Raw genomic sequence first — 115,343 nt, 5'->3', positions numbered from 1 at the left:
AAATAAGGCTTCAGTTCTTCATCGTTAAAGTCATATTTCTGCTTACGGAGTTTTTCAGCGTAGAAAGCATGGTCGTAGCCCTGCAAGTCTTCAATTCCGTCAGCTTTGGCCAAGGAACGTAACTCTTCAATTTCTTTGTCTGCGTAAGGTTTTGCTTTTGTTAAAAGTTCATTTAAAAAGTCAATCACTTTCACCGGAGATTTGGCCATTCTTTCTTCCAGAACATAGTCTGCATAGTTTTGATAACCTAATAATTCAGCTTTTTGCTGTTTTAACTGCAGAAGCTCCTTAATCAGTTCTTGGTTGTCAAATTCTCCACCGTCAAAAGATTTTTTCCCGCTCGCCAAAGCGATTTCCTTTCTCAATTCACGGTTTTCCGCATACGTCATGAACGGAATATAACTTGGATACTGAAGGGTAACCACCCAGCCTTCCAGTTCTCTTTCCTTAGCTTCTTCGGCATATTGGTCAAGAATAGCTTCCGGGATTCCTGCCAGATCTTCTTTACGGGTGATATGTTTAAAATAAACATTGGTAGAAGCCAATACATTTTGTCCGAACTGCAGGGATTTTAAAGACAGATCCATATTGATCTTCTGTAGTTTTTCCTTGTCTTCTTCATTCAGCAGGGCACCGCTTCTTACAAAACCTTTATATGTTTCGTTCAACAGCATTTCCTGTTCTTCATTCAGGTTATATTTTTCCTTATCGTCGTATACTTTTTTGATCTTGTTAAATAAAGCTTCGTTTTGAGAGATCTTGGACGAATGTTCAGTTAAAAGAGGGGAAACTTCCTGAGCGATCTTTTGAATCTCATCACTGGTTTCCGCAGAATTTAAATTGAAAAAAATACTTGAAGCCACATCCAGCTGATCTCCTGAATAAGCCAGTGCTTCAATCACATTTTCAAAAGTCGGGGCTTCTGAATTACTGACAATAGTATTGATTTCATCCTCAGACTGTTTGATCAGTTCTTTGAAGGCCGGAAGGAAATCTTCATTTTTAATATCGCTGAAAGGCGCTGCATGATATGGTGTAGTAAATTTTTCTGTTAAAATATTCATTTTTCGATTTTTAGGTAAGTAAATTTAATGATTCATTGGGAATCACACGTGAAAAGCGCAAAAATAATGCCCGGATATCCGGATGTGACAAAAATGCTTTATCTTTAATAATCTTGTCATATGAAAAGAGGCGGCGAGGGTGGAATGACTAATTTTGAAAACAGAAAACCACGAAATATTGAGTATGGACATTGATCTGTCTCTCAGAATTTTAAGGTTAAAGAATAAAACAAATAACTCAAAATATCAAAACTATGAAAACACTCTTAAAAATTCTTGGCTTCATCATCCTTTTGGCCGTAATCTATGCAATTGTAGCGATACTGGCTTTCGATAAAAACCATCATCTTGAAAGATCTGTGGTGATCAACGCACCAAAAGAGAAAGTATGGCAGCACGTAGGCTCATTAAAAGAATACAATGTCTGGGATCCATTTTCAAAAGCGGATAAGGATATTGTGATCACCTATTCCGGAGCCGGTGATAAAGTAGGAGATTCTTACCACTGGAAAGGCAACAGCAAAGTAGGAGAGGGCGAGCAGTCGGTGACAGAAACGGTGCCGAATGATAAATTCATAACCAAACTTCATTTTATCGAACCTTTTGAAGGCGATGCCGTTGCAAAATTTGTTCTGACTCCCGAAGGAAACGGAACAAAAGTCACATGGACAATAGACAATGAACTGAATGCCATGATGAAGATTATGAAACCTATGATGGATATGAATATGACAGGGATACTGGATCAGGGGCTGGGAGACCTTAAAAAGATTTCCGAAAAATAAACAACATAAGCCTTGTAGAAATACAGGGCTTTTTTTATGATGTTTCTCGAATTCAGGGTAATGAGTATTTTAAAAAATTATTATCTTTATGTAAAGATTAGATTTATGGAGAAGATCGTATTTGTGAAAAGTGATATAAGACATTATGTCAAAACAGTTATCTCTGAGAAAATAGAAAAACTTAAAAATTTTATAGAGTTTACCCTGGAAGCAAGTCGTGATATAAAAAAGACCCCGAAGTATGACAGCATGAGAGAGGAAATGCAGGAGGAGATCTACCAGATGCAGCGCCAGCTCGGAGCTTTGAATGATCTTAAAAGAAATATGTCAAAAGTTCTGAATACACCCACAGAAAAAATACAGCTGGGTTCCCTGGTAATCACCAACAAGGCGCGTTTCTATATTTCAGTTTCATTGGGAGAATTCTTTTTTGAAGGCGACCGGTTCTACGCTATTTCCCCTGAAAGTCCCATGGCTAAAAAAATGATGGGAATGAAGTCGGGAGATGCCTTTACCCTGAATAATATTCATCAGGAGATTGTGGAGGTGATTTGATTGGGAGAAGATTCAAGGGCCACGACGCTAGATGTCAGACATCAGATTTCAGACGGAAATTGTCAATTGTGAATTTTGCTTTGCAAGTGAAGGGTGAATTTTAGAGCCAAGAACCAAGAGCCAAGAATCAAGATGTTAGATTTCAGACACGAGATTTCAGAATTAAGGTTAAGGCCTTTTGTATTTCTGTATTTTTATAAATATATTAAAAACAACAAGGGTTGAGTATTCCAATATATGAAGAAATGACAATACTCAATCTATCACATTCAATAGGAACGGGCTTTAGTTTAACAGATCATCTCCATTTATCCGGCTTTACCCAAAACCTAGATTCAAGCACGAAAATATTTGCTATTTAATATGAAAAGTTTGGGTTTTGATCTAAGAAACAAGGTTTCAGATGTTAGATATGAGACGTTTTTACCGCAAATTTTGTAAACTATATAACCAGCAACCAGCAACTAGCAACCATCAACAAAACTCAGCTACTCTCAAACCCTCACACTCTCCAACCCAAAAACTCTCCAACCCTCCAACTCAAAACACGCCATGACATTTGAAAAACTAAGAACCAGCAGACGGAATCAATGGATTATTATTCACTTAAGGTATTTGGTGGGATTTGCATTTTTTCCTTCAGGCCTGACGAAATTATTGGGAAACAGATTTACCGTTCTTTCCATAGATACCCCGATAGGTTATTTTTTTGAAGCCATGTATCAGACGGGATTTTACTGGAATTTTTTAGGACTTTCCCAGATTGTGGCCGGAATTTTACTGATGACCCAGCGGTTCGCACTTTTGGGAACTCTTCTATTTTTAGCGATATTAAGTAACATCTGGATCATTACCATCAGTCTTTCCTTCACCGGAACATGGGTGATCACTTCTATGATGATGATGGCCGTAATTGTATTGCTGATCTGGGATCATCATAAACTGATGCCTGTTCTTGGCTATAACAAACCCATGACCGTAAAAAACTATCCGGATCCGGGACGAATCTGGATCAATGCAGGCATTATGTATACCCTTTGTCTTCTGGGGTTATCATGGCCGGGACCTGTAAAGGAAGGCCTGGAGCAATGGATAGCGAGAGGATTGGCTGTAATCGTATTACTTACATTCGTATTAACTCAGTATAAAACCTATAAAAGCCGCCGGTTATTGTTGAAAAATCAAAGTTAAATCATTGTAATGCTGTAATGCATTCAATTTCATATTGTAAATTTGCAGCATGAATAATGCAGAAATTTTAAAAGAAATCATAGAACAGAGGAGAAGCATCTTTCCAAAAGATTATGCTGAGACCGAAATTGCTCAGGAAGTCATAGATGAAATCTTACACTCAGCGACATTAGCTCCGAACCATAAGCGTACAAAACCTTGGCGTTTTAAGGTTTTCAGAGGGGAAGAAAAAGCAAAACTGGCTTTAGAAATGCAGGCTATTTACAAAGCGAGTCAGTCTGAACAGACTTTTTTAGAGAAGAAATATCAGGATATCGGTTTTAAGATCAATACATCAGATGCCGTGGTTTCCATTGTCGTTAATTTCAGCGGAATGGTTCCGGAATGGGAAGAGATCGCTGCCGTTTCTATGGCGGTACAGAATATGTACCTTACTTGTACAGCAAATAATGTAGGCTGCTACTGGAGTTCTCCTGCCATTGTCAACCATCTTAAGGAATCTTTGACCATCGAAGAAAACCAGAAATGTCTGGGGCTTTTCTATATGGGAAAAGTGGATTAATACAATAATAATGTAGCAATTTATCAGTGTAACAATATAACACTGGATTCTTTGGTAAGGAAATCCAAAAGCGCTGTTGTAATGGTCGATTGATAAATTGTTTCATTTAATAATTGTCGGATAAAATTTTTTATTTATCTTTGCACTCTTAAATATTTAACTGGGACGAGTTCCCATAAAATTCACAACATTATGTCAGTAAAAATCAGATTACAAAGACACGGTAAAAAAGGTAAGCCTTTCTTCCACATCGTGGTTGCAGATTCTAGAGCTAGAAGAGATGGTAGATTCATCGAGAAGCTAGGAACTTACAACCCAATTACTAACCCTGCTACTATCGATTTGAACGTTGATTCTGCTGTAAAGTGGTTAAACAACGGTGCTCAGCCAACTGATACTGCAAGAGCTATCCTTTCTTATAAAGGTGCCCTTTACAAAAAACACTTACAAGGTGGAGTTGCTAAAGGAGCTTTTGACGAAGCTGAAGCTGAAAAAAGATTCAATGCTTGGGTAGAATCTAAAGATCAAAAAGTACAAGGTAAAGTAGAAGGTTTAACTAAAGCTCAGGCTGACGCTAAGAAAGCTGCTTTAGAAGCTGAAGTTAAAGTAAACGAAGCTAGAGTTGCTGCTGCTGCACAAGTTGAAGCTGATGCTAAAGCTGCTGAAGAAGCTGCTAACGCACCTGCTGAAGAAGTTGTTGCTGAAGCTACAGAAGGAGAAGCTCCTGCTGCTGAAACTGAAGAAAACACTGAAGCTTAAAAATAAACCTGTATGCGTAAAGAAGATTGCTATTTACTAGGAAAAATCACACGCAGACATGGCCTTGCGGGAAATGTTATCCTTAAATTGGATACCGATCAACCCGAGCTTTACAATAAATTGGAATCAATATTCGTTGAAATCAACGGATTATTGGTTCCATTTTTTATTGAAAAAACATCCTGGAGCAAAAACGATGCTCTGAATATTGCATTTAAAAATTCTTCCGAAACACTGGTAGACCAATCTTTAGGGAAAAGTGTTTATCTGCCGCTTGCTACACTTCCGAAACTTTCCGGAAAGCAGTTTTATTATCACGAGATCATCGGTTTCGATATTCTTGATGAAAATGATAAAGAATGCGGGGTGATAAGATCTGTAAACGATCAGACGGCTCAAAACTATTTCGTGACCAACCTGGACGGAAAAGAAGTAGTGATTCCTATCATCAAAGACTGGATCCTGGAGGTGAACAGAGAAGAAAGATTCATCAAAATGCAGCTTCCGGAAGGACTTATCGACGTCTTTTTAGTGTCCTCTAAAAAAGACGAATAGGTCAAATCAATTGTTCAGATAACAGATCTGAAACTTCCCCTCTCTCTCATTACTTACTAAGAAATATTTCCCCGTTTTGGTCTTTATAGGATCAGAAGCGACTATTTTGGTATGGTCTTCTTTATCAGATTTCAGACACAAGATATGAAACATGAAACTTTTCCCAGTAAATTGAGCAACTACTAACTAGCAACAAGCAACAAGCATTTTCATTACTCATTGCTCATTACCCATTACTCATTATTTATCACCCAAGGCAGGTAACAAATACTCCTGAACAATCTTCTCAGACTGTACATGTGCATAAGATTTGTTGTATGCTTTAGCCGTAATAGCAATCACTACGGGGATTTCCGTGAACATAATAATTTTGTTTCCGCCGTTTCCACTGCATTGATATGCTTCAAAATTCCGGTTTCCTACTTTATAGATTTTTCTCCAGAATAAGTAGCCATAGCCTTCAGAATCAGGGTCATTGGTGAAATAATTAGTGAAAGATTTTTTTACCCAGTTTTTATTGATAATATTTTTTCCGTTCCATACTCCATTATTTTTATAAAGCTGTCCAAACTTAGCAAAATCCAGCGATTTCATACGTAATCCACCAGCCAGAGAAGGCTTTTGTTGTGGGGTGAACTGCCATTTATAATGAGTGATGCCAAGGGGTTGAAACAACTTATTATCCGCATACTTTTCAAGACCTTTTGGAACATTTTTGTCTAAAATATCTCCTGTCACCACAACGCCTGAAGTGAAATAATTCCAGACTTTTCCAGGCTTATTCTCTGTTGTAGGCAAATCCAGGGTGAACTTTACCCAGTTGTCGGTAGGATACATATTTTCCTCATTTCCAGGAGAGCTTTCATCCTGATCATTACCGTCAAATCCGGAGCTCATCGTCAGGAGACTTTTAATGGTAACGCTATCCTTTCCGGATGAATAGTTTTTGAACTGTTTAAGATCATAAAAATCTCTCAGCATCTGGTTTTCACTTTTAAGATGTCCGTCTTTTATGGCAATACCCATTAAAGCCGACGCAAAGGACTTTCCTACTGAACGCGTATCCTGCAAGGAATCTCTCCCGGATTGGTTGAAATATTCCTCCAGAAGAAGCTTTTCATTTTTGATCACGACAATACTTGTGATCTCTCTGAACCGGTTTTGAGCAATTTTTGTATTTAAAAGTTTTATTTTTTCCTGATCCAGTTTTTCATCTGATACCTTCCATCCGCTGTTGGGCTGTATCTTTTGAATGGCAACCTGTTGTTGTGGAATATTTTTACGCGGGATTGTTAAGCTAATTTCCCCTGTTGCAATCGTAGGTCCAACCTTTAATGATGGAGTTTTTAAATAAGGCTTGATTTCAATTTTCAGAACATGTTTTCCCTCTTCCAGTGCATCAATTCCGCCGTTGCCAAGATAGAATCTCATCCACAGATACCTTCCCCACGAATCTTCGTTTTTTGAACTTGATAAAGGGATTCTCAGCGTAGTTTTCGTCTTTTTGTCTTCAGCAATTCCCGCTCCGGTATTCAGATTTTCAGTGTAGATCAATTTTCCGTCAACAAAGAAATTGAATTGATAATTTCCTTTTTTCAGAAGCTCATCAGCGGATAACGACGGATCGATTTGGTGTAAATAATTAACCAAAGCATTGTCCATAAAAATACGGATGCCTAAATCCTTATCTTCCTGAAATTCCATCGTCTTAAGAAAATCGGATTCTTTTAATTGGTCCGGAGCTATGGTTTTATCCAGGAAAACAATGGTATTGATGTATTTTTTATGAAGGGGAAGCGTGACCGGATCCGGATCTGTAAGATTTTTGGATTGCCCAAAAGAAAGTCCGAAACATAGAAATAAGACAAACAGTAGAATAGATTTCATTTTAATATTTTATCTGAACAAAAGTATAAATAGGTTTTCAGAAAAAATAGAATGAAATTAACATTATTATTTCTTCAGAAGAGTTTTGTATTGCAAAGGAGTAATCCCCATATATTCTCTGAATGATCTGATAAAATGACTCTGGTCTGCAAAACCACATTCCAGTGCCACTTCAGCCAAAGAGGAAGGGGTATTGAGAAGTGTCATCGATTTATTGATCTTCAGTTTTCTGATGTATACGCCTAAAGTACATTGAAAATGTTTCTGAAAATCCCTGCTTAAGTGAACAGGATGGATATCCAAGGTCTTGGAAAGCCCTGTCAGACTTAGCTTTTCTGTAAAATTTTCATGAAGTATTTCATCAATCTTACTGACCCAGACTGGCTTTCTGTCAAAATTTCCGCTCTTTTCTGTTAGCTGATTGAATATATTAAGCAGAAGCTCATGAACAGACAGCTCAAAAGAAGGATCAGTCAATTTTGTTTCCCTGAAAATCCTGTACATGAATAATTTTATCGCGGGATCTTTCAGGTTAAAACTTCCTTCAATGGCGTCTTTGGAAACTCCAAACTGTTTAAACCAGTCTTCCGTAAGTTCAAGATGAAATCCTCTCGTAAAAATATCCGGTTTGATATTGTAATGAGCATCCTCCCAATGATGATAAAGCAGCGTTCCTGCAGGACAGTCATAGGTTTCCTTTCTGTTTCCCTCCGCCATATTTCCCTGCAGCAGAAAAGTGAAATAAGCATTTTCATGATAATGCCAGTCGACGTAGGGATGCGTGTATTCCGTATCCGTAATGGTCAATCCGTCGAAACGCAGCGTTTCATTGGTCTGGCCGAAAAATTCACCATTATGGAGGTTTTTCATATTATAGCTTTTGTTTTAAATTTTCAATCTGCTCGAACATTTTATTGAAAAATATTTTTCTGTCGCGGTTGCCGGACGTGTTCAGCGATTTTGAATTTTTAATCTGATGTTCAAAATAATTCCGGGTTTCACCACAGGTTTTTTCGTCATTAATCAAAATATATCCAAACATATTGATCGGTATGGCAAAAAGCGACTGTTGCGGATGATGGAAAAAAATATCATTGGACAGATGCATCAGTTCGTTTTCATACAAATGAAATTTTGGATTGCTTTCCGTTTTCAGCTCGATATATTGTATAAGTTCTTTGAGTTCTTTCAGGATAATTTCAGCTTCATTTTTCTGTAAAAGTCCGGTTTCGTAGTAAAATAAAATTTGTTGCAAAATACTGGAAATTGTCCTGTCATTCCACAATTCTACAACATTTTGTGCTTCGTATCTCTTCTTCAGCTCCTGCGTATTGGATTCAAAATAAGGCGGCGAAAACTGCAGAAAAGGAATGAAAACCTGTTTCGCATTAAGCAGATTCATCCAGACATAAATTTTAAAACGGGAAAGCAATGTGTCCGAAAGCGTGTAAAAAAAAGGAATATCCTTGGCAGAATAATAAACAGTCATCTCATCAGACAGTGGTAAATTTTCAAAAACGCTCAGATTATTCTGAAAAAAAGACTGAAGATCTTCTGTTTTGTCCACGCCTGAAGTTTTCTGAACCACTAGCTGGTGATCTGAAGTGATAAACTGATTGAGAGAAATCTGATAATACTTTGCCAGTTCCAGAGCTTCTTCAAAGCTGAACTTTGCTTTCAAAGACGTTCTTCTGTGGGATGCATCATAGCTTATATTGAGAATATTGGCGATCTCATCATTCAAAGATTTGTCCCCAATTTTCTTTCGGATTTCCTTAAGTAAAAGTTCCTGATGCATGTTTTTTGTGATTTTCACAAATGTAATCAAAATGTTAATGGTTTATCACATTTAGGAAAGTAAATATTCTTTTCAAATTTGGATAAATATTTAACAAATGAAATACAAAATAATTCTTACTATATCATGCATTTTTTTATCATTCACAATGAAGGCACAAAAGAAGATCCAGCCAATTTATTACATCGATTATTCTTATGCCAATAAACATCTGTTACGTGGAGGTATAGAATTTATGTTGATCAACGAAAGTACTAGTCAAACCAAACTTTTTTTAGGAACAGGTTACGGGGTGGTAAATTCTAATGGTAAAATACACGGAATTCCTGACCTGCATTTAAGCTATAATATAGGAACACTTTTATTTGTCAAGGCCGGCTCCTCTTTCTCTCATGCATATTCTTTAGCTGGGGTCTCATTGTTTAATGCTTGCGATATTGGAATAGGATATTCAAAATCTTATAACAACAGTGAAGTGAAAATACAAGGATTCACGGCTGGTATTACTTTTAGGCTGACCAATAAAGATAATGTTTACGGAAAATTAAGAATAGGATTTTAAAATGAAAAATTATGAAAACAAAATTTTTAATGATGATCAGCTTTTTTATAGTATGTATCATCAATGCTCAGGACAGTTTAAATAATAATTTGAATAAGCCAAAGCTTATTGCTTTTTCGCCTTCGAAGGCAACTAAAAATGTGAATGGAGTGCTTATTAAATATTATGATGAAATTGACCAGGAAATAAAGCCTAAGAAAGTCAATGGAGTTGGATTGGGATTTAATGGTTTAGGAATTTTCTTTCCTGTTTTGTTCCTTGTTAATATCACATCTATTGACAATTGGGGAATTAAAGATATCAGTTCAGATCCTTTGCCGGATAAAATGAATAAGATTAACGGAATGCAGCTTTCCATCGTCAATATGGAACCTACTGTGACCAACGGGCTGGAATTAAGTCTATCCAGCAATATCAGTGCACCTTCGGTTACCAATGGAATGGCTGTATCACCATTGTACAATTTTCATCATACAACGAAAGGTGTGGTCATTTCTCCTCTTGCGAACGTAAGTCAGAAATGCAGAGGTGTTCAGGTGGCCTTAATCAATGTGTGTAAGGATTCACGGGGCATACAGATTGGCTTTTGGAACGAGAATGAAAAAAGAAAACTTCCCCTGATCAATTGGAATTTTAAAAACAAAAAATTATGAAAAAGTTACCATATCTGCTGATCGCAACCAGATTTATCCTGGCTCCCGTTATTCTTTTATTAGCTTATTTTAAAGGAACAGAAGCAGGATCTTTAATTTTAGGATTAATGTATTTCGGCTTATTAACAGATATTTTCGATGGAATCATTGCCCGGAAGGTGGGCGTTTCCTCGGAAAAATTAAGAAGGTTAGATAGTCAGACCGATTTGATTTTCTGGCTCTCCTTAGGATTTGCATCCTATTTTCTGAATCCTGAACTGATTAAAAATGAATGGCAGGGGATTCTTTTAATCTTCGTCATGGAAGCACTTTGCTACGTCGTCAGTATCTGGAAATTCGGGAAGGAGACCTGTACCCATGCGTTTCTGTCAAAAATGTGGGGGTTGAGCCTGCTGATTGCCTTTACCTATCTGATCGGGTTTCAGCAAACGGGCTGGGCATTTTACCTCACGGTTGTATTGGGATTCATCTCTCATATTGATGTGATTTTAATTGTCTTACTGCTTCCGAAATGGCAGTACGACGTTCCAAGCTCTTATCACGCCTGGAGAATCAGAAACGGAAAAGAGCGTAAGAAAACAGTTTTTTTTAATTAGAGAGTGCATCTAAAGAATGGAAGTGGGAAGTTTAAAAGCAGAACTGTAATGTGGTTTTAATTGTCTTTTTCCATCCGGTAAAGGATCTTGGCTATATCCTTGGCAAGGTTTTAAACCTTGCCAAGGATGTCCAAAAGTAACTTCCAGCTTCCCTCTTCGGGCTCCCTTCCTTCCCAATTCACATTAAATAATATCCACAGCATAGTTTTAGATTGAATATTTTGATAAATGGTTTTTTAAAAAGACAGCGTAATCATCAAGTTGCGCTGTTTTTTTGTAACTTTGCAGACGTTAATTTTTATACGAAAATTTATAATCAACAAATGAAAAAGCAGACGATTAAAGAAATCCTACAGGATTACAAGAAAGTATTACATCATGACATTACTGTTTACGGATGGGTAAGATCATTCCGTGCCAATCGCTTTATTGCCCTTAATGATGGATCTACGATTAATAATTTGCAAATAGTTGTTGATTTTGAAAATTTTGATGAAGAGATCCTTAAGAAGATCAGTACAGCTTCTTCCCTGAAAGTAATCGGAGAAGTGGTGGAAAGCCAGGGAGCAGGGCAGGCAGTAGAAATTATTGCTAAAAAGATCATCATCTTAGGTGATAACTTCACAGAAGAACTTCAGAACACGATTCTTCAGCCTAAAAAACACAGCTTAGAGAAACTTCGTGAGCAGGCGCACTTAAGATTCAGAACCAATGTATTTGGAGCTGTTTTCAGAGTACGTCACGCGGTGAGTTTTGCCGTGCATTCATTCTTTAACCAAAATCAGTTTTTCTATATCAACACGCCGGTGATTACAGGTGCAGATGCAGAAGGAGCAGGTGAAATGTTCGGTGTAACCAACTTTGACCTGAACAATATGCCAAGAACGGAAGAAGGTGAAATTGATTTTGCACAGGATTTCTTCGGTAAAAAGACCAACCTTACGGTTTCAGGACAGCTTGAAGGAGAAACTGCAGCGATGGGATTAGGAAGAATTTATACATTCGGACCTACTTTCCGTGCAGAAAATTCAAACACGACAAGACACCTTGCAGAGTTCTGGATGATAGAGCCGGAAGTGGCATTCAACAACCTTGAAGACAACATCGACCTTGCGGAAGATTTCTTAAAATATGTGATTCAGTATGTTCTTGACAACTGTAAAGATGATCTTGAATTCCTGAACACCCGTTTTGAAGAAGAACAGAAAGCAAAACCGGAAAAAGACAGAGCAAAAGAAGGTCTTATCGAAAAACTTCAGAACGTTATCGCTAAGCGTTTCAAGCGTGTAAGCTATACAGAAGCTATTGAGATCCTATTGAACTCTAAAGAAAATAAAAAAGGAAAATTCCAGTATCCGGTGGAAAACTGGGGAACGGATCTTCAGTCTGAGCATGAAAGATACCTGGTTGAAAAGCATTTTGAATGCCCGGTAGTATTGTTCGACTATCCGAAAGAAATCAAAGCGTTCTACATGAAACTGAACGATGACAATAAGACCGTTGCAGCAATGGACGTTCTTTTCCCTGGAATCGGGGAGATCATCGGAGGATCTGAGCGAGAAGCGAGATTAGACGTATTAAAACAGAAAATGGAAGATATGCACGTAGATGCAGAAGAGCTTTGGTGGTACCTTGATACCCGAAAGTTCGGTTCTGTGCCACATGCGGGCTTCGGATTAGGGTTGGAAAGACTGGTTCTTTTCGTTACAGGAATGACCAATATCAGAGACGTGATTCCTTTCCCTAGAACGCCGAAAAGCGCTGAATTCTAGATCAATAAAAAAAGCCTTAATGTAAAAATTAAGGCTTTTTTATGTTCTAATAGTTTATTATATTAATAAGTGTAATGCAAAAATCATGCTAAATGTGTTTTTTGTCGAATTAATTTATTAAATTCGTAGAATATGTTATGTTAAAACACAAAGACTAATATGCTTAAACAACACTTACAACTCAAGTTAGGACAGAAGCTGGCACCTCAGCAGATCCAGCTGATGAAGCTTATCCAGCTTCACACCCTGGAATTTGAAGAGGAGCTGGAACGGGAGCTAGAAGAGAATCCTGCTTTGGAAATTGTAAAGGAAGATCCAAAAGAAGATGAATTCTCTTCTCTTGAAGATGCTTATCAGGATGAAGGAACAGCCAGCATTGAAACAGATTTTGACGTCAACGAGTATATCTACGATGACGAGCCCAATTATAAAACTGCATCCAGTAACTATTCTCCGGACGATGAAGAGTTCGATAATGAAAGCCTTCTGACGGAAGGACAGTCGTTATATGACTATCTGCTGGAACAGATTCACCTGGTGAACATTAGTGACGAAGACGAGAAGATCGCAGAATACGTGATCGGAAACCTTGATACGGACGGTTATCTGAGAAGAGAAATCAAAGCGATCGTAGATGATCTTGCTTTCTCACAGGGAATTTATACGACTAAGGAAAAGGTTGAAGACATTCTGGAAAATTACATCCAGAAGCTGGATCCACCTGGAGTAGGAGCCAGAGGTCTTCAGGAATGCCTGTTGCTTCAGATCGAAAAGAAAGTAAGTTCCGATAAAGCAGTTTCCCTGGCAGCCAATATCTTAAGACATCAGTTCGATGCGCTTACCAATAAGCATTACAACAAGATCATTCAGAAGTACGATATCGAAGAAGAAGATCTTAAAGATGCCCTTGATGAGATCTCAAAACTGTCTCCGAAAGTAGGAGGAAACTTTGATACACAAACCATCACGATCAACCAGGAAATTATTCCGGATTTTGTGATCCAGGTAAAAGATGGAGTGGTAATCCCAATGCTGAACAGCAAAAACGCTCCGACCTTAAGAGTTTCTGAAGAATATAAGGACATTCTGACCACGTATTCCCATGATAAAAACTCTTCAGAGCACAAACAGGCGGCATTGTTTATCAAACAGAAATTAGATGCTGCGAAATGGTATATAGATGCTATTAACCAGCGTCAGAATACCCTGTTGCAAACCATTACAGCGATCGTGAAATTCCAGAAGGATTATTTTATCACAGGTGATGAAAAATCTCTGAGACCTATGATCCTGAAAGATGTTGCAGATATCACAGGATTTGATATTTCTACGATTTCAAGAGTGGTAAAAAGCAAATATGCCGATACATCCAACGGAATCGTTTATCTGAAGGACCTTTTCTCAGACAGTCTTACCAACGATGATGGTGAAGAAGTTTCGACCAAAGAAATTAAAACGCATCTTCAGGAAGTGATCGGGAAAGAGAACAAAAGAAAACCGCTTACCGATGATGCTCTGGTAGTCATCCTGAAAGAACAGGGCTACAATATCGCCAGAAGAACAATCGCTAAATACCGTGAACAGCTGAATATTCCGGTTGCAAGATTAAGAAAAGAACTTTAAGTAGTTATCCATAAAAAGCAAAAGCCCGGTATATCCGGGCTTTTCTATTTTGAATATAAAATCTGTCTGCATTATTAGTGAGCATTAATAATATAGATAAAACAGTAAGATCAGCGTGATTTGCTCAATCTGCGAGAGGCTTTTTTTAACGCAAAGACTTATTATAACATTGAATATTTTAAGTGAGCGAAGTGGATCAATTTCATTGATCTGACTAAGCAGTCACTTTATCCATGAGCTTCATCAGCGACGGAGTCGAATTCTTTGCCTTTCTCAAAGTCAATATTATTTTATTTAAAAACTTTGTGTCAAAAAAAATTAAGAACGCTGTTTCAATTTATCCAGTTCCAGCTCTTTGATAGAAATCTCACGCATTTCCACTTTCCGTATTTTTCCGGAGATTGTCATCGGGAATTCATCCACAAATTTCCAGTATTTAGGAACTTTATAATGAGCAATTCTTCCTTTGCAGTAGTCTAGAAGTTCCGTTTCCGTTACGTCAAAACCTTTTCTCACCTTTACCCAGGCCATCACTTCTTCACCATATTTTTCACTCGGAATTCCTATGATTTGTACATCCAGAATATTCGGATAGGTATATAAAAAGTCTTCAATTTCTTTGGGTGAAATATTTTCACCACCTCGAATGATCAGGTCTTTCATCCTTCCGGAGATCGTGATATACCCGTCATCATCCATTACCGCCATATCGCCGGTGTGCATCCAGCGGGCATCATCCAGTACTTTTTTGGTGTTTTCGGGGTCATTCCAGTATTTCAGCATCACAGAATAACCTCTTGTGCAGAGTTCGCCATGCTCGCCACGTTCCAGCGTTTTTCCATTTTCGTCAATGATTTTAATCTCCAGATGATCCTGAACGGTTCCCACCGTGCTTACCTGCTTTTCTAAGGGCGTTCCGATCAAAGTTTGGGTAGAGACAGGAGAGGTTTCTGTCATTCCGTAGCAGATACTCATTTCTTTAATGTTCATAAGGTTTTCCACCTTTTTCATGATCTCAGGAGGGCAAACTGAACCTGCCATAACCCCTGTCCTTAAATTTGAAAAATCATAGGTTTCAAAATCCTTAACCGCCAGTTCGGCGATAAACATCGTTGGAACTCCATATAAAGAAGTACATTTTTCATCAGAAACAGTTTTTAACGTAATATCCGGATCAAAACTGTCATTAGGGATCACCATACAGGCGCCGTGAGCCGTACAGCATATGTTCCCGATAACCATTCCGAAACAGTGATAAAATGGGACCGGAATACAGACCCGGTCGTTTTGTGAGTACTTTAAGCGTACCCCAATGAAATATCCGTTATTTAAAATATTGTGATGGGAAAGGGTGACACCTTTTGGAAAACCTGTTGTTCCTGAGGTGTATTGAATATTCACAGGATCATCGAACTGTACGTGTTCTTCAAAGCTGTGAAGTGTGTCATCTGAAATATCCTGTCCGTTGTTCAGGAAATCTTCCCAGTTGTCATCAAAGAAAATTTCATGTTCCAGGCTGGGACAGACTTCTTTGGCATATTCTACCATTTCTTTATAATTGCTTGTTTTAAAGCTTAAAGAAGAAAATATAGAACGGATTCCCGATTGATTGATGACGTAAGTAAGTTCGTGTGTTCTGTAAGCAGGATTGATATTCACCAGTATGGTTCCGATCCGGGCGGTTGCGTATTGAAGCAGTACCCATTCATAGCGGTTGGAAGACCAGATTCCGATTCTGTCGCCTGCTTTGGCCCCTAAAAAAATTAAAGCTTTTGCAACAGCAGTAGTCTGATTATAAAATTCCTGATATGTGGCCCTGTAATCCTGATGAACACAGACTAAGGCTTCCTGATTGGGGTATTTTTCAACAGTCTTTTTAAGATTTCCTCCGATGGTTTGTCCCAGTAATGGAATCGAAGAAGCTCCATAGACGTAAGATAATGGCATAGTTTAAGATTTGGTGGAATAAAAATAATGAAAAATCTTGAACTGATGCCTGTTTGCATTAATTTTCCTGAGAATCTATGTCTTTAAGCTGTTTTAAATTTCTGTCCAGTTTTCTGATGATGATTCCGTATACAAGTCTGTAGTAGAACCAGATTAGAAGTACACAAAGTACCGTACTTACAATGATCCCGATAATAACAATGATCAGATTGGAGTTGGAAGGCTGTACATTCTGAGAATTCAGTACATAAAAAATAAATGCGGTAAAGACGAACATAAAGGCAACCAGCAGCGCAATGCTGATCAGAATAAAGGCATTGACTGTCTTTTTGAATTTAATAATTCTTATTATGAGACCTTTAAGGTTTTCCTCAATCCTGATTTTGCGATAATTCTGATAAAACTTCAGGACAAAATAAGCCGTGATCAGTAAGCTTATAATTTTGATGGCTAAATAGGCATGGTCAAAATTAGTTTCTATCTCAGGAGCTTCCTGAGCGCCCAGTTTTTCTAATATTTTGCGGAAACTGTCCGATTCTTCATCCTGAAAGAAATAAAATAGTCCTAAAACAGAAAAGAATAAAAACTCCAGTACACTGATCCAGAAAATATATTTCACATAATTGCGCGACTTTCTGTTCAGCATCTGAAGGATCTCAGTGCTGTCGTATTTCGGTTGAACAGGCTGCTCTTGCCATGTTTTCTTAAAGCTGTCTAAATCAAAATCAGGCATATTTTTCCATCTGTTCTTTAAGGGTTTTCTTTAATCTGTTCATTTTCACGCGGGCATTAACCTCGGTGATCCCAAGGTTTTCTGCAATATCCTTATAAGGCAGGTCGTCAAGATACATCATTACAATCGCTCGTTCTACATTGGGCAGGGTTTTGATCACGGTATACAGAAGAGAAATCTGCTGCTGCTTATCGTCATCATCTTCCACAAAATCCCTGTGGTTGATATCCAACTCGTTGGTAGGTAGGCTTTTGCTTTTTTTTCTGAAAAGAGTAATGGCTGTATTAAGGGCTACACGGTACATCCATGTAGAAATTTTAGAGTTCCCTTTAAAAGAATCGTAGCTTCTCCATAGCTGCAGTACGATCTCCTGAAACAGGTCCTCTTCATCTTCAAGAGAATTGGTATACAGACGCGAAACTTTGATAATCAGGCCCTGATTATCTTTGATAAGCTGCGCAAATTCTTTTTCTCTCGAAGTCATAGATATATAATGGCACGAAGATAATAATAATGCGGTGATTTGTTGATATGATGATGGGTTAATTTGTTGATGTGGCGTTGTGTTGATGCGGTGATGTGTCTGAATAGACTTGGAGGATTGTTGAAATGATATTGTTTTTTAGTTAAATGGCCTGAAGCCCATTCCTATTGAATATTATATTCTCCTAATCAATCCATATATTCCTCATCACCGCATTAACACATCACCACATCACCACATCATCAAATCACCACATCGTCAAATCATCACAAATAATCCGTATCTTTGCAACCGCGAGAAAATCGGCTTGTTGATTCCTGTTTCGGCAGGGGTAGGAAAGTCCGGACACCATAGAGCAGCAAAGCGGATAACATCCGTCACCCGTGAGGGTAGGACAAGTGCAACAGAAAGCAGGTACAGTTCGGCTGTAGTGAAACCAGGTAAACTCTTTGCGGTGCAATGATAAGTATATCGGTTCTTTTCAGTAATGGAAATTAGGGGCGGCTCGTCCTGAAAGCCGAGGGGTAATCAGCTCAAGTTTTGCAGCAATGTAAGACGCAGATAAATAACAGGCACTTCTTCGGAAGAACAAAATCCGGCTTACAGATCTTCTCGCGATTTTATTCAGGCTACAAAATTATTTATAAAAAGAAAGCGGAGAAAGTTCTCCGCTTTTTTTATGGATAGATACTGAAATAAGTAACCTTTCCGGTAGATGTTGAAATGGTAAACCACTCGGCTTCTATACCACTGTTCGGGCCTACCTGATAAGCATTGGCAGTGACGCCGGCATTAATGGCCACGTTCGGATCTCCCACAAGATAAGAGTCTATCGTATTTCCTGCACTGTCCATCAGGAAAAAGTGAAATGACGCCCACTCGTTGATGGAAGACATCGTAGAGGTGATGTAGCTGTGGTTATACGGATAGGATACATTATTTGCTGTGTTGCTGGGATCTGTGATATTCCAATAATTCATATTCATAGGAAAAGGTGCTAAACCTGTAGTTCCGAATGACGAATAGAAGGAAGAAATTCCTGCGGGCATTGTATATGAACCAAAAGATCCGTTAGGCGAAGCGTACATATAGCGAACAAGTCCCGGTGTAGGGCTGCAGGTCATCAGTCTTCCAACCGCATCATACCCATTGTAATTGTTAAATACAAAAGATGAAGTTTGTGCGGAGGAAAATATTCCCATTAAACCCAATAATAAAGCTGCTGTTTTTTTCATGGATATATTTGAAGATAAGTTGTTGTTGTACTCCCTGTTGAGATAGTAAACCATTCTGCAGTACCGTCCGGAGTGGAAAAATAATCTACGCTTGTAATACATGAGTTAGGAGTGGCGTTTCCTAAATTGGTATTGAAACCGATTACCTTGTTTCCTGTTCCGGCATAGTACATATGGAATTTTGAAGTCGCCCATTGGGTATTGTTGGAAATAACACCGCCCGGCATAAGGCTGCCGTGATTCCAAGATCTTATGGTTGAAGATGTTGTTCCCAGAGTTACAATCCAGTTATTCACAGGATATAGAGAAGAAGCGAACTGATCTCTGTAATTGTCTATTTTCCATGCAAGACTGTTTCCCATGTGTGAATTGGCGGGAACTACCATCGTGGCAGGATCGTTATTCATCACGGCAGGAACACAGCCATTGAAATTCATAGCCATCAGATTTCCGTGGAAATCATGCGGGGAATAATTATTAAGCATAAACATCCCCTGGGAATACACCAGAGATGCTGCTGCTATTCCAAATACGGTTAAAATTTTTCTCATGGATTATTTATCAGATTTAATGTTTTTTCTGATCTCATCGCTTTTCTGCATATAGATCTGGGTAGCCCAAACGATGATCTGGCTCATATCACCGCCGGTTTTTCTCGTTAGTTCAGCTTCCGTAATACCAGTGGAAATGATCAGTTCTTTAGAGGCAGGAACAAGAAGGGCTTTTCTTCTGTCACTCAGTTCGGATGTATTTCTTTTCTTTTCCTCTTCCGTAGGTCTGTTTTGTGGATCTCCCAAACTTTTAAAAGCTTTGTCGAACTTTTCCATTTGGGGCGTTTTCATACTTTCTACGGTATTCACGGCGCTCCCTTCATTATTACAGGATACTAAGGTTAAAGTGGCAAAAGCTGCTGATATAAAAAGTTTTTTCATAGTAAATTAGAATTTAGGTTAGATTTTTTTTGATTAATAAATTTGCAAAAAAGAATAGGTAACATTAGCTATCGTAATGTTAAACCATTCAGCCTCTCCATATGGGGTAGAAATATATCCCGGCGCACCCGTGCACGGATCAGGAGATTCCCCGATCTGTCCGCTGAAACCAGGTTCCGGAGTGGAGGTACCCGCATAATACATCTGAAACTGGGAAGATGCCCATTTCACATTCTCGGAAATAACACCGCCCGGTGCTATGCTTGGATGATTCCATGATCTTACCGAAGAGTTAGTGGCAGTGGTCTGCAGTGTCCAGTTAGTGGTAGGGTAAAGAGAGCTTGCAAACTGGTCTCTGAAATTTTTATAAGCCAGTTCTTTACCGTTACCCTGATGCGAATCTGCCGGAACAGTGATGGCCGTCGGAGTGCTCGATGTTACATAAGGATAGCAGCTGCCTGCGAAATTATGAGCCCCTATTTTTCCCTGAAAATCAAAGGTCGTAGAGTAGTTATTGACGATCATGAGACTGTGCTGTGCATAAGCAGATGACAGTAATGATAGTGTAAGAACAGTGAATATCTTTTTCATGATTTTATAATTAGTTTAAGTATTCGGAATTCTGCATTAAAACAGCTGCAGATAAGTGACGGCTCCTATCGTGAAAATTTCCGCACTGTTGTCTCCCGAAGGAGTATCGTAATAACTATACGCAGTTGGGTTGCAGGGATTTGAGAGATTTAAATTGGCACGAAAATCCGGTGAGGATATAGTGGTTCCGGCTTCCGTCATATCAAATTTAGTGGCAAACCATCGGGTTGTGCTTGAAATAGTTCCGGTGGGTGAAAGATTCGGATTATTCCAGGCCATGATGGAAGAATTGGTAGGACTTAATGTGACAGCCCAGTTAGCGGTAGGATACAAAGAAGACATAAACTGGCCGTAGTAATCTTTGTAGATCAGTTCCTTACCGTTCCCCATATGAGAATCTGCAGGAACTACGATCTCGCCATCATTTCCTACACGGGGATAGCATCCGGCTGTAGAACCGGCAGCAATAATAAACCCATGAAAATCAAATTTAGAATAATTATTAATGATGATGGTACCCTGCGAATAAACAAAAGAAGCAGCAGCTGTTCCTATGATAGCTAAAATCTTTTTCATAATTCAATCAGATTAATAAAGTTGAATGTAGGTGGTAGTGGATGCTCCACTCGAGATCGTAAATATTTCCGCACTGTTGTTCCCCGTAGTTGAAGTAAGATTATTAGATGCGGTATAGCATGAGTTGGTTGCAATAGTGATGGCACCGTTAAAATCATCAGGCGCCAGGTCCGTTGTTCCCGGATAATACATCACAAATTTTGTAGTGGCCCATCTGGTATTGTTTGAAAAAACGCCACCGGGTGCTAAAGAACCGTGATTATAGGGTCTTACGATACCAAGTGCACTGGAGGTAGATATGTGCCATGAAGCCATTGGATACAAAGATGAACCATACTGGTCTCTGTAATTGTCATATCTCAGCTCATGTCCGTTGCCCATATGAGAATCCGCAGGAACTCTCACCATGTCCGGATTGGCAGAGGTGATATAAGGGTAACATCCTCCGGCAATATTGTTGGCTATGATGAACCCATAAAAATCATAATGAGAATAGTTATTCAGAATAAGAGTTCCTCCCTGGGAATACCCTAGAGAAAAAGCGGCTATGCCTAGTACAGTTAGTAATTTTTTCATGATGATTTAATTTTAGGATTTAATGTTTTTTCTGATTTCGTCACTTTTCTGCATATAAATCTGAGTGGCCCAAACGATGATCTGGCTCATGTCTCCGCCTGTTTTTCTCGTCAGTTCAGCTTCTGTAACGCCTGTGGAAATAATCAGTTCTTTCGATGCCGGAACCAAAAGCGCTTTCCTTCTGTCACTCAGCTCCGACGTATTTCTTTTTTTCTCCTCTTCTGTAGGTCTGTTCTGAGGATCTCCGAGGCTTTTAAACGCTTTGTCGAATTTCTCCATCTGTGGCGTTTTCATCGTTTCCACAGTATTCACGGCAGCACTTTCATTGTTACATGATGCTAAGGTTACAACAGCTATTACAGCTGATAAAAAATATTTTTTCATAATTAATATTAATAAAGTTGGATATAAGTATAATTGATTCCTCCGCTCGATATCGTAAACATATCCGCACTGTTAGCTCCGGATATCGTGTTAAAAAAGTCATCAGCAGAATTACATGGATTTCCTGACAAACTTAAATTGGCATTGAACTCAGGAACATTCGATGTAGTACCTGCAAAACGCATTTGAAACTTTGTAGAAGCCCATCTTGTGTTGAGAGCAACAATAGAACCTGGCATTATGGCAGGGTGGCTCCATATCCGTGGCTGCCCGTTGGTGGGCGAGAGATTTACATTCCATTCGTATATAGGGTACAGGGATGAGGAGTATTGATCTCTGTAATTGTCATACCTCAGCTCGGTTCCCGTACCCATATTGGCATTGGCAGGAACGGTGATCATGCTGTTAGGGGTGTTCGGGCTTACCATAGGATAACATCCACCCGCGAAATTGTTTGCAATGATGGCTCCATAAAAATCATAGGGAGTATAGTTGTTCACAATAAGCGTTCCTCCCTGTGAATACACAAAAGAAGCCACTGTGATTCCCAGAATCGTCAATATTTTTTTCATAATGATACTTATTTATCGGATTTAATATTCTTTCTGATTTCATCGCTCTTCTGCATATAGATTTGGGTAGCCCAAACGATGATCTGGCTCATGTCACCACCTGTTTTTCTCGTCAGTTCAGCTTCTGTAACGCCGCTGGAAATAATCAGTTCTTTCGATGCCGGAACCAAAAGTGCTTTCCTTCTGTCGCTCAGTTCAGACGTATTTCTTTTTTTCTCCTCTTCCGTAGGTCTGTTCTGAGGATCTCCAAGGCTTTTAAAAGCTTTGTCAAATTTTTCCATCTGTGGCGTTTTCATGGTTTCCACAGTATTTACGGCAGAGCCTTCATTGTTACATGATGCTAAGGTTAAAACAGCTATTACAGCGGATAAAAAATATTTTTTCATAGTTCAATTTTTAAGATGATTAATTATATGAGGTTTTAATAAAGCTGTAGGTAGGTTTCAACCAGGCCTGTACCGGTCGTGATAGTGAAGATCTCCGCACTGTTGGCTCCGTTCGGAGTGGCATAAAAGTCCGGTGCCATGTAGCACGAGTTTCCTGCAAGGCTCACCGTAGTACTGAATTCCGGGATATAAAGATTGGTTACCGGATCATACATGGCAAACTTGGAAGCGGACCATTTTGTATTATTGGAAATGGCTCCTCCCGGTATTAAGCTCCCGAAGTTCCAGGGTCTCACATTGCTGTTGGTGGATGAGAGACTCACCGTCCAGTTCGGCATCGGATACAGCGATGAGGTAAACTGATCCCTGTAATTGGAGTATATCAGAGCATTGCCATTGCCGGTATGCGAGTTCGGAGGAACAATAACTGTGTCGGTAGTCCCAATGACAGGGTAGCATCCCCCTGCAAAGTTATTGGCGATTATACCTCCGCGGTATTCATATGGAGTATAGTTATTCACGATCATGGTTCCGCCCTGAGAATAAGCCAGAGAAGCCATTGTGATTCCAAGTAGGATTACTATTTTTTTCATGGCAGGAATTATTTATCAGATTTAATATTCTTACGGATTTCATCACTTTTCTGCATATAGATCTGGGTAGCCCAAACGATAATCTGGCTCATATCACCTCCTGTTTTTCTGGAAAGCTCGGCTTCTGTAACGCCGCTGGAAATAATCAGTTCTTTCGATGCCGGAACAAGAAGCGCCTTTCTTCTGTCACTCAGTTCAGACGTATTTCTTTTTTTCTCCTCTTCCGTAGGTCTGTTCTGAGGATCTCCGAGGCTTTTAAACGCCTTATCAAATTTTTCCATCTGCGGCGTTTTCATAGTTTCCACAGTATTCACAGAAGCGCTTTCATTGTTACATGATGCTAAGGCTAAAACAGCTATTACAGCTGATAAAAAGTATTTTTTCATAGTTAGATTGTTTAAAAATGATCAGTTTTATTGAGTTAAGGTTATGGATATAATGATGATTAATAAATCTGGAAATAAGTGATCTGGCTTCCGGATGAGGTAATCGTAAACCAGTCCGCAGAAGAGCTGGTGTTGGGCCCGTTTTGAGTAGATTGCAGAAAACCTCCTGAAAGTACAGGATCTCCTACCTCAAAGCTGTCATAGGAATATCCTGTGCTGTCCGTAAGGTTGAAAGCAAATCCCATCCATTCGTCGATAGGAGTTACGGCTGTAATAATAGGGTGATTGTAGGCGTAATTTCCTGTATTGGCACTGTTCAGCGGATCAATATAAAACCATCCGGGAATCGGGATAGGATTTGCTCCGCCTGTATTATCAAATTTATCATACTTGGTGTAGCCTCCTGCCGGAATCGTGTATACACTATAAGGTGCATTAGGAAGAGCATACATATAAGGCTGTGACGATCCAGAACCTAAGGAACCCACAGTCATAAACCTTCCCGCAGCATCATAAGCGCTGTAATTATTGATAACCAGTGTGGAAGACTGGGCTGAAATACCCATTCCCGCCAGAATACCCAGAATAATGCTTAGTTTTTTCATATTGTCATTCGTTTAATAGTTAGTGTTTATCAATTTTAAAGTGCCTGAAGATAAGTGTAGGTTGTTCCGCCACTCGTGATGGTAAACCATTCTACAGATCCTTCCGGAGTAAACATATAACCGGGAACAGGGTTGCAGGTATAAGCCGGATCACCTACGCCTCCCGATGTTAAAGCTGTTCCGGACTGGTAAAACTGGAATTGAGACATCACCCATTTGGTATTGCTTGAGATCACGCCTCCTAACATTAGACTCGGATGACTTCCCGGTCTTGGCGTGGCACCCGAAGATGATGTAGAAACCTTCCAAATCGTACCCGGAATATTGAAACTATTATAGCTCACCATACCTCCACTGGGAATCACAAGTTCAGGATTGTCTAAGGCTGCATAAAAATAACATCCCGGTGTAGTAAGATTCGCTGCAGTAATTCTGGTATGAAAATCAGCACCAGTATAATTATTAATGATAATGGGACCTCCCTGCGCATAAGCAAAGGATATGGACATGAATCCCAAAATGGTTAAAAGCTTTTTCATAATTTATTTCTCAGATTTTAAGTTTCTGCGTATTTCATCACTTTTCTGCATATAAATCTGAGTAGCCCAAACGATGATCTGGCTCATATCTCCACCTGTTTTTCTCGTCAATTCGTTTTCTGTAACACCTATAGAAAGAATCAGCTCTTTGGAAGCCGGAACAAGAAGTGCTTTTCTTCTGTCACTCAGCTCCGAAGTATTTCTTTTTTTCTCCTCTTCGGTAGGTCTGTTCTGCGGATCTCCAAGGCTTTTAAAAGCTTTGTCAAATTTTTCCATCTGTGGCGTTTTCATAGTTTCCACAGTGTTTACAGCAGCGCCTTCATTGCTGCATGATACTAAGGTTAAAACGGCTATGGCAGCCGATAAAAAGAATTTTTTCATGATTAAATTATATTAGAATAAGTTTTAAAAGGTTAGTAAAGTTTAAGCATAGATCTTCCTGAGAAAGCAAAAAGCTGCTTTCCGGATCAATGGCTTTCAATAAAACAGGCAGCTGCAGAACAGCTACCGGTTATTTAAAAGATCTGCAGATAAGTGGTTGGGCCGCTAGGCGTAGTGATGGTGAACCAGTCGGCACTTGAAAAAGTTCCGGTTGCTGTACTCACGAACCAAGGGTCTACGGCAGGATCTCCCATCCGGAACTGATCTACTCCGTTTTGGGTTACAGGATCCTTAAGAATGAAATCAAATCCCGCCCATACATTGGTAGGATCCATTACAGCAGCAATAAAAGGATGATTATACGCATACGTTCCATTATTCGCTGGATTCGTAGGGTCTCCAACATACCATAATGTGATCCCATAAGGAGCTGTCCCGGCTGTGCTGAATTTATCGTACTGGGTAAACCCTCCTGCAGGTATCGTGAATGATCCGTAAGGAATATTAGGGGCTGCATACATATAAGGGCCCGATGGATTTATTGAGCTCGTACGAAGTCTGCCTTCTGCATTATAGGCACTGTAGTTTTGAATAACGAGAGGAGAAGTTTGCGCAAAAGCAAGAAAACCTGCCAGAGCGGATAAAAGTAATGGTATCTTTTTCATAGTGATATAAGGTAAATGATTTATTGAATGACTAGATAGGTGTAAACATCTGTGCCTGCTGTGATGGTGAACCACTTGGCATTTCCCCAGGCTGTGTTGATCACATCGGGAACAGTATTACACGCAGCGACTGTTTCCCCGATATTTCCGTTAAAGTAGGTTTCAGGGACAGAAGTTCCGGCGTGAAACATCTGGAATTTGGACATCGACCATTTGGTGTTATTGGAAATCACACCACCAGGCATCAGACTGGGATGGCTCCATAGCCTTGGTAAGACGGTAGATCCTGGACCAAAATTAACATTCCAGGAAGTAACCGGAAAGGCGGAGGAAGAATACTGGTCTCTGTAATTTTCATATTTTGCAGTGGCTCCTGCCGGTACAACGATCGCATCAGGATTTTGGTTGGCGACAATTGGATAACAGCCTCCTGCATTGTTACTGGCAAAAATAGCTCCACGGAAATCGTAGTTGGTGGTGAAATTCTGAATGATCAGCATTCCTCCCTGAGCATATGCCGAAGAAACGGAGCATATGCCGAGTAGCAGTAAAACCTTTTTCATCTGTTATTCAGATTTTAAGTTCTTACGGATCTCGTCACTTTTCTGCATATAGATGTTGGTAGCCCACACAATAATCTGGCTCATATCGCCACCGGTTTTTCTTGTGAGTTCAGCTTCTGTAACGCCGGAAGAAAGGATCAGCTCCTTGGATGCAGGAACAAGAAGAGCCTTTCTTCTGTCGCTCAGTTCAGAAGTGTTTCTGCTTTTTTCCTCATCAGTAGGTCTGTTTTGTGGGTCGTTAAGGCTTTTGAAAGCTTTATCGAAGTTCTCCATTTGTGGAGTCTTCATGTTTTGTACCGTATTGACAGCAGTTCCTTCACTGGTACAGGAAATAAGACATATTACGGCGATTAACGGTAATAATAAGAGTTTTTTCATAGCTAAAGTTTAATAATTTGGGGTAAAAAATTAATTTTTGATAAATTTATAAAAAAAAATCACATGAACAATAAATTATTCACTTTTTGGTGTCTTTTAAGTTAAATTTATTTACCAGTACTTAGCTATGAGGTAATATTTTACATTTTTGGTTTATTCACTCTCAAGTGTTTTTTTAGCTTCGAGAAGCTCATTTTTTTCCTTTTCACCTACCTGAGGGTACTTGAGATCCATCTTTTCCAACGTATCGATAATGATCTGAATAGCGGCTACTCTTGCAAACCATTTATTGTCCGCAGGAAGCACATACCAGGGGGCATGATCTTTTGATGTTTCGTTAATAGCGGTTTCATAAGCTTCCATATATTGTGGAAAAAGAGCCCTTTCCGGAAGATCAGCAGCTGAAAACTTCCAGTTCTTCTCCTGTTCGTTGATTCTGTCCAGTAATCTTTTTTTCTGTTCATCCTTGGAAACATTCAGAAATATTTTCACAATGGTGGTTCCGTTGTGGGCAAGATGCTGTTCAAAATTTCGGATGCTTTCATATCTGTTTTCCCAGAATTTGCCATCGAAATCCTTTACAGAAGACCATGTTTTCTCACTAAGATTATATTCAGGATGAACTTTACATACCAGAACGCTTTCATAATGAGATCTGTTGAAGATACCGATCATTCCTTTCTGCGGAAGCGCCAGATAATGTCTCCACAAAAAGTCGTGGGCATATTCTTTTGAGCTGGGTGTTTTAAAGCTGGTCACATTACAACCCTGAGGATTTACCCCTCCGAAAACATGCTCTATCAGGCTGTCTTTTCCCGCTGCATCCATCGCCTGAAGGATCACAAGCAGAGATTGACTCCCATCTGCATACAGTTTTTCCTGGAGCTCGCGAAGTTTTTCTTTTTCTTTGATTAAAAGCTGCCCGCCTTCTTCTTTGGTCAGCTTGCCTTTATATTCTGTTGAAGCTTTTTTTATTGAAAATTTTCCTTTTACCAGGAAATCATCTGAGAAATTGGTGTCCATGTTTTTTTATATTTAATGATTGAAAAATTTAATGATTTAAAGATTGAGAGATTAAGAAATTAAAGGAAAGTTTGTAATTAACTTCTAATTTCAAGCTTCTAAATCTGATGTCTGAAATCTAACATCTAACATCTAACCTCTAATTTCTAATCTCTCACTTAAATGTAATAAAAAAACCGCCTCCAATGAAGACGGTTCCTTTATTTTTTTAGTAAAGATTTACTTTGCTGCTGCTTTTTTAGCAAGTTTAGCGGCTTTCTTTTCAGCTTTAGCGGCTGCTTTTTGCTCTTCAGCAGTTAATGGCTTAGGCTCAGGAGCACTTGCATCTACATTTCCTTTGATATAGATTACGCTTCTGCTATTAGCAGGGTCGTTAGAGAAAACCTCAATCATTTTGTTGAAAGGTCCGTTAAGTGTCGTGTTGTATCCTACTTTAATTTTAGCAGATTTTCCTGGCATGATCGGATCCTGGCTGAATTCAGGAGTTGTACATCCGCAAGAAGGCTTTACGTTAGAAAGGATCAAAGGCTTGTCTCCGGTATTCGTTACTGTAAAGAATCTTGTACCGTCCGCACTTGGTTTGATAGTACCATAGTCAAAAGTAGTTTTATCAAATGTAATAGTCTGTGCAGAAGCTAATGCAAATGTCCCAAATAATGCAATTCCTGCAATTAATTTTTTCATATTCTTGAATGTTAATATGTTTGTTAGATAAATTTTGAGAAACAAAGTTAAAAATTATTTTAATTCATACTTAAAATTTTTTTTCTTTAGACTATTTTTGCAAATTGTAAGCAAAAGAAATAGAATTTTATGCAGATTTCAGAAAAGTACAATCCACAGGAAACTGAACAGAAATGGTACAACTTCTGGATGGAAAACAAATTTTTCCATTCGGAGCCTAATGAGAAACCACCATATACTGTGGTAATTCCTCCGCCAAACGTAACGGGGATATTACACATGGGACATATGCTGAACAATACCATTCAAGATGTTCTCGTCCGCCGTGCAAGAATGCAGGGCTTTAATGCCTGCTGGATTCCGGGCACAGATCACGCTTCAATTGCCACTGAAGCCAAAGTTGTTGCTAAACTGAAGTCTGAAGGGGTCAGTAAATCAGATATTACCCGTGAAGAATTCTTAAAACATGCATGGGAATGGACTGACAAATATGGAGGAACCATCCTTGAGCAGCTGAAAAAGCTGGGATGCTCATGCGACTGGGACAGAACCCGTTTCACCATGGAGGAAAAATTATCTCAGCAGGTGATCAAGAGTTTCGTAGACCTATATAATAAAGGACTCATCTACAGAGGCTATAGAATGGTTAACTGGGATCCGGAAGCAAAAACCAATATCTCTGATGAAGAGGTAATATTTAAAGAGCAGAACGGAAAATTATATTTCCTTAAATATAAAATCGAAGGTTCGGAAGAATTTCTTTCCGTAGCAACTACGCGTCCCGAAACTATTTTCGGGGATACTGCCGTATGTATCAACCCTAATGACGAAAGATATGCTCATCTGAAAGGTAAGAATGTAATCGTACCGATCGTTGGCAGAGTAATTCCTATCATAGAAGACGAATATGTTGATATTGAATTCGGAACAGGAGCGTTGAAAATTACACCTGCTCATGATACCAATGACTACGAGATCGGACAGAAGCATCAGCTGAAAATGATCGATGCTTTGGATGATGACGGAAATCTTAATGAGCACGGTCTTCATTACGCAGGTCAGAACAGATTTGATGTAAGAAAGCAGATCGCAAAAGAATTACAGGAAAAAGATCTTTTACTGAAAGCAGAAGATTATGTAAATAAAGTAGGAACTTCAGAAAGAACAGGTGCCGTTATTGAGCCTAAAGTTTCTGTGCAGTGGTTCCTTAAAATGTCTGAAATGGCGCCGCCGGCTTTAGAAGTAGTAATGAATGATGAGGTTAAATTTTACCCTGAGAAATTCAAAAATACCTATAAGCACTGGATGGAAAACATCCGTGACTGGAATATTTCCCGTCAGCTTTGGTGGGGACAACAGATTCCGGCATTCTACTATGGAGATGGAGAAAATGATTTTGTGGTTGCAGAAAACATTGAAGACGCTTTAGTATTAGCGAAGCAAAAAACCAGCAATGAGCAACTGACAACCGAAAACCTGAGACAGGACGAAGATGCTCTGGATACCTGGTTCTCATCATGGTTATGGCCGATGTCTGTATTCGATGGTCTTCTGGATCCTGAAAATAAAGACATCAACTATTACTATCCAACCTCTGACCTGGTGACAGGTCCGGATATTATTTTCTTCTGGGTAGCCAGAATGATCATGGCCGGACTGGAATACAAAAAAGAAGTTCCGTTCAAAAATGTATACTTCACAGGGATTGTAAGAGACAGCCAAAGAAGAAAGATGTCAAAATCTTTAGGAAACTCACCGGATCCGTTGGAATTAATTTCTGAATTTGGTGCAGATGGGGTTCGTGTTGGAATTTTGTTAAGTTCTGCAGCAGGAAATGATTTGCTTTTTGATAAAGATCTGATGTTGCAGGGAAGAAATTTTGCGACAAAAATCTGGAATGCTTTCCGATTGATCAATATGTGGAATCATGAAGACAAACCAGCCAATACAGCAGATAAACAAACTATTGAATGGTTTGAGAGTAAGCTTAATAAAACCATTGCTGAGATTAATGATCAGTTTGGGAAATTCAGAATTTCAGATGCACTTCATTTAATTTATAAATTGATTTGGGATGATTTCTGCGGTTGGTATCTGGAAGCTATTAAGCCCAATTACGGAGAAGGAATTTCTAAAGAAGTGTATGATCAAACCATATATTTCTTTGAAGAATTAATGAAGTTGCTTCATCCGTTTATGCCTTTCTTAACAGAGGAATTATGGCAGACGATTTCTGAAAGAAGTATTGAAGAGGCATTAATTATTGCTCAACAGAAAAAAGAGGAATCATTTAATGAAGACATCATTAAAAACTTCGAAACGGCTGAAGATATCATTTCCGGAATCAGAAATTACCGTCAGACCAAAGGGATTTCTCCTAGAGAAGCCGTTGAGGTGTATACCGGTGCTTCGGAATTTGCCAATGAAGCCGTAATCAGAAAGCTGGCGAATGTGACTGACATTCACTTCGGAGAAAAGACGACCAAACCTAGCTTTACATTCCTGGTAGGGGCAACTGAAGTTTCTATTCCTCTAAGTGAAAATTTAGATTTAGCTGAAGAGAAAAAGAAGACAGAAGAAGAAGTTGCTTATTTAAAAGGATTCCTGATCTCTGTAGACAAGAAGCTTTCCAATGAAAAATTTGTAGCCAATGCCAAGCCTGAAGTTGTAGAAATAGAACGTCAGAAACAGAAAGATGCTCATGATAAGATAGCTATTTTAGAAGAGAAGCTGAAAAGTTTGTAAATTTAAAAGATAGACAGTAAGTTTGTCGGAATGTCAGGCTGAGCACAGATTTTCTATCTCCGCTCAGCCTGACAGTTTAAACAACGAAAATTAAATGACACACATAGACAACATAAAAAAACTATTCTCAAAAAACTTCGTAGAAAGCCCTTTACTGGAAAGCTTCGAAGTAGGGAAACTCTATCTTTCAAGTGGTAAGCTGGTAGCTTGTGACCCTTTGATCACAAATGATATGCAGGCTTTCACGACAGAATTTCCGAAAGGAGATTTTTCTGTTTTACTGCATAAAGAAAGAGAAAGCAACTGTGTCGCGTATGCGGAAGTTATTTTCAGCACTGCGGAAATCGTAAAATGGGAAATGGCTGTGACTGCAGGACAGAATGTGAAGGATCTCGGAGAAGAAGAAATCTTCGGATATCCCGTAGAAAGCGGGATGGGATGTCTTATGGATGTAGATACCCAAAACAGTCTGAACGAACTTGAAAAGAGACTTTATCACAGCAAAGGAGCAGATTTCATGGGAATCTATGAAGAATTTTTCCATGAGTATTTCTTTGATGAAAAAGGAGCTATAGATCAGTATGCATTCCTGAAGCCGGCTGATGATCATCCCGGAACTATTTTCGCCTTTGAAACAGGATACGGTGAAGGTTTTTATGCAAGTTATATTGCCTACGATAAAGATCACAAGCCTGTGAAGATAATTACCGAATTTATTGAGATAAGTTAATTAAATTAGTTATTTTTGAAACTTAGTTTTTTGAATACAATATATTAAGCTAACATAAAACACCAATGAAATTCTCATCAGAACAACCCAAAATTATTGTTGTAGGAAGCTCTTCCATCGATCTGGTTTTAGAGACCGAAAAAATACCACAGCCGAATGAAACGGTTTTAGCCGTGAATTCAGACAGCTATTTTGGAGGAAAAGGAGCCAATCAGGCGGTAGGAACTGCAAGATTGGGAGCCAGCGTTTATTTTATCGGATGTGTCGGTATGGACCCTTTGGGACAGCAGATCATGAGAAATCTGGTAGGTGAAAACGTGAATGTAGGTTTCGTTCATGAAACGGATGCCGAATCTACGGGAACAGCCTATGTAACCACCAGCCACGGAAATGCAGCTATTGTAGTGGTTCCGGCAGCTAATAAACGTCTCAGCATACAACATATAGAAGAAGCTGACCGTTATTTTCATACGGTAGACCTTATTTTGGTTCAGCTTGAAGTCGCCATGGAAGTGGTGGAGTACACTATCAGAAAAGCCAAGAAATACGGTAAAAAAGTGGGACTTTATGCCTCACCGGCTATGAAAATCAGTGAAGGCATTATTGAGATGGTAGATTTCATTGTAGCAAAAAGCAGCGAGCTTCATACCGTTTTCGGAGAGGAAAAAAGAGAAGAAATTCTTAAAAAATATTTCAACAAGGTTTTTGTAAGAGACGATACGAATTCTACGATCTATTTTGACGGTACGGAAATGAAGTACTTTAGAAATGACAAAGATGAAACGGTTTACAAAATGGGAATGGGAGACGCTTTTACGTCTGGATTTGCCGTAGCACTCTGCCATGGAAACTCGGTGGAGGAGTGTGTGAAATTCGGGAATGAAGTTTCTTCAAGGGTTTCCGGAGGAAAAGGTTCGCAGACCGGTCTTCCGAGAATGTCGGATTTCTTTTCCTAAAGCTATTTACCACATATCGAAAGTCAGAAACTTAACATAAAAATATAAGTAAAATCTCCACTTTTATAGTGGATTTTTTCTTTTTACCCTATGGAAAAACTGGAACTCATTACAAAAGATCAGGTATCGCTGGCGGTTCATCTTTTCAGACCTGAAAAAAGCAATGGAAAACTGCTTCTGATCAACTCGGCGACAGGTGTGAAGCAGCAGGTGTACTTTTCATTTGCCCGTTTCTTTTCAGAAAAAGGATTTACCGTCATCGCTTATGATTACAGAGGAATCGGGCTTTCAAAACCTGAAAACATGAAAGGTTTTAAAGCGTCTATGAGAATCTGGGGTTCCGAAGACTATAAAACCCTTACCCAATATATTAAAAAGGAATTTTCAGACTATAAGAAGTACTGTCTGGGACATTCCGTGGGCGCATTGATTCTGGGAATGAATGAAGATTCTGCAATGTTTGACGAATTCATTTTCGTGGGAACCCAGAATGCATTTGTAGGAAACCTGAAATGGAAGACAAAAATAGAAGCTTATCTCGGATTTGGAATTGTTCAGCCTTTAACTACCGGATTATTAGGATATTTTCCGGCCAATTGGTTTGGGCTCGGAGAAAGTCTTCCAAAAAATTGCGCATATGACTGGAGAACCTTAATTTTAAACAGGAAATCAACCAACAGACTGTTGGAGAAAATTGATGACTATTCTAAAAATCTGACGCAAAAAGTATTTGTAATCCGGGCAGAAGATGATGTGTGGCTGACTGAAAAAGGAGTATTAAGTCTTTTGAATACTACCTATCCCAACCTTAAGCCTTCCTACAGGCTGGTAAAAACATCTGAATCCGACAAAAAAGAAATAGGACACGTCAATTTTTTTAGAAGCTATAATAAAAAACTCTGGAATATTATTTTAAACGAATTGACAGCTTAATGAAAAGTACGATCGAAAACACCGTAGCATTTGTAAAAGAAAAATTAGAAGGCGCTGAAGCAGGACATGACTGGTACCACATCGAAAGAGTATGGAAACTGTCCAGGAAAATAGCAGAAACAGAAAACTGTAATCAGGAAGTGGTAGAACTTTCCGCTTTGCTGCATGATATTGCAGATCCGAAATTTCATAACGGGGATGAAACCATTGCTCCCAAAATAGCAAGAGAGTTTCTGGAAGGACAAAAGGTTTCGGAAGAAGTGATAGAACAGGTATTATTTATCATTAAAAATATTTCGTTTAAAAACAGAGGTGAGGCTCCGGCTGAACTTCCGATTGAACTTAAAATTGTACAGGATGCCGACCGTATTGATGCCATCGGGGCTATCGGGATCGGGAGAACATTCAATTTCGGAGGGTTTAAAAATAATCCGATGTATGACCCGGAGATCCAGCCCAGTCTGAATATGTCCAAAGATGAATATAAAAAATCCAACGGTACGACAATCAATCATTTCTACGAAAAACTTCTGCTTTTGAAGGATTTAATGAATACTGAGAAAGGGAGAGAGATCGCTCAGCAAAGACATGATTATATGCTGGGATTCCTCGATCAGTTTTTCAAAGAATGGAATGTTGATTAACCTTCTTTCCGAAAAATCTTAAATCAGTATCTTTGCAGTATGGTATTTATCATTTTTGTTATCTTCTGGGCTAGTGTGCTTTCTTTGATTTTGTATAAAGTGAAATCAGGAAGGGTGGCAAAATGGGCAAAACTGTTCAGAATCCTCACATTGGTTTTTTCAATCTCTATTTTTACGTACTGGTTCATCCAAAAAAGTGCGGTAAGTTTTGTAGATAATTCAGTAGGGCTGCAGGTAGTCAATAAACTTCCCCAAACCCTGGACTTTTACCTCATCAAAGTAGACAGCGCTAAAAATGGAGTTCTTGAACCTAAACATATCGGAAAAATACGTCCGGAATACTACAGGATAGAATATCTTAAAATGGATAAGTCCGATGAATATTGGATCATAGGGTATCTGGGTAAAAAGAACATGGTCTATTTCTCCCAGCACGCCGTTCCGAACAAAAATATTGACCAGATTGTAGAAGTACAGAACTATATCAATCAAAGTGTAAGACTTTCCGAGGCCGCAAAAAAAGAGGTAGACGCATACAATTATGAAAATGCAAAACTGGGAATCTGGGTGTCCTTAGATTTCTTGCTTCTGTTTCTAAACCTCGTCCTTTTATTGAGAAAAAATAAGCAATAAGCAATGGGCAATGAGTAATAATAAAACAATTGATACTATTACTCATTGCTTATTACTCATTACCCATACATTTTATCAAGGATAATCCAGAATCTGCATCACCTGCTCCTTAAATTCTTCAGGGCAGTTTTTAATCAGTTTATCTTTATTCTGTTTGTTGATTTGATGCGGTTCCAGCCATTCGGTGCGGTTGGCGCTCAGGCTGTGATTATCGTAGACCCTTTTTATTCTGTGATCTTCGTAAAATGTATATTCATCACCAAGCCAGGTGCTGGTAATGCTTATCGTGCAAATTTCTTTTTCCATGACATTTTGTATTTTAAAAATACTGTGCCCCCTATATGAGCAGCAGTATATCCTAAGATACTAAATTTTTTCTACAAAAACAGTTTTTTAGGTGTCTTTTTGTAAGTGTGATTGAAAAGGTAGGGATGCCGGTCTGAGAGTCGGAGGGTTTTAGAGTCTGAGAGTTGGAGGGTTTTAGAGCTGGAAATTATGAATCCGAACATATTAAATGAACTACGAATATCTGGTGGCTAAGGCTCCCGAAGCCACCAGTACTACTATGTAAAAGTCTCGTATCTGAAATCTAAAATCTTGCATCTTGATTCTACCATTCACCATTCACTGCGAAGCAAAATTCACCATTGACATCTAAAACAGCGTCCCATTATTATCAGTCGCCATTTGCGGAATATGAATATCCGTCTTCCAGTCCTCATTCATCTTTTTAATGAAATAAGCAGAAAGGAGTGGCGATGCTTTTTCAATATTCTGGTGAACAAAGAAATAGACATTCTGAAGTCCTTCTTTCTTCCATTTGGTCAGGTGTTTCATCCAGTCATCCAGTCTTTCATAATCACTTTCGGCATTGGCACCTACGTAGCGGATGAATGCATTGGGCGTGGTAAGACGCATATGCAGCATATCTCTTCTTCCTGCCGTATCTACGATGATATTGGTGATATTGTTGGCTTCAAAAAGCTCACAGGTTGTATTGAAAATTTCCTCATCAGTGAACCATTCGGTGTTGCGGAGCTCAATGGCTAAAGGAACTTCTTTGGGCCAGTCTTTGACAAATTTTTCCAGCCTGTCATAATCTTTAGGTTTAAAATTATCATGAAGCTGCAGAAAAGCCATTCCCAGTTTATCATCAAAATTCATCACTGCTGATGCGAAATTGGTCACCGGTTCCGTCACGTCAATCAGTCTTCTGAAGTGAGAAACCGTGTTGGTGATCTTTGGGAAGAATTTAAAATTTTCCGGTGTTTTTTCTTTCCATACTTCCACCTGTTCCGGGGTAGGCATTCCGTAAAAGGTAGCGTTCAGTTCAATAGAATTAAACTGCTTCGCGTAATATGTCAATTCGTCTTTGGTTCCTTTAGGGTAAAATCCTTTAAGGTCGGTTTTGTTCCATTTAGCACATCCTATGGAAATATTTTCCAGTCCTTTTTTATTTTGGTTTAAAATTTCTTTAGTTCTGGCGTGGTCTTTAGGAAGTGTAAAATCTATTTTTGACGGGTCTTCTACTTGTCCGAATTTCATATTAAATGATTTTATTTTTTTAAAATTAAGCATTTTTTGCCGATCTGTGCAGGAATGTGGTCTAAATTCTTTACCCTTAGAGTAGGACCGTATTAAGTTTTTTTTAAGGAAATATTAAACATTCATTTACACAATGTTAATTCTATGTTACCATACTTGATATTTCTGAGGTCTAATTTTACTCCCGAATTTGTAACAATAAAATCATGAAGAAAAAAATAATCTGTGCTTTTGCTTTATTATCCTTTGGCTTTGCATTTTCACAGGAAACCAGCTCTAAAATTTTTGGAAGGCTCAAAGGAATTTCTTCCGAGGTTACTGTGAAGGTCGTACACATTCCTACGAACAGTGCTTTCGAAACCAAAAGTAACAGCAAGGGGCAGTTTAGTTTAGACAACCTTCAGCCGGGAGGCCCATATTCCATTGAAATATCGGATGGAAAACAGATTATTTATTCTAATACCAATGTGCAGCTTTCGCTGGGAAACAATGATTTGCCGGTAGTTGAAGTCAATACAGGTGAAAAAACAATTGATGAAGTGAAGATCACTTCTAAAAAGACCGGCGCGAAATATGGAGTAGGAATCAGTCAGGCTCAGATTTCAGGACTTCCCAACATCAACAGGGGAATTCAGGATGTGACCAAATTGGTGCCGCAAAGTGCCAATAACTCTTTCAACGGAACGAATTTCAGATACAACAACGTTACGATCGACGGATCCATCAATAACGACGCGATTGGTTTCAGCCCGTCTTTGGGAGGTCAGACAGGAACTTCCGGAATGCCGGGAAGCAGTACGCGTTCCAATTCCATAAGTCTGGATGCCATTCAGGATGTGCAGGTTTATATTGCGCCGTATGATGTAAAGCTTGGAAACTTCCTGGGTGGAAGTATTAATGCAGTAACCCGAAGCGGAAGTAATGAAGTGACCGGATCTATTTATGGATATGGAAGAAATGCTTCCATTACCGGAAACAACAGGGTGGGAGACAATTCAAAGATGCCGAGCGCTTTTCAGGATATGATTTACGGAGGAAGGGTAGGACTACCTGTGGTAAGAGACAAAGTTTTCCTGTTCACGAATCTTGAATATACCAAAAGAACAGATCCTGTATTCTATAACGCCAATGATCCCAATGCTTTGGTCAGTGATCCCGTGGCTCAGCAGATCTCAGATTTTGTAAAAAATAAATATGGCTTTAAAGTAGGGAGCTTCGACAGCTACAATAACTTTTCAGAAAGTGCGAAGCTTTTTAATAAGTTGGACTGGAAGATCAGCGATAAACACACTTTATCCATTAAAAACAATACGGTGTTTTCTCAAGCCTCGAATCTTGAAAGAGATGGAGCGAACTTCAGATTTTCAAGCATGGATTTTATTCAGAAAAATAATGCTTCCACCACGACATTGGAGTTGAAAAGCCGTTTTAATGATAAATGGAATAATAATTTAGTCGTTGGATATTCTTCCATCCATGATTACAGGGATCCTACTTCCGGGAATGCCATGTTTCCGCAAGTGGAAATCTCCTACAACGGAGGAACCGTACTTCTGGGGAATGACCGTGAGGCCACTGTTTTCAATATGAAACAGAAAACTTTTGAGATCACAGACAATCTTACCTATAAAACAGGACACCATACTTTCTTGTTGGGAACGCATAATGAGTTATACAACATCAATTACGGCTTTGTCAATGCCCTGAACGGAAGGATTTCCTATAAAAACCTGACCGATTTCTATAATTCCAGTCCATCAAGGATCAGAGGGACATATCCTTTTAACGGAGACAGCAGAGAAACACTCTTTGATAATCCTTACGCACAATATAAAGTCAATCTTTTCTCCCTGTATTTTCAGGATGAAATCAATTGGGGAAGGTTAAGATTATCACCGGGAGTACGTGTAGATTACACAGATTTACCGAACAAGCCCCTGCTAAGCAAAATGGTGCAGAGCTCTCCTCAGGATCCAAACTTTGGAAATACCTACAGCTATACGCCGCTAGGCCAACTTTCGAATGATTATCTTAATAAGCCTACCATCTCCCCGAGATTAGGATTTAATCTTGATCTTACCGAAGACCGGTCTATGGTGTTAAGAGGAGGTTCCGGTATTTTCGTGGGCAGAATTCCTTTTGCATGGTTAGGGTATGCTTATTATAATGATGGAGTAGGTTTCGGAAGCTATGATTATAATGCTCCGACTGCTGCTCAGCTGGCTGCCAACGGAGATCCTCTGGTAAGCGGTAATTTCCCGAAATGGCAGAACTCTTCAAAGGTTCAGGTAGACCTTATAGATAATAATTTTAAAATGCCGAGGGTATGGAGAAGCTCTTTAGCCTTTGATTATACATTGGCCGGATACAAACTTACGCTGGAAGGAATTTATACCAAAGTGCTTTATGACCTGAAATTCCAGCAGGTGAACAAAACAGATAATGTGACGTATTTCAGCTATGATACGAATCATGAAATGCCGATATACACCACCAATATCAACAGTAATTTCTCAAACGCCTATCTTCTGTCCAACACTAAGGAAGGCTACCGTTACAACCTGACAGCGCAGATTTCCAAAGCCTATAATTTCGGGTTTAATTTCTTCGTAGCCTATACGTATGGTGACGCAAAAGACATTACCAACGGAATCAGAAACTCAATGGAAAGTAACTGGCAGATGAACCAGTCTCTGACTCCGAATGATCCTAAGCTGACAACCTCCAATTTTGCTATCAAAAACAGAGTGGTAGCGAATCTGGGATACAGTCTTGAGCTTTCAAAATCCAACAGATTATCTGCTAACGTATACTTTAATGCTCAATCCGGAAATCCTTTCAGCTGGGGATTTGTAAACAGCACGATTGCAAATACAGGTCAGGCAGCAGGACTTTCTTATGTGTTTAAAGATGCTGCAGAAGCCGCCAAATATATTGTTCCTATTAAAGATGCAGCCGGAAACGTCCTGGTAACTGCCCAACAGCAGATCGCAGACTATGAAAATTTTGTGGGTGGAAATAAATATCTGAACTCAAGAAGAGGAAAGTTCACAGAAAGAAACGGTGATGTTACCCCATGGAACATTCAGGCCGATTTCAAAATTATGGATGAGATCAGACTCAGCGAAAAATCTAAAAATAATATTCAGATTTCAATAAGCATTATCAATCTTACCAATTTACTGAATAAAGATTGGGGCAAAGTCTATTTTGTACCTAATACCTTTAATTCTACCGCCAGCGTAGGGCTTACGAAAGTTGGAAATGTAGCTGCCGGTCAGCCTGCTGCGGGTGATCCTACTTATAATTTCAAAACACCGGGACTGCCTTATACCGTTGATCAGTTTGCATCAAGGTTCCAGGCGCAGTTGGGAGTGAGATATAATTTTTAATCATTAGTCTTTCATTTTTTACTTATAATTTTTTCAGCGATCCGGATTTTCTTTCCGGGTCGTTTTTTGTTTTTTAATTAAACCGTAAAAAATGTTCATCAAGGCGTTTCACTCAGTAAAAAGAGCAGTCAGTCTTTGGTTGTCAGTATAGAAGCAAATTGGTAAAAAACAAGTGAAATTTTTTTACAGTTGGAACAGCGCAAAGGCGCAAATTAAATGACAAGAACATGTTTTAAGGCGCAAAGATTTTATCTCCGATAAAATTGATTACGTCGTCATTGCGAGGAGCGTAGCGACGAAGCAATCTCATCATTCCCCTTGCTGAAAATCTTTGATTTTCTTGCGCCTTAAATATTCATATACCTTAAAAACCTTGCGTTCTTTGCGATCGAAAAAATAATAACAGCAATAATAGAGTTTGTTGATATCGCGTTAAAAAAATGCAGAAACAGGAGGTTTTCAAACAATCTTATCACTCAGGTATTATAAAACAAAAACCATAGAAAATTCTATGGTTTTTTGCTGCTTTTTTATAATGGAATTTGTGTTTTCTCCTGGGTTTTATTTTACACCCTGTGTTACCATTTTGTTGGAAATAACAGAATAGATACACCCTGTGGTTTTTAAATTCACAGTAATCGTTGCCGGAACTGAACGGTAAGCGGTGTCGCCATAAGGTTCAGTGATCTTTCCATTCGAATCCTTTACGGTTCTTCCTTTTATTGTATACGTCATTGTTGCTGTTCCTGTAAATCCGCTTGATGGATTGAACGTAACAATACCTGTGGATTTATTATAGGTCCATGTTCCTTCCGGAGTTACTTTTTTACGGTACAGTGTAAGGTCTGTATCGCTGCTCTTTGTAAAACTGAAGGTCGAATAATCGATATTCGCATTGCTTCCGGTGGGCGGAGTTGTAATGCTGATAGCCCCTTTATACGCTATATCATTAGCAAAAACCGGAATATTCACAGGCTGAAACTTACAGGTAGACGTCACATCATCGTTGGCAACCGCTGCATAGGGAAGAGTAAGTTTCACATTTCGAATAATCTGCTGTTGAAACGCTGCTCCTGTTGCTGCTGCAAAACCTAGTTTCAGAACAGCCGGAACCGTTGCATCCAGGGTTTGGGAAGTTGCACCACCTTCCGTATCTGAAGTATTAAAATCAGAGGTCTGAGGGTTTGCATTTTCAGTGTAAGGTACTGAAGTTTTATAGTGATAATAGTTGATAACATTAGTAGGCGTGCCGTTTTGAGTAGTCTGGATATCTACTTTGATATCAAATCCATCCGTTGTCGTTGGGCTTGTAAAATGTGGAATCAGATCCAGATATACTTTTCTGAATTCTCCCGCATTATTTCGGAGATCAAAAACAGAGGCCAGTGTATTGGAAGTAGCCAGATAGCTTCTGTCAGCCTGCAGGATTCTGCCCACTGTCCCTGTATTACTTAAGGTAGAACGGGTCACCAAAACAGGGTATCCTGTAAATCCGGCTCCCAGACCTGTCGTATTGATCGCAGCGCCTCTTGCGCCTCTTAAAGTCACATGACTTGTCGACTGGCTCCAGGTTACGCCTGCAATACCATTCACTCTGGAATCACCCTGAAAACGTTTAGATTTAAAATTCCCGAATTCATCCAGTGCAATACCCAAATAAGCTCCGGATAAACCTGCTTTTCTCTGACTGGAATAAGTATCTTTCGTTCTGTTATAGGAATACCCGATTCCGGCACCCGGTGATCCGATGGTAGGGCTGGTTACCGCTCCGTCATAAAGAAAGAATGATAAACCGTCACCATAAGTACCTCCTAAGGCGGTTCCATTTTTCATCTCATATTCAAACTCAACATGAAGTCCGTTTACCGAAGTAAAAGTTCTTCCGTTGATAAACAATCCTCCAAACTGGCCTGAACTGGCCGGAGTAAGTTGTACACCCGTAGAAGTATGCGACGCATTTCCCTGTATTGTAAGTTCAGATGCTGAAGAAGCATTCATCAGCGAACTCGAATAGGAATAAAATCCGTAGATACTTGCCACTTCTGTACTGTCTGTCTGCGCATACACGAAGTTGGTAAGCAGTGTGAAAACCAGGCTCATCAGAGACAGCCCTTTAAAATTCTTTTTCATGACTGCTTATTTTACAACAAATACGATGTTGATGAAAGAGGCTGAAGTAGCATTCGATAAAACATCATAATTCAATACACCCGTGTTGCTGATGCTGTTGATCTTGAAAACAGACGTATCATAACCCGTCACATAATAGTGCAGATCTGTTGCATTGGGAAAAAACGGAATCGAAGCAGGAGCAGATGCACTTCTTGCATTAGCCGGTACATTCGAAAACTGATTTTTATACAATGTGTACAAATCTTTCGTCTGCCCTGTTGCTGTTGTAGTCGTGTCAAAAACTACGCTTGGCATATAGAAAAATTTAGCTACATACGGAGAAAGACATACCCAATCCGGAGCGGCAGGTGTTCCTACGTTCTGGCTGATACATTTTTTGTTGGTATCAAAAATAACGAGCCCTGTTGCTGGGTTGGTAATTGAGGAAAGATTGCTGATTCGTGGTAGTAAAACTCCTTTAGAAGTGCTTGTAACGTCTAAAGCGGAGCTTGCATCTGGTGTTGTAGTATTAATACCCACCTGTGCGGTAATGGAGCAAAAAGCCATTACCAAAACTAAAGTAATAATTTTGTACATGTTCGAAATAATTTTTTTTTGTGTGTTTCTACTATTAACAAACTTCTTGCCAATAGAAAATTAATTGCTTAGTATGTGTGTGTTGTGTATTTTATATTAGAAGTAATATTTATTTATGATTAATTTTAATTTCTATCTCCTGATTGTGTTTAAATTCATTGTCGGTTAATTTGGATAATGTCTTTTATGTGTTTTTATTGGTGTTTATGCAGTTTTGTACTTCTTAATTTTTCCTTATATTTTTATGAATGCTTGTTTTTCAAACAGAACTTGAAAATGTATTATTTTAATTAATTCTGCGTTTTTACTTATAAATGTTGAATTTTATAAATATAATAGTCAGAACATAACAAGTACTTTATTCCACTCAAATAAAAGTCTAAACTTTGTGGGTTATCTATCAATTAATATCAAAAATATTCTGATTGTATATTGATATTTTCATTAAAAAGATGATTTAAGTAGTAAATTTTAAACAAATGTATATAAAATTACTTGATAATAATAACCTAAAGTCTGTGATAGAGCCACTTGATTCACTGTTCAGGGAGGGAATGGCTCATATTTTCAGTGTTAATGAATGATTAACGGGAAATAATTTTTTAAAACTTAAATGTTAAAATTTTGTTAAAATTTAATAATCCCCTTTTTAGCAGGCTTATTTTATGCATTTACGGTTGTTTTTCAGCTTTATATCTGAGTTTTTAGAGAAGAGAAACCATAGATATTCCATGGTTTCTGTACTTTATAATAAGGCTTAAAAGTCTTATTGATTTTCCAAGTTCTGTTACTGTCCCAGATACACAAATATGTATGCTGAAAGGTATTTCGGCTGCAGGCTCAACGCTGTATTTGATCCTCCCGTAGAAACGGAGAACGTGTGATTGTGAGCTCCTGCACTTGAAGTGGTAGAAGTGGTAGCATCGTTATCCACAACCGTTTTCGTGCTTCCTGCTTCTATACTGTTGGTCGTACCGCTTGCACGGTCGTTGTAAGCGTGTGTATGGGCTCCGTTTGTGGTAGTCGTTGCATTATATGTTACATTCGGAAGATTAGCTTGAGTAAGTGCTACGGAAGTGCTTCCGCCTATTGTTCCCAATGTTTCCGAACCAGATTTGGATTTAAGATATCTGTCGGTACTGTTCGGAAGTGTTGTAGAGAACCCCAGTGAAGTTGCCCTGCTCTGTACCGCTGAAGGAAGACTTGAAATAGCCCTTCCATCCAGAAGATACCATCCGTCCTGATCTGCAGGTGTGCTGCTGTATTTTATGTCGCCCACGGTTGGAAGCTGTACTTCCAGTTTGCTCCATGAGGTTCCGTCATTATAATAAAATCCGGGAGTTACACCGGTCAATGCTGCCGCTGTTGTGTTGGTGTTATAGACGGTCATTCCTGCGATGTGGCTTGGAAATGGATTGGGAGCGCTTGTAGCCGTAAGGGATACTTTGGGCATTAATAGTCCTTTATTTTTATTCTGCGCATACAGTTCCAGAACTGCCTGGCTGTTTGCGGTAGGCGTTGGAGAATTTCCTGCCGTGATAAGCACTTGCGCACTTAACGTATTGAAAGCGGCAAGAAGCAGTACTATATAATTAATTTTTTTCATTTCCGATTTTTTATTTTCCTAAATAGATGAAATACTGAACGACCATATGTTTGGGGTACTGTGCAAGGGGCGTATTAGTTCCTCCGCTGGGTACAGAAAAAGTATGGCTGTGATCTCCGGCTGACCCGGTGGTTCTTGTTTCGGTATTCACTGTTCTGGTGGTGGCTAAACTTCCTGCATTATAATTCCAGTAATTCACTCCTCTGTTGGTGTACGTATGGCTGTGTGCACCGTCTGTACTGGTTGTTCCTGTAAGGGTAAGGTTCGGAAGATTGGCCTGTGAAAGACTATAGGAGTTGGATCCACCTGTTGCTGCCATAGCTTCAGAAGCGTTCTTACCTTTTATAATCCGGTCTGCTGTATTGGGAAGGGCTGTTGTATATCCCAACGAAGCTGCATTAATCCGGGCAGATTCTGAAAGAGCAGATGCGCTTCTTCCATTCAGCAGATACCATCCGTTGTGGTCTGCATTGGTCATGCTGGATTTGATGTCTCCTATTTTGGGCATATCGCTGTTAATAGACATGAGGACCCATTTGGAACCGTCATTATAATACAGTCCCGGGATTACGTTATTGGGAGCTGTTCCTGCGGTAACGGTATTATAAACCCAAATACCTTCAGTATGCGTACTGAGAGGGCTTGCGGATGATGTGGAAGCCAATGAAACGGTATTCATCAGAAGACCTTTATTGGTGCTGCTCAGTTCTAAGACTGCTGAAGCAGAAGGAGTAGGTGTTCCTATACCCACTTGAGCATTTAAACCCGAAAAAAATAATAATCCGGTCAGTGTGTTTAAAATATTTTTCTTCATGATCAGCTTCCTAGATAAATAAATACATTAGTAATGATATTGTTCGGGACCAAACTTACAGGCTGACTGCTGCCTCCCAGAGAAAAGCTCAGCGTATGGTTGTGATCACCACTGCTGTTGGTGTTGTCGTTAACACTGGAGGTATCAGAGATTGGATTATTGGTTCCGCTCGCTACTCCGTTTGCTGCCGTATTTAACGGGTTGTCGGTGTAGGTATGGGTATGGTTTCCGGTCGTATTCGTAGATCCTGAAAAAGTAACGTTGGGAAGATTGGCCTGCGTAAGGGTGAAAGAGTTGGCTCCTGCCGCAGTTCCTATGTTATCTGTTCCGCTTGTGTTTTTTAGATACCTGTCTGAAGCATCAGGAAGATTGGTGCTGAAGCCCAATGCTGTTGCTCTGGCCCTTGGATTGACCGCCAATGTGCTCACGGTTCTTCCGTTCAGCAGATACCACCCGTTGTGGTCTGCACTTTGGAAACCGTTTTTAATATCTCCTACCTGTGGTGCCTTAGTGGTCAGTTTAATCCATTGTGTTCCGTTGTTGTAGTACAATCCGGGAGTTACATTATTGGGAGCAGTTCCTGCTGTTGCCGTATTGAAAACAACCATTCCTGCAATATGGGAAGCAAGAGGTGCTGCTGTATTGGCTGCCTGCAAAGCAATTCTGGTCAACAGAAATCCTCTGTCGTTGGATGAGCTTTCAAGGTGCAGTAAACTTTCTGAGTTGATGACTCCTGATGAATTGGAAATTTTGACCTGGGCATTTGTGTTTGCTATGGGGAGGCACAAAAGTAATGTAAGCAGTGTGCCACCGCCTAGAGTTTTTATCATAGGGTTTAGTTTGAAATAATTTTTTACAAATATATCAAATTTAAAACCATTATGTCTGTTGATAATCAGCTATATAATGATTATACTCACTGTTTGGAGAATAAGATGTGAATATTTTTAGTATTAATGAATGGTTAACGGTATATGTGTTATTCCATTTCTAATATTAATATTTTATTAAAATTATAAAAATAATGAAAAAAGCACGCTAAAAAGCGTGCTTTAATTCTATATTGATGTGTATTATTGATGAATAATATTATGCTTCACATGCAGAACAGCTCACAAAATTAACCATCATTTCCTTAGAAACGGAAGAACTTCTTTGGTAATAAAGAGTTTTTACTCCTTTTTTCCATGCCTCAATGTAAAGATAATTGACGTCTTTTACCGGCATTGTAGATGGGATCTGTAGGTTCAGAGACTGAGCCTGGTCGATGTATTGTTGTCTTTGGGCAGCCTGAGAGATAATTTCCATCGGAGAAATCTCTTTGAACGTTTTGAATACGGCTTTCTCCTCATCGGTAAGCTCTTTCAAATGCTGTACGGAACCGTGGTTCAGCATGATCGTTCTCCATGTTTCTTCGTTGTCCAGACCTTTTTCTTCCAATAATTTAGCTAGATACTTGTTCTTACGCATAAAGTTTCCTTTCGCAAGACCCGCTTTGTAATAGTTGGAAGCAAACGGCTCGATTCCCGGGGAAGTCTGTCCTAAGATGGCAGAACTTGAAGTGGTAGGAGCAATAGCCATTGTTGTGGTATTTCTTAATCCGTATCCTTTCAGTAATTCCGGTTCACCGTATATGTTGGCTAATTCTCTTGACGCAGTTTCTGCCTGCTCTTTGATGTGTCTGAAAGCTCTTGCATTGAACTGAGTCGCTTCAAAACTTTCAAACGGAATCATGTTTTTCTGTAAATAAGAGTGGTATCCTAAAACTCCCAATCCAAGCGCTCTGTGACGCAATGCGAAGTTTCTTGCTCCCTGTAGGTAGTAATTTCCTTCTGTTTTCTCGATGAATTCAGTTAATACTGCATCCAGGAAGTAAACAGCCAGTTTTACAGCATCTGTATCTTTCCATTCGTCATACAATTCCAGGTTCATGGAAGACAGACAGCAGATGAAAGATTCTTCTCTGGTAGAAGGAAGCATGATTTCAGAGCAAAGGTTACTTGCATTGACAGGCATTCCCAGATCTTTATAAACCTGCGGCTTGTTTCTGTTAACGTTATCGGTAAAGAAAATATAAGGAAGACCTTTCTGCTGACGGCTTTCAAGAACTCTTGCCCAGATTTTACGTTTATCCATATCACCATCGATCATGTCCTGCATCCAGTAATCAGGAACGCAAATTCCTGTAAATAAGTTCTGGATCGGGCTTCCGATATCTTTGATGGATAAAAATTCTTCAATATCACCATGGTCGATATCCAGATAAGCAGCAAAAGCACCTCTTCTTACACCTCCCTGAGAAACCACATCCATTGCCGTATCGAATAATTTCATGAACGAAACCGCTCCTGAAGATTTTCCGTTATCTGTTACCGCAGTACCTCTGTTTCTCAATTCTCCGAAATATCCTGAAGTTCCACCTCCGATCTTCGTCTGCATAATCACTTCACCCATTTTGTGGGTAATGCCTTCGATGCTGTCCGGAATGTGTACGTTGAAACAAGAAATAGGAAGACCTCTCTGTGTTCCCATATTCGCCCATACAGGAGATGAGAAACTGATCCATCCTTTGGTGATCATTTCTTTGAAAGCAGGTTGTAATTCCGGCTTGTATAATTTTTTTGCAGCTGCTGTTGTAATTCTGTCGATGGCTCCGTCTACCGTTTCCCCTTTTAACAGATACCCTCTGTTCAGCATCTGCTCAGACTCTTCATTGAGCCACCATATATTTGAATTTTGCTCTTCCATAGATGTTATATTTTCGAATTCCGGGGCAGTTTTTATGCTCCGGAATTTTGTTGCTTTTTATATTGATTGTAAAATTTCCACTTTGTGCGTGCCGTTCAGGCCGCTTTCATCTCTTAATCGTTGAAACTCTTTAAAAGACGGTACATTTAAAACCTCATGCTGAACCTCTTCATTGATATAGTTTGAATAATGTAAAAAAGTAACACCGTCTTCTTTTACATAAACCTTATACTCAAAGGTTTCCTGATTCAGATTTTTGAAATCCTCCAGAAACTTTTGGATATGGGTTTTGTTTTCTGAAACGTATTCAGGGTTTACGGTGTAAGTTACGATTACATTAATCATTTATTGTGCTTTGAATTATAGTGTTATTTCAGGGAACGAAAGAATTATTAAGATGATACAGACTTAGTATAATATTGCTAATACGATCTGCTTTGACGCTCGCTTCGCTCGCGCCCACCCATTTATTTAAAACAAATCGTTCGCCGTAATACTCTTATCGTGTTTTGTATAATCCACAGGTCTTTTTGCAAAGAAGTCATCCATAGAGTTCGCGAAAACTTCCTCTTCAAACCATTTCATTGGACGGTACTGCTCAGGAGTAACGTTGTAACGGGTTTCCATATCGATTTTCTTCAAACTGTCGTCTACACGATATTTCATGAAGTTCAGAAGGTCTTCTTTTGAGAAAACGGTTAATTCTCCCAGTTCAAAGATCCAGTCTAAGATTTCACCTTCCAGCTCGATAGACTGATCTACCAGCGTGTAGATGTCTTCGATATCAGAATCTGTTAACAGATCAGGTTGTTCCTCACGGATTTTGTTGATCAGGTAGATTCCGGCGTTGGCGTGGATTTGCTCGTCGATGGAAGTCCATGCGATGATATTGGAAACGTTCTTCATGTATCCTTTGAATCTTGTGAAAGAAAGGATGATCGCGAATTGTGAGAAAAGCGATACGTTTTCGATCAGGATACTGAATAATAAAAGGGAAGATACGTATTCTTTAGGCGTAGTGGAATTGGCGTGTTTCAATACATTTGAAAGGAAGTCAATTCTCTTTTTTACGGCAGGAATTTCAATAACGTTGGTAAATTCTTCGTTGTATCCCAATACCTCTACCAAACGGGAATACGCTTCGGAATGACGGAATTCACATTCTGCAAAAGTAGCTCCCAGTCCATTGAATTCAGGTTTTGGCAAGTGGTTGTATAGGTTTCCCCAGAATGTCTTTACAGACACCTCGATCTGTGCAATGGCAAGCAATGCATTTTTCACAGCGTGTTTTTCGTTCGGCTCTAACTGCGAATGAAAATCCTGAACATCTGCAGTAAAATCCACTTCCGAGTGCACCCAGAACGATTTGTTGATCGCCTCTACAAACTGAAGAACCTCAGGGTATTCAAATGGCTTGTAACTTACTCTCTTATCGAAAATTCCCATATTAAAATATCTTTAAAATTAAATAATCAGCATTACTGTGGATAACGTGGAAGTAATGCTTAACTTCTTGTATGTTTGGTATTTACGTTAGAAACATATTCACATTGGTGACTGGAGGTTTCTTGTAAAGAACTAATGACAAAGTTCGAAAAAAAGAACTGATTTTGAAAGGGGTAAATACTAATTGGCTGAGTTTTAACTCTAAAAGTTTTCCACATTTACATGAAACCAGCACGAATAATGGCTTAGAAGGGGTTGTGAGGAAAAAATAAATGAAAAAATACACTTACAGTTAAACAGATTAATGTAATATGCTATAAACAAAGGCGTAATTCGTTAAACAATAAAATATTCGAATAAATTATGGTTCTTGTAACAAATTGAAAGTATCATCTACTTATATGGGTATAAAACAAGCATCACTTCATGTTAGTAATTCAGGATCTACATAAATCATACGATACGGGGAAAAGCAAGCTGCACGTTCTTAAGGGTATTAATCTTAATATTTCCGAAGGCGAGTTTGTTTCTATTATGGGAAGTTCCGGGTCCGGAAAGTCCACGCTTCTTAATATCATCGGGATTCTGGATGAAAAAGATTCAGGGACTTATGAGCTGGACAGCGTTCCTATCGAACATCTCTCTGAGGTTAAAGCGGCAGAGTACAGAAGTAAATTTCTGGGCTTTATATTTCAGTCTTTCAACCTGATCAGTTATAAAACGGCTCTGGAAAATGTAGCACTTCCTTTATACTATCAGAATGTTCCCAGAAAAGAACGTAATAAGAAAGCTATGGAATACCTTGAGAAAGTAGGGCTTGCACAATGGGCAGATCACTTACCCAACGAACTTTCAGGGGGGCAGAAACAAAGGGTTGCCATCGCAAGAGCATTGATCACAGATCCTAAAGTAGTGCTGGCAGATGAGCCAACGGGAGCATTGGATTCCAAAACAACCCATGATATTATGAAACTTCTTCAGGATATCAATAATGAAGGAAGAACCATCATCGTTGTAACCCACGAACCGGACGTAGCCGCACAGACCAAAAGAAACGTCATCCTGAAAGACGGCGTCATTGAAAGTGATGAGTTTATCAAGCAGATTGTTTTATAAGTGAATGGTGAATTTTGCTGCGCAAGTCAATTGTGAATGTTAAATGATCAATTTTAATTAAGTAATAAAGAACACACAAACACAAATGAAAGAAAGTAACCATGTTTTTGAATCTGAACCATTATAAACTTGATGTTTATCAATCGGCCAGACAGTTAAGAATTGAATGTTATAAAATTTTATCTGTGATTCCGGATAGTGAGAGATTTAATCTTACAGATCAGATACGCAGAGCTTCCACTTAGGTCGTGTTGAATATAACGGAAGGATGCTCCAGAAGATCGGAAACTGAAAGGAAAAGATATTTTGAAATAGCCAGAGGCTCGGTGATAGAACTGGATTCTTGTTTTGACATAGTTATAGACTGTAATTATATCAAAAAAGAAGAATTAGTGAAAATTGAAAACTTAATAAAAACAACATTTATCCTCTTAAGTGGGATGTTGAAAAAAGAATAAAAAATAATTGTGAATTGTCAATAGAAGCAACTTTACCATTGACAACAGGGTTAATTGACTTCGAAGAAAATTCACAACGGAGTTAATTGACTTTTTACAAAGTAAAAAATAAAACTATGTTTGACCTAGATCGTTGGCAGGAAATATTCAGTTCTATTCGCAGTAATGTATTGCGGACGGTGCTTTCGGGGTTTACAGTGGCTTTGGGGCTGTTTATTTTTGTGGTTCTTTTCGGAATAGGAAAGGGGCTTCAGAATGCCTTTACCGAAGGTTTTGCAAGAGATGCACAGAATCTGATCACGATCTATACCGGGAAAACCACGATGGCTTATAAAGGGCTTCAGTCCGATAGAACGGTCACGATGAATAATGATGACTACGACTTCCTGATCAATGCTGATAAAGATAAAGTAGGCGATGCCAGTCCGAGATACACCACAAGTTTAATGGTGAAATACGGAAAAGAAAGCGGGACTTACCAGGTAAACGGTGCAGAACCGGGAGAAAAGGTGATTGAAAACAGAAAAATGCTGGACGGACGCTATCTTACGGATATGGATCTTCAGAGAAAGCAAAACGTTGCCGTAATCGGAAGAATGGTTCAGCGTGACCTGATCAAGAACGGTAGTCCAGTAGGGAAAGACCTGAACATCAATGGAACTATGTTCAAAGTGGTAGGGGTATTTTCTGATGACGGAGGAGACTGGGACGAAAGACATATCGCAGTACCTATCACCACCCTTCAGCAAATGAAAAAAGGCTCAGATACGGTATCCACGGTATATATCGCCTATAACGAAAAGCTGAGCCCTGAAGAAGCTATTAAATACGGTGACGAACTTAAAGACAGATTAAAATCAAGAAAGAATGTTGCTCCTGACGATGAAAACGGAGTCCGTGTCTGGAATAATGCCAAGAACATGAATGAAACCTTCCAGTTTATGGCCGTACTGACCATCATTGTTGGTTTTATCGGGATGGGAACATTATTGGCGGGGATCATCGGGATTAGTAACATCATGGTGTATATCGTAAAAGAAAGAACCAAAGAGATCGGTGTCCGTAAGGCCATCGGGGCCAAACCAAGAAGTATTGTAGCACTGATTGTACAGGAAAGTGTCGTGATAACGGTAGTTTCAGGTATTGTTGGAGTGGGAATAGGTGTTCTGGCACTCAGCTTAATCGGCGACAGCCTCGAAGAATATTTCATCAAAAGCCCGAGCGTAGGCTGGGTAACGATCTTTATGGCGTTTATTGCTTTGGTATTTTCAGGGCTTATTGCAGGATTTGTTCCGGCGTACAGAGCTTCGAGAATCAAACCGATAGAAGCGTTAAGAACCGAATAATGATACGGTGATTTGTTGATGTGATGATACGGTGATGTGATGATTAATCATCAATTATATTTTAAACTTATAACTCAAAGAAGTGAACATATTATTTAAAAAAGATACTTGGCAGGAAATTTATTATTCACTGAGGAATAATAAGCTTCGTACGTTCCTTACCATGATTGGTGTAGGCTGGGGAATGTTTTTGTATGTGAGTCTTCTTGGAGCGGCAAAAGGGATGGAGAATGGTTTTGATAAACTGTTTTCCGGATTTGCAACCAACTCCATTTTTCTTTGGGCTCAGAAAACATCCATTCCTTATGATGGATTCCCTAAAGGAAGACAGGTTCATCTCAACTTATCCGATATGGATATGCTGAAAAGAAAAGTGAGTGCTATCGACTATATCTCACCCCAAAATGCAAGAGGAAGCTTTACCGGAACACCTGGTGAATCGATGTCCAGAAACGGAAAAAACGGGACGTATTCTCTTACAGGAGATTACTCAGTAGGAAATAAAATTTCAGAAAAGAAACTTATTTTCGGCCGTTACATCAATGATGCCGATGTGATGGGAAATAAAAATGTAGTGGTGATTGGAGAAGAGATCTACAAGAACTTCTTTGATGCTAAGAAAAAAGAAAATCCGGTAGGAAAACAGGTCAATATAAAAGGAATATTTTTTAATGTGATCGGGGTTTTCAGGGTGAAAAAAGGCGGTGGATTTGAAAATGACCAGACGGCATTTATTCCGCTTTCCACCTATACCAAAATGTATAATGCCGGAGAACAGATTGACATGTTTGCCATTGTAAGTAAGCCTAATGCCAATGTAAACGGAGTAGAGGAAGATGTAAAGCAGGTACTGAAAACTCAAAATAAAGTATCTCCCGAAGATACCAATGCTTTTGGAAGTTTCAACTTAGGAAAAGAATTTAAAAAACTGACGGGATTCCTTACCGGAATGCAGCTTCTGACCATTATCGTAGGAACGCTGACCATTCTTGCAGGAGTTATCGCCATCTCGAATATCCTTCTGATCACGGTAAAAGAAAGAACCAAAGAAATCGGGATCCGAAGAGCTTTAGGCGCAAAACCGGCCGAAGTAAGAAACCAGATTCTGTTGGAAAGTGTAGTGATTACACTGTCCTCGGGGATTCTCGGATTCATGTGCGGAATCTTTGTCCTCATTATTCTAAATGCAGTGACGCAGAACCAGGATGAATTCCCTTTCTATAATCCGACGGTGAATTACGGAAACGTATTCGGAGCTATGGCAGTAATGGTTGTTCTTGGTTTAATCATCGGAATGATCCCTGCGCAGCGAGCAGTAAAGATCCGGCCAATTGAAGCCTTGAGATCAGAATAATAATGGGGTAATAGGGTTGATGTAGTAATTTGAAAATAATGACAGATTTTTTTAATGTTTAAATTCTTAAATCATTAAATATTTAAATCAGTTAAAAATCTTAATAGTAAAAAATAAACTAGATATATGAAAAAGAAATTCACTTGGAAAAAAGCCATTTATATTGTACTGGGGCTTTTATTTGCAGTGGCATTGTTCTCCGGGATCGGGTATCTCGTGAAATCAAATTCTAAAGAGAGTGAAGCTTTCCTGACCAGAAAACCATCGTACCAGAACATGGAAGACAAGGTAATGGCCACGGGAAAAATCGTTCCGAAAGAAGAAATTGAAATCAAGCCGAACATTGCGGGAATCATTGATAAAATTTTGGTAGATGAAGGAGATAAAGTGACAGCAGGACAGCTGATCGCTACCGTGAGAATCATTCCTAACATTGCTGACGTGAACAACGCTCAGCAGGAAGTAGTGAATTCCCAGCTGCAGATCAGTAATGCCAAGCTGAATGTGGATAACATGCAGAAACAATATGCTATGCAGGAAAAACTGTTTAAGCAGGGTGTGATTTCCAAGCAGGAGTATTTAAACTCACAGCAGCAACTGTATACTCAGCAGCAGACGCTTAGAAATGCCAACCAGCAGTTAGCGACCGCTCAAAAAAGATTACAGATTGTAAAAACCGGAGCGACTCCTGAACTTCAGGGATTGGCGACAACACAGATCCGTTCCAAGGCATCAGGTACCGTTCTTGAGGTTCCTGTAAAAGTAGGAAGCCAGGTGATTGAGGCCAACTCTTTCAACGCAGGTACGACGATCTGTTCTATTGCAGACCTTAATTCTTTGATCTTCCAGGGAGAAATAGACGAAGCTCAGGCAGGAAAACTGAAACAAGGGATGGATATGAAAATCGTAATCGGTGCCCTTCAGAATAAGACGTTCCCGGGAAAACTGACGATGATCGCGCCTAAAGGAAAAGACAATTTGGGAACCATCAAATTCCCGGTAGAAGGTGATGTGACGAATCCTAACAACGAATATATCAGAGCCGGATTCTCTGCCAACGGAGAAATTGTCCTTAAATCTGAGAAGAACGCATTGCTATTGGATGAATCACTGGTTCAGTACGAAAAGAAAAACGGAAAAGACACGCCTTTTGTAGAAGTAAAGCAGAAGGATGGAAAGTTCAAGAAAGTATATGTGAAATTAGGAGCCAGCGATGGAATCAATGTACAGATCCTTTCAGGAATTAGCAAAGACTCTGAAGTGAAAGTATGGAACCCTTCCGATAAAGACAAGGAAGAGCTTAAAGAAAAGAAAAAATAGTAAACAATCACTATATATTTAAACTGTAAGATCCTGGGAATTTTTTCTCAGGATTTTTTATTAGTCAGGTCTGTTCATCTCTGAAATAGAATTATTAGATTTGATATTAAAATAAAGACATGTGCAGGTATGCCCGAAAAACATATAAATCCCATTACACCTGTTTTAAATGCAGAAAATCATTTAAACAGACCGATATGTATGATATTCTTTCAAGAATTGAAAAAGAAAAAGTCTATCATCAGCCGGATGGAACAATAAGAAATGTGGGCGATGTGTTTACAAAAGCTAAAAAAGAAGAACTGGATGCACTGACAGAAGAGATCAGGGCAAGAAAGATTAAATGTCCCGAATGTGGAAACCTCATGGCTGACCTTGGATGGGATTTTAAAGCACCAAAGAAAACCGATGTTAAAGAATGGAAAATTGTAGAAGGCCTGTTTATCATAGGACGGTGTTTTCACAGCTGCGGGTGTGACGGGATTGGTTACGTTCCTCAAAATCCTAAAGACTATGAAGAGTACTTAAAAAATACTTTGGAAGAGTACAAAAATAATGTCCTCAGCGGCCAAAACAAAACGGACCGGGAATTTCCTGAAAAACGTGAATATATTCAATTTTGGACACGAAAAGTGTCAGATGTCAAAGCAGAAATAATCCGTCAGAAATTTGAAAAAGCTTAAAATCCTCCTTCATGAAGAAAAACTACCTGATTCTCTTTTTCTTTATCATCGCAAAATTCATGCTCCAGTATTTCCTCATCAGCCCGGAATATGAACTGCACCGGGATGAATACTTACACCTTGATCAGGGCAATCACCTTGCGTGGGGATATCTTTCTGTGCCGCCCGTTAATTCATGGCTGGCCTGGCTGGTAAAAATAGCCGGAGGTTCTGTCTTTTGGGTTAAATTTTTTCCTGCCCTCTTCGGAGCATTGACGATTGTTGTGGTATGGAAAATTATTGAAGAACTTCAGGGAAATTTATACGCTAAAATTTTGGCTTCAACGGGCATTCTGCTTTCGGTGCTTCTCCGGATCAATATGCTTTTTCAGCCGACTTCTGTGGAAGTCCTCTTATGGACCCTTATTTATTATACACTGATTAAATATTTCAATTCAGAAAAAGTAAAATGGCTCTACATCGCTGCTGTGATCTTCGGAATTGGTTTCCTGAATAAATACAATATCGCCTTTTCAGTGTTGGGAATGATCCCGGCTGTTCTATTGACGAAACAAAGGAAGATCTTTCTTCAGCCGCATCTTTATATTGCGGGATTACTGGCAGTGTTGATCATGTTGCCCAATCTGTTGTGGCAATACAGTAACGGTTTTCCGGTGATTCACCATATGAAAGAACTTACGGAAAGACAGCTCGTCCATGTCGATCGGTTTGATTTTTTTAAGTCCCAGATTCTGTTTTTTATAGGTTCCTTTTTGGTGATCGTTGCCGGATGGTATGCTTTGCTGTTTTATAAACCGTTTTATAAATTCAGGTCTTTCTTCTGGATGTATATCGTGACGATTGCGCTGTTTGTATTTTTTAAAGCCAAAGATTATTATGCGGTTGGTCTTTATCCGGTTTTTATAGGATTCGGGGCTGTTTTTCTGGCTCCTGTTTTTGAAAATGGCTGGAAGAAATTTCTTAAACCGGTCTTTATTGTAATCCCTGTTTTACTGTTTTTACCTTTGTATCAGGTCGCATTTCCCAATAAAAGCCCGGAATACATCATCAGTCACCCGGAACCCTACAAAAAGATGGGACTGCTCCGTTGGGAAGATGGGGATGATCATCCGTTACCCCAGGATTTTGCAGATATGCAGGGTTGGAAAGAACTTGCGGAAAAAGTGGATAAAGAATATTCCATATTGTCAAAATCCGGAAATACACTGGTGCTCTGTGATAATTACGGACAGGCAGGCGCCATCAATTATTATTCAAAAAAAGATATAAAAGCGGTTTCCTTTAATGCCGATTACATCAATTGGTTTGATCTGAGTAAAAAGTATGTTAATCTGATTCGCGTGAAAGAATTTTCCAAAGATGAAGATGAGCTTAAAGAAACGGGTACTTATTTTAACACCGGCAAAGCGGCTGATTCCATTGTCAATAAGTTTGCCCGGGAAAAAGGAACAACCGTCTTTAGTTTTGAAGGTGCTAAAATTGATATCAGGAAGAGAATTCAAGATGAAATTGATAAAATGAAATGGTGATAATTAACACTTAATTAACTATGGCTTATCACTTTAGAGGGAGAAATATTTTCTAATTTAGCTGTAATGAATTAAACCTATGAAATCACTGTCAAAAATTTTACTCTTATCCTCTGCACTGTTCGCTTTTAGCTGTACTTCTCAGAAAAAACAGGAGAAAGCTAAACTAATGTACAAAACTGATAACCTGTCCATCATTCAACTCTCTGACGGTATTTATCAGCACGTATCCTACTTAAATACAGACTCTTTTGGAAAAGTGGAATGCAATGGAATGATCGTGAAAGATGGCAATGAAACCGTAATCCTGGATACCCCAACCAATGATAAAAGCTCCGCAGAATTGATTTCATGGATCAAAAACAGCCTCCACTCAAAAGTGAATGCCGTTGTTGCGACGCATTTTCATGATGACTGCCTGGGCGGACTGAAAGAATTTGATAAAAATAATATTCCGTCTTACGCCAATAATAAAACCATTGAGTTGGCAAAACAGACCGGGGCCAATGTTCCCGGTCACGGATTCAATGAAAGCATGACCCTGAACGCCGGAAAACATAAAATTATATTGAAATACTTTGGAGAAGGACACACAAAAGACAATGTTGTTGCGTATGTTCCTGATGAAAAAGCCATGTTCGGAGGCTGTCTGATCAAAGAAGTAGATGCAACGAAAGGCTATTTGGGTGACGCCAATGTTCAGGCCTGGTCTCCAACCGTTGAAAAAGTAAAAGCCCAGTATCCCGATGTTAAAATCGTAATGCCGGGACATGGAGAAATAGGAGGGCAGGAGCTTTTAGACTACACGATCAAACTGTTTAAAAATTAAAGGATTAAAATGGCTGAAAGAGGGAAGCTGCAAGTTCTTACCAGCCGTTTTATTACTTCCGACATTTAAATGAAATGAATGAAAACTCCTATTTGGTCCTCTATATCTTCCATCCTCAAGCTTCCTTTCTTTAAACAAAACTTTTCCATCAATATATCAACTGACAGCTGATTTTAAATTCTTTACAGGTTTAAAATCAGCTGTTTTTCTTTGTTCTTTCCTCATCAATTCATCATGATAGAAAATATTAATGCAACAATATTGCTTTAATGAAATTTTGTTTTACCTTTGTCAAAGCAAAGATGTTGAGACAGGCTTATGGTAAACCTTCTCACATCAATCATTAATTATCATTCATCATTCATGAAAAGCTACGACGTTATCATCATAGGAGGAAGTTATGCCGGATTATCGGCGGGAATGTCTTTGGGAAGATCAGTAAGAAATGTTCTGATCATAGACAGTGGGAAGCCCTGCAACAGACAGACTCCGCATTCCCATAACTTCATTACCCACGACGGAAAAACACCAAAGGAAATCTCTGATCTTGCCCGCGAACAGGTGGCAGCCTATGATACAGTAAAGTTTCATGAAGGTTCTGTGGTCAAATTAGGAAAAACAGATGAAGGCTTCGAAGCAAAAACGCTTGCTGGTGAAAAGTTCCATGCTAAAAAACTGATTCTTGCTTCAGGGGTGAAAGATCTTATGCCCAATATTCCCGGATTTTCAGAATGCTGGGGAATTTCAGTGCTGCATTGCCCGTATTGTCACGGCTATGAAGTGAGAAATGAAATAACAGGAATCCTTTCCGATGGTGATATGGCTTATGATTTTTCAAAACTCGTGTACAATCTGACAAAAGACCTCTTTCTATTCACAAACGGACCATCAGTGCTTTCCAAAGAGCAGAAACATAAACTGGCAGAGAATAATATCACGCTGGTAGAAGATGAAGTAGAGAACATTGAACATGAAAACGGGAATATCAGAAAAATTATTTTCAAAACAGGAAAAGAAATTTCGCTGAAGGTTTTATACGCCAAAATACCTTTTGAGCAGCATATCAATGCTACAGGGGATCTTGGCTGTGAACTTACGGAGCAGGGTTTCATCAAAGTTGATATGATGCAGAAAACAAACGTTCCGGGGGTCTTTGCATGCGGAGACAATGTAACGATGATGAGATCTGTAGCCAATGCGGTAGCACAGGGAAATTTCGCCGGAGCAGTAGTCAATAAAGAACTTACAGAAGAATTATTTTAATTTATCCAGCTGGGAAGAGAGGTTGGAAGTTTTATTTAGAAGGACATGTTTTTTTAGAGTAATGTAATTTCCTTCTTCCATCCTCTGGCTTCCTTTCTCATTATCTTATTCGGAATTTCATATTCATATATATAAATTGGTGTGATCCCTGTAGAAGTTTTCTGCAGGGATTTTTTGCCTGAACCTGATTCAGGTTGGAAGATGGAAGAAGGAGGCTGGAAGTTACTATTAGACATTCATATGTAATAGTTACCTAAAAAATTACTGAAATATCTTATAGTACTGCCTTTGGGCTTCAATAACTTCCCTCTTCGAGCTTCAAACTTCCTGACGTAATAAAATTACTAAAATATTTTGCTGTAAAAATTTATTATCGTAATATTGCGATATAATTAATCTTATGGGAGCTACAAAAACAGATTTCTTTACGGACGAGCAAAACAAAATAGCGGTCATAGCCAAAGCTTTGGGACATCCGGCGAGAATTGCCATCATTGAATACCTTCTTAAAGTGAATGAATGTATCTGCGGAGATATCGTGAATGAACTTCCTCTTGCACAGCCTACCGTTTCCCAACACCTGAAAGAATTAAAAAATGCAGGCCTGATCAAAGGAAATATTGAAGGAAATTCCGTGTGCTATTGTATTGATGAAAAAGCTTTTGAAATTTTAAATGCTTTCTTTTCCAATATTATTTCCACCGTGAAAAAGCAGAATTGCTGCTAAAATTTTTTTGACTTTTATTATCGTAATATTGCATTATAACAATTAAAATAAATCTATGAAATTATCAGACATTAAATACATTTTACCGGCATTGGAGAATGTAGAATTCCAGCTGGAAAACGGGAAATTGGTACCGGAACATTTCCATGTGACGGAAGTAGGGATGGTGACCAAAAACTTCATCGACTGTGGAGGGACCATCAGAAAAGAAGAAAGAGTCAATTTCCAGCTTTGGGATGCAGATGATTATGAACACCGTCTGAAACCGGGAAAACTGCTTCATATCATCAATCTGTCGGAGGAAAAGCTAGGGATCGGAGATTTTGAGATTGAAGTGGAATATCAGGACCAGACGATTGGAAAATATGATCTGGAATTTAATGGTAAAAACTTTGTGCTGAAAAATAAAGTGACGGCCTGCTTAGCTAACGAAGCATGTGGTATTCCTGAGGAAAAACAAAAAATCAGTCTGAGTGAGTTAAAAACTGATCAGAATTCCTGCTGCACACCGGATTCAGGTTGCTGCTAGTATTAATTGTAATGCCAGTTGAAATGTATCCTAAATTACTAAAACATATAGAAGAAATTCTTTCTCAGAAGATCAGTGACGAAAGAAAGGCGGTATTGCAACCCTTAATTGATTTTATAGAAAATAAAAAAAGAAACCGGGAAGCAATAGATATTCATTTTATCTGTACCCACAATTCCCGCCGAAGTCATCTTGCACAGATCTGGGCACAGGCTGCCTCTGCTTATTTTAAAATTCCTGACGTGCACTGCTATTCCGGAGGAACGGAAACCACGGCTTTATTTCCTAAGATTGCTGAAACATTAATGGAAGTCGGTTTTAATATTTGGAAACTAAGCGAAGGTGAAAATTCCGTGTATGCAGTAAAATATGCTGAAAATGCTTTGCCACTCATTGGATATTCTAAAAAGTATGATGATATTTTTAATCCGGAAAGCGGTTTTGCAGCAGTAATGACCTGCTCCCAGGCAGATGGAGGTTGCCCTTTTATTGCAGGCGCAGAAAAACGGATTCCCATTACATTTGAAGATCCGAAGATTTCAGATGGATTACCCATACAAACCGAGACGTATAAAGAAAGAAGTATGCAGATTGGGGCTGAAATGTTTTATATTTTTTCCAGAATAAGTAAATAACTATGAAGCCCAAATTAAAACTTCTCGACAGATATCTGACCCTTTGGATCTTTCTGGCGATGCTGACCGGCGTTGGTTTGGGATATTTTTTTCTAGGTATTTCTGTACTCACCAATTCACTTTCTTCAGGTACGACGAATATACCATTAGCGGCCGGGCTGATCTTGATGATGTATCCGCCATTGGCGAAAGTGGATTATGCCTTACTACCGCAGGTATTCAGAGACAAAAAAGTAATAACTGTTTCGTTAGTGTTAAATTGGGTTGTTGGACCTGTACTCATGTTTGCGTTGGCTGTTATTTTTCTTAAAAATGAGCCGGACTTTATGATTGGGCTGATCCTTATTGGTCTGGCAAGATGTATTGCGATGGTGATTGTGTGGAATGATCTGGCACAGGGAAACCGGGAATATGCAGCTTTGCTGATTGCATTAAACAGTATTTTTCAGATCGTATCCTATAGTTTTCTGGTGTGGTTGTTTATTAATGTGCTTCCTCAGAAATTAGGACTCGGGAATTTTAATGTTTCAGTACCCATTGGAGATGTGACGGAAAGTGTTTTAATTTATCTGGGAATTCCCTTTTTAGCAGGTTTTTTAAGCCGCTACTTTCTCACAAAATGGAAAGGAAAAGAATGGTACAGCCGGAAATTCATTCCCATGATCTCACCTGTCACTTTATATGCATTGTTATTCACGATTGTATTAATGTTTAGTCTGAAGGGAGATAAAATACTGGAACTTCCTATGGATGTGGTGAAAGTTGCCATTCCACTGATCATTTATTTTGTGTTGATGTTTTTCATTAGCTTTTCGGTCAACAGATTGATCAAAGTTCCATATGATAAAAATGCAGCCATTGCTTTTACAGCGACAGGAAATAATTTTGAATTGGCTATCGCGGTAAGTATTTCTGTTTTTGGAATTCATTCATCTCAGGCTTTTGTAGGAGTGATTGGTCCTTTGGTAGAAGTTCCTGTTTTGATTGTCTTGGTTAAGGCGAGTTTATACCTGAAAAAGAGATACCAGCTGAAGTAAAAGGAATTACGAATAATAGCAGATTCAAACTTAAAACCCGAAATTTTGGTCTAAAATCATGCTTTCTGATACAGAAATCTTAAAGTAAATTCCGTACATTTGGGGTGAAAAATTTCAAAAACTAAAAGTAAAATGGACATTATTTTCGACCTGATTGAAAAAGAAAGACAAAGACAAGCCCATGGATTAGAGCTTATTGCGTCAGAAAACTTTGTTTCTGAGAACGTGATGAAAGCAATGGGAAGTGTACTGACCAACAAATATGCTGAAGGATATCCCGGAAAAAGATATTACGGAGGTTGTGAAGTAGTAGATGAGGTTGAAACATTAGCCATCAACAGAGCAAAAGAACTTTTCGGTGTAGACTACGTGAACGTACAGCCGCATTCCGGATCTCAGGCTAATGCTGCCGTTTATCTTGCAGTTTTGAAAGCAGGAGATAAGATCATGGGAATGGATCTTTCAATGGGAGGACACCTTACTCACGGTTCAGGAGTGAATTTCTCCGGAATTCAGTATCAGGTAGTTTCTTACGGGGTTCAGAAAGAAACCGGACTTATCGATTACGATCAGATGAGAGAAGTGGCTTTGAGAGAAAGACCAAAAATGCTGATCGCAGGATTCTCTGCCTATTCAAGAGATTTGGATTATGCTAAATTCAGAGAGGTTGCAGACGAGATCGGAGCAACACTTTGGGCAGATATTGCTCACCCGGCTGGTTTAGTGGCTAAAGGATTGTTAAACTCTCCATTCGAGCATTGCCATGTAGTGACTACCACTACTCACAAGACTTTAAGAGGTCCGAGAGGAGGGATGATCATGATGGGCAAAGACTTCGAAAATACATACGGTCACAAAACACCGAAAGGAGAAACGAAGATGATGAGCCAGGTATTGGACGGAGCTGTATTCCCTGGGATTCAAGGAGGTCCGTTGGAGCACGTTATTGCTGGTAAAGCAGTTGCTTTCGCTGAAGCTATCGACGGTCAATTTGAAACATATGCCAAGCAGGTTAAAGCCAATGCACAGGCATTATCAAAAGCAATGATCGAGAGAGGTTTCGATATCGTAAGTGGAGGTACAGACAATCACTTAATGCTGGTAGATCTTAGAAATAAGAACGTCAACGGAAAAGAAACAGAGAAGGCATTAGTGCTTGCAGATATTACCTGTAACAAAAATATGGTTCCTTTTGATGATAAGTCACCGTTCACAACTTCCGGTATCAGACTGGGAACTGCAGCGATTACGACAAGAGGGCTTAAAGAAAATGATATGGACACGATTGCAGGACTTATTTCTGACGTTGTAGACAATATCAAAAATGAAGAAGTTATCGGTTCTGTAAGAAAGAAAGTAAATGAACTGATGGAAGGCAGAGCGCTGTTCAACTATTAATTTAATTTAACATTATAATAAAGAATGGACAGCTTTGTCCATTCTTTTTCATATCTATTTATGGAGAAAAAGTCTTTCACTTTTGATGAAATAAAACTGAAACTGGTGAACTATTGCGTTTATCAGGACCGTTGTCATGCAGAAGTTGAACAGAAAATGCGGGAATTCCTGTTAATTGAGGAAGCCAAAGATGAGATCATCCTGTACCTTTTGAAAGAAAACTACCTGAATGAGGAAAGATTTACACGAAGTTATATCAGGGGTAAATTTTACATCAAACATTGGGGCAGGAATAAGATTAAAATGCATCTGAAGCAGAAACAGATCTCTGAAAAGCTTATCAACAGCTGTTTTGATGAAATACATGAAGAGGATTACGAAAAAATGATCAGAAAGATATTTGAAGATTATTCCTCCAAGCAAAAAGGTTTACAGGAATATCAAAAGAAATCTAAAACAATAAAATATCTGATGAGCCGGGGTTTTGAATATGAAAAAATAGCTGATATTTTTGATTAGGATTTTTTTAATTTCAACTATTAGGGAATTAATTATTCGTTAACGTTTTGTATGAAAATCATTAATCGAAGCTTTTTAATTGAATTTTTTTTATGGCACGCAGCTTAAATAGTTAGATTGATTGTCGATTTTAAATTTTTAACGTTTTCTTTATGGTATGATTTTTGTCAATGGTTTTTGTCTAGTAGAATAGAATTGCTAGTTTCGCAAATGAATAGGCATGCAGAAAAAGAATAAGTCAAATTATTTTGAATTTTAAATAGACAGATCGAATTTTATTTTATTTTTGCATGATTGTATCAGGATTATCTTTAATTTGGATAATCAGATCTTATACCTTATTATAAAAATATGAACACAAATACAGACAATGTACAGCTCTCTTAGGAAAAAAATATTTGGAGGGGATAATGTTGTCAATCTCTCAGACGTAAGATATCTTCCCAGATGGATAATACTAGTAATAGATATTATTATTCTGGTGATGTCTCTATTTATTTCAACTTACACAATTGAAAAAATCACTCAGAAAGAGTTTATTTATCACGAACAGAAAAGTGTTGTATTCGCTTTTATAATTGTGGTGAATACAGTATTTATGTATTTTTTCAAAACCTACGCAGGGATTATAAGGCATTCTACGTTTATTGATCTTTTTAAACTGTTGATCTCATGTTTCTGCACAATGACCGTTGTAGGAATTGTAAACCTTACTTATTTTTGGATAACAGGCGGAAAATTTATACTTACTCCGTTTCTGGTGCTGTATTTTATCATCTCTTTTATGGGACTGTTTCTCTTCAGGCTATATGTGAAAGAGTTTTTTCATGTGGTGAGAGAATACAGGAGAAGTTCTTTGAAAAAGAGAATTCTGGTATTGGGGATCGATGAGCAGTCTATTGCTATAGCTCGTGCCATTCTGGATAACCCAAGCCTGCCTTATCAGGTCGTTGGATTTCTTACCCAGCGAACAGACTCTAAAAGGGCATCTTTATTGGGCAAACCTATTTACGAAAAAAGAAGAATAGAAGAAGCTACAAAAGAAGATCTTATTATTGATGGGGTTATTATTGTTAAAGAAATGATGTCTAAGGACGAAATGAATTCCTGGGTGAATTTATTTTTAGAAAAAGACTTAAATATATTCAAAGCTCCGTCTGTACAGAAATTAAGAGACAGTGATTTGGGAGTAGCGATCAGAAATTTACAGATCGAAGATCTTCTGAACAGAAAGCCTATAAAAATAGAAAGTGAAGAAGTTAAAAGCCGACACTTCAATAAAAATATACTGGTAACAGGTGGTGCCGGTTCTATCGGTAGCGAAATTGTAAGACAGGTCGCACAGTTTAATCCTGCACTGATTGTTGTTTTGGATCAGGCAGAGACCCCTTTATATGATATTGAGCTTGAAATGAAGGATAAATTTCCTCATATCAGATTTAAATTTGTTTTGGCAGATGTTTCCAGTATCCATAGAGTAGAGTCGCTGTTCCAAACCTATAATTTTGCAATGGTTTATCATGCTGCCGCCTATAAGCATGTTCCTCTGGTTGAAGAAAATCCTAATGAAGCCATTCGTGTGAATGTTTTGGGATCTAAGAATATTGCTGTTTTATCAAGCCGTTATAAAGTAAACAGATTTGTAATGATCTCTACCGATAAGGCTGTAAACCCCACCAACGTAATGGGGGCTTCTAAAAGAGCCGCTGAATTATTCGTTCAGTCTTTACAGCATGTGGAAGGAAATACCACCAAGTTCATTACCACAAGATTTGGGAATGTTTTAGGATCAAACGGATCGGTTATTCCTCATTTCAAGAAACAGATTGAAGCCGGAGGTCCGGTGACCATTACCCATCCGGATATCGTAAGATACTTTATGACAATTCCTGAAGCCTGTGAACTTGTACTGCATGCAGGAACAATGGGGCAGGGAGGAGAGATATTTGTCTTCGATATGGGAGAACCTGTAAAGATTCTGGATCTTGCACGCAGAATGATTAAATTATCAGGTTTTGAACCCAATATAGATATAAAAATCATATACACAGGTTTAAGACCGGGAGAAAAACTTTATGAAGAACTGTTAAGCGATAATGCTAAAACACTTCCTACCCATAATGAAAAGATCATGATTTCAAAAGATCCGGCCATGACTTTTTCAGAAATAGAAAGCCTGATCAATTTGATCACAGATGCTTCGGTATTGAAGGATAAAGTGGAAGTCGTAAAGATTTTGAAAACCATTGTTCCCGAGTTTAAAAGTAATAATTCGGTCTACGAAGTATTAGATAAATAGAAAAAATATAAATGTATATTTGTACAATTTAAAATATAATGAAAGGTAAAGTATTAGCTATATTATCGGTGTTTTTGTTGGTTTCTTGTAAAACCAATCCGAAGGCTCATAATGATTTAAATTATATGCAGAATATCGAAAAAGTAGCTATCGAAGCATCTGCTAGAAATTCCATTAATACAATACAGGCAGGAGATCAGCTTGTTATTCTCATCACAGCAAAAGATATGGATGTGGTAAGAGTATTTAACCAAAACTATTCTTCATCAGAACTTGTTCAGACCAATGCAACGGCAGGAGGAAATACACCGAATCAGGGATTAATTACCATTACAGGGCCTACCTATATAGTAGATACTGATGGAGATATAGATTTCCCGGTATTAGGTAAGCTGAATACAAAAGGAAAAACATTAGTAGAATTTAAGGATGAACTGAGGACTAAAATGACGAAATATGTCATTAATCCTACTGTAAATCTAAGGCTTGCTAATTTTAAAGTAACGGTATTGGGAGAGGTCAACAGACAGGGAGACTATACTATAGCAAACGGACAGGCTACCATTCTGAATGTATTGGGTATGGCTGGTGATCTTACTGCGTACGGAAAAAGAGAAGACGTTTTGGTGGTCAGAACTGAGAATGGGGTAATTACCCATGGACGTATCAACCTTCAGGATGCCAATCAATTTAACTCACCTTATTTCAACCTTAAGCAAGGTGATGCAGTTATCGTTTCTTCCAACAATACAAAAGACGTTTTAGCAAAACAAAACCCAAATACAGGACTTATCTTAACAGCTGTTTCTATCGGTGTTACAGCCATCGCTGTTGTTGTAAGTTTATTTAATAAGAAATAAAAAATATTGATGGACAACCAGCAATCTTCCACACTTTCAGAAGCAGATAACAGCTCAAATGTAAATATTAGTGAAATTATAAAACCATATCTGCGAAAGTGGCCTTGGTTTTTAGCAAGCGCTCTTATTGCTGTTTTATTAGGCTATATTTCACTTAAATTTATGGTCCCTGTATATGACGTACAGTCTACCATATTTATAAAAGACGCTAAAAATTCTTCTTCACCCGTAGGCTCAGATTTGGGCGTTTTACCTGACCTGTCTGGTATTGGAGGGCTGAAGACAAACAGTATTGCTAATGAAATAGAAATACTGAAGTCAAAGAAAATGATGCGTGAAGTAGTCATCAATCAAAATCTTCAGACCAATATTTACGCAAAAGGAAAATTTACTACCCTGGAACTGTATAAGGAAACTTCTCCTATTGAAGTTAAAGTAATTTCCGAAAAGCCGGGTAAATCCTTAAATGGCGGACTGAAATTAGCGATAGATGGAGAAAAGCTTACTTTAAGTTCTGAAAAACTTTCTAAAGAAATCAATACTACCTATGGGAGAACGATTAGTTTGCCCAATGCCAATATTATAATTACTAAAAATCCAAAATTTGATCCATCTTCGGTAAAAGGATTGGATGTCAAAAATCTGGAACTTACTATTTCTGGGGTAGAATCCAAAGTAAATAGCCTTCAGGGACCTCTTAACGTGGCTTTGGCAACCAAAGATGCTACAGTACTTAAGCTTGGATACAAATATCCGCAGGTTTCGAAAGCTAAAGATATCTTGGATAATCTGGTAATGGCTTACAATAATGATGCTATTTCAGACAAAAATTCAGAGTCTAAAAAAACATTGGACTTTATTGAAGACAGAATAAAAAAATTATCAGGTGAGCTGGGAGAGGTAGAGAACCAGAAAGAAAGCTTTAAATCAAAAAACAACCTTACAGACCTTGAAACTGAAGCCAAAATCAATTTGGAAAGTTCTGCAGCCGCAAGAGCAAAACAGATGGATGTAGATGCTCAGGTAGAATTAACGGATGCTCTTATCGGATATATGTCCAAACAGGGACAGTTTCAGGTATTGCCGGCGAATGTAGGATTAAATAGTCCTGATGCCGTAGCAGGAATTTCTGCCTATAACCAATTGGTTTTACACAGAAACAGACTTTTAGAGTCTGCAACCACTGAAAACCCTGCTGTAATAGATGTTACCAAGCAGATTACTTCAATGCGTTCCTCCATCATGCAGAGTCTGCAGAGAAATAAAGTAGGTCTCGAGCTGGCCAGAAATGAATATTTGGGTGAGCAGAATAAAGTATCAGGGAAAATTTCTAAACTTCCTTCCATTGAAAAAATGTTCAGAAGTATTGAGAGACAGCAGCAGATTAAAGAAAACCTCTACCTGCTTTTACTTCAGAAGAGAGAAGAAACGGCGATCTCTCAGTCTATTATGGCTCCTAAAGCAAAAGTGGTGGATGCAGCATATGCTTCTCCCGGACCTGTTTCTCCTAAAAGCAGTGTGATTCTTATTGCTGCATTTGTGATAGGACTGCTGGTACCATTTATCTTTATATACTTGTCACAGCTTCTTAATAATAAGATTGTAACTAAACATGATCTTGAGAAACTGGTACATGCTCCGGTAATTGCAGAACTTCCTAGTCTTGAAAAAGGAGATTCAGATATTGTTCAGATGAATGATATCACGCCAATGGCTGAAGCTTTCAGAATTCTTATTACCAATATGAATTTTATGCTTCCTAAAGAGAAGAAAGGTAAAATAGTATTCGTAACATCTACCGTAAAAGGGGAAGGAAAAACATTTGCTTCCGTGAACCTGGCATTAACATTGGCCACTCCAAAGAAAAGAGCGATTATCATTGGATCTGATATCAGAAATCCGCAGCTTCAAAGATACAACCCGGCAAGAAGAGGACTTACGGGACTTACCGAATATTTGTATAATGACAGTACAAAACTGGACGAAGTAATACATGTGTCTTCCTTTAATCCGAATCTCGATGTTATTTATTCGGGTATGATTCCGCCGAACCCTACGGAACTTCTGTCTAATGGACGCTATGAAATCCTTTTGGATGAGTTGAAAGAAAAATATGATTATATTATTTTAGATACGGCTCCATTGCTTCTGGTAACAGATACATTCCTGATTGCAGAGCTTGCGGATGTTACCATCTATGTTTCAAGATCTAAGTATACTGAGAAAGCTCTTATGGAATTTGCCAACAATAATATTGATACAAGTAAGATCAGGAATGTTGGATTTGTCCTTAATGATGTGAGCAGAGAAAATCTTGGATACAGTAACAAATATGGTTATGGATATAATAACCACAAAGAACAGACTTGGTTTGAAAAAATTAAAAATAAACTTAGCTAATGATGAAAACATATAAAATAGCTGTTATTGGTCAAGGCTATGTGGGCCTTCCTTTATCTCTTGAATTTGCCAGCCACTATCCGGTATTGGGGTTTGATATCAATACACAGCGTGTAGATCAGCTTAATGACGGAGAAGACATCACGCTGGAGGCAGATCTTGATAAGCTTAATAATGGGCTGAAAAAATTCAAAGAGTCAAATGGGAGTTTAGGATATAAAGCAACCAGCCAATTGTCTGAAATTGCGGATGCCAATATTTTTATTGTAACAGTTCCTACACCTATCGACAAATATAATGCTCCGGACTTAAACCCTCTTATCTCTGCATCCAAAATGCTTGGAGAAATCATTAAGAAAGGTGATATTGTTATTTATGAATCTACGGTTTTCCCTGGCTGTACAGAAGAAGAATGTGTACCGGTTCTGGAAAAACATTCAGGTCTTACATTCAATGAAGACTTCTTTGTGGGTTATTCTCCGGAAAGAATCAATCCGGGTGATAAAGTAAACACGCTGACCAGTGTTAAAAAAGTAACTTCTGGATCTACCGAAGAAATTGCTGAAGAAGTAGATCAGCTGTATAAAAAAATTATTACTGCAGGAACGCATAAAGCATCCAGTCTTAAAGTGGCAGAAGCTTCCAAAGCGATTGAAAACGCACAGCGTGACGTGAACATCTCTTTCGTAAACGAACTTGCTTTAATTTTCGACCGAATTGGTATTGATACCAATGATGTACTGGAAGCTGCAGGAACAAAATATAACTTCCTTAAATATAAACCGGGATTAGTAGGAGGACACTGTATTTCAGTAGACCCGTACTATCTGGCACATAAAGCAGAACAGTTAGGATACCATCCTGATGTTATTTTATCAGGAAGACGTGTGAATGACTCTATTGCAAAATTTGTAGCTTCCAAAGTGGTAAAACTTCTTATTGCTAAAGGAGGAGTAATCAAAGATTCAAATGCACTGATTTTAGGCGTTACCTTTAAAGAAAACTGTCCCGATGTAAGAAATACAAAGGTGGTAGATATTTATAAAGAACTTAAAGATTACGGTGTAAACGTAGATATTTATGATCCTTGGGCAAGTAAAGAAGAAGTAAAACATGAATACGGAATTGATATTCTTGATGCTCTTCAGGAAGGGAAAAAATATGACTCACTGGTCATTGCCGTTTCTCACAACGAATTCCTTGAAATGGATCTTAATACTTTGAAGAAAGAAAATGCAGTGGTTTTTGACACCAAAGCATGTTTAGACAGAAATTTGGTAGACGCAAGATTATAATCAGATATGAACTATGACATCATTATCGTTGGGGCAGGCCTTGTAGGTCTTGCCACAGCGTATCAGGCTAAACTTAAGAATCCGGGTTCTAAGATTCTTGTTTTAGAAAAAGAAAAAGATGTTGCGCTGCACCAGTCCGGTCACAACAGCGGAGTGATTCATAGTGGAATATATTACAAGCCGGGAAGTCTTAAGGCAAAAAACTGTATCGAAGGTTACAATACCGTGATCAATTTTGCTGAAAAGTATGGAATCAAATATGACCTTTGTGGTAAAATTATTGTGGCTTCATCACAGGAAGAACTTCCCCTTTTGGACAACATCTACAAAAGAGGGGTTGAAAACGGACTTCAGCATCTTCAGTACCTTTCAAGAGATGAGTTCAGAGAAATAGAACCGCATTGTGAAGGAATCAGAGCCATTAAAGTTCCTCAGACCGGCATTATAGATTATCCGGGAATTGCTAAGAAAATAAAAGAACTTTTTGAAGAACTTGGTGGTGAGGTTAAATTCAACACTGAAGTTAAAGGCATTACCAACACAGGTTCAGAAATTATTGTCAAAACCAATACTTCTGAATTTAAAGGTAAAAAGCTGGTTTCTTGTGCAGGACTGTACTCAGATAAACTGACAAAAATGACCAACAGAGAGAACGATGTGGTCATTATTCCTTTCAGAGGAGAATATTATAAAATTAAAGATGAGAAAAAGCATCTGGTAAAGCATCTTATTTACCCGGTTCCGGATCCAAGTTTCCCATTTTTGGGCGTTCATTTTACCAGAATGATTGATGGTAATATTGAAGCCGGCCCAAATGCTGTTTTAGCCTTTAAAAAAGAAGGATACAGTTTTTTTGACTTTAATTTTGAAGAGACCATGCAGACTTTGATGTGGCCGGGTTTCAGAAAAATTGTCGCCAAATATGGAAAAACCGGAATGGGAGAAATGCATCGCTCTCTTTCCAAATCTGCATTTACAAAGGCACTGCAGAAATTGATGCCAGAAATACAGGAAAGCGATCTTGTTCCCGGAGGTTCAGGAGTAAGAGCTCAGGCATGTGACAGAAATGGGGGACTGATTGATGATTTCGATATTGTGAAAAATGGAAATATTATTCACGTAAGAAATGCTCCATCACCTGCTGCTACATCATGTCTTTCTATAGGAAACAAAATTAGCGAACTGATAGAAAATTAAAATCCGCCATCAAAAACGGAATTCAACACCTATACATTACATATGAAAATCCAGATGGTTGACCTTAAAGGTCAATATGAAAAAATAAAAACTGAGGTAGACGCCGGTATTCAGGATTGTATCAATAATACGGCATTTATCAATGGTCCTGCAGTGAAAGAATTTCAACAGGATTTCGAAAAATACCTGAACGCAAAGCACGTTATTCCTTGTGCTAACGGAACAGATGCCTTACAGATTGCAATGATGGCTCTTGGCCTGAAACCCGGAGACGAGATCATCTGTCCTGCATTTACTTATGTAGCGACTGCTGAAGTAATGGGACTTCTTGGACTGATACCGATCATGGTGGATGTGAATGAAGATACCTTTGATATTGAGCTTGAAGGTCTGGAAAAATACCTTACTCCCAATACCAAAGCCATTGTTCCGGTTCATTTATACGGACAGAGTGCAGACATGGAGAAAATTCTTGAATTTGCAGAGAAATACAATCTCTTTGTGATCGAGGATAATGCCCAGGCTATTGGTTCCGATTATACTTTTTCCGATGGAACTGTAAAAAAAACAGGGACGATAGGACACATCGGATGTACGTCATTCTTTCCATCAAAAAATCTGGGTTGCTACGGAGACGGAGGCGCCCTGATGACGAATGATGACGAAATCGCTTTAAAAATAAGAATGATCGCCAACCATGGGCAGGAAAAGAAATACCACCATAAAGTGTTAGGATGTAATTCCAGACTGGATACGATTCAGGCAGCGGTTTTAAAAGTAAAACTTACACATCTGGATGAATATTCTGCAGCCAGAAATAAAATGGCGGATTATTACGATGAGCATTTAGCGGGGATTTCTGAAATATCTGTTCCTAAAAGAGCTGAAAATTCAACCCACGTTTTCCACCAGTATACCCTTAAAGTTAAAAATGGAAAAAGAGACGGGCTGCAGAAATATCTTGCAGAAAAAAATATTCCAAGCATGGTCTATTATCCGCTACCGCTTTACAGACAGGGGGCTTTTCAGCAATATGTAACTGAGGGATTCAGTCTTCCGGTAACGGAACAGTTATGCTCTGAGGTGATTTCACTTCCGGTTCATACAGAATTTGATCAGGAGGTGTTGGATTATATCATCGCAGAGATTAAAAATTATTTTAATTCATAAAAAAATAAATATGTCGGATTTTTTTGCACACGAAACAGCTGTTATTGATGAAGGATGTCAGATAGGAGCCGGAAGTAAAATTTGGCACTTTTCGCACCTTATGCCAGGCTGTGTTTTAGGAGAGAAATGCAATATAGGACAAAACGTAGTGATTTCCCCTAAAGTAGTTTTGGGAATGAACGTAAAAGTTCAGAATAATGTTTCCATCTACGAAGGAGTAACCTGTGACGATGATGTTTTTCTTGGACCTTCTATGGTTTTCACCAATGTGATCAATCCAAGAAGCGCTGTCAACAGAAAAAATGAATACCTTAAAACGCACGTAGGAAAAGGAGCATCTATAGGAGCTAATGCAACGATCGTGTGCGGACACAATATTGGCCAATATGCCTTTATTGGAGCTGGAGCGGTGGTGACAAAAGAAGTTCCGGATTATGCCCTGGTCGTAGGGAATCCTGCAAGACATATGGGATGGATGAGTGAATTCGGACAACGTCTTCATTTTGACGACAAGGGAATCGCCGTATGTGAAGAAAGCGGAGAACAATACAGATTAGACAATAATAAAGTTTCGAAAATTTAAAAAAATACAGATGTCTGAAAAAATAAAATTTGCAGTAGTAGGCTGTGGGCATATCGGGAAAAGACATGCCGAGATGATTTCAAGAAATCCGGAATGTGAACTGGTAGCTCTGATTGACGTAAAAGATAAATCAATGCTAGGAATAGACTCTTATGATGTTCCTTTTTTTGCATCATTGGATGCATTTCTTAATTCAGGTATTGAAGCAGATATCATCAATATTGCTTCCCCGAACGGATTCCACTTTGAGCAGGCCCACCAGGTGGTAGCTGCCGGAAAACACGTGGTGGTTGAAAAACCAATGACCCTTAATAAGCAGGATGCGGAACAACTTATTTTTCAGGCACTTCACAAGCATAAGCAGGTATTTGCTGTAATGCAGAACCGTTATTCACCGCCTTCAGCATGGATCAAAGAAATTGTAGAAAGCGGAAAGCTTGGAAAAATATTTATGGTACAGTTAAACTGTTACTGGAACCGTGATGACAGATATTATAAGCCTGAATCATGGCATGGAAAGAAAGATCTGGATGGTGGAACGCTGTTTACTCAGTTCTCTCACTTTATAGATATTATGTACTGGCTTTTTGGGGATATTACCAATATTCAGGCAAAATTTGCAGATTTCAATCATAAAGATCTTACAGATTTTGAAGATTCAGGGTTCATTAGCTTTGACTTTGTTAATGGCGGAATGGGATCACTGAATTATTCCACTTCAGTATGGAATCAGAACCTTGAAAGCTCTATGACCATCATCGCAGAAAACGGCGCCGTGAAAATCGGTGGTCAATATATGGATAAAGTAGAGGTATGTAACGTTAAAGATTACGAAATGCCTGTACTGGCACCTACTAACCCAGGAAATGACTACGGAGCCTACAAAGGATCTGCAGCCAATCACCATTACATCATCGAAAACGTAGTAGATGTACTGAAAGGCAGAAATACGATCACTACCAATGCTCTTGAAGGGCTTAAAGTAGTGGATATTATTGAAAGAATTTATGCACTGAAAAAAAACGGTAATTATGAGCAGCTTTAAGAAAGTATTAGTTCTAGCACCACATACAGATGACGGTGAACTGGGGGCCGGTGGATTTATTTCAAAGTTAATTGAAGACGCGGCAGATGTCTATTATATGGCCTTTTCTACAGCTGAAGAGTCTGTGCCGGAAGGTTTATATTCTGAAAACTAAATTGAGAGCTGCTACCATGGTGTTGGGCGTTAAGGATGAAAATGTCATCATTTTTAATTATGACATAAGGAAGCTTAACTAGATGCAAGACAAGAAAAAGATTATGAATGAAAAATTATTTAAGTAGTTTTGAGCATTAAAAGCATTTTTACCAGTATAAAATCTAACCCGTTTTTACGGAATGTTGCTATTTTATCTAGTGGTACTATTATTAGCCAATTAATTGTAATAGCTACATCTCCATTTCTTACGCGACTTTATTCTGTAGAGGCATTTGGTCTTCTTTCTGTTTTCAGCAGCTTTGCGGTTTTTTTTGCTGTACTGTCTACGGGAAGGTATGAACTTGCTATAGGTCTTCCCGACGATAGTAGAAAAGCTGCTAAAATTTTTAAGCTTATTATTTATATTGGAACCTGTGTTTCGATACTATATCTTGTATTAATTTTTTTACTAAAAGATATTATTCATATACAGGATAAGACTGGTTTTCTTGCGAATAATCAGGCTTATCTTGCTCCTCTATATATTTTCTTTGGTGCCCTCTATTCTGCACTGGGATATTGGAACCAGCGAGACAAAAGGTATAAAAGAATTACTATTGCTAATGCGTTTCAGGTAATTGGGACAAGTCTTTTTAGTATGCTTTTCGGAGTTTTGAAATTTGAAAGCGGATTGATCCTTTCTCTTATACTTGGAATTATAATTTCAAGTATATTTCTGCTTTTAACAGATAAAAAGCTGCTTAATGAGTTATCAGGTTCAAACAAAGGAGTTTTGGAGGTGGGAAAAGAATACAGTTCATTTCCCAGATACATGATATTGTCTGATCTTTCCCTTACGGCGTGCCAGCAATTTATACCCATTTTATTTTCTGCTTTGTATAATACTACCATTGTAGGTTTTTTTTCAATGGCGAACAGAATGATACGGCTTCCAAATATTGTAATTACCTCTTCTGTAGGAAATGTATTTAGAAATGATGCTATCGATGAAATAAGAAAGCAGGGAAATTGTGCCAAGCTTTATAGTTCTACTTTTAAGAAACTGCTGTTAATGTCTTTTCCTATATATCTAATTGTTTTCGCTGTTTCTCCTAAATTATTTTCAATTATATTTGGTGCCAAATGGGAAATAGCAGGATATATGGCCAGAATAATGTCTGTGGCATTGTTTTTTGAATTTATTTCGGCACCACTGAATACTTTGTTTTACATTTTTGAAAAACAGAAAATATTAATGAGGCTTCAGATGGCTAATGCTATATTTATATTTATATCTATATTCTTGGGCTATTATTTAAAAAAAGATTATTTGCTATCACTAACTTTTTATATGATCATATCCGTATTGTCAAGTTTAGTATTTTTATATTTTACCCACAATTTATCAAAAAATGAAGGTAGAAAAATCTAATAAACTACAAGTTTTTTTCCTCACGCTCATGCTTTACGGCTATGAGCTTATATCCTTTTTACCGGATCTATTAAAAATAGAATCCAGACCCATCAGTATTGCTTTACGGGTCGTTGTTATGATGGCAGGGCTATTGGTGATATTTAAAAACAGAATGAAATTTACCAGGGTTCATTTCCTGCTGTTTTTTTTCTGGTTTTTATATTTACTAAGACTCCTTTACGATACCGCCATTACTTCGAAAAATATAATGTCGCCCATTAATGACTATTGGTCATTCTCATTGTTAATCATAGTATCAATGCTTGCCTGCGCGACAAAATTTTCAGAGAAAACCCTTTTGGATGTTAAAAACTATGTTTTAATTCTATTATTCATCGTTAATATATGGGGGCTGTATAATAATATTGTAAATCCCCAAATTGTTCCTGAGGATCTTTTAGTAAGGGTGGACGGTAATGGCAGTCTTAACACGGTGTCTTTTGGAAAGACATCTTCTGTTTTATTTTTTTTATGTTTTATTTCACTGCTGAAATACAAAAAAAATCTGCTCACCATTATATACATCATAGGGATGATCCTTGGACTGTATAATGTATTTATGGCCGGATCAAGAGGCCCCCTTGTTCAATTGATAGCTGTACTCGTCTTCTTTACAGCACTTAACATCAGGCAGGTTAAACTAAAATATGTAATTATTTCTTTAATTATCGGGATAACACTTTTAAGTTTTTTCCCAAGTTATTTTGAGATATCCAAACTTGTTTTCCAAAGATTAGGGGAAACAGGATATTCTGCCAATGAGAATGATCAGTACAGAGCAACACTTTTAAAATCGGCTTGGGATCAGTTTCTGGATAACCCATTCTTTGGAGATTCTATTGAAACCAAGATTGGCAATACCTATCCTCACAATATAGTCTTTGAGTCTTTTATGGCTATGGGGATTGTAGGAGGACTATTATCCATTATATTATACATACTTAATTTGATCTATGGGATCAAATTGCTTAGGGTTTTTGCCTATAGCTTATTCGGTGCCATTTTGATCATGGATACAGTTGGATCAATATCTGCTGGTTCTATCGTAAATTTTCTATTAATATGGCCGGTCTTTTCTTTAGCCATTAATTTATCTAAAAATGAAAAACACAAGTAAGAAAATAGTTATGCTGCAGGATTTTTTTGGTTTAGATTATACTTACCAGGAAAATTTGCTTACAAAGAATTATATGGAGCTGGGACATCAGGTGGTCATAGTTGCTTCTACTTTCGAAAATATTTTTGATTACGTCCATGAAAAATATGATGCAACCAAAAAGCAAAAAACGGAAGAGTATTATGGGGCCAAAATTATCAGACTGCCTTATAGTCTCAATATTTTAAATAAATTGAGAAGACACAAAGGTGTTTATGAAATCCTCTTGCAGGAGAAACCGGATTTAATATATGTGCATGACATCCATCTCAATTTAAAAGAGGCTGTAAAATATCAAAAACAGTTTCCCGAGTGTAAAATTATTTTGGATTATCATGCAGATTTTACTAACTCTGCAAACAATTGGCTATCATTAAATATACTGCATAAGGTCATCAGGAAATCTATTTTTTATAAGTATAAAAAACATATAAGTAAAATATTTCCCGTAGTTCCCGGAAGTGCAGATTTTCTTCATGAAGTATATGGTGTAGAACATGAAGAAATGACACTTTTGCCATTAGGATGTGATTATAATAAGTCAATAGAAATAATAAATACCATTCACAAAACTCAGAAAAGGGAAGAGTTTGGGATAAAAGAAAACGGTATAGTACTGATAACCGGTGGTAAAATAAATAAGCTTAAAAATACTCATATCATTGTAGATGCCTTTAAACAGATAAATAATAAGAATGCCCATCTTATAGTATTTGGAAAAGAGGATCGCGAATCAGAACAGTATTTTAAAGATATTCAGAAAAGTGCCGAAGGGTATAATATTCATTTTACCGGTTGGGTAGATAATACGAAAATATATGAATTACTTGCGATATCAGATCTGGCAGTGTATCCAAGCAGCCAGTCTGTTTTATGGCAACAATCCATAGGAATGCATCTGCCTTTAATTGTGGGAGATTCAGGAGGACAGGATATGTCCTATCTGAATCAAAATAATAATATTATAAAAGTGGATAAAGAAAATTTAAATGCTGATTATTTTGCCTCGTTATTGAATAGCTTAATCGATAACCCTTCGCATATTAATGACATGAAAAAAGGGGCAGAAAAAACAGCAAAAGAGTATTTAGATTATAGGATAATAGCAGAACAAACGCTGAAAAATTAATTGAAACAGTAAATGTGCTACTATGAGTATTAAAATTTTTCAAATATCAAGCGAAGTAAACAGTGGTTCCGTTGGCAGGATTGCTGAGCATATTGGTGAAAAAGCAATTGAAAAAGGGTGGGAAAGCTATATTGCATACGCCAGAGATAATAATCCCAGCAAATCCAAGGTGTTTCAGATAGGTGGTAAAATAGATCTGATAAAACATGGCCTTTTGACCAGACTTACAGATCGTCATGGATTTGGTTCAGCGTCTGCTACAAAAAAAATTATAGAAACCATTAAAGAAATAAATCCGGATTTGATTCAGCTTCATCATTTACATGGTTATTTTATAAATATTGAAATTTTATTTAAATTCTTATCAGAGTTTAATAAACCTGTCGTTTGGACATTTCACGACTGTTGGTCTTTTACAGGACATTGTGCTTATTATGAAATTGCAGGATGCAACAAATGGAAAGAGATGTGTTTTGAATGCCCGCAAACAAGAGAATATCCGAAATCTTATATTGACCAGTCTGAAAGAAATTTTAAAGACAAAAAACGAATCTTTACTTCCGTTGAAAACTTAACCATTGTTCCGGTATCTCACTGGGTGGGAGATCAGGTAAAGGAATCTTTTTTAAAAGAAATTAATCTACAAACTATTCATAATGGAATAAATGTTGATCAATTTTCACCTCAAAATACAGAGCAGATAAAGAAAAAGTATAAATTATCAAATAAATTTGTAATATTAGGAGTTGCTAGCCCTTGGAGTGAAAGAAAGGGCTTACCCTATTTTATCGAACTCTCAGATATATTGTCAGATGAATTTCAGATCATATTAGTAGGCTTAAGCAAAGAACAGATTAAAAGTTTGCCTTCGAAGATTATAGGGATAGAAAGAACAGAAAGTGTTCAAGAGTTGGCCGAATTTTATTCCGCTGCAGATGTTTTTGTGAATCCTACATTGGAAGAGGCATTAGGATTAACCAATATTGAAGCTCAGGCATGTGGAACACCTGTTATAACTTTTAATTCCGGAGGCTCACCGGAAACGATCAATGAAGATACAGGTATTGTAATAGAGCAGGACCATATCACCGATTTGGTGGAGGCCATCTATACAATTAAAAAAAATGGAAAAGAAAGTTATACAGATAATTGCAGACTCAGAGCACATTCAGTATTTAATAAAGGTGATCGTTTTGAAGAATATCTGAATTTGTATGATAACCTAATAAAATTACATTGATATGACTACAAAATTATTCACCATACTTATTGCCTCAATTCTTTTACTGTGTACAGGAAATAATAAAAAGCAGAATGTTGAATCATCAAAATTGATGAGTACTCAGAATAACCCACAGGTGCTTATTTGTTCTGATAATAACTCCAAAACTTTTGTGGATTTTATTACCCGTGAAAATATCCCATTTGTTCGCTATGTTAATGACGGACAATTTATGGATAGTAAAATCCCTTTTACATTCAGTAAAGATCTTCTTTTAAAAGAGTTGGAGAGGGCTTATCCTGATTCTAAATCATCAGGTATTGCCTACATAGATATAGAATATCCTTACACGGACTATCTCTTAAAAGGAGATGTTACTAGTACCAACCATAAAAAAAGTGCTAAGCTGTTTTTGGATGTACTGCGTTTTGTAAAACAGCAGAGACCCAATGTTAAATGGGGATATTATGGAATTCCTTTCACCACCTATTGGGGAAGAGACAAAAATTTTTATGATCAAAATAAGAAAGTAGACCAGATCATTAAAGAGAGTGATGTTCTTTTTCCATCCATTTATATCTTTTATAACAATGTAAGCTTTAATTTGGAAAATAAAACTTACATACAGGAAAATACAGAGGAAATGCTTAAGATCGCAGATCGATATAATAAAAAAGTGTATCCGTTTATAATGTCCCGTTATCATCCTTCTAATCAATTAATCGGGAGTAACAAAATAGATGAATCTGATTTTAAAACTTACGTATCTACCCTATTACAGACTCAATATAAAAATAAGCACATAGATGGCCTTGTTTTATGGAACGCAGACGGCTATGCATACAGAGTGAATGATCCGGTGATAAAAAAAGAAGTAGAAAAAAATAAAATAAGTAATTTTGATGTTTTTTATGATCAGTATGTTATTGGTTTATTAAATCTCATGAAAAAAGAAGTAAAACAAAATGTTTATGGAATCAAATAGAAAATTTCAGATATGTACCAAAACAATTATGGATACTACAGATCCTAATATTGTTTTTAATGAAAAAGGAGAAAGCGATTATTATTTAAATTATATAGAAAATATCCTGCCCAACTGGCATACTGATGAGAGAGGTCTCAGAGCATTGGAACAGGAAGCTGAAAAAATCAAAAAGGACGGAAAAAACAGAGATTTTGACTGTATTATCGGATTAAGTGGGGGACTGGATAGTTCTTACGCTGCGTATATAGCAAAAGAAGTGATGGGGCTGCGTCCTCTTATTTTCCACGTGGATGCTGGCTGGAATACAGACAGGGCTGTAAGTAATATTGAAAAATTAGTTAATGGTCTTAACTTAGACCTGTACACTGATGTTATCAATTGGGAAGAAATGAAAGACCTGCAGGTGGCATTTTTAAAATCACAAATTGCAGATCAGGATGTTCAGGATATTGCTTTCTTCTCAAGCCTTTATAAATTTGCGACAAAAAATAAAATAAAATATGTATTAACAGGAGCTAACTATTCTACAGAATGTTGCAGAGAGCCTGAAGAATGGGGAGCATATCCCGGCATAGATAAAAGATTGATTTTAGATATCCATAAACAATTTGGAAAAAGGGAGTTGAAGACATTTCCAATGGTAGATATCATGAATTACAAGCTGTATTACAAATATATATTGGGAATGCAGGTTTGTAAGCCCTTAAACAATGTTCCGTATATTAAAAAGGATGTTGAACAATTGTTGGCTGACAAGTTTGGATGGGAGAGTTTTCAGCATAAACACCACGAATCCAGATTTACCAGATTTTTTGAAGATTATTGGTTGCCGAGAAAATTTGGATATGAAAAGAGAAAAGCACACTTTTCTAGCCTGATACTGACAGGGCAGATGACAAGGGATGAAGCGTTAGATAGAGTTTCTAGACCTGAACTTTCTGACGAATTTTTACAAAAAGAATTTGAATACGTAGCACATAAATTAGACCTTACGACAGACGAGCTTCAGACAATATTTGAAGGAAAAAACAAAACATACCACGATTACAAGAATAAAAGAAAACTTATCGGACTTGGTGCAAAATCCATGAAGGTATTAGGGTTAGAAAAAAGATTATTTAGATGATAACACTTATTGATTACGGGGTAGGAAATATCAATGCCTTTGTAAATGTTTACAAAAGAGTTGATGTTCCTGTAAAAATAGCCAAAACTAAAGAAGACCTGGAAGGAGCCGAAAAATTGATTCTCCCGGGAGTAGGTCACTTTGATCACGCTATGACCCAGCTGAATAATTCCGGAATGAGAGATAAGCTGGATGATCTTGTGCTTGGCCAGAATATTCCGGTGATCGGAATATGTGTGGGAATGCAGATGATGGCCAATAATAGCGATGAAGGAAAATTAGATGGTCTGAAGTGGATTGATGCTTCGGTAAAGAAATTTGACGAAACAAAAATTCATCAGGTGACAAGACTTCCGCACATGGGGTGGAATGATGTAAAGCCGGTGAAAGATCTTGAACTGTTTAAAGGCCTTGAAACTGATTCTATTTTTTATTTTCTTCACACCTATTATTTTCACTGTAACAATCAGGAAGATATCATGGCTATTACAGATTATGGCGGTGAGTTTGCTTCGGCAGCACATCATGAAAATAAGTACGGAATACAGTTTCATCCCGAAAAAAGCCATCATTATGGCGAAATCCTATTACACAACTTTGCAAAATTATAATCACAAATGCTGAGGCCAAGAATTATACCGAGTCTTTTACTCCAGGATAATGGACTTGTAAAGACTGTCAATTTTAAAAATCCAAAATACGTAGGAGATCCCATCAATGCCGTAAGGATATTTAACGAAAAGGAAGTAGACGAGCTTGCCATTTTTGATATCGATGCTACAGCAAAAGGCCTTGAGCCAAACTACAGCCTGATTGAAAGAATAGCGAACCAATCCAGAATGCCGCTTTGTTATGGTGGTGGTGTAAAAACCGTAGAACAGGCTCAGAAAATTTTTGGACTTGGAATAGAGAAAATAGCACTTTCTTCCGCTGTACTTCAAAATCCACAGCTTATTACACAGATCGCAGAACGTGTAGGTTCACAAAGCGTAATCGTAGTCCTGGATGTAAAGAAAAAACTTTTTGGAGGATATGAAGTGTACACGCATAATGGTAAAAAATCTACGGGAATAGACCCCTTTAAGTTTGTAGAAGAAGCACAGAGGCTTGGCGCTGGTGAAATAGTTATTAATTCTATAGACCAGGACGGCGTTATGAAAGGCTATGACATGAATTTAATCAATAAGGTTAGAGAAAAGATATCACTTCCGCTTACGGTTTTAGGCGGTGCAGGTTCTTTGAGCGATATAAAACAAGTAATAGATAAACACGGAATAATAGGGGTAGCCGCAGGAAGCTTATTCGTATTTAAAGGAGTATATAAAGCTGTTTTAATAAATTATCCTGCTTTTGAGGATAAAGAAAGGTTGATACAAAAGAATTAAAAAACACAAAAAAAATGTGCGGAATATCAGGATTAATTTATAGAGATAAAACACGAATTGACAATACTATTCTGAAAAGAATGACAGATAAAATGTCTCACAGAGGCCCTGATGCAGAAGGTTTTTATATTAATGAAGATTCAAATCTGGGGCTAGGGCATAGAAGACTGTCCATTATTGATACCAGTGAAGCCGCAAACCAGCCATTTTTTTTTGAAGATAAACATGTTTTAGTATTTAACGGTGCTATTTATAACTATATTGAAATAAGAGAAGAGCTTGAAAAGCAGGGATATACATTCAAAACCAATTCCGATACGGAAGTTCTCATTGCATCATACGACTGTTGGGGCGAGGAATGTACAAAGAAATTCAACGGAATGTGGGCGTTTGCTATTTTCGATTCTGAAAATAATAAACTGTTCTGTTCCAGAGATCGTTTCGGAATTAAGCCGTTTTACTACTATGCCGATCATGACAAATTCATTTTTGCCTCAGAAATAAAGCCGATTTTAGAAGTCGAAAAGATTGAAAAAGTAAATGTTCAGATACTCCTCCAATATTTGATTATGAATATGGGGGATTATAAGGATACTTTTTTTGAAGGGATAACTATATTGCCGGCTTCTCATAATCTGGTCTACGATTTCAATACCCATCAGTTTCAGATGTATAAATATTATGAAATTGAATTTAATAAAGAAATAAATAAACTGAACCTTGATGAATCTATCAAACTTTTTGAAGAAAAATTTGAAGAATCGGTAAGGCTAAGACTAAGGTCAGATGTGAAAATTGGAAGTGCGTTAAGCGGTGGTTTAGACAGCCCTTATGTTACTTCTGTCGCCAATAAAATTATAGACAAAAAAAATAATAGAGACTTTACAGCCATCACTGTAGGATCATTAGACAAGAGAGATGATGAGAGCGGTTTGGCCAAAATAATTTCGGAAGCCTTAAAAGTAAATCATGATATTGTAATTCCAAAACCTGATGAATTTAATGAAATTCTGGAAGATGTGATTTTCATGCATGAAGAGCCTTTTGCTGAATTATCAATTTTCATGCAGAATTTTTTAATGAAGGAAGCTAATAAGTTGGGAATTAAAGTTTTTCTGGACGGCCAGGGTGCTGATGAAATTTTATTAGGCTACAGCAGATATACGGCAGCATTTTTAAGAAATCATGGCTGGATATCCAACATAAAATTTTTGAGGGGAGTTAAAAGCCACTATAATATTTCCATTCTGGAAGCAGTAAAAATCTATTTTTACTTTTCAAATTACTTTATAAGAAAGATGAGACTTCAAATAAGAGGCTCCATATTAAAAAAGAAATATTTGGGAGTGATCAATTTCGTCCAACTGAAAACGCTTGCAAAATCTTATAAAAATATTTTTGAACTTCAGAAAAATGAGATTTTTTATTTCCTCCTTCCCTGTATCTTAAGAATAGAAGACAAAAATTCCATGTTATATTCTATAGAGTCCAGATTGCCGTTTTTAGACTATCAGTTTGTAGAAACGGTATTGTCTATAAACAATAATTATAAAATAAGGGATGGATGGTCTAAATATATATTAAGAAGAGGCCTGGAGAAATTTGTCCCAGATGAAATTACCTATAACAATAGAAAAATAGGTTTAAATGCTCCCGTTGAACATTGGTGGCCCAGATCAGAAAAAATTATTGAAACCATTAATAATTCGAAAATTATTCAGGAAATTTCAAAAAAGAAATTTGATTTTATAGAAGACCGGGATTTGGAATGGAGACTTTATAACATCGCAGTTTGGGAAAAACTGTATAACATGAAGATAGAAAAATAATAAAAAAACGCATATGCAGATAAAAGATAAAATACTTCTTATCACAGGGGGAACAGGTTCATTTGGAACCGCTGTGTTAAGAAAGTTTATAAATACAGACCACTTTAAGGAAATACGTATTTTTTCACGTGATGAAAAAAAACAGGATGATATGAGAAATCAGTTTAAAAATGATAAACTGAAATTTTACATCGGAGACGTAAGAGATTATAAAAGTGTAGAACCCGCCATGAGAGGGGTGGATTATGTTTTCCATGCTGCTGCATTAAAACAGGTTCCCTCATGTGAATTCTTTCCTATGCAGGCCGTGAAAACTAACGTTGAAGGAACACAAAACGTTATTGACGCTGCCGCACAGAATAAAGTGAAAAAAGTGATCTGTCTCAGCACCGATAAAGCTGCTTATCCTATCAATGCAATGGGGATTTCCAAAGCAATGATGGAAAAAGTAGCGGTGGCAGCCTCTCGTAATTTAGAAGATACTACAGTTTGCCTTACCCGATACGGAAACGTAATGGCCTCAAGAGGATCTGTAATTCCACTGTTTATCAAACAGATTAAAAGTGGAGACCCTATTACCATCACAGATCCCAATATGACCAGATTTCTGATGTCTCTGGAAGAGGCGGTGGATCTGGTATTGTTTGCATTTGAACATGGAAATTCCGGTGACCTATTTGTGAATAAAGCACCTGCAGGAACCATTGGAGATCTTGCACAGGCATTAAAGGAAATGTTCAAGGCAGATAATGAAATAAAAATTATCGGAACTAGACATGGGGAAAAGCTTTACGAGACATTGTGTACACGTGAAGAAATGATCAAGGCTGAAGATATGGGTGATTTTTACAGAATTCCTGCAGACAACAGAGATCTGAATTATGCCCAGTATTTTTCCGAGGGAATTGATGATATTTCTAAAATTGAAGACTATCATTCTCACAATACAGAACAGCAGGATGTCGAAGGAATGAAAAAGCTGATGCTGAAACTTCCATTGATAAGAAAAGAAGTTCTGGGAGAAGATATTATGCAGTACCCTGACTAAAAAACGGATGGAAATACCTGAATTCATTGCAGGAGGGAAATATGCTGATGAAAGAGGCAGCCTGTTTTTCAATAACAGTTTTAATGCAGCCGGTATCAAAAGGATCTATTTTATAGAGAATGCGGATACGGAATTCATCAGAGGATGGACTGGCCATCAAATTGAACAGCGATGGTTTTCAGCAGTAAAGGGAAGTTTTTGTATAAGATTTATAAAAATAGATAACTGGGAAAACCCTGCTGCAGAATCTGAAATCCTGGAATTTGAAGTCAATGCAGATACCCTTGATATCCTGCATATGCCTAAAGGATATATAAGTGCAATACAGGCAAAAACGAAAGAAGCAAAACTGCTGGTAATGGTAGATCATGCTTTGGGAGAAGTTAATGATGACTATCGGTTCCCGGTAGATTATTTTAAAAAATTATCAAGATGAAGAAAATAGGAATTACCGGGCAGAAAGGTTTTGTCGGTTCACATTTATACAACACATTAGGCTTAAGACCGGAGGATTTTGAAAGAGTAGACTTTGAAAAAGAATACTTTGAAACTCCCGAAAAGATGGATGAATTTGTAAAGCAATGCGACGTCATTGTCCATCTTGCTGCCATGAACCGTCATCCGGATCCTGAAGTCATTTATGCAAGCAATGTAGAACTGGTACAAAAACTGGCTGACGCTCTGGAAAGAACAGGCTCTAAAGCTCACGTACTCTTTTCATCTTCATCTCAGGAAGAGAGAGACAATCTCTACGGGAAATCCAAGAAAGAAGGCCGCGAAATCCTTGCCGCCTGGGCAGAAAAATCGGGAGGAACATTTACTGGAATGATTGTTCCCAATGTTTTTGGACCTTTCGGAAAACCCAATTACAACTCATTTGTTGCTACGTTCTGCTACAAGCTTACCCATGGAGAAACGCCTGTGATTGATACTGACGGTGAAGTAAAACTGATCTATGTCGGAGAACTGGTTCAGGAAATAATCAGTCAGATAGAATCCGGAGAAACCCACAACTTGCATGAAGTTGCTCATACATCCGTTAATAAAGTGTCGGATGTACTGGCCAAACTGGAGAACTATAAAAAGCTGTATTTTGATAACGGCGAAATTCCGGTATTGGAATCTAAATTTGATTTAAACCTTTTCAACACATTCCGCTGTTATTTTGATATTAAAAATCATTATCCTGTTAAATTTACACAGCATACAGACCCAAGAGGTGCTTTCGTTGAGGTAATCAGACTGGGAATCGGTGGACAGTGTTCTTTTTCCACGACTGTTCCCGGAATTACACGCGGAAACCATTTCCATACAAGAAAAATAGAAAGATTTGCAGTGATCAAAGGAAAAGCCCTGATCCAGCTGCGCAAAATAGATACCGGTGAAGTTCTGGATTTTTATCTGGACGGTACAGAACCTGCCTATGTAGACATGCCGGTTTGGTATACCCATAATATCAAAAATATTGGTGATGAAGAATTGTATACCATATTCTGGATCAATGAACCTTTTAATCCGGAAGATGCAGATACTTACTTTGTAGAAGTTTAGTTTACATGAATAAAATAGTGAACCTGAAGACGCTGTCAGAAAATAATCTTGAAACCTATTTCTTGGTTATTACACTGTTTGGATATATCTTTTGTTATGTAAATCTTTACAATTCAGATACAGTGTCTCACACCCTTAATCTATTAATCAGAGGGACGGTTTTACTTTCATCATTATATTTTATCTTTCAGAATATTAAGATCATAAAGCAAAGAATCTGGGTTATTGCTATTTTTATTTTATTCTATTTTCTGTATCAAATAAAAGCAGTCTGTACTTTTACCAATTCCTATTTCGCTCCGGATGGCTTTCAGGTTTTGAAGAATGATTTTTATTATTACTGTTTGATTATCATTCCTTTACCAGTGGTTGCGCTCTTAAGTCTTGACTATGAAAAGGTAAATTTTAAACTGTTTTATAAAATTATTTTTTGGTTTCTTTTTATTATTTTAGGCGTAAATTTTCTGCATAGTACCCTAATAGTAAAACTTAAAAATGGAGGGGGGATATTCAGATCCTATTATATTTTAACAGGACATTATGGATTAAGCTTAGTTTTGATAGGTTTGTATAATTTCCTGTTTTTGAAAACCAAAAACTATGTGTATTTATTAGGAATCTTGCTTGGATTATTTCCAATGTTTATGTCTTCCGCAAGAAGTCCTGTATTAGCTTTAGCAACTGTCATTTTACTATTTATTGTCATCAAAAATAGCAGACGATATTGGATGTATTTTGGTTTAAGCTTAATCCTATCTGTTATTGGCCTTTTTGTTATTTACAAAAGTGGATTTAAAAATGATATATTATTTTTTAGAAGACTAAATGAAGCTGTTTTTGAAGGTAAAGCGTCAGGAAGATCTTATTTTCTGAATAAAGGGATTGAAGAGTTTACGAATAATCCTCTATGGGGAGGGAGAATCTTATTTGAAGATGGGATGTATGCCCACAATTTATTTGTTGATATATTGATGTCAACAGGGTTGATAGGATTATTTCTATTGATATGTTATTATAAATATGTTGCAAAAGGTTTTATAAAAATTTTAAAAAATATTGAGGCATACAAAGAAAGCGGTATGATAGCTTTTTTTTTCATGCAGTATTTTGTTTTGGCACAAACGTCAGGAAGCCTTTATTCATCGTTTGAACTTTGGTATTTTAGTGCTGTCATAATAGGGTTAAGTTATATAAATTTAAAAAATGAAAAAATTAAAAGTAATGACAGTCGTGGGTACGCGACCGGAAATTATTAGACTATCGAGAGTATTATCAGCTTTGGATGCATCTGAAGCCATCGAACATATCATTGTCCACACCGGACAGAATTATGATTATGAACTTAATCAGATTTTTTTCGAAGACCTGGGCCTAAGAAAACCGGACTTTTTTCTTGAAGCAGCCGGAAAAACAGCCACTGAAACTGTTGGAAATATCCTGATTAAAATCGATCCGCTTCTTGAAGAACAGCAGCCGGATGCATTTTTAGTACTTGGAGATACCAATTCATGTCTGTGTGCTATTCCTGCAAAGAAAAGGCAGATTCCGATTTTCCATATGGAAGCAGGGAACAGATGTTTTGATCAGCGGGTACCGGAAGAAACCAACCGTAAAATTGTAGACCATACTTCAGATGTTAATTTAACATATTCTGACATCGCCCGTGAATACCTTTTAAGAGAAGGTCTTCCTGCGGACAGAATTATCAAGACAGGTTCTCCGATGTTTGAAGTTTTAAACCATTATCTTCCTGAGATCAAAAGCTCAGATGTACTTTCAAGACTGAATCTGGAAGAAGGAAAATACTTCGTGGTTTCATCACATAGAGAGGAGAACATCAATTCAGAAAAGAATTTCAGAGGATTAATAGACAGTCTGAACGCAATCGCTGAAAAGTTCAGTTATCCTATCATTGTTTCCACTCACCCGAGAACTAGAAATATGATTGATAAAATGAAGCTGGAAGTAAGACCTGAAATTCAGTTTTTAAAACCACTTGGTTTTCACGATTACAATGCACTGCAGATGAGAAGTTATGCCGTTCTTTCAGATTCAGGAACAATTTCCGAAGAATCTTCAATATTGAACTTCAGAGCGCTTAACATCAGAGATGCGCATGAAAGACCCGAGGCTATGGAAGAGGCATCCGTAATGATGGTAGGAATGTCACCCGAAAGAATTCTTCAGGGGCTGGTACAGCTTGAGGAGCAGAAAATAGGAGATGAAAGAAATTACAGACAGGTTGCTGACTATTCGATGCCTAATGTCTCCCAGAAAGTGGTAAGAATAATTTTAAGTTATACCGACTATATCAACAGAGTAGTTTGGAGAAAAAGCTAAACAATGAATATATTGTTTCTTACTTTAGCGAAAATAAATACATTACAGGAACGAGGTATTTATCATGATCTGATGCGGGAGTTTTCCGACCATCAGCATAACGTTTATGTCGTATCACCTGTAGAAAGACGCGAAAAACAAAAAACAACATTAAAAAAGGAAGGCAATGCTGTTTTTTTAAATGTTAAAACCTTAAATATCCAGAAAACCAACTTTATTGAAAAAGGAGTTTCTACCCTCACCATTGAAAAATTATTCTTAAGGGCGGTAAAAAAACACTTTTCTCAAGTCAAGTTTGATCTCGTCATTTATTCTACACCGCCTATTACATTTACGGGGGTCATCAAATACATCAAAAAGAGAGACAGTGCCAGAACATACCTGCTGCTGAAAGATATCTTTCCACAAAATGCGGTAGATATGAAACTGATGTCCCATACGGGTATCTTATACAAATATTTCAGGAAAAAAGAAAAAGAGCTGTATACCGTTTCAGATAAAATAGGATGTATGTCCGAAGCCAATGTACAGTTTGTTCTCAATCACAATTCATACGTTCCAAAGGAAAAAGTGGAGATCAATGCAAACTCTATCCGTCTGCAGCCTTCCAAAATCCCTTCTGATCAGGAAAAAACTGCTATAAGAACGAAATACGGAATTCCTGCTGATAAAAAAGTCTTTATCTATGGTGGAAACCTTGGGAAGCCTCAGGGAATTGATTTCCTGATAGAAACTTTAAGAGCAAAAGCAGAAGATGACCATGTGTTTTTTGTGGTAGCCGGCTCAGGAACAGAGTACGATAAAATCAAAGGCTGGTTCGATTCTTTTAAACCTACAAATGCCTTACTTCTTTCTGCCGTTCCTAAGGCTGATTATGATTTGCTGGTACAGGCTTGTGATGTAGGTCTGATTTTCCTGCATAAAGATTTTACCATCCCGAATTATCCCTCCAGACTGCTTTCGTATCTTGAGTACAGAATGCCGGTGCTTGCAGCCACAGATCCTAATACGGATATCGGAACAGATATCGTGAAAAATGGTTGTGGAATGTCTGTGTATTCAGGAGATTTAGCAGCAATGATCATTGCTGTGGATACCATGATCAATATGGATGGCCCCAAATTTGAAGAAATGAGCCGGAATGGACTGAAGTTTTTGGAAAGAGAGTTTCAGGTTTCAACTTCGTATCAGAAAATAATAGAATCATAATAAGGATCTGTTTAAAGACAGGAGGTCAATACAGACAGACACAGTAAAAATATAGATGCAGATGTATAAATTATTTATAAAAAGAATTATCGATTTTATTTTAGCTTTAATCTTTTTACTGATCTTCAGCCCGATATTTTTATTCGTAATGATAGGTCTTTGGATGGTTAATCAGGGAAGCCCTTTTTTCTTTCAAAAAAGAGCAGGGAAGAATGATCAGATCTTTAAAATTATTAAGTTTAAAACAATGAATGATAAAAAGGACAGTGACGGGGTCCTGTTGCCGGATACAGAAAGGCTTACATCATTTGGTTCATTTGTAAGAAAAACATCCTTGGATGAGTTGCCTCAGTTTTTTAATATTTTAAAAGGAGAAATGAGCTTAATAGGGCCGCGTCCCCTGTTACCGGAATATTTGGAATTCTATTCTGAATACCACAAAAGAAGACATTGGGTACGTCCCGGAATTACAGGATTGGCTCAGGTAAAAGGAAGAAATCAGATGAAATTTTCAGAAAGATTCAATAATGATGTTTATTATGTCGAAAATCTTTCCTTGACTTTAGATATAAAAATTATATTTTTGACTGTGAAATCTATTTTATTTAAGTCATCAACAATTGTAAACGGACAGACGGTAGATGAGGTTGATGATTTGGGAATCAGCAGAAATTTAAGTAAAAATCATTTTAAAAAATAAGAATATGAATATTAGAGGGAAAAAAGTAGTTTTGAGAGCAATAGAAAAAAGTGATTTGGAATTATTGCTTAAATGGTCCAATGACCCTGAAATTAACTATATGTTAGGAGGATGGCATTTCCCTTCCGGAATGAGCGATCAGGAAAAATGGTTTGATACATTATCACTGAATTCAAATAATCAGAGATTTGCTATAGATACTGAAGACCTGGGCCTTATAGGAATGGCCAACCTTGTAAACATTAATTGGAAGGACCGGAATGCATTTCATGGAATGCTTTTAGGAGATAAAGATATGAGAGGTAAAGGCTATGGAGTAGATACCATCATGGCGATGAACCGTTATGCATTTGAAGAACTTGGACTGATGAGAATGAATGGTTCTATGATTTCTTATAATGAGGCCTCAATAGGTGTTTATACAAAAAAATGTGGCTGGGTAGTAGAAGGTGTCAAGAAAAACCATTATTTCAGAAAAAATCAATGGTGGGATGAAGTTGTTGTAGGAATTACACGTGATGACTACTTTAAGGTTGTCAACGAAAATAATTATTGGGAGAAAGAGTAATGATTAAAGAATTTGGATCAGATTTTCATTATATATATTCAGAAAAAGGACAAAGCCATTTTCTTGATGATCAGGAGTGTCTGAATTTATTTTTTTCAGGAAGAGCAGCCGTATATAATCTTTTGAAGGTGGGTATTGCAGAATACAAATGGAAGAAGGTAGGCTTTCCTGGTTACTATTGCCATGAAGTAGTAGATTTTTGCCGGGATTTAGATATTGATATTGTGTATTATCAATATAATCCTCTTGAAAATAATAGGATAGAATGGGATGATAATGAAGGGGATGTACTGGTAAATGTGAATTTTTTTGGAATAAGAAAAGCAGATGTAAGTCATCTGAAAAAAACGGTAATTATAGAAGATGTGACCCACGATTTGCTAAGTACAGGACGGTCTTCCGCTGACTATGTTTTTGGGTCATTAAGAAAGCAGCTTCCTATAGGAGTTGGAGGCTTTTGTATAGTAAAGGAAAATGATTTTTTTACGGATACCCACGAAACCGTTGCAGCTGATGAAGCTTACCAAAAGAAATCTGTAGCCATGTTGCTAAAAGCTGATTACCTGAAAAATAATTTGGACAGTAATACACTTTACAGACATTATTATCAGGAAGCTGAAAAGATGTTTGAAAGCCGTCTGACAGATTCTCTTATGCCTCAACAGGCGATTGCTCAGTTGGGTACATTTCCTATTGAAGATTTGATCAATACAACCAGAGAAAATATTTCATTTGGTGTTAAAGAGCTCAAGCCGAACAATAGCTATCAGGTTCTGAATAATGAAAATGGTTTTTGTCTGGTGTTATACTGTAGAGCGAGTGAGATCAGAGATCATTTAAGAAACTATTTAATAGAACATAAAATATTTCCGGCAGTTTTGTGGCCCAATCAAATTTTTGAAAAAGACAAAGATTTACAAGGCCGGATACTGTGTATTCATATGGATTTCAGATATTCCCATGAAGAAGTGAAGCATATTGCAGACAAAATAAATACCTATTTTGAAAATGTATAGATTTGAAATTATAGATAGATCCCAGCCGGAATGGAACAAGATCGTTAAATCTTCTGATGTCTATGATTTTCATCATACGTCATATTATCATTCAATAGATAACAGTTTTTCAAATAAACTGTTTGTTGCTTATCAAGATAACGACTTTGTTGCTTTGCCATTGGTCATCAGACCAATCGGAGAAACCGGATTTTTCGACTGTACATCTGTATACGGATATGCAGGACCCGTTACAAACAGAGAAAATTTTGATTTTGAGGCTTCTTTTAAATCTTTTTTTAAGGAATCATTTGATCAGTATTGCATAGAAAATTCCATTGTGTCAGCATTTTCAAGATTACATCCCCTGATCGAACAGTCAGGATTCTTTGATGGCTTTGGAAAGACTGTTGACATTAATAAGACGGTAGCCATTGATCTTACCATTCCCGTTGACCACCAAAGAGCTCAATACCGGAAATCCAATAAATCAGAAATAAATCAGCTGAAAAGAAAAGGCTTCGTTGTTACGGAAGCAATAACTCAGGATGATATAGATCACTTCGTTTCAATCTATTATGAAACAATGGAACGGGTGAATGCTTCTAAGGGATACTTTTTTTCTAAAGAATATTTCAATTCTTTCCTCAACAATAATGACTTTGACAGTAAACTGCTTTTAGCTAAGTATGATAATAAAATTACAGCTGGAGCTATCTTTACAATGACTGAAAAGATCATGCAGTATCATCTTGCCGGGACTACTGAAGAATACATCAGAGAAACTCCGATGAAACTGATACTGGATGAAGCAAGACTTTTGGGAAATGCGCATCAGATGGAAACATTACATCTGGGAGGAGGTGTCGGTGGGAGTGACGAAGATTCTCTTTTCAGATTCAAATCTGGTTTTTCAGATAAACAGTGTAATTTTAGGGTATGGCAATATATAGTTGATGTTTCCAAATACAATGAACTCTCAGAAAGAATTAGAGATAAAAACAGTAGCTTTTTCCCACTTTATCGCAGTGAATAAAATAAATACAATATGAACAGTAAAATCTGGCTTTCCTCACCACATATGGGCGGAAACGAACTAAAATATATCAACGAAGCTTTTGCAGAAAACTGGGTAGCTCCTCTGGGACCCAACGTAAACGGATTTGAAAACGATCTGGAACAGTTTCTTGGAAATAATGTTAAAGCAGCTGCACTTTCAGCAGGAACGGCAGCACTTCACTTAGCCCTGATAGAATGTGGTGTACAGCATGGAGATGAAGTAATCTGTCAGTCGATGACGTTTTCAGCTTCAGCAAATCCTATCGCATACTGTGGCGCACAGCCCGTATTCATAGACAGCGAATCCGATACTTGGAATATGTGTCCTAAAGCCCTGAAAGAAGCTATAGAAGACAGAATAAAGAACGGTAAAAAGCCTAAAGCCATCATTGTAGTGCATCTTTACGGAATGCCTGCAAAAATGGACGAAATTTTAGCCATCGCGGAAGAATACGAGATTCCGGTGATTGAAGATGCGGCCGAAGCTTTAGGTTCTTCTTACAAAGGCAGAGGCTGTGGAACATTTGGCCGTTTCGGGATTCTAAGCTTTAACGGAAACAAAATTATTACGACTTCCGGGGGGGGCGCATTAGTATGTCATACTCAGGAAGATAAAGATAAAGTGGTCTTTTTATCCACACAGGCAAGGGACGATGCTCCGCATTATCAGCATTCTCATATTGGATTCAATTACAGAATGAGTAATATCGTGGCTGGAATCGGACGTGGCCAGATGGAAGTTCTTAAAGACAGGGTAGCAGCACGTAGAGCCATGCATGACTTCTATGTAGAGCTTTTCAGAGATATCGACGGTGTAACCGTGTTTTCTGAGCCTGCTGATGACTATTATTCCAATCACTGGCTTTCTGCTATTATCGTAGATCCTGAAATAACAGGAAAAGACAGAGAAAGTCTAAGACTTACTTTTCTGGAAGATCATATAGAATCAAGACCATTATGGAAACCAATGCATTTGCAGCCTGTTTTTGAAAATGCGCCTTATTACGGAACCAATGTTTCTGAAAAACTTTTCGATAACGGACTTTGTCTGCCTTCAGGATCTAATTTGTCTGACGAAGAAAGAGAAAGAATCGCCAGCGTAATTAAATCTTATTTCGGATCTTAATATTTCAGGCCAGCCGATGAGTGAGTATACATATTGGAAAAACATTTTTGATAGAACATTAGCTTTAATTCTGATTGTTTTCCTGATGCCTTTACTCATCATCTTAATATGTATTGCAGCGATTGATACAGCTTCCGGAGGATTATTTGTACAGAAAAGAATCGGACAGTATGGAAAACCGTTTATGATCTATAAATTCAGAACGATCCATAAAAATAAAGAAATCTGTTCCCGAACAGGACTTGCAATGAGAAAATTTAAACTGGATGAGCTGCCACAGATTTTCAATATTTTAAAAGGCGATATGAGCTTTGTAGGTCCAAGACCGGATATCGAAGGATATTATGACAGACTGGAAGGCGCAGACAGACAAGTGCTTGAATTGAAACCCGGCCTGACATGTGAAGCAAGCATAGAATACAGAAATGAAGAGACCCTGTTGAAAGAACAGGTTAATCCTTTGCAATACAATAATGAGGTCCTTTTTCCTCAGAAAGTAAAAATGAATCTGGCATATCTGGAAAAAAAATCTTTCAAAAATGATATGAAGATTTTGTGGAAAACGTTCGTAGCAATTATAAATTAAAAACTGACCAAGCCTTCTTAAACTTTAAAACATGAAAATAAAAGAAACCCCACTTAAGGATTGTTATATCATAGAACCCACTATATTCGAAGATGAGAGAGGTTATTTTTTTGAAAAATTTAATGAAAAAAAATTTGAAGAACTCACCGGAATGAACGGACATTTTGTTCAGGATAATATATCAAAGTCTTCCTATGGTGTTCTCAGAGGGCTTCATCTGCAGAAAGGAGAGCATGCTCAGGCCAAATTAGTATCCTGCCTTGAAGGAAAAGTTTGGGATGTTGCAGTAGACCTCAGAGAAGATTCTCCCACTTTCGGAAAATGGTTCGGAATAGAGCTTACCGCAGAGAATAAGATACAGATGTATGTTCCCAGAGGATTCGGTCATGGATTTTCTGTACTGAGTGAAACCGCTGTTTTTTCTTATAAATGCGACAACTTTTACAATAAAGAATCAGAAGGGAGCGTAAAATTTAATGATCCGGATTTAATGATAGACTGGAAGATTGACGAAAAAGATATGGTACTTTCTGAAAAAGATGTGAATGCCCCCGGTGTCAGCGAAAAAAACTTTTAAATAAAACCTTGAAAACCACTTTGCTAAAGTGGTTTTTATTTTTTGGTCACTACTCTTTTATTATTTTGTATCTTTGCACACTCAAAATCAAAACGATGCGCACAAAATCTGTAGGGAAGAAGAAAATCAATGTGGTTACACTTGGATGCTCCAAGAATGTATATGATTCTGAAGTATTAATGAGCCAGCTGAAAGCTAATGGAAAGGAAGTGGTTCATGAAGACCGCGGAGATATCGTAGTGATCAACACATGTGGGTTTATAGATAATGCTAAAGAAGAATCTATCAACACCATCCTTGATTACGTAGAAGCAAAAAACAGAGGCGAAGTTGAGAAGGTTTTTGTTACCGGTTGTCTTTCAGAAAGATATAAGCCGGATCTTATCAGAGAAATACCTGATGTGGATCAGTATTTTGGAACGAGAGATCTTCCGATCCTGTTAAAACATCTTGGTGCAGATTACAAGCACGAGCTGGTAGGGGAAAGATTGACCACTACGCCAAAGCATTACGCATACCTTAAGATTTCAGAAGGCTGTGACAGACCATGTTCTTTCTGTGCTATTCCATTAATGAGAGGAGGTCACGTTTCTACACCTATTGAAAAACTGGTTTTGGAAACTCAGAAATTAGCAAAAAAAGGAACCAAAGAAATTATTCTTATTGCACAGGATCTTACGTATTATGGTCTTGATATTTATAAAAAACGTGCGCTTGGAGAACTCTTAAAAGAATTGGTGAAAGTGGAAGGGATTGAATGGATCCGTCTTCATTACGCTTTCCCTAGCGGTTTCCCTGAAGATGTTCTGGATATCATCCGTGAAGAGCCTAAAGTTTGTAACTATATAGATATCCCTCTTCAGCACATCAATTCCGACTTGTTGAAATCCATGAAGCGTGGGACAACTCACGAAAAAACCGATGCATTATTAGCCAAGTTCAGAGAGAAAGTTCCGGGTATGGCGGTAAGAACTACTTTGATCGTAGGATATCCTGGAGAAACGGAAGAAAGATTCCAGGAACTGAAAGACTGGGTTAAAGAGCAGAAATTTGACAGATTAGGGTGTTTCACTTATTCCCACGAAGAAAATACTGGTGCTTATGTATTGGAAGATGATATTCCACAGGAAGTGAAAGAAGCAAGAGTAGAAGAGATCATGGAACTGCAGTCACAGATTTCATGGGAGAAGAATCAGGAGAAAATCGGAAAAACTTTCAGATGCATATTTGATAGAAAAGAAGGGAATTATTTCATCGGAAGAACAGAATATGATTCACCTGATGTAGACAATACAGTGCTGGTTTCAGCAGAGGAAACATACATCTCTATCGGAGAGTTTGCAGAGGTGAAAATAACTTCTGCTGAAGAATTTGACTTGTATGGAGAATTAGTCTGATAACTTGGAAGTTACAGCTCCTATTTCTGATTTTATTTTTTTAACAGATAATTAAAAATATTAATAAAATTTAACACGGATTATACAATCGCTTAATTATAGATAATGTTGATTTTCAATAGTTTATCATTTTGTTATATAAAACTATTTTATTTTTTTTATATAATGTGAATAAATTTGAAAATTATGTCTTAAATTTGCGCAATAAGCAATGTTTTAAAATCAAATGCTTCAAGCAGTTGCCTAGTTATAAAAGCTGAACACAAACAGTCTGAATGATAAGCACAAGTTGAGATGCATCTTCCATTTTGGAAATATTGATGGAAAATAATGTAATTTAAATCTTTAAAAACTTATGAAAAAATTTTTATTAACAGCGACAATGCTCGTTGGCCTTTCGGCAGTTTCCAAGGCTCAGCAGGGACGTGTAGGGATTAACACGACTACACCTTCCGCCACTTTAGACGTAGTAGCCAATACTACCGATAATGCCAGACCTGATGCCTTACTAGTCCCTCGTATGACCGCAGCACAATTAACTTCTAAAGATGATACTGCTGGTACTTATGGTGCTCCTCAGAACGGAGCTATTATTTACATCACTTCCGGAACTGGTGCCGGAGCAAGAAAAGCGAAAATTACCGGTGCAGGATTCTACTATTTTGACAATACTGTTCCTGAATGGAAACCTTTCGGTGGCGGTGCTGCTCCAGCTGGAATGACTGTAAGAGCGCAAACAGCGGCTACAATTTCAGATACAGATTTGAATAATGCAGTTCTTGTAACGTCCAATGTTACTTTTAACTTAGGTGGATTAACAAAAACTAATGGTAAAACAATTACATTTATTGATGCTACCAATGGTGCTTTTTTCAGCGTAACCGGAACTCACAGTACTGCTCAAACTACTCCTCTTCAATCTGGAGGTTCGTTGTCTTACATTTGTGATGGGACAAATTGGTATAGTTATAGTTCATTCTAATATAAAAACACAGTTATGAAAATATATTTAAAATCAGTGTTGTTGGCCCTTGTTGCGGCATCTAGCACTACTTTTGCTCAAGTAAGATCAAATGGTACTGTAAGTGCTACCATAGCTACGCAGTCTGTATTTTTAGATGCTTCAGCAAACGGATTTACAACTTCAGCTAATAATGGAAAAGGGATCGCTTTTCCTAGAACGAATTTAACTTCGTTTACATTTGCTACGCCAGTTACAAGTGCACTTAACTTTCCTACTGCATATGATGGTATGATTGTATACAACTCTGTAGCGGGTACTACTCCTGCTTCAGGTTCAGGTATTGGTGGTCAGACGGTTGCTGCAGGTTTTTACTATTTCAGCAATCCTACTCCTACACCTGCATTCTCTTCAGCATCTGGTCAATGGTTACCATTAGGCGGAAATCCAAAGGTGAATTTCAGCAGTGCTGAAGTAGCAACAAATTCATTGGTGAATAATGCTCAGGTGTATGCAATCAAAGGACAGTTTACAGCTACAGGAAGTTCTACAGCTGTTGATATTCCTTCTCCTACCGGAATGACTGCACTATACGGAATTACTATTTATAGAGCGGGTACAAACACTGTCTATGACAGAAGCTTATACTCTTATACTGTGGCTACCAGTGCAGGAAATGCAATTACAGGTTCTCCAAGTATGTCAGTTGTATATCCTTCAGGAACATATGACTATGTAATAGAATACTTAAAATAAGGTTTATTCTTATAAACTGCATAAAATGTAAAACCAATGAGCAATCATTGGTTTTTTGTTTTAATGAGCAGATGTTCATTGATTTTGAAGCGTGATGAATTCAGTATCTAATTTGAATAAGCATGGGGTCAATTTCAAAACTTGGGGAGCAACCTTTTTTAAACATTAAGACATTAAGATCTTAAAAGATGGAGTGCTTAAAGAACTTAAAAAAATCAACTTATTAATTTCTTCATTCATAGCAATAATCTTGCTGCTTAAATCCTTAATGTTTAAATTAAGAAATAAACTAAAGTTTATTGAGGTTAAGAAAATTAAGATCAATTTTAAACAGATTATCATAGGTTTGATTGCATTTTTTTTTACGCCCTAAGTTTTGAGATTGATCCTAATCATGCAAAGGGCTAAACTTCAATTCAAGTATTCAGATTAATGGCCTTCTATCATATATAGAAGGTATCAGAATTAAACCCCTTTGAATAAATAACAGAAATGCTGTTTTTCGCTCTAATTTTTGGAACTTATACATTCGGGATTTAAGACAGAAGAAGAATATATTATTGATTATAAGACGGATTTGGTATTCAATTTGTTTATACTAAATAGAGAACATTGAAAATGAAGATCAGAAAATGTTGGTTTAACAATGATTTTTACAGACTCATTCATTTGACTGTTAAAAATCATTGTTAAAATAAATACTGCTGATTGTAGTATATAGGCTTAAAAGACTTCTATCAAGTGGTTCTGCACATTAAAGTTCTTAAAACTTTTAGATTTTAAAATGATAGAAGTGATTTTATTTAATTTTCACAATTTATTTAAAATATTGATTATCAGTTATTTATTGTTTTTGAATTTTGGATTTTTTCGTTAATAAGTTAATTATGTTAACTTTTGACCTGTTTTTTTAACGTTTTTTAACAGTGTGGTCTAAAACCCCTGTTAATAGGAACTTACAGGCTTTGTTAACATATTATTTTGTTTTCGTTAACGGTTTTTAACATATAGAGTAGGGACTTTACAACATTCCTTATACTTTTGCTCCGTCAAAACCAATAAAATTCAAGATGATGAAAAGATTCATTCTCGTAATCATAATGATGATTTCAACCTTAGGTGTTTATTCTTTTACAGGTAATACCTTAGATGCGAAGAAAACAAGTTATGCATCGTACTACCACGATAAGTTTAATGGTAGAAAAACAGCAAGCGGAGAGATCTTTAGTAATTCAAAGTTCACCGCTGCAAACAGAACGCTTCCGTTTGGAACTAATATTAGAGTTACCAATCTGAACAATGGAAAACAGGTGATAGTGAAGATTAATGATAGAGGACCTTTCCATGCATCAAGAGCATTAGATATTTCTAAAGCCGCGTTCGATGAAATCGGAGATATCAGTCATGGTACCATTCCGGTTGAATATGAAATTGTCGACTAAATTTATGATTTAAATTTAAAAAAGCCAGCTGATTCAGCTGGCTTTTTACTTTTGTCGTCTTTTCTAGACATCCAATTCCAATAGAGCAGGGCAGTGGTCGGAATGCACAGCCTCCTTTAATATAACCGCTCTTGAGAGTTTATCTTTAAGCGTATAGGTCGCAAAATTATAATCCAGTCTCCAGCCTTTATTCTTTGCTCTCGAATTCTGCCTGTAACTCCACCAGGTATAATGATCCGGTTCACTATTGAAAAATCGGAAACTGTCGATCAATTCACATTCTTCGATAAAGCTGGTCATCCATTCTCTCTCCATTGGCAGGAAGCCGGAAACGTTCTTTAAACGGATCGGATCATGAATATCAATCGCCTGGTGACAAATATTGAAATCCCCGGAAATAATAAGGTTAGGAATCGTTTTGCGCAACTCCTTTATATAAGTAAGGAAGTCGTGGCAGAATTGCATTTTGAATTCCAGCCTTTCGATATTACTTGCGGAAGGAACATAGACTGAAATTACAGAATATCCGTCAAAATCTGCACGGATGATCCTGCCCTCATTATCATAGCTTTCGATACCACATCCGTATTCAACATGATTCGGTTTGATTTTAGAGGCAATTCCGACACCGCTGTAGCCTTTTCTTACGGCTGAGTGCCAATAACTGTGATAACCGATTTTTTCAAGGCTTTCGATGTCGATCTGATCGTTTCCCGCTTTACTTTCCTGAATGCAGACGATGTCCGGGTCAGCAGTTTTCAGCCACCCCAGAAAATCTTTCGTAAAGGCAGCCCTGATTCCGTTGACATTATAGGTGATTAACTTCATGAGTTTTTTATAAAAAAATTAAAGTGTTCGTTATATTTTGATGGAATAAATTCAATGATTTCATAATCCGCTACCTGATGAATATAAAAAGGGATCTTTCCTGATGATTTCTTCTACTTCATTCTTAGAACCGGCATTGGCAAGAATAATTCCCCCGATTCTAGGTTCTTTCCTTCCGGAAGCGATAAAATTTCCGGCAGTGTAGTGTTGGTCTAAAAAATCATTGTGTTCAGGAATGAAACGTTCTACGTTCTCCAGAGATGTTTTGTAGGTCAGCGAAATAATAAACATTGTTTTTTTGCTAAGATAGGAACTCTTTAAGATTATTAAAAGAGCTGTAAAAAAGAAGCGGCAAAAATCATTCGATTTTTGCCGCCTTAAACCCAAAATTTTAAATAAACTATGAAAAAAACTACTTGGGTTCTAAAACGCTGATAGGAATAATACATTCCTCCAATGAGATTCCACCGTGCTGGTAGGTTTCTTTATAATAATTGACAAAGTGATTATAATTCTTAGGATAAGCCAGGAAAATATTATTTTTCGCAAAAATATATTTAGAACTTAAATTTCCTTTTGGCAGGAATAACTTTTCAGGATTAGTGATTGCCCACACATCGCTGTCGTCGTAAGTTAAACTTTTCCCTGTTTTATAACGGATATTCGTTGATGTTTCACGGTCACCCACTACTTTACTAGGTCTTTTCACATACACTGTTCCGTGGTCTGTGGTGATCACCAGTTTGTAGCCACTTTCTGCTGCTAGCTTAATGATTTTTAAAATGGATGAATTTTCAAACCAGTTATAAGTAAGAGATCTGAACGTCTTATCATCACGGATTAGCTGATCTACAATATGATTATCCGTTTTGGCATGCGAAAGGATATCAATAAAGTTGTAAACAATGACCAAAAGATCGTTGTTCTTATGCTGGTTAAAATCATCATAGATCTTACGCTCAAAATCTGCATTCAGAACTTTAAGATACTTCATTGACTTAGAGCCTAAGCCGATTCTCTTCATCTGATCTTCCAGGAAGTCACGCTCAAATTCATTTTTATTTCCCTCTTCATTATCATTGAACCATTTGTCCGGGAAACGTTTCTCTATCTCAGACGGCATAAGTCCTGCAAAGAAAGAGTTTCTCGCATACTGTGTCGCCGTAGGAAGAATACTGTAATAATAATCTTCCGAAACTTTATTGTAGTATTTTGTGAATAAAGGCTCGATCACTTTCCACTGGTCATAACGTAGGTTATCCACCATCAGAAGAAGAACTTTTTCTTTTTCTACTTCAGTTTTAATTTTTTCTTTGAAAAGCGTGTGGCTCATCATCGGTTTGTCGGAATCCGTAAGCCAGCCTTCATAATTTTTTTCAATGAATTTAGCGAACTGAATATTAGCTTCCTCTTTCTGCGACTGCAATAGATCTGCAAATTCATTGTCCGCTACTTTATCAAACTTGATTTCCCAGCTTAGAATTTTCTTGTAATATTCAGCCCATTCCTGATAGGTTCTCAGATAAGAAAGTTCCATAGACAGGTTTCTGAATTCCTGCTGGTACTGAAGAATTGTTTTTTGCTCCACAAGATTGTCCTCCTGCAGATTCTTTTTTAATGATAATAAAATCTGGTTAGGATTTACAGGTTTAAGAATGTAGTCAGCGATCTGAGATCCGATGGCTTCTTCCATAATATGTTCCTCCTCACTTTTTGTCACCATGACGATCTTTAAAGAGTTATCTTTCTCTTTGATCATTGGGATGGCTTCCAATCCCGAAATGCCGGGCATATTTTCATCGATAAGCGTTAAGGCGAACTTTTCCGAATCCATAAGCTCCAGAGCTTCGTTCACGTTATTAACGGGGGTTACATGGTAACCTTTTTTTTCTAAAAATACGATATGGGGTTTGAGTAAATCTATTTCATCATCTATCCATAATATCTTTTCCGACATAATTTAATTTTTTACATGGTTATTGTATCAAAATGTTGACCAATTCCTTTTAAATTCTCACAAATTAGAGAGAATAATAGTTAAATATTGGTTAAATGAAAATCCAGCGATTCATTACTTCTATTTAATCTATTTAAAAACCGGTCTTTATATATTCTAAAGCTCTTTCCAGAACTTCATCTTTTCCTTCTAATATGCCCTTTACGGTAGGTTTTACTACAATATCAGGAATGATTCCTATCCTCTGGGTTTCTCTTCCGTCCGGATAATAAGCACCCAGTCCTGTAAAGCAGGTATCCAGATCCGCAATTTTAAACCTGATAATATCACCATTTGCTCCCGAAGTATTGCTTCCAATCACTTTGGCTTTCGGATGCTGTTTAAACATCATGGTCGTGGTCTCTGCCTGGCTTTGCGTATTCTCGTCAGCCAAAACTACTACATTCCCTTTATAATAATCTGGATTCTTTCTGCCGATGGTATTTTTTGCGCTATAAAATTTACTCAAATAATCGGTCTCCGGAAAATTAAATTGATAATAAATCGACTTTTCCGGCAGAATCATCCTACTTAAAGGAAAAATGGTCTGCTTAGGATAATTTCTGAGGTCGAAAATGATCGATTTCGCAGATTTCAATTCCCGGTACATATCGTCCAGATCACTCTTTTCAATAATTCCCATATTCACATATCCAATCTTTTGATCTGCATCCAGAAACTTCCATTTTTGTATCGCTGATGGCTTTTCCCAGACGATATCTTTGAGAAGATAGGTTTTAATTGACAAGCTTAAATTCTGTCCCTCCCGTTCAATTTTAACCGTAACAGAATCATTGTTGCTGAAAAGTAAAAGGTTTTTCACTTTTGTAATTTTTCCCCAGGAATTGGAGGTAGGAACATATTTCCCTAGGCTGTTCACCATTTGTGGGATCGTCCGGCCATTCACATCATAAATCACATCGCCCTTTTTCAGAGGAGTTTGTTCGCTCAGTTTAGTGGTGAGAATCTTCGTTACCACCAGTTTTCCTTCTGCGTACATATATTCTACGGGAACTTTTCGTCTTCCATACAGATTGGCGTTAATTAATGGAGAATATAAAAATGCGTGGGAGTCATCCACTTTTGTCACCAGCTCAGCGAGAGTCAGATGATAACTTTCTTCATTATTGACAGAGAGAAATTTCGGGATCATTTCCGTTAAAACATCATTCCAGTTCTGATCAGTCAGATATTTATAAGGAAAAAAATATTCTACCAGATTCCAATATCTGAAAAGTTCCAAAAGACTGATCTGTTTAGAGGTAAATTTTGAACCGTATGAATTTTCATTTTTGAAGTAAACCTTTTTTCCACCGTTTCCAATATAATGGTTGCTTCCAAGATTTCTGTTGTTTTGAATAAACGAAAGCTGGCGGCTTACTTTTTCAGTGAACAGATGTTGATCATTCATCCAGTTCAGATCAAAATTTCTTAAAAAATAAACTTTCACTTTATCCTCTTTCGAACATTTTTTACATTCATCAACTTTCCCAAGATTATTGATCCAGTTAAAATATAATTCATTCAATTGATCTTTATCCTTAATGCTTTCAACTTCTTCTATTTTCTTTACAAGCTCCTGGTCCCATTCAAAATCTCCTTTTGCCACACGGGGATGATAATATTTTAAAAATCCCCAGACTTTACAAAGCGACTCCAGTTTTTGGGTCTCGGATAAAAGCTGCGCAGAAAAATGTAAACTGAAAAAAAACAGGATGAAAAGAGAAATTTTCCTCATTAAGTAGAACAGATTATTTATACAATCAAAGATATATTTTTAAAACAGAATACGTAGAAAACAGCCGTATAAATCCAGGGTTGAAAAAAAATAAAACACAAATATCACAAATATCTTCACTAATGCCACAAATGAATTCTTAAAGCGTAAACATCTGTGTAAATCTGTGAAATCCGTGGTCAAAAAAATAAAACACAAACATCATAAATATCTTCACGAATACCACAAATGAATTCTTAAAGCGTAAACATCTGTGTAAATCTGTGAAATCCGTGGTCAAAAAAATAAAACACAAACATCATAAATATCTTCACTAATGCCACAAATGAATTCTTAAAGCATAAACATCTGTGTAAATCTGTGAAATCTGTGGTCAAAAAAATAAAACACAAACATCATAAATATCTTCACGAATACCACAAATGAATTCTTAAAGCGTAAACATCTTTGTAAATCTGTGAAATCCGTGGTTAAAAAAATTAAAACACAAATATCTTCACAAATGCCACAAATGAATTCTTAAAGCATAAACATCTATGTAATATGTGAAATCCGTGGTAAAAAAAATTAGAACATAAATCATACTGGCAAATTATCTGTTTTTACACGCGTGAAATTCTTTAACATCAATTTAATAACGCTTAAAATTTAAAATCCCTAACTTTGTTTACTAATATCGACGTTTCAATGCAGAACAAGCTAAAGATCATCAACGACCCCGTTCATGGTTTCATCAGAATCCCACATGAAATTTTATTTGACGTTATCGAACATCCTTACTTTCAAAGACTACGGAGGATAGGGCAAACCGGACTTCTGAATCTCATCTTTCCCGGAGCTACCCACACCAGATTTCATCATGCACTGGGAGCGATGCATCTGATGTTTACAGCATTGGAAACCCTTCGCCAGAAAGGAATTAAAATCTCTGAAGAAGAAGAAAAAGGTGCCATGCTTGCCATTCTGATGCACGATATCGGGCACGGACCGTTTTCCCACGCACTGGAAAATATGCTGATGGACGACTGGCATCACGAAAAACTTTCGCTGTTACTGATGAATAAGCTAAATGAAGAATTTGGCGGCCAGCTTTCTGTAGCGATCGAAATGTTTCAGGGAAAATACCATAGAAAATTTTTCAACCAGCTTATTTCTTCACAGCTTGATGTAGACAGACTTGATTATTTGAATCGTGACAGCTTTTTTACAGGCGTTTCGGAAGGAAATATTAATACACAGAGAATTATTTCCATGATGAATGTTTGCAGCGAAGGCGAATTGGTCATCGATGCAAAAGGCGTTTATTCTATTGAAAATTTCCTGACCGCCAGAATGTTTATGTATTGGCAGGTCTATTATCATAAAACTTCGGCACTCGCTGAGTTTCTTTTGGTTGAGATCCTAAAGAGAGCAAAATATCTGGTTTCCCAGGGCATGGACCTACCTGCAGGCGAGAATCTGAAGTATTTTCTGTACCGTGCAAAAAGCTCGGCTACCGATGAGGATATTTATCGGTTTAACCAGCTTGATGATAATGATATAATTCATGCCATGAAATCCTGGCAGAATTCTGAAGACTTTATCCTTTCTTATTGGTGCAAGTGCGTGATTCAGCGAAATCTTCCCAAAACGGTTATTTCTACGCGTCCTTTTGCTCCGGAATTTATTGAAGAAAAAATAAAAAAGACCAATGAATTTTTCGGAATCGATAATGGAAATGAGCTTGTGCATGAGATTAAAAGAAAATTACTCCCATATGACACAGAAAAGCAGCCAATTTACCTTCTACAGAAAGATGGCAAAAAGATAAGGTTGGAAGAGTCCCAGGACCAGCTGTTGTCGGGGCTTATGGTTCATAAGACGGCCAGATATATTCTCACTTTTCCACGGGAAATTTCCAACATAATTTCTTAAATAATATTAAAATTCACGTTCCTAAAATCAAAAAATGTTTGCGAATTACAGAATTTCTTATCTTTGCAGAATATGGAATTTACAGCTTCGCAAATTGCAAGTTTTATTGACGGACAAATAATAGGCGACGAAAGTACGGTTATTACTGGGGTTTCACCAATTGAGAATGGTGAATCAGGGCATCTTTCTTTTATAGCACAAGATCGATTTTCGCATTTTTTAGATACCTCAAAATGCTCCGTTATTATTGTTTCGGAAAAACTTATAGATAAAGTTAATTATAATCCTACCTTAATTGTTGTAAAGGATGCATACCTTTCTTTCCAGATCTTAATGAATCTGTACCAGGAAATGCAGGGAAGAAAAGAAGGAATCGAAACCGGTTCTTCTATTCATGAAACTGCTGTGATTGGTGACAAGGCTTACATCGGGGCATTTACTTATGTTTCGGAGAAAGCTAAGATCGGAGAAGGTGCGCAGATTTATCCGCATGTGTATATCGGTAAAGGAGTAAAGATTGGTAAAAACTGTAAAATTGACAGTGGTGCCAGAATCTATGACTACTGTATTATCGGGGACAACTGTGTGATCCATTCCAACACGGTTGTGGGTGGCGACGGATTCGGTTTTCAACCTACAGCAGAAGGATTCAAAAAGATTCCTCAGCTGGGTAATGTGATCATTGAAGACGACGTAGAGATCGGTTCAAACTGTAGCATCGACAGAGCTACCATCGGTTCCACCATCATCGGAAAAGGAACGAAGATCGATAACCTGATCCAGATCGCTCATAATGTGAAGATCGGACAGAACAACGTTATTGCAGCGCAGGCCGGAATAGCGGGATCTACGACCATCGGAGACTGGAACCAGATCGGAGGGCAGGTAGGAGTGGTAGGCCATATCAAAATTGGCAACCAGGTTAAAATTCAGGCTCAGAGCGGGGTGAATTCAAGCGTTAATGATAAAGAAACGCTGTACGGATCTCCGGCGATAAGCTACAATGACTATCTTAGAAACTATGTTCATTTCAGAAATTTTACTGAAATTGTACGAAGAATAAATAATCTTGAGGATACCTCAAAAGATAAAACTAATGAGTGATATGCAAAAAACACTCCAGGAAGAAGTAACGCTTTCTGGAATTGGCCTTCATACTGGTAAAGAAGTAAAACTTACCATTAAACCTGCTAAAGAAAATACAGGTTTTGTGTTCGTAAGAACAGACCTGGAGGGACATCCTCAGGTAGAAGCTGATGTTAATTATGTAGTAGCAACAGAAAGAGGAACAACATTAGAAAAGCTGGGCGTAAAAATCACAACTTGTGAGCACCTTTTGGCTGCTTTGGTAGGCTGTGATGTAGATAACGCTATTCTGGAAATGGATGCTTCAGAACCTCCAATTTTAGATGGGTCTTCAAAATTCTTTGTTGAGGCTATTGAAAGTGTAGGTATTGTAGAGCAGAACATAGCCAGAGAATACCTGGTGATCAAAGAAGTTTTGAGCTATGCAGACCCTGCATCAGGATCAGAAATCACGATTATCCCTTCAGATACTTATGAAGTGACTACCATGGTAGATTTTGGAACCAAAGTATTGGGCACCCAGAATGCTACGCTTAAAAATATTTCAGAATTTAAAGACGAAATTTCTTCTGCAAGAACATTCAGCTTTTTACATGAGCTTGAAATGTTGCTGGATCACGGATTGATCAGAGGAGGAGATATCTCTAATGCGATTGTCTATGTAGATAAGGATCTCACTCCTGAAACGACAGAGAAATTGAAAAAAGCCTTCGGAAAAGACAATGTTTCTATCAGACCGAACGGTATTTTAGACAATCTTACATTAAACTACCCGAACGAAGCGGCGAGACATAAATTACTTGATGTAATTGGTGACCTTGCTTTAGCTGGTGTAAAAATAAAAGGTAAAGTCATTGCAAACAAACCGGGGCACTTTGTGAATACCCAGTTTGCGAAAAAACTAAACCGTCAGTGGAAACTTCAGAAAAAGAAAAACGTGCCGGATTTTGACCTTACCAAAGAACCTGTATTTGATATCAACGGAATTATGCGTCTTATGCCGCACAGACCTCCGTTCTTACTGATCGATAAAGTTCTTGAACTTTCAGACTCTCATGTAGTAGGTTTGAAAAATGTGACCATGAATGAGCCTTTCTTCGTAGGACATTTCCCTAAAGAGCCTGTAATGCCTGGAGTTCTTCAGGTAGAAGCTTTGGCACAGACGGGAGGTATCCTTGTGTTGGCAAGCGTTCCGGATCCGGAAAATTATTCTACTTATTTTATCAAAATCGATAAAGTGAAATTCAAGAAAAAAGTAGTTCCAGGTGATACTATTATTTTCAAGATTGAATTGATAGAGCCCATCCGAAGAGGTATTGTACATATGCAGGGATATGGATATGTAGGAGGTACCGTGGTTGTAGAAGCAGAGTTAATGGCTCAAGTTGCAAAAAATAAAGTTGATTAAATGATTCATCAATTAGCCGCCGTAGATAAACGCGCAAAAATCAGCAAAAATGTTATTGTAGAACCTTTTACTACAATAGCAGGGGACGTGGAAATAGGAGAAGGAACCTGGATCGGACCGAATGTTACCATCATGGATGGAGCAAGAATAGGAAAGGATTGTAAAATTTTTCCAGGAACTGTAATCTCTGCGATCCCTCAGGATCTGAAATTTGATGGGGAAGATACACAGACCATTATTGGAGACAGTACTACTTTAAGAGAATGTGTCACCGTCAACAGAGGAACCAAAGCGTTAGGATTTACCAGAGTCGGCAGCAACTGCCTTATTATGGCAACTTCTCATATCGCACACGACTGTATCATTGGTGACAATGTGATCATCGCCAACGGTTGTGGTATTGCAGGACACGTAGAAATAGGTGATTTTACCGTAATGGGAGGATTATCTGCAGTACAGCAGTTTGGTAAGATCGGAAAACATACCATGATCTCCGGAGGATCTTTGATCAGAAAAGATATTCCACCTTACGTAAAAGTAGCAAGAGACCCGATTTCTTATGCAGGGATCAATTCTGTAGGATTAAGAAGACGAGGATTCTCCAATGAGAAGATCTTTGAAATTCAGAAAATCTACAGAGCCATCTTCCAGATGAAGATGAACGTTTCCCAGGCTTTGGCATTTATTGAAAAAGAAATGCTTCCGACAGCTGAAAGAGACGAAATTCTTCAGTTTATCCAGAACTCTCCAAGAGGTATTGTGAAAGGATACGGAACGACCAAGGATAGCAACTAGTAATTTATAAACACAACACAAATGAAAAAACTATTTTTAATCCCATTGTTTATCTCTTCATCAATAATATGGGGACAGGAGAAAGAAAGTATAAAAACTGAAAATAGATCTTTCAAACCAAACATTGAAAGACAGAAGATGTACAATCAGAATGACAATATAGCAAAAAATATAAAGTTGGATATAAATCAAAGTTTAAGAGACGTTTATATTAAAAACAATGGTTTTAAAAAAGACATAAATTATTTTGAATCTAATGAGCATTTTTCTGAAAAGGGATACGGACCAATAAAGTTGAATGAAACGAAAAGTGACAAAATAGGGTCCATTTTGAATATAATTCTTAACAAATAGTATAAAAAAGTAATATAAATACATTAATGGCAACAAGTAACGATATAAGAAAAGGACTTTGCATCGAGTTTAGCAATGATATTTTCAAAGTAGTTGAATTTATGCACGTAAAGCCAGGGAAAGGACCTGCTTTCGTAAGAACAAAACTAAAATCGGTAACGAACGGAAAAGTTCTTGACAATACTTTCTCTGCAGGACACAAAATTGATGAAGTAAAAGTAATCACCAGAAAATTCCAGTATCTTTATGATGATGAGAATGGTTTCCACTTCATGAATAATGATGACTTCTCTCAATTATATCTGAATAAAGAGATGATCGAAAACTCTCAGTTTATGAAAGCTGGTGAAGAAGTAACGATCATTTTGAAAGAAGCTGACGAAACTCCGCTTTCTGCAGAACTTCCTCAGTCAGTTTATCTGGAAGTAATCGAAGCTGATCCGGGTGTAAAAGGAAACACGGCAACGAATGCTCTTAAGAACTCAATCGTTGAAACCGGAGCAAGAGTAATGGTTCCATTATTCATCGAGCCAGGTGATAAAATCAAAGTAAACACTGAAGACGGTAGCTACTTAGAAAGAGTAAAATAATCATAAAATTTACATAAATTCGGTTTGCACTAGCAGTCCGAATTTTGTTTTTATAAGAAAATCTATTGTTATGAGATTCCACTCTCCGCAAAAGCTTAAAACGATTGCCGAATTAATAGGCTCAGAATTTGTGGGTCCCGAAGACTTTGAAGTATTGGGAACCAATGAAATTCACATGGTAAAACCGGGTGACATTGTTTTTGTCAACCATCCGAAATATTACGATAAAGCGCTGAATTCTGCCGCTACAATCATCCTGATTGACAAAAAGGTAGAATGTCCGGAAGGAAAAGCCCTTTTGGTTTCTGAGGATCCTTTCAGAGACTTCAATAAGATCAATACTCACTTTACGAGAATATATAATTTCACGGAAGAACTTCATGATGCTGAAATAGGAGAGGGAACAAGAATCCACTCATCCGCAGTCATTGGAAACAATGTGAAGATCGGGAAAAACAGCCTTATCTTTCCTAATGTGGTGATTGGTGACAGAACCGAAATCGGGGATAATGTAATTATCCAGTCCGGAACTGTTTTGGGTGGTGATGCTTTCTACTACAGAAAATTGAACGGTAATTTTGACCGTCTGATCTCTGTTGGAAATGTCATTATCGAAAACAATGTGGAGATCGGAAACAACTGCACCATCGACAGAGGAGTGACAGATTCTACGGTGATTGGAGAAGGCTCTGTTTTGGATAATCAAATCCAGATCGGTCATGATACGGTGATCGGAAAAAAATGCCTGATCGCATCTCAGGTGGGCATCGCAGGATGCTGTGTAATTGGAGATGAGGTGACCCTTTGGGGCCAGGTGGGTATCGCTTCCGGTAACAAAATCGAGGCGGGATCTGTCATTCTTGGTAAAACAGGAGTAAACAGAGATCTTAAAAAAGGCACCTATATCGGGATGTTTGCAGAAGATTTTAAAGGCTATCTGAAAAAAGAAGTAAAGCTGAGAAATCTCAAATAAACTATTCTCTTGGTTTTGTCCAAAATCAAAGAAAAATAAGTAAATTTGTGAGCATTAATAAAATATTTAAATAAATTAAAACATCAATAAAATGTCAATTTTAGTAAACAAAGATTCTAAAGTAATTGTACAAGGATTTACAGGGAACGAAGGTACTTTCCACGCAGGTCAGATGATTGAATACGGAACCAACGTAGTAGGAGGAGTAACTCCAGGCAAAGGAGGATCTGAGCACTTAGGAAAACCTGTATTTAATACAGTAGCTGACGCTGTTGAAAAAGCTGGAGCTAACGTAAGTATCATTTTCGTACCACCTGCATTCGCTGCTGATGCGATCATGGAAGCTGCAGAAGCTGGGATCAAAGTTATCGTATGTATTACTGAAGGTATTCCTGTAGCAGATATGGTGAAAGTAAAATCTTACATCGCTGACAGAGACTGCAGATTAATCGGTCCAAACTGTCCGGGAATCATTACTTCTGAAGAAGCTAAAATTGGTATCATGCCAGGATTCGTTTTCAAAAAAGGTAAAGTAGGTATCGTTTCAAAATCAGGTACACTTACTTACGAAGCTGCTGACCAGGTAGTAAAAGCGGGTTACGGTGTTTCTACAGCAATCGGTATCGGTGGTGACCCAATCATCGGAACGACGACAAGAGAAGCTCTTGAATTATTCATCAACGACCCTGAAACTGAAGCGGTAGTAATGATCGGTGAAATCGGTGGTGGTCTTGAGGCTGAAGCTGCAAGATGGTACAAAGCTAGTGGATCTACTAAGCCGGTTGTAGGATTTATCGCTGGACAAACTGCTCCTAAAGGAAGAACTATGGGACATGCCGGTGCTATCGTAGGAGGTGATGAAGATACTGCTCAGGCTAAAATGCAGATCATGAGAGAGAACGGAATCAACGTAGTAGATTCTCCTGCTGATATCGGAGTTACCGTTGCTAAAGTTCTTGGATAATAGCTATACAAAACAAAACATATGAAAAAACTTTTATTAACCTCAGCATTGACCCTTTCCACTCTGTCTTTCGCCCAGATCGACTTTAAAAGTACAAGATTTGGTGTCACGGCAGGAGGTAACTATTCCAGAGTAAGAAATGCCCATAATCCTTCTGGTCCGAGATACGCGTTTCAGGGTGGAGTTTTAGCTCTTATCCCGATCGGAAAATCGAATCAGTTTTATTTACAGCCGGAGGTCGTGTACTATGGTGCAGGAGAAACGGGGAAAGATAAAGATGCTAAAGGAAAAGACGGTTATGATGCAGTATATGGTAACAACTACCTGAGTGTACCCATCTATTTTAAAGGATATTTTTCTGAAGCCGCTTCAGAATTCTTTGGAATGATAGGACCAAGATTTAACTTCCTGATGAGTCAGAATGTTAAAAATGCACCGGTAGGAAGACCTTATTATGACCCGGATTATGTGGTTACAGACTCTAAATATCCGGCAGGAGTTAGTGGAAAAGCAGCAAGCTTTAATTTCGCCCTTGGATTAGGAATAGGGTATAGCTACAAAAGACAGCTGGAACTAGCGCTTAAATATGACCTTGGTCTTTCAGATACTTATCCTGATCTTGCCAAAGACATAGGAGGTACTAACAAAGGCAAGTCTGAGCAGGTGATCAGCTTAAGCTTAAGCTATATCTTCAAATAGAATAACAAGTTATTCAGACATAAAAAATCCCGGAAAGTAATTTCCGGGATTTTTGTTTTATATGACTAAAATTTGTCAGTGAATCTATTTCTAGTGGCCTAGGAAGCTGTAGCGTTAAAAAAATTAAATCTTGATCCGTTAAAAAATTGCC

117 protein-coding genes, 1 other RNA gene and 1 pseudogene (1 of these 119 running past the window's edge) are annotated in these 115,343 nt (G+C 37.8%); 78 read left to right on the top strand and 41 right to left on the bottom strand.

The annotated features are described in order from the left end of the window. Positions 1-1,064, bottom strand: the 5' portion of a protein-coding gene (locus tag IW22_RS18485) for a M3 family metallopeptidase (protein WP_034729420.1). It extends 973 nt beyond the left edge of the window; the window shows 1,064 of its 2,037 coding nt (coding positions 1-1,064); its start codon is at positions 1,062-1,064; the stop codon falls past the left edge of the window. 254 nt (positions 1,065-1,318) lie between these two features. On the opposite strand from IW22_RS18485, the gene IW22_RS18480 reads away from it, so the two are divergent. From IW22_RS18480 to rimM, 6 genes are all read left to right on the top strand, one after another. Continuing rightward, on the top strand, positions 1,319-1,849 hold the full coding sequence (locus tag IW22_RS18480) for an SRPBCC family protein (protein ID WP_034729418.1): 531 nt from the start codon (positions 1,319-1,321) through the stop codon (positions 1,847-1,849). 105 nt (positions 1,850-1,954) lie between these two features. After that, entirely contained in the window at positions 1,955-2,404 is a 450-nt protein-coding gene (locus IW22_RS18475; RefSeq protein ID WP_034729507.1) for a hypothetical protein, read from the top strand. 552 nt (positions 2,405-2,956) lie between these two features. Then, entirely contained in the window at positions 2,957-3,595 is a 639-nt protein-coding gene (locus IW22_RS18470; protein WP_034729416.1) for a DoxX family membrane protein, read from the top strand. Positions 3,596-3,644: 49 nt separating this feature from the next. After that, a complete protein-coding gene (locus IW22_RS18465) occupies positions 3,645-4,157 on the top strand; it encodes a nitroreductase (RefSeq protein ID WP_034729413.1) in 513 nt (170 codons plus the stop codon). A 192-nt stretch (positions 4,158-4,349) separates the two neighbouring features. Then, complete coding sequence (locus IW22_RS18460; RefSeq protein WP_034729410.1) at positions 4,350-4,916, top strand: 30S ribosomal protein S16; 567 nt, start codon at positions 4,350-4,352, stop codon at positions 4,914-4,916. A gap of 12 nt (positions 4,917-4,928) precedes the next feature. Then, the gene (rimM, locus tag IW22_RS18455) at positions 4,929-5,471 is read left to right on the top strand and encodes a ribosome maturation factor RimM (protein ID WP_034729407.1); all 543 of its coding nucleotides are present in this window, start codon (positions 4,929-4,931) and stop codon (positions 5,469-5,471) included. A 240-nt stretch (positions 5,472-5,711) separates the two neighbouring features. Here rimM and IW22_RS18450 read toward each other — a convergent pair whose 3' ends face one another. From IW22_RS18450 to IW22_RS18440, 3 genes are all read right to left on the bottom strand, one after another. Beyond that, a complete protein-coding gene (locus IW22_RS18450) occupies positions 5,712-7,358 on the bottom strand; it encodes a serine hydrolase domain-containing protein (RefSeq protein WP_034729405.1) in 1,647 nt (548 codons plus the stop codon). 66 nt (positions 7,359-7,424) lie between these two features. Next, positions 7,425-8,228, bottom strand: coding sequence for a helix-turn-helix transcriptional regulator (locus IW22_RS18445; protein WP_034729401.1), 804 nt, complete (start codon positions 8,226-8,228; stop codon positions 7,425-7,427). Between the two features lies 1 nt (position 8,229). Then, positions 8,230-9,156, bottom strand: a complete 927-nt coding sequence (locus IW22_RS18440) for a hypothetical protein (RefSeq protein WP_034729398.1) — start codon at positions 9,154-9,156, stop codon at positions 8,230-8,232. A 97-nt stretch (positions 9,157-9,253) separates the two neighbouring features. Here IW22_RS18440 and IW22_RS18435 point away from each other — a divergent pair, with 97 nt between their 5' ends. The 5 genes from IW22_RS18435 (at position 9,254) to rpoN (ending at position 14,362) form a co-directional block, all read left to right on the top strand. Then, complete coding sequence (locus IW22_RS18435) at positions 9,254-9,718, top strand: hypothetical protein (RefSeq protein ID WP_131401762.1); 465 nt, start codon at positions 9,254-9,256, stop codon at positions 9,716-9,718. 11 nt (positions 9,719-9,729) lie between these two features. Beyond that, complete coding sequence (locus tag IW22_RS18430; RefSeq protein WP_034729395.1) at positions 9,730-10,371, top strand: hypothetical protein; 642 nt, start codon at positions 9,730-9,732, stop codon at positions 10,369-10,371. Continuing rightward, positions 10,368-10,967, top strand: coding sequence for a CDP-alcohol phosphatidyltransferase family protein (locus IW22_RS18425; RefSeq protein WP_034729393.1), 600 nt, complete (start codon positions 10,368-10,370; stop codon positions 10,965-10,967). Before IW22_RS18430 ends, IW22_RS18425 begins: the two co-directional genes overlap by 4 nt. Positions 10,968-11,290: 323 nt before the next feature. Beyond that, positions 11,291-12,739 (top strand): asparagine--tRNA ligase, encoded by a 1,449-nt coding sequence (asnS, locus tag IW22_RS18420; RefSeq protein WP_034729392.1) that lies wholly within the window; start codon positions 11,291-11,293, stop codon positions 12,737-12,739. A 159-nt stretch (positions 12,740-12,898) separates the two neighbouring features. Next, positions 12,899-14,362 (top strand): RNA polymerase factor sigma-54, encoded by a 1,464-nt coding sequence (rpoN, locus tag IW22_RS18415; protein WP_034729391.1) that lies wholly within the window; start codon positions 12,899-12,901, stop codon positions 14,360-14,362. Between the two features lie 318 nt (positions 14,363-14,680). On the opposite strand, the gene IW22_RS18410 is transcribed toward rpoN, so the two are convergent. The 3 genes from IW22_RS18410 to IW22_RS18400 are packed head-to-tail and all read right to left on the bottom strand — an operon-like array spanning position 14,681 to position 17,526. Next, positions 14,681-16,309, bottom strand: coding sequence for an AMP-binding protein (locus IW22_RS18410; RefSeq protein WP_034729388.1), 1,629 nt, complete (start codon positions 16,307-16,309; stop codon positions 14,681-14,683). A 58-nt stretch (positions 16,310-16,367) separates the two neighbouring features. Beyond that, the gene (locus tag IW22_RS18405) at positions 16,368-17,042 is read right to left on the bottom strand and encodes a hypothetical protein (protein WP_034729386.1); all 675 of its coding nucleotides are present in this window, start codon (positions 17,040-17,042) and stop codon (positions 16,368-16,370) included. Then, on the bottom strand, positions 17,035-17,526 hold the full coding sequence (locus IW22_RS18400) for an RNA polymerase sigma factor (protein WP_034729370.1): 492 nt from the start codon (positions 17,524-17,526) through the stop codon (positions 17,035-17,037). Before IW22_RS18400 ends, IW22_RS18405 begins: the two co-directional genes overlap by 8 nt. 294 nt (positions 17,527-17,820) lie before the next feature. Here IW22_RS18400 and rnpB point away from each other — a divergent pair. Next, positions 17,821-18,145: RNase P RNA component class A (gene rnpB, locus IW22_RS23790), an RNA gene on the top strand. A gap of 58 nt (positions 18,146-18,203) precedes the next feature. Here rnpB and IW22_RS18395 read toward each other — a convergent pair. From IW22_RS18395 to IW22_RS18305, 19 genes are all read right to left on the bottom strand, one after another. Continuing rightward, positions 18,204-18,761, bottom strand: a complete 558-nt coding sequence (locus IW22_RS18395) for a hypothetical protein (protein WP_034729368.1) — start codon at positions 18,759-18,761, stop codon at positions 18,204-18,206. Beyond that, positions 18,758-19,312 carry a hypothetical protein gene (locus IW22_RS18390; RefSeq protein ID WP_034729366.1) on the bottom strand — a complete coding sequence of 185 codons (555 nt, stop codon included), beginning with the start codon at positions 19,310-19,312 and terminating at the stop codon, positions 18,758-18,760. Before IW22_RS18390 ends, IW22_RS18395 begins: the two co-directional genes overlap by 4 nt. A gap of 3 nt (positions 19,313-19,315) precedes the next feature. Next, positions 19,316-19,693 (bottom strand): hypothetical protein, encoded by a 378-nt coding sequence (locus IW22_RS18385; protein WP_034729364.1) that lies wholly within the window; start codon positions 19,691-19,693, stop codon positions 19,316-19,318. A 33-nt stretch (positions 19,694-19,726) separates the two neighbouring features. Beyond that, positions 19,727-20,284, bottom strand: coding sequence for a hypothetical protein (locus tag IW22_RS18380; RefSeq protein WP_131401761.1), 558 nt, complete (start codon positions 20,282-20,284; stop codon positions 19,727-19,729). 36 nt (positions 20,285-20,320) lie between these two features. Then, positions 20,321-20,860 (bottom strand): hypothetical protein, encoded by a 540-nt coding sequence (locus IW22_RS18375; RefSeq protein ID WP_034729360.1) that lies wholly within the window; start codon positions 20,858-20,860, stop codon positions 20,321-20,323. Between the two features lie 12 nt (positions 20,861-20,872). Next, positions 20,873-21,436, bottom strand: coding sequence for a hypothetical protein (locus IW22_RS18370; RefSeq protein WP_034729357.1), 564 nt, complete (start codon positions 21,434-21,436; stop codon positions 20,873-20,875). 12 nt (positions 21,437-21,448) lie between these two features. Continuing rightward, positions 21,449-21,820 (bottom strand): hypothetical protein, encoded by a 372-nt coding sequence (locus IW22_RS18365; protein ID WP_034729355.1) that lies wholly within the window; start codon positions 21,818-21,820, stop codon positions 21,449-21,451. 8 nt (positions 21,821-21,828) lie between these two features. Then, positions 21,829-22,392 (bottom strand): hypothetical protein, encoded by a 564-nt coding sequence (locus IW22_RS18360; protein WP_034729352.1) that lies wholly within the window; start codon positions 22,390-22,392, stop codon positions 21,829-21,831. Positions 22,393-22,400: 8 nt separating this feature from the next. Beyond that, positions 22,401-22,778, bottom strand: a complete 378-nt coding sequence (locus IW22_RS18355; RefSeq protein ID WP_034729349.1) for a hypothetical protein — start codon at positions 22,776-22,778, stop codon at positions 22,401-22,403. A 35-nt stretch (positions 22,779-22,813) separates the two neighbouring features. After that, positions 22,814-23,371 (bottom strand): hypothetical protein, encoded by a 558-nt coding sequence (locus IW22_RS18350; protein ID WP_034729346.1) that lies wholly within the window; start codon positions 23,369-23,371, stop codon positions 22,814-22,816. A gap of 8 nt (positions 23,372-23,379) precedes the next feature. After that, positions 23,380-23,757, bottom strand: a complete 378-nt coding sequence (locus IW22_RS18345; RefSeq protein WP_034729343.1) for a hypothetical protein — start codon at positions 23,755-23,757, stop codon at positions 23,380-23,382. Positions 23,758-23,816: 59 nt separating this feature from the next. Then, the gene (locus IW22_RS18340; RefSeq protein WP_034729341.1) at positions 23,817-24,362 is read right to left on the bottom strand and encodes a hypothetical protein; all 546 of its coding nucleotides are present in this window, start codon (positions 24,360-24,362) and stop codon (positions 23,817-23,819) included. A gap of 35 nt (positions 24,363-24,397) precedes the next feature. After that, complete coding sequence (locus IW22_RS18335; RefSeq protein WP_034729338.1) at positions 24,398-24,901, bottom strand: hypothetical protein; 504 nt, start codon at positions 24,899-24,901, stop codon at positions 24,398-24,400. Between the two features lie 3 nt (positions 24,902-24,904). After that, positions 24,905-25,282 (bottom strand): hypothetical protein, encoded by a 378-nt coding sequence (locus IW22_RS18330; RefSeq protein WP_034729335.1) that lies wholly within the window; start codon positions 25,280-25,282, stop codon positions 24,905-24,907. A gap of 134 nt (positions 25,283-25,416) precedes the next feature. Further along, on the bottom strand, positions 25,417-25,947 hold the full coding sequence (locus IW22_RS18325; RefSeq protein WP_034729332.1) for a hypothetical protein: 531 nt from the start codon (positions 25,945-25,947) through the stop codon (positions 25,417-25,419). A 20-nt stretch (positions 25,948-25,967) separates the two neighbouring features. Further along, positions 25,968-26,510: a hypothetical protein gene (locus IW22_RS18320; RefSeq protein ID WP_034729329.1), complete on the bottom strand. Its 543-nt coding sequence runs from the start codon at positions 26,508-26,510 to the stop codon at positions 25,968-25,970. Between the two features lie 3 nt (positions 26,511-26,513). Beyond that, positions 26,514-26,888, bottom strand: a complete 375-nt coding sequence (locus tag IW22_RS18315; protein WP_034729326.1) for a hypothetical protein — start codon at positions 26,886-26,888, stop codon at positions 26,514-26,516. Between the two features lie 153 nt (positions 26,889-27,041). Next, entirely contained in the window at positions 27,042-27,911 is an 870-nt protein-coding gene (locus IW22_RS18310) for a polyphosphate kinase 2 family protein (protein ID WP_034729323.1), read from the bottom strand. 219 nt (positions 27,912-28,130) lie between these two features. Beyond that, the gene (locus IW22_RS18305) at positions 28,131-28,595 is read right to left on the bottom strand and encodes a DUF1573 domain-containing protein (protein ID WP_034729320.1); all 465 of its coding nucleotides are present in this window, start codon (positions 28,593-28,595) and stop codon (positions 28,131-28,133) included. Positions 28,596-28,724: 129 nt separating this feature from the next. Between IW22_RS18305 and IW22_RS18300 the strand changes: the two genes are divergently transcribed. The 6 genes from IW22_RS18300 (at position 28,725) to IW22_RS18275 (ending at position 35,236) form a co-directional block, all read left to right on the top strand. Further along, positions 28,725-31,340, top strand: a complete 2,616-nt coding sequence (locus tag IW22_RS18300; protein ID WP_034729316.1) for a valine--tRNA ligase — start codon at positions 28,725-28,727, stop codon at positions 31,338-31,340. A gap of 94 nt (positions 31,341-31,434) precedes the next feature. Further along, a complete protein-coding gene (locus IW22_RS18295) occupies positions 31,435-32,070 on the top strand; it encodes a DUF4241 domain-containing protein (protein WP_034729313.1) in 636 nt (211 codons plus the stop codon). Positions 32,071-32,135: 65 nt separating this feature from the next. Then, positions 32,136-33,026, top strand: coding sequence for a ribokinase (locus IW22_RS18290; RefSeq protein WP_034729310.1), 891 nt, complete (start codon positions 32,136-32,138; stop codon positions 33,024-33,026). 90 nt (positions 33,027-33,116) lie between these two features. Next, the gene (locus IW22_RS18285; protein ID WP_034729307.1) at positions 33,117-33,959 is read left to right on the top strand and encodes an alpha/beta fold hydrolase; all 843 of its coding nucleotides are present in this window, start codon (positions 33,117-33,119) and stop codon (positions 33,957-33,959) included. After that, the gene (locus IW22_RS18280) at positions 33,959-34,603 is read left to right on the top strand and encodes an HD domain-containing protein (protein WP_034729305.1); all 645 of its coding nucleotides are present in this window, start codon (positions 33,959-33,961) and stop codon (positions 34,601-34,603) included. Before IW22_RS18285 ends, IW22_RS18280 begins: the two co-directional genes overlap by 1 nt. Before the next feature lie 39 nt (positions 34,604-34,642). Continuing rightward, positions 34,643-35,236, top strand: coding sequence for a hypothetical protein (locus tag IW22_RS18275; RefSeq protein ID WP_051891298.1), 594 nt, complete (start codon positions 34,643-34,645; stop codon positions 35,234-35,236). Positions 35,237-35,311: 75 nt separating this feature from the next. Here the strand turns inward: IW22_RS18275 and IW22_RS18270 are convergent, their stop codons facing one another. Further along, positions 35,312-35,542 carry a hypothetical protein gene (locus tag IW22_RS18270; protein WP_034729304.1) on the bottom strand — a complete coding sequence of 77 codons (231 nt, stop codon included), beginning with the start codon at positions 35,540-35,542 and terminating at the stop codon, positions 35,312-35,314. Between the two features lie 348 nt (positions 35,543-35,890). Next, the gene (locus IW22_RS18265; RefSeq protein WP_034729496.1) at positions 35,891-36,781 is read right to left on the bottom strand and encodes a DUF72 domain-containing protein; all 891 of its coding nucleotides are present in this window, start codon (positions 36,779-36,781) and stop codon (positions 35,891-35,893) included. Between the two features lie 206 nt (positions 36,782-36,987). Here IW22_RS18265 and IW22_RS18260 point away from each other — a divergent pair, with 206 nt between their 5' ends. Beyond that, a complete protein-coding gene (locus IW22_RS18260) occupies positions 36,988-40,173 on the top strand; it encodes a TonB-dependent receptor (RefSeq protein ID WP_034729303.1) in 3,186 nt (1,061 codons plus the stop codon). A gap of 561 nt (positions 40,174-40,734) precedes the next feature. On the opposite strand, the gene IW22_RS18255 is transcribed toward IW22_RS18260, so the two are convergent. From IW22_RS18255 to IW22_RS18220, 8 genes are all read right to left on the bottom strand, one after another. After that, positions 40,735-42,303: a hypothetical protein gene (locus IW22_RS18255; protein ID WP_034729302.1), complete on the bottom strand. Its 1,569-nt coding sequence runs from the start codon at positions 42,301-42,303 to the stop codon at positions 40,735-40,737. Between the two features lie 6 nt (positions 42,304-42,309). Beyond that, entirely contained in the window at positions 42,310-42,882 is a 573-nt protein-coding gene (locus IW22_RS18250) for a hypothetical protein (RefSeq protein ID WP_034729299.1), read from the bottom strand. A 787-nt stretch (positions 42,883-43,669) separates the two neighbouring features. Further along, positions 43,670-44,488, bottom strand: a complete 819-nt coding sequence (locus IW22_RS23780; RefSeq protein WP_051891297.1) for a hypothetical protein — start codon at positions 44,486-44,488, stop codon at positions 43,670-43,672. Between the two features lie 10 nt (positions 44,489-44,498). Next, positions 44,499-45,302 (bottom strand): hypothetical protein, encoded by an 804-nt coding sequence (locus tag IW22_RS23775; RefSeq protein ID WP_051891296.1) that lies wholly within the window; start codon positions 45,300-45,302, stop codon positions 44,499-44,501. A gap of 2 nt (positions 45,303-45,304) precedes the next feature. Further along, entirely contained in the window at positions 45,305-46,132 is an 828-nt protein-coding gene (locus IW22_RS23770) for a hypothetical protein (protein ID WP_051891295.1), read from the bottom strand. 259 nt (positions 46,133-46,391) lie between these two features. Then, entirely contained in the window at positions 46,392-48,059 is a 1,668-nt protein-coding gene (locus IW22_RS18230) for a ribonucleoside-diphosphate reductase subunit alpha (RefSeq protein WP_262483639.1), read from the bottom strand. A gap of 48 nt (positions 48,060-48,107) precedes the next feature. Further along, complete coding sequence (locus tag IW22_RS18225; RefSeq protein ID WP_034729296.1) at positions 48,108-48,395, bottom strand: hypothetical protein; 288 nt, start codon at positions 48,393-48,395, stop codon at positions 48,108-48,110. A 126-nt stretch (positions 48,396-48,521) separates the two neighbouring features. Next, positions 48,522-49,496, bottom strand: a complete 975-nt coding sequence (locus tag IW22_RS18220; RefSeq protein WP_034729294.1) for a ribonucleotide-diphosphate reductase subunit beta — start codon at positions 49,494-49,496, stop codon at positions 48,522-48,524. A gap of 426 nt (positions 49,497-49,922) precedes the next feature. Here IW22_RS18220 and IW22_RS18215 point away from each other — a divergent pair, with 426 nt between their 5' ends. The 9 genes and pseudogenes from IW22_RS18215 to IW22_RS18180 all read left to right on the top strand — a co-directional run bounded on the left by IW22_RS18215 (position 49,923) and on the right by IW22_RS18180 (position 59,394). After that, a complete protein-coding gene (locus IW22_RS18215; protein WP_034729292.1) occupies positions 49,923-50,612 on the top strand; it encodes an ABC transporter ATP-binding protein in 690 nt (229 codons plus the stop codon). A gap of 101 nt (positions 50,613-50,713) precedes the next feature. Next, positions 50,714-51,070 (top strand): annotated as a pseudogene (locus tag IW22_RS24055) (four helix bundle protein). 116 nt (positions 51,071-51,186) lie between these two features. Then, positions 51,187-52,416: an ABC transporter permease gene (locus tag IW22_RS18210; protein WP_034729291.1), complete on the top strand. Its 1,230-nt coding sequence runs from the start codon at positions 51,187-51,189 to the stop codon at positions 52,414-52,416. An 82-nt stretch (positions 52,417-52,498) separates the two neighbouring features. After that, a complete protein-coding gene (locus tag IW22_RS18205; RefSeq protein WP_034729289.1) occupies positions 52,499-53,770 on the top strand; it encodes an ABC transporter permease in 1,272 nt (423 codons plus the stop codon). A 126-nt stretch (positions 53,771-53,896) separates the two neighbouring features. After that, a complete protein-coding gene (locus tag IW22_RS18200) occupies positions 53,897-55,090 on the top strand; it encodes an efflux RND transporter periplasmic adaptor subunit (protein WP_034729288.1) in 1,194 nt (397 codons plus the stop codon). Between the two features lie 197 nt (positions 55,091-55,287). Then, positions 55,288-55,773, top strand: a complete 486-nt coding sequence (locus IW22_RS18195) for a hypothetical protein (protein ID WP_131401760.1) — start codon at positions 55,288-55,290, stop codon at positions 55,771-55,773. Positions 55,774-55,784: 11 nt separating this feature from the next. Next, positions 55,785-57,302: a glycosyltransferase family 39 protein gene (locus tag IW22_RS18190; protein ID WP_034729285.1), complete on the top strand. Its 1,518-nt coding sequence runs from the start codon at positions 55,785-55,787 to the stop codon at positions 57,300-57,302. 79 nt (positions 57,303-57,381) lie between these two features. Beyond that, on the top strand, positions 57,382-58,131 hold the full coding sequence (bla, locus tag IW22_RS18185; protein WP_034729282.1) for a subclass B1 metallo-beta-lactamase: 750 nt from the start codon (positions 57,382-57,384) through the stop codon (positions 58,129-58,131). Between the two features lie 363 nt (positions 58,132-58,494). Beyond that, on the top strand, positions 58,495-59,394 hold the full coding sequence (locus IW22_RS18180) for an NAD(P)/FAD-dependent oxidoreductase (RefSeq protein ID WP_034729483.1): 900 nt from the start codon (positions 58,495-58,497) through the stop codon (positions 59,392-59,394). A gap of 53 nt (positions 59,395-59,447) precedes the next feature. On the opposite strand, the gene IW22_RS18175 is transcribed toward IW22_RS18180, so the two are convergent. After that, the gene (locus tag IW22_RS18175) at positions 59,448-59,630 is read right to left on the bottom strand and encodes a hypothetical protein (protein WP_034729280.1); all 183 of its coding nucleotides are present in this window, start codon (positions 59,628-59,630) and stop codon (positions 59,448-59,450) included. A gap of 164 nt (positions 59,631-59,794) precedes the next feature. Here IW22_RS18175 and IW22_RS18170 point away from each other — a divergent pair, with 164 nt between their 5' ends. The 41 genes from IW22_RS18170 (at position 59,795) to IW22_RS17970 (ending at position 101,847) form a co-directional block, all read left to right on the top strand. After that, complete coding sequence (locus tag IW22_RS18170; RefSeq protein WP_034729278.1) at positions 59,795-60,121, top strand: ArsR/SmtB family transcription factor; 327 nt, start codon at positions 59,795-59,797, stop codon at positions 60,119-60,121. A gap of 55 nt (positions 60,122-60,176) precedes the next feature. Further along, on the top strand, positions 60,177-60,650 hold the full coding sequence (locus tag IW22_RS18165; protein ID WP_034729276.1) for a DUF6428 family protein: 474 nt from the start codon (positions 60,177-60,179) through the stop codon (positions 60,648-60,650). A gap of 23 nt (positions 60,651-60,673) precedes the next feature. After that, positions 60,674-61,285 (top strand): protein-tyrosine-phosphatase, encoded by a 612-nt coding sequence (locus IW22_RS18160; protein WP_034729273.1) that lies wholly within the window; start codon positions 60,674-60,676, stop codon positions 61,283-61,285. A gap of 2 nt (positions 61,286-61,287) precedes the next feature. Beyond that, the gene (arsB, locus tag IW22_RS18155; protein WP_034729267.1) at positions 61,288-62,322 is read left to right on the top strand and encodes an ACR3 family arsenite efflux transporter; all 1,035 of its coding nucleotides are present in this window, start codon (positions 61,288-61,290) and stop codon (positions 62,320-62,322) included. A 132-nt stretch (positions 62,323-62,454) separates the two neighbouring features. Then, the gene (gene glyA / locus IW22_RS18150) at positions 62,455-63,720 is read left to right on the top strand and encodes a serine hydroxymethyltransferase (RefSeq protein WP_034729264.1); all 1,266 of its coding nucleotides are present in this window, start codon (positions 62,455-62,457) and stop codon (positions 63,718-63,720) included. 60 nt (positions 63,721-63,780) lie between these two features. Then, a complete protein-coding gene (locus IW22_RS18145; protein ID WP_081873976.1) occupies positions 63,781-64,239 on the top strand; it encodes a regulatory protein RecX in 459 nt (152 codons plus the stop codon). 370 nt (positions 64,240-64,609) lie between these two features. Further along, positions 64,610-66,538 carry a polysaccharide biosynthesis protein gene (locus IW22_RS18140; protein ID WP_034729261.1) on the top strand — a complete coding sequence of 643 codons (1,929 nt, stop codon included), beginning with the start codon at positions 64,610-64,612 and terminating at the stop codon, positions 66,536-66,538. A 38-nt stretch (positions 66,539-66,576) separates the two neighbouring features. Continuing rightward, entirely contained in the window at positions 66,577-67,398 is an 822-nt protein-coding gene (locus tag IW22_RS18135; protein ID WP_034729258.1) for a polysaccharide biosynthesis/export family protein, read from the top strand. A 9-nt stretch (positions 67,399-67,407) separates the two neighbouring features. Then, positions 67,408-69,798 carry a GumC family protein gene (locus IW22_RS18130; protein WP_034729255.1) on the top strand — a complete coding sequence of 797 codons (2,391 nt, stop codon included), beginning with the start codon at positions 67,408-67,410 and terminating at the stop codon, positions 69,796-69,798. Then, entirely contained in the window at positions 69,798-71,093 is a 1,296-nt protein-coding gene (locus tag IW22_RS18125; protein ID WP_034729252.1) for a nucleotide sugar dehydrogenase, read from the top strand. The genes IW22_RS18130 and IW22_RS18125 overlap by 1 nt, the downstream gene beginning before the upstream one ends. 6 nt (positions 71,094-71,099) lie before the next feature. Next, positions 71,100-72,290 (top strand): L-2-hydroxyglutarate oxidase, encoded by a 1,191-nt coding sequence (lhgO, locus tag IW22_RS18120; protein WP_034729249.1) that lies wholly within the window; start codon positions 71,100-71,102, stop codon positions 72,288-72,290. A gap of 42 nt (positions 72,291-72,332) precedes the next feature. Then, on the top strand, positions 72,333-73,460 hold the full coding sequence (locus tag IW22_RS18115; protein WP_034729245.1) for a DegT/DnrJ/EryC1/StrS family aminotransferase: 1,128 nt from the start codon (positions 72,333-72,335) through the stop codon (positions 73,458-73,460). A 10-nt stretch (positions 73,461-73,470) separates the two neighbouring features. Beyond that, on the top strand, positions 73,471-74,043 hold the full coding sequence (locus tag IW22_RS18110; protein WP_034729242.1) for an acyltransferase: 573 nt from the start codon (positions 73,471-73,473) through the stop codon (positions 74,041-74,043). A 10-nt stretch (positions 74,044-74,053) separates the two neighbouring features. Further along, positions 74,054-75,088, top strand: a complete 1,035-nt coding sequence (locus IW22_RS18105; protein ID WP_034729238.1) for a Gfo/Idh/MocA family protein — start codon at positions 74,054-74,056, stop codon at positions 75,086-75,088. Continuing rightward, on the top strand, positions 75,075-75,242 hold the full coding sequence (locus tag IW22_RS24460) for a hypothetical protein (protein ID WP_165571905.1): 168 nt from the start codon (positions 75,075-75,077) through the stop codon (positions 75,240-75,242). Before IW22_RS18105 ends, IW22_RS24460 begins: the two co-directional genes overlap by 14 nt. Positions 75,243-75,371: 129 nt before the next feature. Continuing rightward, positions 75,372-76,655, top strand: coding sequence for a lipopolysaccharide biosynthesis protein (locus IW22_RS18095; RefSeq protein WP_034729235.1), 1,284 nt, complete (start codon positions 75,372-75,374; stop codon positions 76,653-76,655). Beyond that, positions 76,636-77,814 carry an O-antigen ligase family protein gene (locus IW22_RS18090; protein WP_034729231.1) on the top strand — a complete coding sequence of 393 codons (1,179 nt, stop codon included), beginning with the start codon at positions 76,636-76,638 and terminating at the stop codon, positions 77,812-77,814. The genes IW22_RS18095 and IW22_RS18090 overlap by 20 nt, the downstream gene beginning before the upstream one ends. Further along, positions 77,798-78,982: a glycosyltransferase family 4 protein gene (locus tag IW22_RS18085; protein WP_034729229.1), complete on the top strand. Its 1,185-nt coding sequence runs from the start codon at positions 77,798-77,800 to the stop codon at positions 78,980-78,982. The genes IW22_RS18090 and IW22_RS18085 overlap by 17 nt, the downstream gene beginning before the upstream one ends. A 22-nt stretch (positions 78,983-79,004) precedes the next feature. Continuing rightward, positions 79,005-80,222, top strand: a complete 1,218-nt coding sequence (locus IW22_RS18080) for a glycosyltransferase (protein ID WP_228384063.1) — start codon at positions 79,005-79,007, stop codon at positions 80,220-80,222. A gap of 1 nt (position 80,223) precedes the next feature. After that, positions 80,224-81,189 (top strand): hypothetical protein, encoded by a 966-nt coding sequence (locus IW22_RS18075; protein ID WP_034729226.1) that lies wholly within the window; start codon positions 80,224-80,226, stop codon positions 81,187-81,189. Next, the gene (locus tag IW22_RS18070) at positions 81,176-82,318 is read left to right on the top strand and encodes an N-acetyl sugar amidotransferase (RefSeq protein ID WP_034729474.1); all 1,143 of its coding nucleotides are present in this window, start codon (positions 81,176-81,178) and stop codon (positions 82,316-82,318) included. The genes IW22_RS18075 and IW22_RS18070 overlap by 14 nt, the downstream gene beginning before the upstream one ends. Further along, positions 82,315-82,929, top strand: coding sequence for an imidazole glycerol phosphate synthase subunit HisH (gene hisH, locus IW22_RS18065; protein WP_034729224.1), 615 nt, complete (start codon positions 82,315-82,317; stop codon positions 82,927-82,929). Before IW22_RS18070 ends, hisH begins: the two co-directional genes overlap by 4 nt. A 6-nt stretch (positions 82,930-82,935) precedes the next feature. Next, entirely contained in the window at positions 82,936-83,703 is a 768-nt protein-coding gene (locus IW22_RS18060) for an AglZ/HisF2 family acetamidino modification protein (RefSeq protein ID WP_034729222.1), read from the top strand. Positions 83,704-83,717: 14 nt separating this feature from the next. Beyond that, complete coding sequence (gene asnB / locus IW22_RS18055; protein ID WP_081873975.1) at positions 83,718-85,532, top strand: asparagine synthase (glutamine-hydrolyzing); 1,815 nt, start codon at positions 83,718-83,720, stop codon at positions 85,530-85,532. Positions 85,533-85,545: 13 nt separating this feature from the next. Then, complete coding sequence (locus IW22_RS18050; protein WP_034729220.1) at positions 85,546-86,580, top strand: polysaccharide biosynthesis protein; 1,035 nt, start codon at positions 85,546-85,548, stop codon at positions 86,578-86,580. A 7-nt stretch (positions 86,581-86,587) separates the two neighbouring features. Beyond that, positions 86,588-87,016, top strand: coding sequence for a WxcM-like domain-containing protein (locus IW22_RS18045; RefSeq protein WP_034729217.1), 429 nt, complete (start codon positions 86,588-86,590; stop codon positions 87,014-87,016). Beyond that, positions 87,013-88,131: an NAD-dependent epimerase/dehydratase family protein gene (locus IW22_RS18040; RefSeq protein ID WP_034729214.1), complete on the top strand. Its 1,119-nt coding sequence runs from the start codon at positions 87,013-87,015 to the stop codon at positions 88,129-88,131. Before IW22_RS18045 ends, IW22_RS18040 begins: the two co-directional genes overlap by 4 nt. A 584-nt stretch (positions 88,132-88,715) precedes the next feature. Continuing rightward, the gene (locus IW22_RS18035) at positions 88,716-89,387 is read left to right on the top strand and encodes an O-antigen ligase family protein (protein ID WP_228384062.1); all 672 of its coding nucleotides are present in this window, start codon (positions 88,716-88,718) and stop codon (positions 89,385-89,387) included. Further along, on the top strand, positions 89,335-90,471 hold the full coding sequence (wecB, locus tag IW22_RS18030; RefSeq protein ID WP_034729208.1) for a non-hydrolyzing UDP-N-acetylglucosamine 2-epimerase: 1,137 nt from the start codon (positions 89,335-89,337) through the stop codon (positions 90,469-90,471). The genes IW22_RS18035 and wecB overlap by 53 nt, the downstream gene beginning before the upstream one ends. Before the next feature lie 3 nt (positions 90,472-90,474). Next, on the top strand, positions 90,475-91,680 hold the full coding sequence (locus IW22_RS18025) for a glycosyltransferase family 4 protein (protein WP_034729206.1): 1,206 nt from the start codon (positions 90,475-90,477) through the stop codon (positions 91,678-91,680). 61 nt (positions 91,681-91,741) lie between these two features. Beyond that, positions 91,742-92,380: a sugar transferase gene (locus IW22_RS18020; RefSeq protein ID WP_051891301.1), complete on the top strand. Its 639-nt coding sequence runs from the start codon at positions 91,742-91,744 to the stop codon at positions 92,378-92,380. Between the two features lie 4 nt (positions 92,381-92,384). Continuing rightward, a complete protein-coding gene (locus tag IW22_RS18015) occupies positions 92,385-92,948 on the top strand; it encodes a GNAT family N-acetyltransferase (RefSeq protein ID WP_034729203.1) in 564 nt (187 codons plus the stop codon). After that, positions 92,948-93,964, top strand: a complete 1,017-nt coding sequence (locus IW22_RS18010) for a hypothetical protein (protein ID WP_034729201.1) — start codon at positions 92,948-92,950, stop codon at positions 93,962-93,964. The genes IW22_RS18015 and IW22_RS18010 overlap by 1 nt, the downstream gene beginning before the upstream one ends. Continuing rightward, positions 93,957-94,979 carry a hypothetical protein gene (locus IW22_RS18005; RefSeq protein WP_034729199.1) on the top strand — a complete coding sequence of 341 codons (1,023 nt, stop codon included), beginning with the start codon at positions 93,957-93,959 and terminating at the stop codon, positions 94,977-94,979. Before IW22_RS18010 ends, IW22_RS18005 begins: the two co-directional genes overlap by 8 nt. A 12-nt stretch (positions 94,980-94,991) precedes the next feature. Beyond that, positions 94,992-96,128 carry an aminotransferase class I/II-fold pyridoxal phosphate-dependent enzyme gene (locus tag IW22_RS18000; RefSeq protein WP_034729196.1) on the top strand — a complete coding sequence of 379 codons (1,137 nt, stop codon included), beginning with the start codon at positions 94,992-94,994 and terminating at the stop codon, positions 96,126-96,128. A gap of 16 nt (positions 96,129-96,144) precedes the next feature. Further along, on the top strand, positions 96,145-96,714 hold the full coding sequence (locus tag IW22_RS17995) for a sugar transferase (RefSeq protein WP_034729193.1): 570 nt from the start codon (positions 96,145-96,147) through the stop codon (positions 96,712-96,714). Positions 96,715-96,745: 31 nt separating this feature from the next. Further along, positions 96,746-97,291 carry a dTDP-4-dehydrorhamnose 3,5-epimerase gene (gene rfbC, locus IW22_RS17990; RefSeq protein WP_034729191.1) on the top strand — a complete coding sequence of 182 codons (546 nt, stop codon included), beginning with the start codon at positions 96,746-96,748 and terminating at the stop codon, positions 97,289-97,291. A gap of 95 nt (positions 97,292-97,386) precedes the next feature. Continuing rightward, positions 97,387-98,688 (top strand): 30S ribosomal protein S12 methylthiotransferase RimO, encoded by a 1,302-nt coding sequence (gene rimO / locus IW22_RS17985; RefSeq protein ID WP_034729188.1) that lies wholly within the window; start codon positions 97,387-97,389, stop codon positions 98,686-98,688. A gap of 355 nt (positions 98,689-99,043) precedes the next feature. Continuing rightward, on the top strand, positions 99,044-99,670 hold the full coding sequence (locus IW22_RS23765) for a hypothetical protein (RefSeq protein WP_051891292.1): 627 nt from the start codon (positions 99,044-99,046) through the stop codon (positions 99,668-99,670). A 15-nt stretch (positions 99,671-99,685) separates the two neighbouring features. Beyond that, positions 99,686-100,405 carry a hypothetical protein gene (locus IW22_RS17975; protein WP_034729186.1) on the top strand — a complete coding sequence of 240 codons (720 nt, stop codon included), beginning with the start codon at positions 99,686-99,688 and terminating at the stop codon, positions 100,403-100,405. Positions 100,406-101,475: 1,070 nt separating this feature from the next. After that, on the top strand, positions 101,476-101,847 hold the full coding sequence (locus IW22_RS17970; RefSeq protein WP_034729183.1) for a septal ring lytic transglycosylase RlpA family protein: 372 nt from the start codon (positions 101,476-101,478) through the stop codon (positions 101,845-101,847). 63 nt (positions 101,848-101,910) lie between these two features. Here IW22_RS17970 and IW22_RS17965 read toward each other — a convergent pair whose 3' ends face one another. The 4 genes from IW22_RS17965 to IW22_RS17950 form a co-directional block, all read right to left on the bottom strand. Beyond that, positions 101,911-102,675, bottom strand: coding sequence for an exodeoxyribonuclease III (locus tag IW22_RS17965; protein WP_034729182.1), 765 nt, complete (start codon positions 102,673-102,675; stop codon positions 101,911-101,913). Positions 102,676-102,735: 60 nt separating this feature from the next. Next, entirely contained in the window at positions 102,736-102,966 is a 231-nt protein-coding gene (locus IW22_RS17960; RefSeq protein WP_316931669.1) for a YciI family protein, read from the bottom strand. 121 nt (positions 102,967-103,087) lie between these two features. Further along, positions 103,088-104,632: a bifunctional response regulator/alkaline phosphatase family protein gene (locus tag IW22_RS17955; protein ID WP_034729179.1), complete on the bottom strand. Its 1,545-nt coding sequence runs from the start codon at positions 104,630-104,632 to the stop codon at positions 103,088-103,090. Positions 104,633-104,765: 133 nt separating this feature from the next. Continuing rightward, positions 104,766-106,409 carry a S41 family peptidase gene (locus tag IW22_RS17950; protein WP_034729176.1) on the bottom strand — a complete coding sequence of 548 codons (1,644 nt, stop codon included), beginning with the start codon at positions 106,407-106,409 and terminating at the stop codon, positions 104,766-104,768. 687 nt (positions 106,410-107,096) lie between these two features. Here IW22_RS17950 and IW22_RS17945 point away from each other — a divergent pair. The 9 genes from IW22_RS17945 (at position 107,097) to IW22_RS17905 (ending at position 115,192) form a co-directional block, all read left to right on the top strand. Beyond that, positions 107,097-108,323: an HD domain-containing protein gene (locus tag IW22_RS17945; protein WP_034729173.1), complete on the top strand. Its 1,227-nt coding sequence runs from the start codon at positions 107,097-107,099 to the stop codon at positions 108,321-108,323. 72 nt (positions 108,324-108,395) lie between these two features. Further along, positions 108,396-109,427 carry a UDP-3-O-(3-hydroxymyristoyl)glucosamine N-acyltransferase gene (lpxD, locus tag IW22_RS17940; RefSeq protein WP_034729171.1) on the top strand — a complete coding sequence of 344 codons (1,032 nt, stop codon included), beginning with the start codon at positions 108,396-108,398 and terminating at the stop codon, positions 109,425-109,427. Further along, positions 109,420-110,817 (top strand): bifunctional UDP-3-O-[3-hydroxymyristoyl] N-acetylglucosamine deacetylase/3-hydroxyacyl-ACP dehydratase, encoded by a 1,398-nt coding sequence (locus IW22_RS17935; RefSeq protein ID WP_034729170.1) that lies wholly within the window; start codon positions 109,420-109,422, stop codon positions 110,815-110,817. The genes lpxD and IW22_RS17935 overlap by 8 nt, the downstream gene beginning before the upstream one ends. Continuing rightward, positions 110,818-111,612: an acyl-ACP--UDP-N-acetylglucosamine O-acyltransferase gene (gene lpxA, locus IW22_RS17930; protein WP_034729169.1), complete on the top strand. Its 795-nt coding sequence runs from the start codon at positions 110,818-110,820 to the stop codon at positions 111,610-111,612. It begins immediately after the preceding gene. 21 nt (positions 111,613-111,633) lie between these two features. After that, a complete protein-coding gene (locus IW22_RS17925; protein ID WP_034729168.1) occupies positions 111,634-111,966 on the top strand; it encodes a hypothetical protein in 333 nt (110 codons plus the stop codon). 26 nt (positions 111,967-111,992) lie between these two features. Then, positions 111,993-112,556 (top strand): elongation factor P, encoded by a 564-nt coding sequence (gene efp / locus IW22_RS17920; RefSeq protein WP_034729167.1) that lies wholly within the window; start codon positions 111,993-111,995, stop codon positions 112,554-112,556. 70 nt (positions 112,557-112,626) lie between these two features. Next, positions 112,627-113,529: a UDP-3-O-(3-hydroxymyristoyl)glucosamine N-acyltransferase gene (locus tag IW22_RS17915; protein WP_034729166.1), complete on the top strand. Its 903-nt coding sequence runs from the start codon at positions 112,627-112,629 to the stop codon at positions 113,527-113,529. A gap of 91 nt (positions 113,530-113,620) precedes the next feature. After that, the gene (gene sucD, locus IW22_RS17910) at positions 113,621-114,493 is read left to right on the top strand and encodes a succinate--CoA ligase subunit alpha (RefSeq protein ID WP_034704619.1); all 873 of its coding nucleotides are present in this window, start codon (positions 113,621-113,623) and stop codon (positions 114,491-114,493) included. A gap of 21 nt (positions 114,494-114,514) precedes the next feature. Then, complete coding sequence (locus IW22_RS17905; RefSeq protein WP_034729165.1) at positions 114,515-115,192, top strand: porin family protein; 678 nt, start codon at positions 114,515-114,517, stop codon at positions 115,190-115,192. The last annotated feature ends 151 nt before the right edge of the window (positions 115,193-115,343 follow it).

The organism is Chryseobacterium sp. JM1, from assembly GCF_000737715.1.
Lineage (GTDB): Bacteria > Bacteroidota > Bacteroidia > Flavobacteriales > Weeksellaceae > Chryseobacterium.
Note: the sequence above shows the minus strand (reverse complement) of the source record. Positions and strands in the feature narration are given on the sequence as shown.

What these genes read in the sequence shown, in the direction of transcription:
- IW22_RS18340 (WP_034729341.1), bottom strand. Translation starts at nt 24,362, where the DNA reads ATGAAAAAACTAAGCATTATTCTGGGTATTCTGGCGGGAATGGGTATT.
- IW22_RS18040 (WP_034729214.1), top strand. Translation starts at nt 87,013, where the DNA reads ATGAAGAAAATAGGAATTACCGGGCAGAAAGGTTTTGTCGGTTCACAT.
- IW22_RS18135 (WP_034729258.1), top strand. Translation starts at nt 66,577, where the DNA reads ATGAAAGGTAAAGTATTAGCTATATTATCGGTGTTTTTGTTGGTTTCT.
- IW22_RS17955 (WP_034729179.1), bottom strand. Translation starts at nt 104,632, where the DNA reads ATGTCGGAAAAGATATTATGGATAGATGATGAAATAGATTTACTCAAA.
- efp (WP_034729167.1), top strand. Translation starts at nt 111,993, where the DNA reads ATGGCAACAAGTAACGATATAAGAAAAGGACTTTGCATCGAGTTTAGC.
- IW22_RS17915 (WP_034729166.1), top strand. Translation starts at nt 112,627, where the DNA reads ATGAGATTCCACTCTCCGCAAAAGCTTAAAACGATTGCCGAATTAATA.
- IW22_RS18305 (WP_034729320.1), bottom strand. Translation starts at nt 28,595, where the DNA reads ATGAAAAAATTAATTGCAGGAATTGCATTATTTGGGACATTTGCATTA.
- IW22_RS18320 (WP_034729329.1), bottom strand. Translation starts at nt 26,510, where the DNA reads ATGAAAAAGGTTTTACTGCTACTCGGCATATGCTCCGTTTCTTCGGCA.
- IW22_RS18200 (WP_034729288.1), top strand. Translation starts at nt 53,897, where the DNA reads ATGAAAAAGAAATTCACTTGGAAAAAAGCCATTTATATTGTACTGGGG.
- arsB (WP_034729267.1), top strand. Translation starts at nt 61,288, where the DNA reads ATGAAGCCCAAATTAAAACTTCTCGACAGATATCTGACCCTTTGGATC.
- IW22_RS18315 (WP_034729326.1), bottom strand. Translation starts at nt 26,888, where the DNA reads ATGAAAAAACTCTTATTATTACCGTTAATCGCCGTAATATGTCTTATT.
- IW22_RS23765 (WP_051891292.1), top strand. Translation starts at nt 99,044, where the DNA reads ATGAAAAAATTTTTATTAACAGCGACAATGCTCGTTGGCCTTTCGGCA.
- rfbC (WP_034729191.1), top strand. Translation starts at nt 96,746, where the DNA reads ATGAAAATAAAAGAAACCCCACTTAAGGATTGTTATATCATAGAACCC.
- IW22_RS18290 (WP_034729310.1), top strand. Translation starts at nt 32,136, where the DNA reads ATGAAATTCTCATCAGAACAACCCAAAATTATTGTTGTAGGAAGCTCT.
- IW22_RS18140 (WP_034729261.1), top strand. Translation starts at nt 64,610, where the DNA reads ATGTACAGCTCTCTTAGGAAAAAAATATTTGGAGGGGATAATGTTGTC.
- IW22_RS18110 (WP_034729242.1), top strand. Translation starts at nt 73,471, where the DNA reads ATGTCGGATTTTTTTGCACACGAAACAGCTGTTATTGATGAAGGATGT.
- IW22_RS18425 (WP_034729393.1), top strand. Translation starts at nt 10,368, where the DNA reads ATGAAAAAGTTACCATATCTGCTGATCGCAACCAGATTTATCCTGGCT.
- wecB (WP_034729208.1), top strand. Translation starts at nt 89,335, where the DNA reads ATGAAAAAATTAAAAGTAATGACAGTCGTGGGTACGCGACCGGAAATT.
- IW22_RS18270 (WP_034729304.1), bottom strand. Translation starts at nt 35,542, where the DNA reads ATGGAAAAAGAAATTTGCACGATAAGCATTACCAGCACCTGGCTTGGT.
- IW22_RS18460 (WP_034729410.1), top strand. Translation starts at nt 4,350, where the DNA reads ATGTCAGTAAAAATCAGATTACAAAGACACGGTAAAAAAGGTAAGCCT.
- IW22_RS18250 (WP_034729299.1), bottom strand. Translation starts at nt 42,882, where the DNA reads ATGTACAAAATTATTACTTTAGTTTTGGTAATGGCTTTTTGCTCCATT.
- IW22_RS18015 (WP_034729203.1), top strand. Translation starts at nt 92,385, where the DNA reads ATGAATATTAGAGGGAAAAAAGTAGTTTTGAGAGCAATAGAAAAAAGT.
- IW22_RS18440 (WP_034729398.1), bottom strand. Translation starts at nt 9,156, where the DNA reads ATGCATCAGGAACTTTTACTTAAGGAAATCCGAAAGAAAATTGGGGAC.
- IW22_RS18255 (WP_034729302.1), bottom strand. Translation starts at nt 42,303, where the DNA reads ATGAAAAAGAATTTTAAAGGGCTGTCTCTGATGAGCCTGGTTTTCACA.
- IW22_RS18165 (WP_034729276.1), top strand. Translation starts at nt 60,177, where the DNA reads ATGAAATTATCAGACATTAAATACATTTTACCGGCATTGGAGAATGTA.
- IW22_RS18010 (WP_034729201.1), top strand. Translation starts at nt 92,948, where the DNA reads ATGATTAAAGAATTTGGATCAGATTTTCATTATATATATTCAGAAAAA.
- IW22_RS18475 (WP_034729507.1), top strand. Translation starts at nt 1,955, where the DNA reads ATGGAGAAGATCGTATTTGTGAAAAGTGATATAAGACATTATGTCAAA.
- IW22_RS18145 (WP_081873976.1), top strand. Translation starts at nt 63,781, where the DNA reads ATGGAGAAAAAGTCTTTCACTTTTGATGAAATAAAACTGAAACTGGTG.
- IW22_RS18410 (WP_034729388.1), bottom strand. Translation starts at nt 16,309, where the DNA reads ATGCCATTATCTTACGTCTATGGAGCTTCTTCGATTCCATTACTGGGA.
- IW22_RS18480 (WP_034729418.1), top strand. Translation starts at nt 1,319, where the DNA reads ATGAAAACACTCTTAAAAATTCTTGGCTTCATCATCCTTTTGGCCGTA.
- IW22_RS18005 (WP_034729199.1), top strand. Translation starts at nt 93,957, where the DNA reads ATGTATAGATTTGAAATTATAGATAGATCCCAGCCGGAATGGAACAAG.
- IW22_RS18330 (WP_034729335.1), bottom strand. Translation starts at nt 25,282, where the DNA reads ATGAAAAAATTCTTTTTATCGGCTGCCATAGCCGTTTTAACCTTAGTA.
- lpxA (WP_034729169.1), top strand. Translation starts at nt 110,818, where the DNA reads ATGATTCATCAATTAGCCGCCGTAGATAAACGCGCAAAAATCAGCAAA.
- IW22_RS18220 (WP_034729294.1), bottom strand. Translation starts at nt 49,496, where the DNA reads ATGGGAATTTTCGATAAGAGAGTAAGTTACAAGCCATTTGAATACCCT.
- IW22_RS18470 (WP_034729416.1), top strand. Translation starts at nt 2,957, where the DNA reads ATGACATTTGAAAAACTAAGAACCAGCAGACGGAATCAATGGATTATT.
- IW22_RS17945 (WP_034729173.1), top strand. Translation starts at nt 107,097, where the DNA reads ATGCAGAACAAGCTAAAGATCATCAACGACCCCGTTCATGGTTTCATC.
- IW22_RS17950 (WP_034729176.1), bottom strand. Translation starts at nt 106,409, where the DNA reads ATGAGGAAAATTTCTCTTTTCATCCTGTTTTTTTTCAGTTTACATTTT.
- IW22_RS18355 (WP_034729349.1), bottom strand. Translation starts at nt 22,778, where the DNA reads ATGAAAAAATATTTTTTATCCGCTGTAATAGCTGTTTTAACCTTAGCA.
- IW22_RS17970 (WP_034729183.1), top strand. Translation starts at nt 101,476, where the DNA reads ATGATGAAAAGATTCATTCTCGTAATCATAATGATGATTTCAACCTTA.
- IW22_RS18295 (WP_034729313.1), top strand. Translation starts at nt 31,435, where the DNA reads ATGACACACATAGACAACATAAAAAAACTATTCTCAAAAAACTTCGTA.
- IW22_RS18285 (WP_034729307.1), top strand. Translation starts at nt 33,117, where the DNA reads ATGGAAAAACTGGAACTCATTACAAAAGATCAGGTATCGCTGGCGGTT.
- IW22_RS18365 (WP_034729355.1), bottom strand. Translation starts at nt 21,820, where the DNA reads ATGAAAAAATATTTTTTATCAGCTGTAATAGCTGTTGTAACCTTAGCA.
- lhgO (WP_034729249.1), top strand. Translation starts at nt 71,100, where the DNA reads ATGAACTATGACATCATTATCGTTGGGGCAGGCCTTGTAGGTCTTGCC.
- asnS (WP_034729392.1), top strand. Translation starts at nt 11,291, where the DNA reads ATGAAAAAGCAGACGATTAAAGAAATCCTACAGGATTACAAGAAAGTA.
- IW22_RS18450 (WP_034729405.1), bottom strand. Translation starts at nt 7,358, where the DNA reads ATGAAATCTATTCTACTGTTTGTCTTATTTCTATGTTTCGGACTTTCT.
- IW22_RS18380 (WP_131401761.1), bottom strand. Translation starts at nt 20,284, where the DNA reads ATGAAAAAGATATTCACTGTTCTTACACTATCATTACTGTCATCTGCT.
- IW22_RS18085 (WP_034729229.1), top strand. Translation starts at nt 77,798, where the DNA reads ATGAAAAACACAAGTAAGAAAATAGTTATGCTGCAGGATTTTTTTGGT.
- IW22_RS18280 (WP_034729305.1), top strand. Translation starts at nt 33,959, where the DNA reads ATGAAAAGTACGATCGAAAACACCGTAGCATTTGTAAAAGAAAAATTA.
- IW22_RS24460 (WP_165571905.1), top strand. Translation starts at nt 75,075, where the DNA reads ATGAGCAGCTTTAAGAAAGTATTAGTTCTAGCACCACATACAGATGAC.
- asnB (WP_081873975.1), top strand. Translation starts at nt 83,718, where the DNA reads ATGTGCGGAATATCAGGATTAATTTATAGAGATAAAACACGAATTGAC.
- IW22_RS18195 (WP_131401760.1), top strand. Translation starts at nt 55,288, where the DNA reads ATGTATGATATTCTTTCAAGAATTGAAAAAGAAAAAGTCTATCATCAG.
- IW22_RS18350 (WP_034729346.1), bottom strand. Translation starts at nt 23,371, where the DNA reads ATGAAAAAAATAGTAATCCTACTTGGAATCACAATGGCTTCTCTGGCT.
- IW22_RS17935 (WP_034729170.1), top strand. Translation starts at nt 109,420, where the DNA reads ATGAGTGATATGCAAAAAACACTCCAGGAAGAAGTAACGCTTTCTGGA.
- IW22_RS17960 (WP_316931669.1), bottom strand. Translation starts at nt 102,966, where the DNA reads ATGTTTATTATTTCGCTGACCTACAAAACATCTCTGGAGAACGTAGAA.
- IW22_RS18215 (WP_034729292.1), top strand. Translation starts at nt 49,923, where the DNA reads ATGTTAGTAATTCAGGATCTACATAAATCATACGATACGGGGAAAAGC.
- IW22_RS18390 (WP_034729366.1), bottom strand. Translation starts at nt 19,312, where the DNA reads ATGAGAAAAATTTTAACCGTATTTGGAATAGCAGCAGCATCTCTGGTG.
- IW22_RS18225 (WP_034729296.1), bottom strand. Translation starts at nt 48,395, where the DNA reads ATGATTAATGTAATCGTAACTTACACCGTAAACCCTGAATACGTTTCA.
- IW22_RS18400 (WP_034729370.1), bottom strand. Translation starts at nt 17,526, where the DNA reads ATGACTTCGAGAGAAAAAGAATTTGCGCAGCTTATCAAAGATAATCAG.
- IW22_RS23780 (WP_051891297.1), bottom strand. Translation starts at nt 44,488, where the DNA reads ATGAAAAAAATTAATTATATAGTACTGCTTCTTGCCGCTTTCAATACG.
- rimM (WP_034729407.1), top strand. Translation starts at nt 4,929, where the DNA reads ATGCGTAAAGAAGATTGCTATTTACTAGGAAAAATCACACGCAGACAT.
- IW22_RS23775 (WP_051891296.1), bottom strand. Translation starts at nt 45,302, where the DNA reads ATGAAGAAAAATATTTTAAACACACTGACCGGATTATTATTTTTTTCG.
- IW22_RS17905 (WP_034729165.1), top strand. Translation starts at nt 114,515, where the DNA reads ATGAAAAAACTTTTATTAACCTCAGCATTGACCCTTTCCACTCTGTCT.
- IW22_RS18090 (WP_034729231.1), top strand. Translation starts at nt 76,636, where the DNA reads ATGAAGGTAGAAAAATCTAATAAACTACAAGTTTTTTTCCTCACGCTC.
- IW22_RS18385 (WP_034729364.1), bottom strand. Translation starts at nt 19,693, where the DNA reads ATGAAAAAACTTTTTATATCAGCAGCTTTTGCCACTTTAACCTTAGTA.
- IW22_RS17965 (WP_034729182.1), bottom strand. Translation starts at nt 102,675, where the DNA reads ATGAAGTTAATCACCTATAATGTCAACGGAATCAGGGCTGCCTTTACG.
- IW22_RS18405 (WP_034729386.1), bottom strand. Translation starts at nt 17,042, where the DNA reads ATGCCTGATTTTGATTTAGACAGCTTTAAGAAAACATGGCAAGAGCAG.
- rimO (WP_034729188.1), top strand. Translation starts at nt 97,387, where the DNA reads ATGCGCACAAAATCTGTAGGGAAGAAGAAAATCAATGTGGTTACACTT.
- IW22_RS18275 (WP_051891298.1), top strand. Translation starts at nt 34,643, where the DNA reads ATGGTATTTATCATTTTTGTTATCTTCTGGGCTAGTGTGCTTTCTTTG.
- IW22_RS18070 (WP_034729474.1), top strand. Translation starts at nt 81,176, where the DNA reads ATGGAATCAAATAGAAAATTTCAGATATGTACCAAAACAATTATGGAT.
- rpoN (WP_034729391.1), top strand. Translation starts at nt 12,899, where the DNA reads ATGCTTAAACAACACTTACAACTCAAGTTAGGACAGAAGCTGGCACCT.
- IW22_RS17995 (WP_034729193.1), top strand. Translation starts at nt 96,145, where the DNA reads ATGAGTGAGTATACATATTGGAAAAACATTTTTGATAGAACATTAGCT.
- IW22_RS18130 (WP_034729255.1), top strand. Translation starts at nt 67,408, where the DNA reads ATGGACAACCAGCAATCTTCCACACTTTCAGAAGCAGATAACAGCTCA.
- IW22_RS17925 (WP_034729168.1), top strand. Translation starts at nt 111,634, where the DNA reads ATGAAAAAACTATTTTTAATCCCATTGTTTATCTCTTCATCAATAATA.
- IW22_RS18260 (WP_034729303.1), top strand. Translation starts at nt 36,988, where the DNA reads ATGAAGAAAAAAATAATCTGTGCTTTTGCTTTATTATCCTTTGGCTTT.
- IW22_RS18175 (WP_034729280.1), bottom strand. Translation starts at nt 59,630, where the DNA reads ATGTCTAATAGTAACTTCCAGCCTCCTTCTTCCATCTTCCAACCTGAA.
- IW22_RS18000 (WP_034729196.1), top strand. Translation starts at nt 94,992, where the DNA reads ATGAACAGTAAAATCTGGCTTTCCTCACCACATATGGGCGGAAACGAA.
- bla (WP_034729282.1), top strand. Translation starts at nt 57,382, where the DNA reads ATGAAATCACTGTCAAAAATTTTACTCTTATCCTCTGCACTGTTCGCT.
- IW22_RS18115 (WP_034729245.1), top strand. Translation starts at nt 72,333, where the DNA reads ATGAAAATCCAGATGGTTGACCTTAAAGGTCAATATGAAAAAATAAAA.
- IW22_RS18020 (WP_051891301.1), top strand. Translation starts at nt 91,742, where the DNA reads ATGTATAAATTATTTATAAAAAGAATTATCGATTTTATTTTAGCTTTA.
- IW22_RS18180 (WP_034729483.1), top strand. Translation starts at nt 58,495, where the DNA reads ATGAAAAGCTACGACGTTATCATCATAGGAGGAAGTTATGCCGGATTA.
- IW22_RS18210 (WP_034729291.1), top strand. Translation starts at nt 51,187, where the DNA reads ATGTTTGACCTAGATCGTTGGCAGGAAATATTCAGTTCTATTCGCAGT.
- IW22_RS23770 (WP_051891295.1), bottom strand. Translation starts at nt 46,132, where the DNA reads ATGATAAAAACTCTAGGCGGTGGCACACTGCTTACATTACTTTTGTGC.
- IW22_RS18445 (WP_034729401.1), bottom strand. Translation starts at nt 8,228, where the DNA reads ATGAAAAACCTCCATAATGGTGAATTTTTCGGCCAGACCAATGAAACG.
- IW22_RS18080 (WP_228384063.1), top strand. Translation starts at nt 79,005, where the DNA reads ATGAGTATTAAAATTTTTCAAATATCAAGCGAAGTAAACAGTGGTTCC.
- IW22_RS18395 (WP_034729368.1), bottom strand. Translation starts at nt 18,761, where the DNA reads ATGAAAAAAACAGCAGCTTTATTATTGGGTTTAATGGGAATATTTTCC.
- IW22_RS18430 (WP_034729395.1), top strand. Translation starts at nt 9,730, where the DNA reads ATGAAAACAAAATTTTTAATGATGATCAGCTTTTTTATAGTATGTATC.
- IW22_RS18465 (WP_034729413.1), top strand. Translation starts at nt 3,645, where the DNA reads ATGAATAATGCAGAAATTTTAAAAGAAATCATAGAACAGAGGAGAAGC.
- IW22_RS17975 (WP_034729186.1), top strand. Translation starts at nt 99,686, where the DNA reads ATGAAAATATATTTAAAATCAGTGTTGTTGGCCCTTGTTGCGGCATCT.
- IW22_RS18060 (WP_034729222.1), top strand. Translation starts at nt 82,936, where the DNA reads ATGCTGAGGCCAAGAATTATACCGAGTCTTTTACTCCAGGATAATGGA.
- IW22_RS18050 (WP_034729220.1), top strand. Translation starts at nt 85,546, where the DNA reads ATGCAGATAAAAGATAAAATACTTCTTATCACAGGGGGAACAGGTTCA.
- IW22_RS18045 (WP_034729217.1), top strand. Translation starts at nt 86,588, where the DNA reads ATGGAAATACCTGAATTCATTGCAGGAGGGAAATATGCTGATGAAAGA.
- IW22_RS18360 (WP_034729352.1), bottom strand. Translation starts at nt 22,392, where the DNA reads ATGAAAAAAATATTGACGATTCTGGGAATCACAGTGGCTTCTTTTGTG.
- sucD (WP_034704619.1), top strand. Translation starts at nt 113,621, where the DNA reads ATGTCAATTTTAGTAAACAAAGATTCTAAAGTAATTGTACAAGGATTT.
- IW22_RS18170 (WP_034729278.1), top strand. Translation starts at nt 59,795, where the DNA reads ATGGGAGCTACAAAAACAGATTTCTTTACGGACGAGCAAAACAAAATA.
- IW22_RS18265 (WP_034729496.1), bottom strand. Translation starts at nt 36,781, where the DNA reads ATGAAATTCGGACAAGTAGAAGACCCGTCAAAAATAGATTTTACACTT.
- glyA (WP_034729264.1), top strand. Translation starts at nt 62,455, where the DNA reads ATGGACATTATTTTCGACCTGATTGAAAAAGAAAGACAAAGACAAGCC.
- IW22_RS18105 (WP_034729238.1), top strand. Translation starts at nt 74,054, where the DNA reads ATGTCTGAAAAAATAAAATTTGCAGTAGTAGGCTGTGGGCATATCGGG.
- IW22_RS18075 (WP_034729226.1), top strand. Translation starts at nt 80,224, where the DNA reads ATGACTACAAAATTATTCACCATACTTATTGCCTCAATTCTTTTACTG.
- IW22_RS18370 (WP_034729357.1), bottom strand. Translation starts at nt 21,436, where the DNA reads ATGAAAAAATTACTAACTGTACTAGGCATAGCCGCTTTTTCTCTAGGG.
- IW22_RS18335 (WP_034729338.1), bottom strand. Translation starts at nt 24,901, where the DNA reads ATGAAAAAGCTTTTAACCATTTTGGGATTCATGTCCATATCCTTTGCT.
- IW22_RS18125 (WP_034729252.1), top strand. Translation starts at nt 69,798, where the DNA reads ATGATGAAAACATATAAAATAGCTGTTATTGGTCAAGGCTATGTGGGC.
- IW22_RS18325 (WP_034729332.1), bottom strand. Translation starts at nt 25,947, where the DNA reads ATGAAAAAGATACCATTACTTTTATCCGCTCTGGCAGGTTTTCTTGCT.
- IW22_RS18375 (WP_034729360.1), bottom strand. Translation starts at nt 20,860, where the DNA reads ATGAAAAAGATTTTAGCTATCATAGGAACAGCTGCTGCTTCTTTTGTT.
- IW22_RS18025 (WP_034729206.1), top strand. Translation starts at nt 90,475, where the DNA reads ATGAATATATTGTTTCTTACTTTAGCGAAAATAAATACATTACAGGAA.
- lpxD (WP_034729171.1), top strand. Translation starts at nt 108,396, where the DNA reads ATGGAATTTACAGCTTCGCAAATTGCAAGTTTTATTGACGGACAAATA.
- IW22_RS18190 (WP_034729285.1), top strand. Translation starts at nt 55,785, where the DNA reads ATGAAGAAAAACTACCTGATTCTCTTTTTCTTTATCATCGCAAAATTC.
- hisH (WP_034729224.1), top strand. Translation starts at nt 82,315, where the DNA reads ATGATAACACTTATTGATTACGGGGTAGGAAATATCAATGCCTTTGTA.
- IW22_RS18160 (WP_034729273.1), top strand. Translation starts at nt 60,674, where the DNA reads ATGTATCCTAAATTACTAAAACATATAGAAGAAATTCTTTCTCAGAAG.
- IW22_RS18310 (WP_034729323.1), bottom strand. Translation starts at nt 27,911, where the DNA reads ATGGACACCAATTTCTCAGATGATTTCCTGGTAAAAGGAAAATTTTCA.
- IW22_RS18345 (WP_034729343.1), bottom strand. Translation starts at nt 23,757, where the DNA reads ATGAAAAAATACTTTTTATCAGCTGTAATAGCTGTTTTAGCCTTAGCA.
- IW22_RS18435 (WP_131401762.1), top strand. Translation starts at nt 9,254, where the DNA reads ATGAAATACAAAATAATTCTTACTATATCATGCATTTTTTTATCATTC.
- IW22_RS18300 (WP_034729316.1), top strand. Translation starts at nt 28,725, where the DNA reads ATGCAGATTTCAGAAAAGTACAATCCACAGGAAACTGAACAGAAATGG.